General features: G+C 62.4%; 120 protein-coding genes (2 of these 120 cut by a window edge). 72 read left to right on the forward strand and 48 right to left on the reverse strand.

Translation table 11 applies throughout. The features are described from left to right. On the reverse strand, window positions 1-407 hold the 5' portion of the coding sequence (locus tag SPH52_RS01070) for a TRAP transporter substrate-binding protein (RefSeq protein WP_411793142.1). Its footprint begins 703 nt before the window's first position; the window shows 407 of its 1,110 coding nt (coding positions 1-407); it begins with the start codon at window positions 405-407; the stop codon falls past the left edge of the window. Between the two features lie 588 nt (window positions 408-995). Here SPH52_RS01070 and SPH52_RS01075 point away from each other — a divergent pair. After that, entirely contained in the window at window positions 996-1,148 is a 153-nt protein-coding gene (locus SPH52_RS01075) for a hypothetical protein (protein WP_411793143.1), read from the forward strand. 3 nt (window positions 1,149-1,151) lie between these two features. Here the strand turns inward: SPH52_RS01075 and SPH52_RS01080 are convergent, their stop codons facing one another. The 8 genes from SPH52_RS01080 to SPH52_RS01115 form a co-directional block, all read right to left on the reverse strand. Beyond that, the gene (locus SPH52_RS01080) at window positions 1,152-5,489 is read right to left on the reverse strand and encodes a DEAD/DEAH box helicase (protein WP_411793144.1); all 4,338 of its coding nucleotides are present in this window, start codon (window positions 5,487-5,489) and stop codon (window positions 1,152-1,154) included. Window positions 5,490-5,576: 87 nt separating this feature from the next. Continuing rightward, window positions 5,577-6,557 carry a hypothetical protein gene (locus SPH52_RS01085; RefSeq protein WP_411793145.1) on the reverse strand — a complete coding sequence of 327 codons (981 nt, stop codon included), beginning with the start codon at window positions 6,555-6,557 and terminating at the stop codon, window positions 5,577-5,579. 4 nt (window positions 6,558-6,561) lie between these two features. After that, a complete protein-coding gene (gene serC / locus SPH52_RS01090) occupies window positions 6,562-7,686 on the reverse strand; it encodes a 3-phosphoserine/phosphohydroxythreonine transaminase (RefSeq protein ID WP_411793146.1) in 1,125 nt (374 codons plus the stop codon). Between the two features lie 36 nt (window positions 7,687-7,722). Then, window positions 7,723-8,223, reverse strand: coding sequence for a urate hydroxylase PuuD (locus SPH52_RS01095; RefSeq protein WP_411793147.1), 501 nt, complete (start codon window positions 8,221-8,223; stop codon window positions 7,723-7,725). Between the two features lie 100 nt (window positions 8,224-8,323). Continuing rightward, window positions 8,324-9,466, reverse strand: a complete 1,143-nt coding sequence (gene pqqE / locus SPH52_RS01100; protein WP_411793148.1) for a pyrroloquinoline quinone biosynthesis protein PqqE — start codon at window positions 9,464-9,466, stop codon at window positions 8,324-8,326. Next, window positions 9,435-9,782, reverse strand: coding sequence for a pyrroloquinoline quinone biosynthesis peptide chaperone PqqD (pqqD, locus tag SPH52_RS01105; RefSeq protein ID WP_411793149.1), 348 nt, complete (start codon window positions 9,780-9,782; stop codon window positions 9,435-9,437). The genes pqqE and pqqD overlap by 32 nt, the downstream gene beginning before the upstream one ends. Before the next feature lie 14 nt (window positions 9,783-9,796). After that, on the reverse strand, window positions 9,797-9,871 hold the full coding sequence (gene pqqA / locus SPH52_RS01110) for a pyrroloquinoline quinone precursor peptide PqqA (protein ID WP_074519857.1): 75 nt from the start codon (window positions 9,869-9,871) through the stop codon (window positions 9,797-9,799). A gap of 227 nt (window positions 9,872-10,098) precedes the next feature. After that, window positions 10,099-11,007 (reverse strand): LysR family transcriptional regulator, encoded by a 909-nt coding sequence (locus SPH52_RS01115; RefSeq protein ID WP_411793150.1) that lies wholly within the window; start codon window positions 11,005-11,007, stop codon window positions 10,099-10,101. Window positions 11,008-11,111: 104 nt separating this feature from the next. On the opposite strand from SPH52_RS01115, the gene trpB reads away from it, so the two are divergent. Continuing rightward, window positions 11,112-12,317, forward strand: a complete 1,206-nt coding sequence (trpB, locus tag SPH52_RS01120; RefSeq protein WP_411793151.1) for a tryptophan synthase subunit beta — start codon at window positions 11,112-11,114, stop codon at window positions 12,315-12,317. Beyond that, a complete protein-coding gene (trpA, locus tag SPH52_RS01125) occupies window positions 12,314-13,159 on the forward strand; it encodes a tryptophan synthase subunit alpha (RefSeq protein ID WP_411793152.1) in 846 nt (281 codons plus the stop codon). The genes trpB and trpA overlap by 4 nt, the downstream gene beginning before the upstream one ends. A gap of 15 nt (window positions 13,160-13,174) precedes the next feature. Here the strand turns inward: trpA and SPH52_RS01130 are convergent, their stop codons facing one another. From SPH52_RS01130 to SPH52_RS01140, 3 genes are all read right to left on the reverse strand, one after another. Further along, complete coding sequence (locus SPH52_RS01130) at window positions 13,175-13,813, reverse strand: LysE family translocator (protein ID WP_411793153.1); 639 nt, start codon at window positions 13,811-13,813, stop codon at window positions 13,175-13,177. A 56-nt stretch (window positions 13,814-13,869) separates the two neighbouring features. Continuing rightward, window positions 13,870-14,496 (reverse strand): LysE family translocator, encoded by a 627-nt coding sequence (locus SPH52_RS01135; RefSeq protein WP_411793154.1) that lies wholly within the window; start codon window positions 14,494-14,496, stop codon window positions 13,870-13,872. A 130-nt stretch (window positions 14,497-14,626) separates the two neighbouring features. Next, window positions 14,627-15,523, reverse strand: a complete 897-nt coding sequence (locus SPH52_RS01140) for a LysR substrate-binding domain-containing protein (RefSeq protein ID WP_411793155.1) — start codon at window positions 15,521-15,523, stop codon at window positions 14,627-14,629. A gap of 159 nt (window positions 15,524-15,682) precedes the next feature. Between SPH52_RS01140 and SPH52_RS01145 the strand changes: the two genes are divergently transcribed. The 5 genes from SPH52_RS01145 (at window position 15,683) to SPH52_RS01165 (ending at window position 20,524) form a co-directional block, all read left to right on the forward strand. Then, window positions 15,683-16,378, forward strand: a complete 696-nt coding sequence (locus SPH52_RS01145; protein ID WP_411793156.1) for an FMN-dependent NADH-azoreductase — start codon at window positions 15,683-15,685, stop codon at window positions 16,376-16,378. 135 nt (window positions 16,379-16,513) lie between these two features. Continuing rightward, entirely contained in the window at window positions 16,514-17,467 is a 954-nt protein-coding gene (locus SPH52_RS01150; protein ID WP_411793157.1) for a DUF4892 domain-containing protein, read from the forward strand. Window positions 17,468-17,492: 25 nt separating this feature from the next. Beyond that, on the forward strand, window positions 17,493-18,446 hold the full coding sequence (locus SPH52_RS01155; protein WP_411793158.1) for a LysR family transcriptional regulator: 954 nt from the start codon (window positions 17,493-17,495) through the stop codon (window positions 18,444-18,446). A gap of 213 nt (window positions 18,447-18,659) precedes the next feature. Further along, a complete protein-coding gene (locus SPH52_RS01160; RefSeq protein WP_411793159.1) occupies window positions 18,660-19,238 on the forward strand; it encodes an NADPH-dependent FMN reductase in 579 nt (192 codons plus the stop codon). 47 nt (window positions 19,239-19,285) lie between these two features. Then, window positions 19,286-20,524, forward strand: coding sequence for an MFS transporter (locus tag SPH52_RS01165; RefSeq protein ID WP_411793160.1), 1,239 nt, complete (start codon window positions 19,286-19,288; stop codon window positions 20,522-20,524). A gap of 74 nt (window positions 20,525-20,598) precedes the next feature. On the opposite strand, the gene SPH52_RS01170 is transcribed toward SPH52_RS01165, so the two are convergent. Then, on the reverse strand, window positions 20,599-21,339 hold the full coding sequence (locus SPH52_RS01170; protein WP_411793161.1) for an SDR family NAD(P)-dependent oxidoreductase: 741 nt from the start codon (window positions 21,337-21,339) through the stop codon (window positions 20,599-20,601). A gap of 113 nt (window positions 21,340-21,452) precedes the next feature. On the opposite strand from SPH52_RS01170, the gene SPH52_RS01175 reads away from it, so the two are divergent. Then, window positions 21,453-22,070, forward strand: a complete 618-nt coding sequence (locus SPH52_RS01175) for a TetR/AcrR family transcriptional regulator (RefSeq protein WP_411793162.1) — start codon at window positions 21,453-21,455, stop codon at window positions 22,068-22,070. On the opposite strand, the gene SPH52_RS01180 is transcribed toward SPH52_RS01175, so the two are convergent. Further along, the gene (locus SPH52_RS01180; protein ID WP_411793163.1) at window positions 22,067-23,017 is read right to left on the reverse strand and encodes a LysR family transcriptional regulator; all 951 of its coding nucleotides are present in this window, start codon (window positions 23,015-23,017) and stop codon (window positions 22,067-22,069) included. The two genes, SPH52_RS01175 and SPH52_RS01180, sit on opposite strands and share 4 nt — an antisense overlap. 100 nt (window positions 23,018-23,117) lie before the next feature. On the opposite strand from SPH52_RS01180, the gene SPH52_RS01185 reads away from it, so the two are divergent. After that, a complete protein-coding gene (locus tag SPH52_RS01185; protein WP_411793164.1) occupies window positions 23,118-24,149 on the forward strand; it encodes an aldo/keto reductase in 1,032 nt (343 codons plus the stop codon). Between the two features lie 111 nt (window positions 24,150-24,260). Next, complete coding sequence (locus SPH52_RS01190; RefSeq protein WP_411793165.1) at window positions 24,261-24,818, forward strand: putative glycolipid-binding domain-containing protein; 558 nt, start codon at window positions 24,261-24,263, stop codon at window positions 24,816-24,818. Here the strand turns inward: SPH52_RS01190 and SPH52_RS01195 are convergent. Beyond that, window positions 24,815-26,401, reverse strand: a complete 1,587-nt coding sequence (locus tag SPH52_RS01195) for an MFS transporter (protein WP_411793166.1) — start codon at window positions 26,399-26,401, stop codon at window positions 24,815-24,817. The genes SPH52_RS01190 and SPH52_RS01195 overlap by 4 nt on opposite strands. Before the next feature lie 108 nt (window positions 26,402-26,509). Between SPH52_RS01195 and SPH52_RS01200 the strand changes: the two genes are divergently transcribed. Beyond that, the gene (locus tag SPH52_RS01200; RefSeq protein ID WP_411793167.1) at window positions 26,510-27,301 is read left to right on the forward strand and encodes a helix-turn-helix transcriptional regulator; all 792 of its coding nucleotides are present in this window, start codon (window positions 26,510-26,512) and stop codon (window positions 27,299-27,301) included. Window positions 27,302-27,307: 6 nt separating this feature from the next. On the opposite strand, the gene SPH52_RS01205 is transcribed toward SPH52_RS01200, so the two are convergent. Continuing rightward, complete coding sequence (locus SPH52_RS01205; protein ID WP_411793168.1) at window positions 27,308-28,237, reverse strand: LysR family transcriptional regulator; 930 nt, start codon at window positions 28,235-28,237, stop codon at window positions 27,308-27,310. A gap of 73 nt (window positions 28,238-28,310) precedes the next feature. Here SPH52_RS01205 and SPH52_RS01210 point away from each other — a divergent pair, with 73 nt between their 5' ends. Together SPH52_RS01210 and SPH52_RS01215 are read left to right on the forward strand one after the other, a co-directional pair. Then, complete coding sequence (locus tag SPH52_RS01210) at window positions 28,311-29,255, forward strand: MBL fold metallo-hydrolase (protein WP_411793169.1); 945 nt, start codon at window positions 28,311-28,313, stop codon at window positions 29,253-29,255. Continuing rightward, window positions 29,252-30,271 carry an alpha/beta hydrolase gene (locus tag SPH52_RS01215; RefSeq protein ID WP_411793170.1) on the forward strand — a complete coding sequence of 340 codons (1,020 nt, stop codon included), beginning with the start codon at window positions 29,252-29,254 and terminating at the stop codon, window positions 30,269-30,271. Before SPH52_RS01210 ends, SPH52_RS01215 begins: the two co-directional genes overlap by 4 nt. 47 nt (window positions 30,272-30,318) lie before the next feature. Here SPH52_RS01215 and SPH52_RS01220 read toward each other — a convergent pair whose 3' ends face one another. Next, entirely contained in the window at window positions 30,319-31,245 is a 927-nt protein-coding gene (locus SPH52_RS01220; RefSeq protein WP_411793171.1) for a DMT family transporter, read from the reverse strand. A 183-nt stretch (window positions 31,246-31,428) separates the two neighbouring features. Between SPH52_RS01220 and SPH52_RS01225 the strand changes: the two genes are divergently transcribed. Next, a complete protein-coding gene (locus SPH52_RS01225) occupies window positions 31,429-32,301 on the forward strand; it encodes a helix-turn-helix domain-containing protein (RefSeq protein WP_411793172.1) in 873 nt (290 codons plus the stop codon). A 9-nt stretch (window positions 32,302-32,310) separates the two neighbouring features. On the opposite strand, the gene SPH52_RS01230 is transcribed toward SPH52_RS01225, so the two are convergent. Then, entirely contained in the window at window positions 32,311-33,219 is a 909-nt protein-coding gene (locus SPH52_RS01230; protein WP_411793173.1) for a LysR substrate-binding domain-containing protein, read from the reverse strand. A 143-nt stretch (window positions 33,220-33,362) separates the two neighbouring features. Between SPH52_RS01230 and SPH52_RS01235 the strand changes: the two genes are divergently transcribed. From SPH52_RS01235 to SPH52_RS01245, 3 genes are all read left to right on the forward strand, one after another. Then, the gene (locus tag SPH52_RS01235) at window positions 33,363-34,496 is read left to right on the forward strand and encodes a 4-oxalomesaconate tautomerase (RefSeq protein ID WP_411793174.1); all 1,134 of its coding nucleotides are present in this window, start codon (window positions 33,363-33,365) and stop codon (window positions 34,494-34,496) included. 58 nt (window positions 34,497-34,554) lie between these two features. Further along, the gene (locus SPH52_RS01240; RefSeq protein ID WP_411793175.1) at window positions 34,555-35,679 is read left to right on the forward strand and encodes a Bug family tripartite tricarboxylate transporter substrate binding protein; all 1,125 of its coding nucleotides are present in this window, start codon (window positions 34,555-34,557) and stop codon (window positions 35,677-35,679) included. An 89-nt stretch (window positions 35,680-35,768) separates the two neighbouring features. Next, complete coding sequence (locus SPH52_RS01245) at window positions 35,769-37,733, forward strand: tripartite tricarboxylate transporter permease (RefSeq protein WP_411793176.1); 1,965 nt, start codon at window positions 35,769-35,771, stop codon at window positions 37,731-37,733. 129 nt (window positions 37,734-37,862) lie between these two features. On the opposite strand, the gene SPH52_RS01250 is transcribed toward SPH52_RS01245, so the two are convergent. Together SPH52_RS01250 and SPH52_RS01255 are read right to left on the reverse strand one after the other, a co-directional pair. Next, window positions 37,863-38,258, reverse strand: a complete 396-nt coding sequence (locus SPH52_RS01250) for a VOC family protein (protein ID WP_411793177.1) — start codon at window positions 38,256-38,258, stop codon at window positions 37,863-37,865. 25 nt (window positions 38,259-38,283) lie between these two features. Beyond that, window positions 38,284-39,453 (reverse strand): MFS transporter, encoded by a 1,170-nt coding sequence (locus tag SPH52_RS01255; RefSeq protein WP_411793178.1) that lies wholly within the window; start codon window positions 39,451-39,453, stop codon window positions 38,284-38,286. 67 nt (window positions 39,454-39,520) lie between these two features. On the opposite strand from SPH52_RS01255, the gene SPH52_RS01260 reads away from it, so the two are divergent. Beyond that, on the forward strand, window positions 39,521-40,069 hold the full coding sequence (locus SPH52_RS01260; protein ID WP_411793179.1) for an Lrp/AsnC family transcriptional regulator: 549 nt from the start codon (window positions 39,521-39,523) through the stop codon (window positions 40,067-40,069). 13 nt (window positions 40,070-40,082) lie between these two features. On the opposite strand, the gene ada is transcribed toward SPH52_RS01260, so the two are convergent. Beyond that, the gene (gene ada, locus SPH52_RS01265; RefSeq protein WP_411793180.1) at window positions 40,083-41,192 is read right to left on the reverse strand and encodes a bifunctional DNA-binding transcriptional regulator/O6-methylguanine-DNA methyltransferase Ada; all 1,110 of its coding nucleotides are present in this window, start codon (window positions 41,190-41,192) and stop codon (window positions 40,083-40,085) included. A gap of 249 nt (window positions 41,193-41,441) precedes the next feature. Between ada and SPH52_RS01270 the strand changes: the two genes are divergently transcribed. Beyond that, complete coding sequence (locus SPH52_RS01270; protein WP_411793181.1) at window positions 41,442-42,212, forward strand: SDR family oxidoreductase; 771 nt, start codon at window positions 41,442-41,444, stop codon at window positions 42,210-42,212. A 33-nt stretch (window positions 42,213-42,245) separates the two neighbouring features. Here the strand turns inward: SPH52_RS01270 and SPH52_RS01275 are convergent, their stop codons facing one another. Then, entirely contained in the window at window positions 42,246-42,971 is a 726-nt protein-coding gene (locus SPH52_RS01275; protein ID WP_411793182.1) for an ArsR/SmtB family transcription factor, read from the reverse strand. An 88-nt stretch (window positions 42,972-43,059) separates the two neighbouring features. Between SPH52_RS01275 and SPH52_RS01280 the strand changes: the two genes are divergently transcribed. Continuing rightward, on the forward strand, window positions 43,060-43,278 hold the full coding sequence (locus SPH52_RS01280) for a hypothetical protein (RefSeq protein WP_411793183.1): 219 nt from the start codon (window positions 43,060-43,062) through the stop codon (window positions 43,276-43,278). A gap of 54 nt (window positions 43,279-43,332) precedes the next feature. Further along, complete coding sequence (locus tag SPH52_RS01285) at window positions 43,333-43,683, forward strand: antibiotic biosynthesis monooxygenase family protein (protein ID WP_411793184.1); 351 nt, start codon at window positions 43,333-43,335, stop codon at window positions 43,681-43,683. A gap of 33 nt (window positions 43,684-43,716) precedes the next feature. On the opposite strand, the gene SPH52_RS01290 is transcribed toward SPH52_RS01285, so the two are convergent. From SPH52_RS01290 to SPH52_RS01305, 4 genes are all read right to left on the reverse strand, one after another. Further along, window positions 43,717-44,589 (reverse strand): DMT family transporter, encoded by an 873-nt coding sequence (locus SPH52_RS01290; RefSeq protein ID WP_411793185.1) that lies wholly within the window; start codon window positions 44,587-44,589, stop codon window positions 43,717-43,719. 95 nt (window positions 44,590-44,684) lie between these two features. Then, window positions 44,685-44,861 (reverse strand): hypothetical protein, encoded by a 177-nt coding sequence (locus SPH52_RS01295; protein ID WP_411793186.1) that lies wholly within the window; start codon window positions 44,859-44,861, stop codon window positions 44,685-44,687. 136 nt (window positions 44,862-44,997) lie between these two features. Next, window positions 44,998-45,456, reverse strand: a complete 459-nt coding sequence (locus tag SPH52_RS01300; RefSeq protein WP_411793187.1) for a cupin domain-containing protein — start codon at window positions 45,454-45,456, stop codon at window positions 44,998-45,000. A 101-nt stretch (window positions 45,457-45,557) separates the two neighbouring features. Then, window positions 45,558-46,280, reverse strand: a complete 723-nt coding sequence (locus SPH52_RS01305; RefSeq protein WP_411793188.1) for a glutathione S-transferase family protein — start codon at window positions 46,278-46,280, stop codon at window positions 45,558-45,560. Window positions 46,281-46,393: 113 nt separating this feature from the next. Between SPH52_RS01305 and SPH52_RS01310 the strand changes: the two genes are divergently transcribed. The 4 genes from SPH52_RS01310 (at window position 46,394) to sigJ (ending at window position 49,284) form a co-directional block, all read left to right on the forward strand. Then, window positions 46,394-47,353 (forward strand): helix-turn-helix transcriptional regulator, encoded by a 960-nt coding sequence (locus SPH52_RS01310; RefSeq protein ID WP_411793189.1) that lies wholly within the window; start codon window positions 46,394-46,396, stop codon window positions 47,351-47,353. A 67-nt stretch (window positions 47,354-47,420) separates the two neighbouring features. Then, window positions 47,421-47,858 (forward strand): VOC family protein, encoded by a 438-nt coding sequence (locus SPH52_RS01315; RefSeq protein WP_411793190.1) that lies wholly within the window; start codon window positions 47,421-47,423, stop codon window positions 47,856-47,858. Between the two features lie 221 nt (window positions 47,859-48,079). After that, the gene (locus SPH52_RS01320) at window positions 48,080-48,412 is read left to right on the forward strand and encodes a putative quinol monooxygenase (RefSeq protein ID WP_411793191.1); all 333 of its coding nucleotides are present in this window, start codon (window positions 48,080-48,082) and stop codon (window positions 48,410-48,412) included. Beyond that, entirely contained in the window at window positions 48,412-49,284 is an 873-nt protein-coding gene (gene sigJ / locus SPH52_RS01325; protein ID WP_411793192.1) for an RNA polymerase sigma factor SigJ, read from the forward strand. Before SPH52_RS01320 ends, sigJ begins: the two co-directional genes overlap by 1 nt. Here the strand turns inward: sigJ and SPH52_RS01330 are convergent. Then, window positions 49,279-50,199 (reverse strand): LysR substrate-binding domain-containing protein, encoded by a 921-nt coding sequence (locus tag SPH52_RS01330; RefSeq protein ID WP_411793193.1) that lies wholly within the window; start codon window positions 50,197-50,199, stop codon window positions 49,279-49,281. The two genes, sigJ and SPH52_RS01330, sit on opposite strands and share 6 nt — an antisense overlap. Before the next feature lie 140 nt (window positions 50,200-50,339). Between SPH52_RS01330 and SPH52_RS01335 the strand changes: the two genes are divergently transcribed. Further along, window positions 50,340-51,059 carry an FMN-dependent NADH-azoreductase gene (locus SPH52_RS01335; RefSeq protein ID WP_411793194.1) on the forward strand — a complete coding sequence of 240 codons (720 nt, stop codon included), beginning with the start codon at window positions 50,340-50,342 and terminating at the stop codon, window positions 51,057-51,059. A 93-nt stretch (window positions 51,060-51,152) separates the two neighbouring features. On the opposite strand, the gene SPH52_RS01340 is transcribed toward SPH52_RS01335, so the two are convergent. Continuing rightward, window positions 51,153-61,277 (reverse strand): hypothetical protein, encoded by a 10,125-nt coding sequence (locus tag SPH52_RS01340; RefSeq protein ID WP_411793195.1) that lies wholly within the window; start codon window positions 61,275-61,277, stop codon window positions 51,153-51,155. Between the two features lie 412 nt (window positions 61,278-61,689). Between SPH52_RS01340 and SPH52_RS01345 the strand changes: the two genes are divergently transcribed. From SPH52_RS01345 to SPH52_RS01355, 3 genes are read left to right on the forward strand one after another with little or no spacing between them, the layout of a single operon-like run. Beyond that, window positions 61,690-62,262, forward strand: a complete 573-nt coding sequence (locus SPH52_RS01345; RefSeq protein WP_411793196.1) for a CGNR zinc finger domain-containing protein — start codon at window positions 61,690-61,692, stop codon at window positions 62,260-62,262. Beyond that, a complete protein-coding gene (locus SPH52_RS01350) occupies window positions 62,252-62,890 on the forward strand; it encodes a LysE family translocator (protein WP_411793197.1) in 639 nt (212 codons plus the stop codon). The genes SPH52_RS01345 and SPH52_RS01350 overlap by 11 nt, the downstream gene beginning before the upstream one ends. A 40-nt stretch (window positions 62,891-62,930) precedes the next feature. Further along, window positions 62,931-63,377 carry a GNAT family N-acetyltransferase gene (locus SPH52_RS01355; RefSeq protein WP_411793198.1) on the forward strand — a complete coding sequence of 149 codons (447 nt, stop codon included), beginning with the start codon at window positions 62,931-62,933 and terminating at the stop codon, window positions 63,375-63,377. An 18-nt stretch (window positions 63,378-63,395) separates the two neighbouring features. Here SPH52_RS01355 and SPH52_RS01360 read toward each other — a convergent pair whose 3' ends face one another. Genes SPH52_RS01360 through SPH52_RS01375 form a run of 4 tightly spaced genes read right to left on the reverse strand, consistent with a single transcriptional unit; the run spans window position 63,396 to window position 66,547 of the window. Next, a complete protein-coding gene (locus SPH52_RS01360) occupies window positions 63,396-64,166 on the reverse strand; it encodes a metallophosphoesterase (protein WP_411793199.1) in 771 nt (256 codons plus the stop codon). A 5-nt stretch (window positions 64,167-64,171) separates the two neighbouring features. Next, entirely contained in the window at window positions 64,172-64,921 is a 750-nt protein-coding gene (gene arsH, locus SPH52_RS01365; RefSeq protein WP_411793200.1) for an arsenical resistance protein ArsH, read from the reverse strand. Next, window positions 64,918-66,081 (reverse strand): MFS transporter, encoded by a 1,164-nt coding sequence (locus SPH52_RS01370; RefSeq protein WP_411793201.1) that lies wholly within the window; start codon window positions 66,079-66,081, stop codon window positions 64,918-64,920. Before SPH52_RS01370 ends, arsH begins: the two co-directional genes overlap by 4 nt. Before the next feature lie 55 nt (window positions 66,082-66,136). Next, window positions 66,137-66,547: a PadR family transcriptional regulator gene (locus tag SPH52_RS01375; RefSeq protein WP_411793202.1), complete on the reverse strand. Its 411-nt coding sequence runs from the start codon at window positions 66,545-66,547 to the stop codon at window positions 66,137-66,139. Between the two features lie 124 nt (window positions 66,548-66,671). On the opposite strand from SPH52_RS01375, the gene SPH52_RS01380 reads away from it, so the two are divergent. Next, complete coding sequence (locus SPH52_RS01380; RefSeq protein ID WP_411793203.1) at window positions 66,672-67,403, forward strand: DUF899 domain-containing protein; 732 nt, start codon at window positions 66,672-66,674, stop codon at window positions 67,401-67,403. Here the strand turns inward: SPH52_RS01380 and SPH52_RS01385 are convergent. Next, on the reverse strand, window positions 67,400-67,888 hold the full coding sequence (locus SPH52_RS01385; protein WP_411793204.1) for an Lrp/AsnC family transcriptional regulator: 489 nt from the start codon (window positions 67,886-67,888) through the stop codon (window positions 67,400-67,402). The two genes, SPH52_RS01380 and SPH52_RS01385, sit on opposite strands and share 4 nt — an antisense overlap. A 101-nt stretch (window positions 67,889-67,989) precedes the next feature. Here SPH52_RS01385 and SPH52_RS01390 point away from each other — a divergent pair, with 101 nt between their 5' ends. Beyond that, window positions 67,990-68,868, forward strand: coding sequence for an EamA family transporter (locus tag SPH52_RS01390; RefSeq protein WP_411793205.1), 879 nt, complete (start codon window positions 67,990-67,992; stop codon window positions 68,866-68,868). Between the two features lie 7 nt (window positions 68,869-68,875). On the opposite strand, the gene SPH52_RS01395 is transcribed toward SPH52_RS01390, so the two are convergent. Next, window positions 68,876-69,754, reverse strand: coding sequence for a helix-turn-helix domain-containing protein (locus SPH52_RS01395; RefSeq protein ID WP_411793206.1), 879 nt, complete (start codon window positions 69,752-69,754; stop codon window positions 68,876-68,878). Window positions 69,755-69,917: 163 nt separating this feature from the next. Here SPH52_RS01395 and SPH52_RS01400 point away from each other — a divergent pair, with 163 nt between their 5' ends. The 4 genes from SPH52_RS01400 (at window position 69,918) to SPH52_RS01415 (ending at window position 72,428) form a co-directional block, all read left to right on the forward strand. Then, the gene (locus SPH52_RS01400) at window positions 69,918-71,216 is read left to right on the forward strand and encodes an NAD(P)/FAD-dependent oxidoreductase (RefSeq protein ID WP_411793207.1); all 1,299 of its coding nucleotides are present in this window, start codon (window positions 69,918-69,920) and stop codon (window positions 71,214-71,216) included. Between the two features lie 87 nt (window positions 71,217-71,303). After that, a complete protein-coding gene (locus SPH52_RS01405) occupies window positions 71,304-71,756 on the forward strand; it encodes a carboxymuconolactone decarboxylase family protein (protein WP_411793208.1) in 453 nt (150 codons plus the stop codon). An 86-nt stretch (window positions 71,757-71,842) separates the two neighbouring features. Next, window positions 71,843-72,040, forward strand: a complete 198-nt coding sequence (locus SPH52_RS01410; protein WP_411793209.1) for a helix-turn-helix transcriptional regulator — start codon at window positions 71,843-71,845, stop codon at window positions 72,038-72,040. Beyond that, entirely contained in the window at window positions 72,024-72,428 is a 405-nt protein-coding gene (locus SPH52_RS01415; protein ID WP_411793210.1) for a hypothetical protein, read from the forward strand. The genes SPH52_RS01410 and SPH52_RS01415 overlap by 17 nt, the downstream gene beginning before the upstream one ends. Window positions 72,429-72,449: 21 nt before the next feature. Here SPH52_RS01415 and SPH52_RS01420 read toward each other — a convergent pair whose 3' ends face one another. Next, window positions 72,450-73,286 carry a PhzF family phenazine biosynthesis protein gene (locus SPH52_RS01420; RefSeq protein WP_411793211.1) on the reverse strand — a complete coding sequence of 279 codons (837 nt, stop codon included), beginning with the start codon at window positions 73,284-73,286 and terminating at the stop codon, window positions 72,450-72,452. A 163-nt stretch (window positions 73,287-73,449) separates the two neighbouring features. Between SPH52_RS01420 and SPH52_RS01425 the strand changes: the two genes are divergently transcribed. The 3 genes from SPH52_RS01425 to SPH52_RS01435 are packed head-to-tail and all read left to right on the forward strand — an operon-like array spanning window position 73,450 to window position 74,688. Then, window positions 73,450-73,800 (forward strand): VOC family protein, encoded by a 351-nt coding sequence (locus SPH52_RS01425; RefSeq protein ID WP_411793212.1) that lies wholly within the window; start codon window positions 73,450-73,452, stop codon window positions 73,798-73,800. A gap of 58 nt (window positions 73,801-73,858) precedes the next feature. Then, window positions 73,859-74,284 carry a helix-turn-helix transcriptional regulator gene (locus SPH52_RS01430; protein ID WP_411793213.1) on the forward strand — a complete coding sequence of 142 codons (426 nt, stop codon included), beginning with the start codon at window positions 73,859-73,861 and terminating at the stop codon, window positions 74,282-74,284. After that, window positions 74,281-74,688, forward strand: coding sequence for a VOC family protein (locus SPH52_RS01435; RefSeq protein ID WP_411793214.1), 408 nt, complete (start codon window positions 74,281-74,283; stop codon window positions 74,686-74,688). Before SPH52_RS01430 ends, SPH52_RS01435 begins: the two co-directional genes overlap by 4 nt. 139 nt (window positions 74,689-74,827) lie before the next feature. Here the strand turns inward: SPH52_RS01435 and SPH52_RS01440 are convergent, their stop codons facing one another. Further along, on the reverse strand, window positions 74,828-75,097 hold the full coding sequence (locus SPH52_RS01440; protein ID WP_411793215.1) for a hypothetical protein: 270 nt from the start codon (window positions 75,095-75,097) through the stop codon (window positions 74,828-74,830). 183 nt (window positions 75,098-75,280) lie between these two features. Between SPH52_RS01440 and SPH52_RS01445 the strand changes: the two genes are divergently transcribed. Then, window positions 75,281-76,195, forward strand: a complete 915-nt coding sequence (locus tag SPH52_RS01445) for a LysR family transcriptional regulator (protein WP_411793216.1) — start codon at window positions 75,281-75,283, stop codon at window positions 76,193-76,195. 60 nt (window positions 76,196-76,255) lie between these two features. Here the strand turns inward: SPH52_RS01445 and SPH52_RS01450 are convergent, their stop codons facing one another. Next, window positions 76,256-76,849 carry a TetR/AcrR family transcriptional regulator gene (locus tag SPH52_RS01450; RefSeq protein ID WP_411793217.1) on the reverse strand — a complete coding sequence of 198 codons (594 nt, stop codon included), beginning with the start codon at window positions 76,847-76,849 and terminating at the stop codon, window positions 76,256-76,258. A gap of 134 nt (window positions 76,850-76,983) precedes the next feature. On the opposite strand from SPH52_RS01450, the gene SPH52_RS01455 reads away from it, so the two are divergent. The 8 genes from SPH52_RS01455 (at window position 76,984) to SPH52_RS01490 (ending at window position 82,275) form a co-directional block, all read left to right on the forward strand. Further along, the gene (locus SPH52_RS01455) at window positions 76,984-77,385 is read left to right on the forward strand and encodes a RidA family protein (RefSeq protein ID WP_411793218.1); all 402 of its coding nucleotides are present in this window, start codon (window positions 76,984-76,986) and stop codon (window positions 77,383-77,385) included. A gap of 165 nt (window positions 77,386-77,550) precedes the next feature. Further along, the gene (locus SPH52_RS01460; protein ID WP_411793219.1) at window positions 77,551-77,877 is read left to right on the forward strand and encodes an antibiotic biosynthesis monooxygenase family protein; all 327 of its coding nucleotides are present in this window, start codon (window positions 77,551-77,553) and stop codon (window positions 77,875-77,877) included. A gap of 46 nt (window positions 77,878-77,923) precedes the next feature. Beyond that, window positions 77,924-78,457, forward strand: coding sequence for a GNAT family N-acetyltransferase (locus tag SPH52_RS01465; protein WP_411793220.1), 534 nt, complete (start codon window positions 77,924-77,926; stop codon window positions 78,455-78,457). Between the two features lie 60 nt (window positions 78,458-78,517). Continuing rightward, window positions 78,518-78,787 carry a hypothetical protein gene (locus tag SPH52_RS01470; RefSeq protein WP_411793221.1) on the forward strand — a complete coding sequence of 90 codons (270 nt, stop codon included), beginning with the start codon at window positions 78,518-78,520 and terminating at the stop codon, window positions 78,785-78,787. 221 nt (window positions 78,788-79,008) lie between these two features. Next, window positions 79,009-80,901, forward strand: coding sequence for a hypothetical protein (locus SPH52_RS01475; protein WP_411793222.1), 1,893 nt, complete (start codon window positions 79,009-79,011; stop codon window positions 80,899-80,901). Between the two features lie 81 nt (window positions 80,902-80,982). Beyond that, the gene (locus SPH52_RS01480) at window positions 80,983-81,252 is read left to right on the forward strand and encodes a hypothetical protein (RefSeq protein WP_411793223.1); all 270 of its coding nucleotides are present in this window, start codon (window positions 80,983-80,985) and stop codon (window positions 81,250-81,252) included. Window positions 81,253-81,323: 71 nt separating this feature from the next. Then, window positions 81,324-81,860, forward strand: coding sequence for a YdeI/OmpD-associated family protein (locus SPH52_RS01485; protein ID WP_411793224.1), 537 nt, complete (start codon window positions 81,324-81,326; stop codon window positions 81,858-81,860). Continuing rightward, window positions 81,823-82,275: an MAPEG family protein gene (locus SPH52_RS01490; protein ID WP_411793225.1), complete on the forward strand. Its 453-nt coding sequence runs from the start codon at window positions 81,823-81,825 to the stop codon at window positions 82,273-82,275. Before SPH52_RS01485 ends, SPH52_RS01490 begins: the two co-directional genes overlap by 38 nt. A 471-nt stretch (window positions 82,276-82,746) precedes the next feature. Here SPH52_RS01490 and SPH52_RS01495 read toward each other — a convergent pair whose 3' ends face one another. Continuing rightward, entirely contained in the window at window positions 82,747-83,487 is a 741-nt protein-coding gene (locus SPH52_RS01495) for a dienelactone hydrolase family protein (protein ID WP_411793226.1), read from the reverse strand. Window positions 83,488-83,670: 183 nt separating this feature from the next. Here SPH52_RS01495 and SPH52_RS01500 point away from each other — a divergent pair, with 183 nt between their 5' ends. From SPH52_RS01500 to SPH52_RS01515, 4 genes are all read left to right on the forward strand, one after another. Next, window positions 83,671-84,183, forward strand: coding sequence for an OsmC family protein (locus SPH52_RS01500; RefSeq protein WP_411793227.1), 513 nt, complete (start codon window positions 83,671-83,673; stop codon window positions 84,181-84,183). Window positions 84,184-84,303: 120 nt separating this feature from the next. Continuing rightward, window positions 84,304-84,972: a dihydrofolate reductase family protein gene (locus tag SPH52_RS01505; RefSeq protein ID WP_411793228.1), complete on the forward strand. Its 669-nt coding sequence runs from the start codon at window positions 84,304-84,306 to the stop codon at window positions 84,970-84,972. 147 nt (window positions 84,973-85,119) lie between these two features. Further along, a complete protein-coding gene (locus SPH52_RS01510) occupies window positions 85,120-85,569 on the forward strand; it encodes a hypothetical protein (protein ID WP_411793229.1) in 450 nt (149 codons plus the stop codon). Between the two features lie 7 nt (window positions 85,570-85,576). After that, the gene (locus SPH52_RS01515; protein ID WP_411793230.1) at window positions 85,577-86,053 is read left to right on the forward strand and encodes a MarR family winged helix-turn-helix transcriptional regulator; all 477 of its coding nucleotides are present in this window, start codon (window positions 85,577-85,579) and stop codon (window positions 86,051-86,053) included. A 26-nt stretch (window positions 86,054-86,079) separates the two neighbouring features. Here the strand turns inward: SPH52_RS01515 and SPH52_RS01520 are convergent, their stop codons facing one another. Together SPH52_RS01520 and SPH52_RS01525 are read right to left on the reverse strand one after the other, a co-directional pair. Then, the gene (locus SPH52_RS01520) at window positions 86,080-86,466 is read right to left on the reverse strand and encodes a gamma-glutamylcyclotransferase (protein ID WP_411793231.1); all 387 of its coding nucleotides are present in this window, start codon (window positions 86,464-86,466) and stop codon (window positions 86,080-86,082) included. A 40-nt stretch (window positions 86,467-86,506) separates the two neighbouring features. Continuing rightward, complete coding sequence (locus SPH52_RS01525) at window positions 86,507-87,874, reverse strand: PLP-dependent aminotransferase family protein (protein WP_411793232.1); 1,368 nt, start codon at window positions 87,872-87,874, stop codon at window positions 86,507-86,509. A 156-nt stretch (window positions 87,875-88,030) separates the two neighbouring features. On the opposite strand from SPH52_RS01525, the gene SPH52_RS01530 reads away from it, so the two are divergent. From SPH52_RS01530 to SPH52_RS01550, 5 genes are all read left to right on the forward strand, one after another. Then, window positions 88,031-88,264, forward strand: coding sequence for a hypothetical protein (locus SPH52_RS01530; RefSeq protein ID WP_411793233.1), 234 nt, complete (start codon window positions 88,031-88,033; stop codon window positions 88,262-88,264). Between the two features lie 2 nt (window positions 88,265-88,266). Beyond that, window positions 88,267-89,619 carry a tripartite tricarboxylate transporter permease gene (locus SPH52_RS01535; protein ID WP_411793234.1) on the forward strand — a complete coding sequence of 451 codons (1,353 nt, stop codon included), beginning with the start codon at window positions 88,267-88,269 and terminating at the stop codon, window positions 89,617-89,619. A 50-nt stretch (window positions 89,620-89,669) separates the two neighbouring features. Continuing rightward, entirely contained in the window at window positions 89,670-90,929 is a 1,260-nt protein-coding gene (locus SPH52_RS01540) for a hydroxymethylglutaryl-CoA reductase, degradative (protein WP_411793235.1), read from the forward strand. Between the two features lie 125 nt (window positions 90,930-91,054). Beyond that, window positions 91,055-91,798, forward strand: a complete 744-nt coding sequence (locus tag SPH52_RS01545; RefSeq protein WP_411793236.1) for a carbon-nitrogen hydrolase family protein — start codon at window positions 91,055-91,057, stop codon at window positions 91,796-91,798. 72 nt (window positions 91,799-91,870) lie between these two features. After that, a complete protein-coding gene (locus SPH52_RS01550; RefSeq protein WP_411793237.1) occupies window positions 91,871-92,932 on the forward strand; it encodes a calcium/sodium antiporter in 1,062 nt (353 codons plus the stop codon). A gap of 11 nt (window positions 92,933-92,943) precedes the next feature. Here the strand turns inward: SPH52_RS01550 and SPH52_RS01555 are convergent, their stop codons facing one another. Further along, window positions 92,944-93,612 (reverse strand): glutathione S-transferase family protein, encoded by a 669-nt coding sequence (locus SPH52_RS01555; RefSeq protein ID WP_411793238.1) that lies wholly within the window; start codon window positions 93,610-93,612, stop codon window positions 92,944-92,946. Between the two features lie 86 nt (window positions 93,613-93,698). Next, window positions 93,699-94,343, reverse strand: coding sequence for an MBL fold metallo-hydrolase (locus tag SPH52_RS01560; RefSeq protein WP_411793239.1), 645 nt, complete (start codon window positions 94,341-94,343; stop codon window positions 93,699-93,701). A 133-nt stretch (window positions 94,344-94,476) separates the two neighbouring features. On the opposite strand from SPH52_RS01560, the gene SPH52_RS01565 reads away from it, so the two are divergent. The 5 genes from SPH52_RS01565 (at window position 94,477) to SPH52_RS01585 (ending at window position 97,848) form a co-directional block, all read left to right on the forward strand. Continuing rightward, on the forward strand, window positions 94,477-95,094 hold the full coding sequence (locus tag SPH52_RS01565; protein WP_411793240.1) for an NAD(P)H-dependent oxidoreductase: 618 nt from the start codon (window positions 94,477-94,479) through the stop codon (window positions 95,092-95,094). A gap of 54 nt (window positions 95,095-95,148) precedes the next feature. After that, window positions 95,149-95,355: a ParD-like family protein gene (locus SPH52_RS01570; RefSeq protein ID WP_411793241.1), complete on the forward strand. Its 207-nt coding sequence runs from the start codon at window positions 95,149-95,151 to the stop codon at window positions 95,353-95,355. Further along, the gene (gene map / locus SPH52_RS01575) at window positions 95,348-96,130 is read left to right on the forward strand and encodes a type I methionyl aminopeptidase (RefSeq protein ID WP_411793242.1); all 783 of its coding nucleotides are present in this window, start codon (window positions 95,348-95,350) and stop codon (window positions 96,128-96,130) included. The genes SPH52_RS01570 and map overlap by 8 nt, the downstream gene beginning before the upstream one ends. Before the next feature lie 12 nt (window positions 96,131-96,142). Next, window positions 96,143-97,102, forward strand: coding sequence for an arsenic resistance protein (locus SPH52_RS01580; RefSeq protein ID WP_411793243.1), 960 nt, complete (start codon window positions 96,143-96,145; stop codon window positions 97,100-97,102). Window positions 97,103-97,233: 131 nt separating this feature from the next. Beyond that, entirely contained in the window at window positions 97,234-97,848 is a 615-nt protein-coding gene (locus SPH52_RS01585; RefSeq protein ID WP_411793244.1) for a cell wall hydrolase, read from the forward strand. Between the two features lie 92 nt (window positions 97,849-97,940). Here the strand turns inward: SPH52_RS01585 and SPH52_RS01590 are convergent, their stop codons facing one another. After that, a complete protein-coding gene (locus tag SPH52_RS01590) occupies window positions 97,941-98,870 on the reverse strand; it encodes a LysR substrate-binding domain-containing protein (protein ID WP_411793245.1) in 930 nt (309 codons plus the stop codon). 159 nt (window positions 98,871-99,029) lie between these two features. On the opposite strand from SPH52_RS01590, the gene SPH52_RS01595 reads away from it, so the two are divergent. Then, window positions 99,030-99,353 carry a hypothetical protein gene (locus SPH52_RS01595; protein WP_411793246.1) on the forward strand — a complete coding sequence of 108 codons (324 nt, stop codon included), beginning with the start codon at window positions 99,030-99,032 and terminating at the stop codon, window positions 99,351-99,353. Window positions 99,354-99,445: 92 nt separating this feature from the next. Further along, window positions 99,446-100,165 carry an SDR family NAD(P)-dependent oxidoreductase gene (locus SPH52_RS01600; protein WP_411793247.1) on the forward strand — a complete coding sequence of 240 codons (720 nt, stop codon included), beginning with the start codon at window positions 99,446-99,448 and terminating at the stop codon, window positions 100,163-100,165. Between the two features lie 54 nt (window positions 100,166-100,219). Here SPH52_RS01600 and SPH52_RS01605 read toward each other — a convergent pair whose 3' ends face one another. Further along, window positions 100,220-101,119, reverse strand: a complete 900-nt coding sequence (locus SPH52_RS01605; protein ID WP_411793248.1) for an arylamine N-acetyltransferase family protein — start codon at window positions 101,117-101,119, stop codon at window positions 100,220-100,222. Between the two features lie 179 nt (window positions 101,120-101,298). Between SPH52_RS01605 and SPH52_RS01610 the strand changes: the two genes are divergently transcribed. From SPH52_RS01610 to SPH52_RS01635, 6 genes are read left to right on the forward strand one after another with little or no spacing between them, the layout of a single operon-like run. After that, window positions 101,299-101,664 carry an ArsR/SmtB family transcription factor gene (locus SPH52_RS01610; RefSeq protein WP_411793249.1) on the forward strand — a complete coding sequence of 122 codons (366 nt, stop codon included), beginning with the start codon at window positions 101,299-101,301 and terminating at the stop codon, window positions 101,662-101,664. Continuing rightward, on the forward strand, window positions 101,657-102,208 hold the full coding sequence (locus tag SPH52_RS01615) for an SRPBCC family protein (protein WP_411793250.1): 552 nt from the start codon (window positions 101,657-101,659) through the stop codon (window positions 102,206-102,208). The genes SPH52_RS01610 and SPH52_RS01615 overlap by 8 nt, the downstream gene beginning before the upstream one ends. After that, window positions 102,181-102,576, forward strand: coding sequence for a VOC family protein (locus SPH52_RS01620; RefSeq protein WP_411793251.1), 396 nt, complete (start codon window positions 102,181-102,183; stop codon window positions 102,574-102,576). Before SPH52_RS01615 ends, SPH52_RS01620 begins: the two co-directional genes overlap by 28 nt. Window positions 102,577-102,588: 12 nt before the next feature. After that, window positions 102,589-103,050 carry an SRPBCC family protein gene (locus SPH52_RS01625; RefSeq protein WP_411793252.1) on the forward strand — a complete coding sequence of 154 codons (462 nt, stop codon included), beginning with the start codon at window positions 102,589-102,591 and terminating at the stop codon, window positions 103,048-103,050. Window positions 103,051-103,083: 33 nt separating this feature from the next. Then, entirely contained in the window at window positions 103,084-103,794 is a 711-nt protein-coding gene (locus tag SPH52_RS01630; protein ID WP_411793253.1) for a DUF899 domain-containing protein, read from the forward strand. 52 nt (window positions 103,795-103,846) lie between these two features. Further along, window positions 103,847-104,542, forward strand: coding sequence for an aspartate/glutamate racemase family protein (locus tag SPH52_RS01635; RefSeq protein WP_411793254.1), 696 nt, complete (start codon window positions 103,847-103,849; stop codon window positions 104,540-104,542). Between the two features lie 9 nt (window positions 104,543-104,551). Here the strand turns inward: SPH52_RS01635 and SPH52_RS01640 are convergent, their stop codons facing one another. Both SPH52_RS01640 and SPH52_RS01645 read right to left on the reverse strand, forming a co-directional pair. Next, entirely contained in the window at window positions 104,552-104,755 is a 204-nt protein-coding gene (locus SPH52_RS01640; RefSeq protein WP_411793255.1) for a putative motility protein, read from the reverse strand. A 132-nt stretch (window positions 104,756-104,887) separates the two neighbouring features. Next, complete coding sequence (locus SPH52_RS01645) at window positions 104,888-106,066, reverse strand: MFS transporter (RefSeq protein ID WP_411793256.1); 1,179 nt, start codon at window positions 106,064-106,066, stop codon at window positions 104,888-104,890. Window positions 106,067-106,206: 140 nt separating this feature from the next. On the opposite strand from SPH52_RS01645, the gene SPH52_RS01650 reads away from it, so the two are divergent. After that, a complete protein-coding gene (locus SPH52_RS01650) occupies window positions 106,207-107,235 on the forward strand; it encodes an AraC family transcriptional regulator (protein ID WP_411793257.1) in 1,029 nt (342 codons plus the stop codon). Further along, the gene (locus SPH52_RS01655; RefSeq protein WP_411793258.1) at window positions 107,201-107,734 is read left to right on the forward strand and encodes a GrpB family protein; all 534 of its coding nucleotides are present in this window, start codon (window positions 107,201-107,203) and stop codon (window positions 107,732-107,734) included. Before SPH52_RS01650 ends, SPH52_RS01655 begins: the two co-directional genes overlap by 35 nt. On the opposite strand, the gene SPH52_RS01660 is transcribed toward SPH52_RS01655, so the two are convergent. Further along, window positions 107,728-108,165: an META domain-containing protein gene (locus tag SPH52_RS01660; protein ID WP_411793259.1), complete on the reverse strand. Its 438-nt coding sequence runs from the start codon at window positions 108,163-108,165 to the stop codon at window positions 107,728-107,730. The two genes, SPH52_RS01655 and SPH52_RS01660, sit on opposite strands and share 7 nt — an antisense overlap. A 95-nt stretch (window positions 108,166-108,260) precedes the next feature. Next, window positions 108,261-108,873 carry the 3' portion of a M20 family metallopeptidase gene (locus tag SPH52_RS01665; RefSeq protein WP_411793260.1) on the reverse strand. Its footprint extends 575 nt past the window's final position, so only the last 613 of its 1,188 coding nucleotides appear in the window; its start codon lies off the right edge, out of view; it ends in the stop codon at window positions 108,261-108,263.

The raw sequence follows: 108,873 nt of genomic DNA on the forward strand, positions 1-108,873 counted from the left end.
CCGCCACCGTGCGCCAGCCAGGCGTTGAAACCCTGGAAAGTCATGCCGAAAGGCACGGTAGTGAAATACTGGGCGGCAAAGGATTCGCCGGCCCAGTAGTAGGAGCAAGCATGGTTCAACTGGACCTGCTGGCCCCGCGACACGGCATCGAAGCCATCGAAGGCCGGAATCAGTTCACCGGCGCCATAGACGCGAATCTTGATGCGCCCGCCGGACATGTCTTCGACCCGCTTGGCGAAATCCGTGGCGGAACCCGGCCCCGACTGGAAGAACGGAAAGCCCGAGGGCCAACTGGTGGTCATGCGCCAGTTGAAAGTCTCCTGGGCCTTGACAATGCTCGGTGCCATTACGGTACCCACCGCGGCAGCACCACCATACTTGAGGAAATTACGCCTGTTGACGCTCATGAAAATGCCTTCTCCCGGCGTGCTTGATAATATCAAGTGCACTACCAAGCAGCGCTCTTGTTTATTTTAATGATGGAATCGTGAACTGGTCAGAAAGCTGACATCGGGGAGAATAAACTGGTGAGGCAGAAAATAAATCCGGGAGACTGCGCAATTCATCCTAGTGATATTTCTTAGTAATTATTACGGACAGGGCATCCGTAGAATCACGTAGAACCACCCAAGGCATTAGCCAGAAGTATATACTTGGAAATATATTTCACTAAAACCATGCAAAAAGCAATACCGATCCGGCTCCATGCTAGAAGGCCATGAGCTCGGGTAAGCGTCGAGCCAGCCAATCAGGCCAGAAGCGACTCGACAGCGGGCCATTCGGCAAGGTCGTGGTGCGGGTCGGCAACTAGCGGCCGCCTTGTTGCGAAGCGTCAAAACGGGTTTCTCGCGAAGCGTGAAAACTTAGTCGCTGACATCGAGTCAAAGTATTTGTCGGCCAGCGAGAAAGCTGCCACCCTCAAGTCGAAGGCACACCTCTCGTAGGGACAGTGAGGTCCCGAGGGTCGCCCCATTCACCCGCAGGAGGACATGCACATGGGTATCATCACAATGCTGACCGTGAGCGTGGCCGCAGTGGCGCTATTGACCTACGCCATGAGCGAGAAGCAGAGGCACCCCATCCGCAAGGAAGTGCGTATCGAGAAGGATGAACGCGACCCTTTCCGGAATCGCACGCGGCGCGACTGATCGTCAGCGCATCGTGAGCGCAGCCCCTGGCACCTCGGGTGCCGGGGGTTTTTCATGCCCCGGCCCACGCCGAAGCAATTGTTGCACCTGCCACTTTTCCGCGGCAGGCAGGGCCTCGAGGAAGTGCACCTCGCCGTTATGCAGCACCGCCTCCGGCACGCCGTCGCGATAGAGCAGGCGATTACCCGAGACGGCAGGCAACCGCGTGCCGGGCGTGAGAATACCCATCAGGTTGAGCGGATCGGCGGCAGCCACCACGACTTGCGTGCCGTCCGGTTCGCGCCGGCGCATGGCCTTGAGCCCTCCCACTGCCTCGGCCAGGGCGAACTGCTCGCCGGCGAACTGCTGCACGAAGCGCCCACCGCGGATCTCGCCGCGAGCCTCCAGGCGGCGATAGACATACAAGAGTTCGCGCCATGGCGGCAACGCTGGCTCGCGCTCGATCACCCGCCGGAACACCACACCGTAGCGCTCCAGCAGCACCCAGGCGATATGCTCAAGGCTCTCCATGTCGGTCGTGATGCGACGCTTCCCGACGGGCGACTCGCGCGCGGGTGCCGGCAGCCACGACCAGCGCCCGGCGGCATCCACGCCCGGCGCATGACGCCGTCGCCTGCGTCCACTCGTGGCAATCGGCGGGCGCTTGCTGGCCGGGGCGATCAACGCGCGCAGGCCGGTAAAGCTGTCGGAAGTGACCAGGCCCCAGGAGGCCAGCTCGCCCAGTGCCTCTTCGACCTGGGTGCGCAGCATGCGGGTGGGGCCGAGCAGGTCGGCGAAGAACATCGCCCCGCCGCCCTGCAAGGCTTCCAGCACCCGGCGCGCGCCGCCGGAGAGCGGAAGTTCGTCCAATTCGGGGGCCGGCGCCGCCTCGCGCCAGTCGGCCAGCGCCTGGCGGTCGATCAGAGCGACCGGGGTGTTGCGCAGCGGCCCGGGGCGCTGGCGCTCATCGCCCTCGGCTATTCGGGGTGGCAGCAGCCGCAGCCAGATGAAGCGCCCACTGGCGAGCAACTGGTCGAGCATATGCGGTGTGAAGTCGGCCACCCGCGCCGGCAGCACGTCGCTCTCCCAGGCACCCGCAGCGACGGGGAAACCTTCAAGCCGCTCTACCGCTCCGGCCAATGCCTCGGGCCCCTCCGGCCGTTCGGTCAGACCGTGCCAGTCAAGCAGGAAGCGCAGGTAGTGCTGAATGCTCACCGGTTCGATCTCGGCGCGGCGGCGGTCGATGGCATAGCGATGCATACGCGCCAGCAGGCGACGCTCGCACCAGGCCACGTCGCTGCCCTCCAGAAAAGCGCCCTGCAACACGAAGCCCTCCACCTCCAGGCGTGCCAACGCCGCCATGGTGCGCTCGGTCGATACGCTTAGCGACACGGCCAGGCTTGCCGCCGTGACCGGCCCCAACGTTTCCAGGCGCGAGCGCAGCAGCTCGATCAGCGCCTCGTCGGGTGTTTGCGGCACCTCGCCCACCGCCGCGATGGGCGGAGCGAACGCAGCCTCGGGATGGATCGCCAGCAGCTCGCCCAGGCGCTCCGCCGCCAGCCATAGCGGCTCGCCGCCAAGCGGCGTGACCAGGGTGGCACGCCGCGACTCGGCGAGCGACTCGAACCAGGGCCGCCAATCAGCGTCGGTCTCGCTTGCGGCAATGAAGCCGCTCATGACCAGGGCATCGTGCAGCTCGTCGGCATCGCGCGGCACTGGCCAGGCCTCCTCGCGTACGCGCGCCACCACCTCGGGGGCGTAGCGCGCCGAGGCGGCGGCATCGGCCACGTCGAGCGCGTCGCCGGTGCGCACGCTGAGTGTGCGCCGCTCCTCCTGGGCGCCGTCGTCGAGGAAGGCGTAGGGCCGTGCATTGACCACCTCCTCCGAGAGCGGCGAAGGCACCGCCAGGTCGCGCCCGCTGACGGCGACGTCGCCGGCTTCGAGGCGTGCCAGCAAGCGCTCCAGGGCGTCGATGTCCATGGCGTCGGTCAGGCAGTCGTGCAGGGTCTGGTCGACCAGCGGATGGTCGGGTAGCTCCCGCGCGCCGGCCAGGTTCTCGGCGCAGGCGAGCTGGTCGGGGAAGACCACCGAGAGCAGGTCCTCGGAGTCCTGGCGCTGCAGCTGCGGCGGGCGCCGCTTGCCATTGCGGGTGCGCGGCACGGCGAGCCCCACCGAGGCGTTCCAGCGCCAGCGCAGGCCGAACATCGGCGCGTCGAGCAGCGCCTGGATCAGCACCTCGCGCACCGTTTTACTGTTGAGATAGGCCCACACCTCGTCCAGCGGGAAGCTGTGGGTCGGTCCCAGCGACAGTACGATGCTGTCCTCCAGTGCCGCCGCCTGCAGCTCGAAGTTGAACTTGCGGCAGAAGCGCTTGCGCAGCGCCAGGCCCCAGGCGCGGTTGAGCTTGGAGCCGAACGGCGAGTGCAGCACCAAATGCATGTCGCCCGCCTCGTCGAAGAAGCGCTCCAGCACCAGGTGGCGCTGGGAAGGGATCACGCCCAGCGCCGCCCGCGCCACGGCGAGGTAGCGCACCAGTTGCTCGGCGGCGGCGGGTGTCAGGCCGTACTCGGTTTCCAGCCACTGCTGGGCGTCGCTCTCGTCGCCCTCGGCCAGTTGCCGGTCGATGCCCTCGCGCAGCCGCGACACCGCCTCGGATAGCTCCGCGGTGCGCGCCGGGGCTTCACCGAACCAGAACGGGATGCTCGGCGGAGCACCGCGGGCATCCTCAACGTAGAGCTTGCCGGTAGCGAGCTTCAGGATGCGATAGGCCTGGTTGCCGAGCTGGAAGATGTCGCCCGGCATGCTCTCGAAGGCGAAGTCCTCGTTGACGGTGCCGACGCGGATCTCCTCGGGCTGCAGGATCACGTCGTAGTCGAAGTGATCGGGAATCGCCCCGCCGTTGGTCAGGGCGACGAGCCGCGCGTTGCGCCGCGGGCGCAGGCGGCCGTTGACCCGGTCGCGGTGCAGGTAGGCGCCGCGCCGTCCGCGTCGGGTGGTGTAGCCATCGGCAAGCATCTGCACCACCGCCTCGAAGCGCTCCTCACTCAGCGCCTGGTAAGGCCAGGCTTGACGGATGCATTCGAGCAGTTCCGCCTCGTCGGTCTCCCCCGCCCCGGCGACCTCGGCGACGATCTGCTGGGCCAGCACGTCGAGCGGCCCCTCGGGGATGTGCAGCCGGTCGAGCTCGCCGGCCTGCACGGCCCCCATCAGCGCCGTACTCTCCACCAGATCGTCGCGGGTCAGCGGGAACAGCCGCCCCTTGGGCACGCGCCCCACGCCATGGCCGGAACGCCCTACCCGCTGCAGAAAGGCCGACATCGAGCGCGGCGAGCCGAGCTGGCAGACCAGGTCGACGTCGCCGATGTCGATGCCGAGCTCCAGCGAGGCGGTGGCCACCAGCGCGCGCAGTTCGCCCTGCTTCAGGCGCTGTTCGGCTTCCAGACGGTGCTCGCGAGCCAGGCTGCCATGGTGCGAGGTCACCCACTCCTCGCCCAGGCGGTCGGCCAGATGGCGTGCCACCCGCTCGCAGACGCGCCGGGTGTTGGCGAAGATCAGCGTGGTACGGTGTTCTCTCACCAATTCTGCCAGGCGGTCGTAGACCTCTTCCCACACCTCATTGGCCATCACTGCGGTAAGCGGCGAGCCGGATGCCTCGATGGCCAGGTCTCGCTCGCGCACGTGGCCGGTATCGATGATCGTGCAGTCGGCGCCGCCGGTAAGGAAGGCCGCCACCGCCTCGACCGGCTTCTGCGTCGCCGAGAGCCCGATGCGCTGCGGCGGGCTGGCGGTGAGCCCGGCCAGGCGCTCCAGCGACAGCGCCAGGTGCGAGCCGCGCTTGGTGCCGGCCACGGCATGGATCTCGTCGACGATCACCGTGCGTACGGTGGAGAGCATCCGCCGGCCCGACTCGGACGTCAGCAGCACGTAGAGCGATTCCGGCGTGGTCACGACGATATGCGGCGGACGCTTGCGCATGCGCTCGCGCTCCGATGACGTGGTATCGCCGGTGCGCACCCAGGCGCGGATCTCCGGCGGCGCCCGGCCCTCCATCGAGAGCGCCTCGCCGATACCGGCGATGGGTAGCTGCAGGTTGCGTTGGATGTCGTTGGAGAGCGCGCGCAGCGGCGAGACGTAGAGCACCACCGTCTCGTCGGGCAACTCATTCTCGAGCCCGCGACGCATCAGGCCATCGATGGCGGCAAGGAATGCCGCCAGCGTCTTGCCCGAACCGGTGGGCGCGGCAATCAGCACATGGCCACCCGCACCGATGGCCGGCCAGGCGCGCGCCTGGACCTCGGTAGGCGCACCGAGGTCGCGTTCGAACCACTGGCTGACGGCAGGATGGAAGACATCGAGCGGCATGGGCGCTCCGGGCAGCATGAATTTTTCTCTCACACGGCTCTTATCACGCTAGTCGAGTCGGCAAAGAAATACGATTCTGCCGTGACGTTACCCTTCTTCACCAAACTGAAGCCCTGAAGGCTTTGAGCCAGCGCAGGGATAGTTCACCATTTCTCGCTGAATGATGTGAGCGACTCCAGGTCCTTGGTAGACCAGAGCGTCATGCATCTGTACCAGCGCGGCACCGGCGCTCAGCCGCCCGGCGACATGGCCCGCCGAGGCGATTCCACCCACCGCGATGATCGGCAGGTTTCCCGCAAGCAGGGTGGCGAGCCTGTCGACCTGCTCACAGGCCTGGCGCTGCCACAGCGGCGTCTGCCACATGGCATAGCGCTCGGGCGTGGCCGGTGGACCGGCGTCGATCGCCGCCACCACGGCGTCGAAGCGCAGCGCTGCCAGGCGGGCCACTACCTCGGGAGGCTCGCGACTCCCCTGGGTCAGCCTGATCTTCACCGCCAAGGGCACGTAGCGGCCAGACACGACGGTTAGGGCTCGCTGCTCCTGCTTCAAGGCGGCCAGCAGTTCATCCAGCCCTGCCTTGAAGTCGGGATGCAGCAGCGCGCCTGCCTGGGGACTGCACAGGTTGATCGTGATGTAGTCGGCCCGGCTCCACACCGCACCCAGGCAGACGAGATAGTCCTGAGGGGCCTGGGAAGCTTCGGTCCCTGGGCTCATTCCGATATTGACCCCCAGCATCGCTCCGCTACCATCGCGGGTCGGTTCGCTGTTCACAAATACGGCCATGTCGAGCGGCGTCAGGGTGCCGATTTCGATGCAGCCGAACCCCAGGGCACCCGCCTTCCGCCCCAACTGCCCCCACCTATCGAATCCAGCGGCGATACCAAGCGGATTGGGGAACTCCAGCCCCATGACACGCTGCGGGGCCAAGCAGCCAGTCTTCACCTCCTGATCGGCCGATGTCGCCAAACGGGCTTGGCGCCATGCACTCCACCTGGCCCGGGCGAAGGCGAGCCGGCGAGCGAGCGATGGCTTGCCCCGCATGAGTGCCGTCATGAGATGGCGGGACATGAACCTACCTCGGGTGAGAAAGGCAGCTGGCGGCAGGCTGCCCAGCATGACGGGAAGCGAATTCCCCCATGAAGTCGATCAGCGCATCGACGCCCTGCTCGGGCATGGCATTGTAGAGACTGGCCCTCACCCCACCGCGAGCGGGATGCCCCTGCAGGTGCAGCAGCCCTCGCCGCTGCGCCTGCGCCACAAACTCGGCCGTCAGCGAGGCGTCCGTCAGATCGAAGCAGACGTTCATCAGGGATCGGTCCTCTTTTCGCGAGCGGCACACGTAGAGTTGGCTGGTGTCGATGGCCTCGTACAGCCTTTCGCTCTTGCACCGATTGCGAAGGGCCATGGCACTCAGGCCGCCCTGGCGCTTCAGCCAGCGAAACATCAGCCCAGCGAGATAGATGGCGTAGGTCAGCGGCGTGTTGTATCGCCCTTCGCTCTCGGCCTGCACGCAATAGTTGAAAACCGAGGGCGTTTCCGGTCGCGCCGAATGCAGCATGTCGTCGCGGACGATGACGATCGTCAGCCCGGTCGGGCCGATGTTCTTCTGCGCGCCGGCATAGATCACGCCGAAGCGTTCGATGGCGATGGGGCGCGACAGGAAGTCGGAGGTCATGTCGGCCACCAAGGGCACACTGCCGGTATCAGGCAGCCAATGGTATTCCAGGCCGTCGGCCGTTTCGTTGCTGGTGATGTGGCAATAACCCGCCTCGGGGTCCAGCTCCCACTCGGCCTGGGAGGGAATGCAGCGGTAGTCGTGTGTTGCACCGCTGGCGGCAATGCGGATCCGGGCATAGCGGCTTCCCTCCGCCATGGCTTTGCGCGACCAGTACCCGGTATCGAGGTAATCCGCCCGGCCATCGTGGGGCAGCAGATTCATCGGCAGCAGCGCGAACTGGGCCGAGGCCCCGCCCTGCAGGAACAGAATGCGATAGTCGGAAGGCATCCCGAGGAGTTCGCGCAGATCCTGCTGGGCCTGCTGCTGAATAGCCTGGAACTCCCCGCCGGTGAAGGGCATCTCCATTACGGACATGCCGCTGTGGCGCCAGCCCAGCAGCTCCTCACGAGCCTGTTGCAGGACCTCGCGGGGCATGGTGCCGGGGCCGGCAGCAAAGTTGTAAACAGGAACGGAAGCCATGCCTCCCCCTTCGCACCAGCGCTTTGAAAAAGGCGTTCAGAAAAAGAGATGCAAGCCGTGCCCACTGGCCGCCATGAAGAACAGCAGGGGAATCGACAGGATCGTATTGGTGCGCGACGACAGAAAGGTGATGCGCGAGCAGCGCAGCCGCTCTTCCATCGGCGCCGGCACGAAGCCCAGTACCTTTTTCTGGTGGGGCCACAGCACCAGCCACAGGTTGAGCAGCATCAGCGTGCCAATCCAGGCACCCATGCCGATGACCGCATAAGGCCCCTCGAGCCAAAGCGCATCGACCAGCCAGCCCCGATACCACAACATGGCCATGCCGGATACCCAGACCACGATGGAGGCGTAGCGGAAGGTGCCATGCTCGCGCTGCATCCTGGCCTCCAACGCCGCGCTACGCTCTGTCTCGCTGGCCTCGCCATTCAGGGGCACGAAGGTGGGGTGTTTCACTACATTGGCGTAGTTGTGACCAATCCAGACCAGCGCGAAGAGGATATGTGCCCAGCGGAACGCGAAATCGAGCAGTGCCATGTTCCGACCTCCTACATCAGGGTACGCACGAGAAGATAGAGCACCCCGGTCAAAGTCAGCCCTGCGGCCAGAGTGCCTCCGAGTGAATCGTGCGGCAGTCTCATGTCGCCTCCCTCCCCAGCTCGTAACCGCCTTGGCGAGCAATCAAGGTGGCGGCATGGCGCTCTGCCGTCGCCGCCTGCCGGATAGCCTGCTGGATGACATGATGGTGCGGAGACTTGCTGCAGGCAGGGTCGGCATTGGTGGCATCTCCCGTCAGCAGCAGTGCCTGGCAGCGGCAGCCGCCGAAGTCCTTGTCTCTCTCATCGCAGCTACGGCAAGGCTCCTTCATCCACTCGTTGCCGCGAAATCTCTGGAAAGCCGGGGATTCCCGCCACAGCCATCCGAGGTCATGCCGGCGGACATTGGGAAAATCCATGCCTTCGATGGTACGTGCCTGGGAGCAGGGCAGCGCGGTGCCATCCGGCGCGATGGTCAGATGGATCGATCCCCAGCCGTTCATGCAGGCCTTGGGGCGACCCTCGTAATAGTCGGGAATGACGAAGAAGATGGTCATGGCATCGCCAAGGCGACGACGGGCACACCTGACCTCCTCTTCGGCCTGTTCCAGTTCCTCTCGGGTCGGCAACAGCTCGTCCCGATTGAGCAACGCCCAGTTGTAATACTGCACGTTGGCCAGCTCCAGATATTCCACGCCGAGTTCGCTGGCCAGCTCGATGATCTCCGGAACCTGCCTGATGTTGTGCCGGGTAATCGGGACGTTGAGCACCATGGGGAAGCCCTGGGCCTTGATCTCCCTGGCTATCGCCAGCTTCTTGTCGAAGCACTCTGCTCCCGCCAGCTTGTTGGCCGTCGCAGGGTCGCTGGACTGGAAGCCAAGTTGTATATGCTTCAGCCCCGCCTTTTTTAGCGCTCTCAGACGCTTCGCGGTGAGGCCGATCCCGGAGGTGATCAGGTTGGTGTAATAGCCTAGCCCATCAGCTTCCTCGACCAGCTCCTCGAGATCCTTTCTCAAGGTAGGTTCGCCACCGGAAAAACCTATCTGCATGGCACCCAGCTTGCGGGCATCCTGTATGACGCGTTTCCACTCCTCGGTGCTCAGTTCGTCGTTTCTAAAGCGATCGAAATCCACCGGATTGCTGCAAAAGACGCACTTGAGCGGGCATTGGTAAGTCAGCTCCAGCAATACCCATATGGGCTTGCCACCGCCATCAAGACGCAACGCGGATCCAGCCTTTGGCATGGGACACCTCCAGGAATTGGATGACGCCTTGGGCGATGACTTCACGCTCGGCATCGTAGCGCTTGCCGAGTTCATCGATGATCTCGTTCACGCTGGCACTGCCGTCACAGAGCGACAGAATATCGCCCCCCGTTCGGTTCAGCTTTACGATCCCTTCGGGATAAAGCAGCACATGTGCGTCTTGCGACGCTTCCCAGCGGAACAGGAAGGTAGGATGTATCCGATAGCTGTCGCCAAGCGCCACTCCTAGACTCGTCATCATAGCGAACACCTTGTTGTTGTTATCGTGCAAAAACCGGGAATGGCGTGCGGCCATCCCGGCTCCTTTAATCAACGGACATAGACATACGCCGTGACTTCGAATCCCAAGCGAAGATCACAGAACTCTGGATCGATCCATTGCATGATTACCTCCCATTCGTTCTTGTGGTGTGGAGATCGCAACGCATGGCGTTACACCACTGATGCTAGAGAGGCATGTGAAATACATGTATGAAACTTTGGAAGGAAAGCGCCTATCCATAGGTAGCAGACTTTGGGACATCCTATGGACAAGTGAATAGCTATCGTTTATCGGTTGATATACATCAATCTTCCATTGAGAGCGGTGTCCGCCCCGAGGAAGGGGCCAATTACTGCGGCAAAAGCATGTCACCCAGCTCCCGCTCGAGCCACTCGATGAGCCGCCCGCTGCGCCGTCGATCGCCACCAGGAGAAAGCCACAGGCATAGTCGAGCGGGTGTCTCGACGACCCCCCACGGCGCAATGAGCCGCCCCATACGCAGGTCGTCTTCGATCAGCAGCCGGGGCGCTATTGCCACGCCCAACCCTGCCACTGCCGCCTCTATCAGGTAATAGAGATGATCGAAGCCCTGCCCCTCGGCCAGCGCCCGCTCGAGACGCGCTGGGTCGAGCGCCTGTGCACTCGCCCACTGCGGCCAGGCCTGTGGACGCGAGGCGGTATGCAGCAGCCTGGCGTTGAACAGCGACGCCGGCTGAGCCGGATCGAACCGAGCGGCCAGTTGCGGGCTCACCACCGCACAGATGTGCTCTGCGGCAAGCTCGCATACTTCCACGTCGGCCGGCCACGGTGGTGCAGCAAACGTCAGGGTCGCACTGATCTGGTCCTTTCCGGGGCTGGCTTCGCTCTCGCTGGATACGACATGCAGCTTGAGCTCTGGCAGCTCACGGTTCAGATGATCGAGCCGGGGAATGAGCCAGCGCGCCAGGAGGCTGCCGGGGCAGGCCAGGATCAACGGCGCCCCTTCGACGTCACTTTTCAACTGTGCGCAGCTATCCCGCAAACGGACGAATGCCTCGCCAACGCCGCGCTGTAGCCGTTCCCCGTGGCCTGTGAGTTCCAGGCCTCGACCCGCCTTGGCAAACAGCGCCACGCCGAAGTGCTCTTCCAGGCTACGCAGCTGCCGACTGATCGCACCGTGAGTCACGCTGAGCTCATGCGCAGCGGCCGTGACGCTGCCCAACCGGGCAGTCGCCTCGAAGGCACGCAAGGCGCTGAGGGAAGGCATGGAGTTAAGCATCGATCTGTGATCCAGGCTCACATATATCGGCCATCTTATCGATTTTTCGCCCCGCCTGTCTGCGCTAGTTTCGTCGAACGTTCCATGAATCTTCGAGGCAACCCATGACCGACTACTCGATGCAGCCCGATGCCGATGGCTTGTTCGGCCGCTTCGGCGGTCGCTTCGTCCCCGAGACGTTGATGCCGCTGATTAGCGAGCTTCAGAGCGAATACGATGCGGCCCGGCAGGACAGCGAATTCCAGCGCCAGCTCGCCTACTTCCAGCGCGATTACGTTGGCCGGCCCAGCCCGCTCTACTTTGCCGAGCGCCTTACCGAGCACTTTGGCGGCGCCAGGATCTACCTCAAGCGCGAAGAGCTCAATCACACTGGAGCTCACAAGATCAACAATTGCATCGGCCAGATTCTGCTCGCCAAGCGCATGGGCAAGACCCGCATCATCGCCGAAACGGGCGCCGGCATGCATGGCGTCGCCACCGCCACCGTGGCGGCACGTTTCGGCATGCCCTGTGTCGTCTACATGGGCTCGGCCGATATCGAACGCCAGCAACCCAACGTGTTTCGCATGAAGCTGCTCGGCGCCGAGGTCATTCCGGTCACGACGGGTACCGGCACGCTCAAGGATGCGATGAACGAGGCGCTGCGCGACTGGGTAACCAACGTCGACGACACCTTCTACATCATCGGCACCGTGGCCGGACCGCACCCCTACCCCGCCATGGTGCGTGACTTCCAGGCGGTGATCGGACGCGAGACCCGCACACAGATTCTCGAGAAGGAAGGACGCCTACCCGACTCTCTCGTCGCCTGCATCGGTGGCGGCTCCAACGCCATGGGACTGTTCCATCCCTTCCTTGCTGATGAGTCGGTCCAGATGATCGGCGTCGAGGCCGGCGGCAAGGGCGTCGAGACCGGCCTGCACGCGGCGAGCCTCACCGGCGGCGCGCCCGGCGTACTGCACGGCAACCGCACCTACCTGCTGCAGGACGGGGATGGCCAGATCGTCGATGCCCACTCGATATCCGCCGGGCTCGATTATCCCGGCATCGGCCCCGAACATGCCTGGCTGCATGAGCAGGGGCGCGTCGAGTACGTCTCGATCACCGACGACGAGGCGCTCGCGGCGTTCCAGTGCTGCTGCCGTCTGGAAGGGATCATTCCCGCGCTCGAATCGGCCCACGCCCTGGCCGAGGTCGCCAAGCGCGCGCCAACGCTGCCCCGCGACCACCTCATGGTGGTCAACCTGAGCGGACGCGGCGACAAGGACATGATGAGTGTCGCCCAACACCTGGGAGAGAACTTCCAATGAACGCCGTCAAGGAGAACCCCGTGAACGCCGCCACTCGCCTCGATGAATGCTTTGCCGCACTCAAGGCGGAACAAAGGCCGGCCCTGGTAACCTACGTCACTGCCGGCGACCCTGACTTCGAGACCTCGCTGGAAATCCTCCAGGGGCTGCCCGCGGCAGGCGCCGACGTGATCGAGATCGGCATGCCATTCAGCGATCCCATGGCCGACGGCCCTACGATCCAGAAGGCAGCGCTACGCGCCCTGGAGGGCGGGCAAACGATGGCCCGAACGCTCGAGTTGGTGCACGCCTTCCGCCAACTGGACTCGCAAACGCCACTGGTACTGATGGGCTATTACAACCCCATACACCACTACGGCGTGGCGCGATTCCTGGCCGATGCGGCCCGTGCCGGTGTCGATGGCTTGATCGTGGTCGACCTGCCGCCCGAGCATGACGACGAGCTGTGCCTGCCCGCCAGGGAGCACGGTATTGCCTTCATCCGCCTCGCCACCCCGACCACCGACGCCAAGCGGCTGCCCCGGGTGCTGGATAATGCCTCGGGCTTCCTCTATTGCGTCTCGGTGAACGGCATTACGGGTGGTAGCGCCCCGCCGCTACAGGATGTCGAGCGCATGGTGGGTCGGCTGCGCGAGCATAGCCACCTGCCGATTGCGGTCGGTTTCGGCATTCGCACTGCCGCACAGGCGCAAGCGATTGGCCGATTCAGCGATGCCGTGGTGGTCGGCTCGGCACTGGTGGAAGGCATCGAAAGCGCCGAGACACGGCACGGCGCCGTCGAGGCGGTTCATGGCCTGGTGCGTGAACTGGCCGCTGGCGTGCGCCGGGCTGCCAACACGTAGTGCGAGCTTGGGAACCTAGACGCCCTGCCGCGGCTCCGCAGCCAGCTTGGCCGCCATGCCGGCCAGCACGCCGCCCATGACGTAGCGTTGCACGGCCAGCCAGGTCGGACGCTGCTGGAACCAGGTGGCGATACCCGCCGCCGACAGGGCAATCGCCAGGTTGACGGTGAAGCTCACCCCGATCTGGGTGAAGCCCAGCACCAGGCTCTGGAGAAAGACGGGGCCATGCTCGGGCGAGACGAACTGCGGGAAGATCGCCAGGTAGAACACGGCGATCTTGGGATTGAGCAGGTTGGTCAAAAAGCCCATCAGGAACAGCTTGCGAGGCCGGTCCGCTGGAAGCGCGCGCGCCTCGAAGGGCGAACGCGCGCCGGGCCTCACGGCCTGCCAGGCCAGGAAGAGCAGGTACAGCGCCCCGAGCCACTTGAGTATCTCGTAGGCCAGGGGAATGGCCAGGAACAGCGCGGTCAGTCCGACCGCCGCCGCCAGCATGTGCACCAGGAAACCGGCCAGCACGCCAAACAGCGAGATCACGCCCGCGGTCCGCCCCTGGCAGATCGAGCGCGAGATGAGATAGATCATGTTCGGCCCCGGCGTCAGCACCACGATCAAGGCGGCCATGGCGAAAAGTATCAGATCGGTCAGCGGTAGCACGACGTTATCCCTCTCCCTGTCGGACGAATGGCATTCAGCACCGGAGATTCCTCAGGTCAGGCCGGCCGTCTGGCCAGTAGCGCCCACACCCCCGCGGCCGAAAGCAGCGAGCCACCCACCAGATTAAAGCCGCGCTGGGCCCGTGGCGTGGAGAGCAAACGGCGGGCGGTGGCGGCAAAGAGCGCGTAGCAGGTAGCGTTCAGCGTGGCCAGCGTGACGAAGGTAGCGGCCAGCATCCAAAGCTGCGGCGTCACCGGCAGCTTCGGGTCGAGGAACTGAGGTAGGAAAGCCACGAAGAACACGATGCCCTTCGGATTGAGCGCTGTGACCAGGTAGGTATTGCCGAAAAGCTTCCAGCGCGACACGGGCTCCGCCGAGGTGAGCACGACGCTGGTGTTCGCCCCGGCACGCAGCAGCTTGATACCCAGGTAGAGCAAATAGAGCCCGCCGATCCACTTGACCGCGGTGAACCAGAACGCCGAGGTGGCCAGCAAGGCACCGAGGCCCAGCAGCGACATCGCCAGGGCCGTGGAATCCCCCAGGGCGACGGCGGCCACCAGCGGCAAGTTGGCACGCCGCCGCGAGGACAGCGAGTAGCTCATCACGGTGAGGATCGTCGGCCCGGGAATGGCCAGCATCACGGCGGAAGCGGCGACGAAGGCCAGCCAGAGCTCGATATTCATCTGCGTTGTCTCTCCATTGGCGGGGCCGGATCGACGTCACGCGAGCTGTCATGCCGGCACATTCCACAAGATGCCCGGTCCTGCCCTACCCGGCAAGTACGAGAATGCGATCCGGCTCCATGGAGAACATTCAGCCCATAGCGCCCTGATGGGCAAAGGCTCCCAGCAGCCACTCGGCCACCCGCTCCAGGCCAACGTGGCCGGCGAAGCGTCCATGCCGGACCAGTTGATAGCGAAGTCCCGGCAGCCGCGGGCCGAAGGGTACCTGCAACACGCCGCGTTCGAGCTCATCCCTCACCAGGGTCTGGCTCAGCAGCGCCACGCCCTGGCCGGCGATGGCGGCCTGGATCGCATGGCTCTCGTCCGAGAAGGTCAAGCTCGCGCCAAGGTCGGCAGTGGTGCCGCCCACCGCTTGGCACCAGTGCTGCCACGAGGGCAACCCCAGCGACGGGCTGTACCAGTCGAAGACGATATGCCGAACTCTCTTCAGGTCCTCATACACGGCCAGCCCCAACCGCGGGCTGGCAACCAGGGCGAAGGTATCGCTGGCCAGCACCTCGGCCTCGTGCTCCGGGTAGGGTCCCATGCCGTAGCGAATCGCCAACGATGCACTGCGCGACAGGTCCAGGGGCGCTTCGCTGGCGTGAATGCGCAAGTCGATATCGGGATGCCGGGCATTGAAATCGGCTAGCCGCGGCAACAGCCACTGACTGGCGAAGGCCGGCGTGCAGGAGAGCGTGACGCTACCGCCGTTGCCATGCTCACGCAGCGCTTCCAACGCCTCCGCAAAGGAATCGAAACCACGTCGCAGTACCGGGAACAGATGCTCCGCGGCTGCCGTCGGCACCACCTGGCGGATACGTCGCTCGAATAGCGCTACACCCAGCAACGCCTCCAGTTCGCGCACCTGGTGGCTGATGGCCGCAGGTGTCACGGCCAGCTCCTCGGCGGCCTGCTTGAAGCTACGGTGGCGCGCCGCCGCCTCGAAGGCGCGCAGTTGCGATAGTGGTAGCGTGCGTCGATTCACTGACGCCTCCTCGTTGAGCACTCAGTCATGATCATTTCATCATAGACAAGCTCAGGTATTTCATTTCACAAAAAATGGTCGTTTGTCAGCCACTCATCCTGGGTTGATTCTGACTATCACGCATCAACCAAGTTGAATTCTACTTGTCAGGAGATACCCATGACCACGCTACTTCACATCGATGCCAGCGCCCGCCCCGGCCGTTCCGGAATCGATCCCCACGGCTCCCATTCCCGTCGTCTCAGCGCCCGCTTCGTCGAACAATGGCAAAAGGCCCGCCCCGGCGATCGCATTCTCTATCGCGACGTGGGCCAGCACCCGCCTCACCCCGTTAGCGGCGAGTGGATCCATGCCGCCTTCACCAAGCCGGAAGCGCGTGAGCCCTGGATGCACGACGTCCTGGCCGAGAGCGACGCGCTGGTCGACGAGCTGCTGGAGGCCGATGTGATCGTTGCCGGCGTGCCGATGTACAACTTTGGCGTGCCGGCCGGCTTCAAGGCCTATATCGACAATATCGTGCGGGTCGGACGCACCTTCGGCTTCGACCGCTCGCGCCAGGGTCTGCCTTACTGGCCGATGCTGACCGAGATGAACAAGCGCCTGGTGGTGCTGGGCTCCCGCGGTGATTACGGCTACGCGCCAGGCGAGCGCATGGCCCATACCAACCACGTCGAGCCGCACATCCGCACCGTGTTCGGCTACCTGGGCATTGATAACGTGCACGGTATCGCCGCGGAGTACGATGAGTTCGGCGACGAACGCCTGAAGCGCTCGATAGCACAGGCCGAGCAGGAGATCGACGCGCTGGTCTTGGCATGGGCGAAGAATCTCGAGGAGGATCTGGTCGACGCCTGACAGCCGACAGGCCACGCACGGCGTGGCCTGCAACTCGTCCCGAATGGATCAAGCACTGGACATGGTCAGCAGATACGGCGATAAAAAAGCACCCTAGATATATACGCAACAATAACGACAATCGGGAAACATCAGATGGAACTGAAGCGACTGACCCATCTCGCCGCACTGCTGCTTACCTGCTCGACGCCCGCCATGGCCGATATCGAGGGCTCCGCCGACCATCCGCTACTCGGCCGCTTCGGCGATGCCACCATCAGCGCCTACCAGGCCGCCAACTACGATGCCGTGACGCTGCCCAGTGGCCCAATCGCGGATGCCAGAGCGGTCGACAACCCACTCGAACTCGAAGGCCGTGTGACCCGTATCGGCTATCGACTCCCCGTCGAGCATACCGCTCTCGAAGTCGCCCGGAACTATGAAGCCACCCTGGTGGAGGGAAATTTCGACATCCTCTTCAGCTGTGCCGGGCCTACCCAGTGCGGGAGAGGATTCAGCCGCTACGTGATCAACGAGGGAGTGGTTTTCCCATCAGCCTTCGATCGCGCCGCATTCAATGACAACTCCCGTGCGCTGCTGGCGATGCGTGCCGACGAACATGGTACGGCCCACGTCTTCCTCTACATCATGGAAGACCGGTCGAATGACCGCACGCTGGTCCGCCAGTTGGTGGTCGAGAGCGAGCCGCTTCAGCTCGGCCAAGTCAGCGTCAAGGATGCCGGCGCCCTGCAGGCTGCCCTCGATACCGATGGCAGCGTAATCGTCGATGGCATCTTCTTCGCCACCGACAGCGCCACCATCGAGGCGGAGTCGGCCGAAGCCCTCGAACAGATGGCCGAGCTGCTGCGCAGCGCACCGGAGCTGGCCGTCTACATCGTCGGCCACACCGACAACCAGGGCAGCCTCGACTACAACCTCGAGCTCTCGCAGCGGCGCGCCAATGCCGTCGTCGAAGCCCTGGGCACTCTCGACGGCATCGACGTCGCCCGGCTGGACGCCCGCGGCGTGGCTTCGCTGGCGCCTATCGCCAGCAATGGCAATGAGGCCGGTCGCGCCCAGAACCGTAGGGTCGAGCTGGTCTTGCAGTAAGAAGAATGAATCGGAGGAATCGAACATGCTGGACGGCCTGACGCTCGATCAGATGCGCGTCTTCGTCACCGTCGCCGAGACCGGCAGCTTTCGCGCGGCGGCGATGCGGCTGTCGCGGGTGCAGTCGGCGATCAGCCATGCGATTGGCAATCTCGAAGCGCAGCTTGAGGTGGAGCTCTTCGATCGTTCCGGTCACAGGCCACAGCTCACCCTCTCCGGGGCGTCACTTCTGGCAGATATCAGGGCTCTGTTGATCAAGGTCGACGCGGTACGCGCGCGGGCGCGAGGGCTGGGCCAAGGCGTGGAACTGGAGATCACCGTGGCACTCGACCCGCAGTTCCCGTTGCCGGTCCTGGGACGCGCCCTCAACGCGCTTTGCGAAACCTATCCCACGGTCACCTTTCGCATGCTCTCGAAGCCGCTTGGATCATCGTTTGAAGCGTTGCTGGAAGGTGAATGCGATCTGGCGATCAGCGGAATCGACCTGATCAATCCGGCAATTGAGTTGGAAGCGCTGATGACAGTCAGACGTGCCGCCGTTGTCGCGCGAAGCCATCCACTCGCGCAGGCGGTCGATACACCACTCAGCACGACGACGCTCGCCGATCACATCCAGGTGGTTGGCGAAGATCCGTCTGCGCTCACCGGCAAGCGCGACTATGGCGTGGTGTCGCCGTCGCGCTGGCGGGTGGCAGACAACCTTACGAAGAAGACGCTGATCCTGTCGGGAGTCGGCTGGGGCAGCCTCCCGATATGGATGATCGAACGCGAGCTGCACGAGGGTGATCTCGTTCGGCTTCCGGTCGCAGCCTTCACCAAGGGCGGCGAATCAACGACGCAAACCTATCTTGCTCGCCGCACCGACCGGCCTCTCGGCCCGGCGGGCACCGCCTTCCGCAAGGCGCTGCTGGACGCCCTACCGAGCTGTTCGTTGGAGATCGATGCAATAGCTGCGGCCCAGGATCGCCTGGTTGACTGATGGCTACAGTCCAATCGGATAGATCAGGATGATCCATCTTTTGTCAGTCCCGTGAATCACCAAGCTGTGGCATAAAACTCCTACGGAAGCACCGCGCACCTGAGCGCACAGACTCCTTCATCCCGACATCGACCACACGTTCCCCGCCAGAGCTTCGTTCCGGCGGGCACGGCACTCCATTGCCCTGAGGCAACCAACGAGGAAGAAAAAATCATGAATGACACGCCCATCCGCCTCGCGATCATCGTCGGTAGCAATCGTGAAGGCCGCTTCGCACCGACGATCGGCAAGTGGTTCCTGAACCATGTGAAGGACAGCCAGGAGTTCGAGGTCGATTACATCGACCTGGCCGACCTCAACCTCCCCGCGATCCTTCCCGCAGAGCTGGATAACGACCTCAAGGCATACACCGCACGGCTCGACGCGGCCGACGCCTTCGTGATGGTCGTGCCGGAATACAACCACAGCTATCCGGCTTCGCTGAAGCAGGCGATCGACCTCGGCTACGAAGAGTGGCGAGCCAAGCCGGTCGGCTTCGTAGCCTATGGCGGTTTCGCGGCCGGCGTGCGCGCGGTCGAGCACTTGCGCGGCGTCATGCCCGAGCTTCATGCCGTTACCCTGCGCGACACGGTCAGCTTTCAGAACCCGTGGGACCAGTTCGACGAGGACGGCCAGCCACGCAATCCGACCGGCTGTGCCGCAGCGGCGAACACGATGCTGCATCAACTCAAATGGTGGGCCAAGGCGCTGCGCACCGCACGCCACGCCGTGCCCTACACGGTCTCGGCATAGGCACGGTGGGGAGAAAGTCACAGCACTAACAGACGGAGCGCACGACAATGCCCGCAACGCAATACTCCCAATCGAACCCGCCGCGGCAGGCGGGATGGAGCACGGTCTTCATCATCGCCGGCGCAGGCGTGGTCTCCGCCTTTCAGGTTGGCAAGGCGCCGATGGCGCTCGGCACCGTCCAGCTCGATCTCGACCTCAGTCTCGTCGTCGTCTCGTGGCTCATATCGGCCTTCGCGATCGTCGGGGCCATCGTCGGGGCGCCTGTGGGAATGGCGGCCGACCGGATCGACACCAAGCGCATGGTGGTGGGCGGGCTGGCGCTTCAGGCGCTCGGCGCAGGACTCGGTGGCGTTTCGACCGGCGTCGAACTGCTGATGCTCTCTCGTGTCATCGAGGGGTTGGGCTTCATGTCGGTTTTTGTGGCCGGACCCACGATGATCTTCGCCATCGTTGCCAGGGGGATACAGGATCGCGCTATCGCGGTCTGGGCCACGGTCATGCCGGTAGGGATGACCGTGGTGATGCTCGCCGCGCCACTCCTGACCCTGCTCGAATGGCGTGGCTTCTGGCTGCTCAACTCGGCGATCCTGCTCGCCTATGCTGTCTTCTTCGTCTTCGCCATCCCATCGCAGAAGGTGGCGACTGCTCACGTCCAACGTATCGGCTCGCAACTGAAGCAGGCGCTCGTCGCACCCGGGCCATGGGCGCTCGCCACTATCTTCGCCGCCTTCTCGGCTGCCTTCTTCGTGGTGTTCGGCTTCCTGCCCTCACTGCTCACGGAACGGTTCGAGCTCGGCCCGGAACTGGCCAGCACGGTCTCAGCCATCGCCATCGCAGCAAGTGGTATTGGCAATCTCGCCGCCGGCTTCCTGCTCGCTTCGGGCCGCCAGCCACTTCATGTGCTGGCGGCGGGCTTTCTCGTGATGACGCTGTTCGGTTTCGGCGTGCTGGCTGCCGATCTTTCCTGGATCGCGATCGCCATCTTCGCGGTGCTGTTCGCTTTCATGGCCGGCCTGATCCCGGTCGTCCTGATGGATAGCGTGCCCCGCTTCGCGCCGCGCCCCGAGCTTGTGGGAGCGACGCTGGGCCTCGCCATGCAGGGCAACAATGTCGGGATGCTGGTCGGCCCGGCCGCCGGGGGCGCGCTGGCCGCAAGTCTCGGCTGGACGAGCGTGGCGGTCGCCATGGCGCTCGTCTCGGTCGCCGCCGTCCTGCTGGCGCGCTCGGCCTACAAGAAGAGGACAACATCCGAGCGCCAACCCGCAGGGGAAGGTGTTCAACCATGACCGAGCAAGCGCAGGCTGCGCCATCCCCATGGCGCGAAGGCTGGCGCTTGCGACGATCGCCAACGTAGCCAAATTCAGATATTGGCACCGCCGTCGATGGTGAACTCGGCACCTGTCACCGAGCGCCCTTCCGGCCCCGCCAGCCAGGCCACCAGACCGGCCACGTCGCCGGCCTTGTTGTAGCGGGGGATAGCCATGAGCCCGCGCTGGGCGTCGGAGAGTTCGCCGTCGGCGGGGTTCATGTCGGTATCGGTGGAACCCGGGTGCACGATGTTGACGTTGATGCCGCGCGGTCCGAGGTCCCGCGCCAGCCCCTTGGTCAGCCCCACCAGGCCCGCCTTGCTCATGGCGTACAGGCTGATGCCGGGCCAGGGAACACGCTGGGCCAGATTGCTGCCGATGGTGATGATGCGACCGCCCTCCGGCATATGTCCCACCGCCGCCATGGCAGCCACCACCGGCGCCCGCAGGTTGATCGCGATGGTGCGATCCAGCTCTTCAAGCGTCACTTCCTCTATCGTCCCGGACAGGAAGATGCCCGCGTTGTTGACCAGGATATCGAGCCCGCCCAGCTCGGCTACCGTCCGCTCGACGGCGGCCTCGAGCGCCGCGGCGTCACGATTGTCGGCGCGAATCGCCACTGCCCGCCCACCCGCCGACACGATCTCGTCCACCACCGACTGCGCCTGGGCCTCGCCGTTGACGTAGGTCACCGCCACTGCTGCCCCTTCCTCCGCCAGGCGCCGGGCAATGGCGGCCCCTATTCCACGGCTGCCACCGCTGACCATTGCTGCCTTTCCGCTGAGTCGCTGCATGTCTCGCCTCCATTCAGGTGATTTATGTAGTGATCGATACATAAATAAGATGACTAGACATGCGCATCTCTGTCAAGATATTTTGTAGTTATCGATACAAAAAGGAGTGGAGCATGCCCCCGCGTGGCAGACCCCGCGGCTTCGACAGGGAAGAGGCCCTGCGCCGTGCCATGGAAGTGTTCTGGGCCCAGGGCTACGACAGCGCCTCGCTTGCCGACCTGACCCGGGCCATGGGCATCAACGCCCCCAGCCTCTACGCCACCTTCGGCAGCAAGGAGGCACTGTTTCAGGAAGCGGTGGCACTCTACGTACGCTCGGAAGGCAGCGGTATCTGGGAAAAGGTGGAGACGGCGCCGACGGCACGTACCGCCATCGAGCAAGTGCTGCACGCCACGGCCGAGGCCTTCACGCGTGGCCCTGCTCCACGGGGCTGCATGATCGTGCTTGCCGCCCCACAGATGCAGGGCGCCAATGATCAAGTGTGCGATGCCTTGAAGGCGCATCGCCAGGCAAACGGCTGCCTGCTGGAGCGCCGCCTGAAACGTGCCGTCGAGGAAGGCGAACTGCCCACATCGACCAACTGCCGGGCAATCGCCAATTATTACGTCACCCTGCAGCACGGCATGTCGATTCAGGCCCGCGACGGCGCTTCACGAGAAACGCTGCAGGCCATTGCCGACTGCGCCATGGCGGGCTGGGAAGCTCTCATCGACGTTGCACACGAAGCCTAGCGCCTGGAGCGGCCTGGCTTGCTCCTGACGGCATTTGCATGGCGCTCCCAGGGCGGAACCGGCTCCCACCGTTCGACGAGAAAGTCGAGGAAGGCCCGCACCCTGGGGGGCACCAGGCGCCGCTGCGGCATGATCGCGTGAATGCCCGTCTCGGGCGGCGCATGGTCAGGGAGAATCCACTGCAGCCGGCCGGCCCTCAGGTCGTCGCACACATGCCAGGTGGAATGCTGCACGATGCCCAGCCCCGCCACGGCGGCGTCGCGCAGGAGCTCGCCCTGGCTGCTGCGGATGCGTCCCCCCACCTTGACGCTCACATTCTCGCCGCTGGCATCACGCAGTCGCCAGATGCCGGATTCCCCCTCGCCGTCGGTCAACAGTAGGCATTCGTGTCGGGTCAACTCCTCAGGCGTGCGCGGAATGCCGTGGCGTTTCAGATAATCGGGAGAAGCGCACAGCACGCGGCGATTCGCGGCCAGCCGGCGAGCCACCAGGCTGGAATCGGCCAGCGAACCTATGCGAATGGCCAGATCGAACCCGAAGCCCACGATGTCCCGGCGCTGATCGGACAGATCGAGGTCAAGTCGCAGTTTGGGATGGCGACTCAGGAAATCGGGCAACAACGGCGATACATAGAGGCGGCCAAAGGTGGGAGGCAAGGTCAGGCGCAAGGTCCCGGCGACCTCGCGCGTCGACCGGTGCAGCCCACCCATTAGCGCCTCGAGGTCCTCCACCGCTTCCCGGCCTTGTTCAGCCAGGCTGCGGCCCTCCGCCGTCGGTCTTAGTTGCCGTGTGGTGCGCTGCAGGAGTCGCACACCGAGCTCCCGCTCGAGGCGCTTCAAGCGCTGGCTGGCAACGGCCGCGGAGAGATCCAGGCTGCGTGCCGCTTCGCTGATAGACCCCAGGTCGAGAATGCGCAGGAACAGGGAAAGATCGTCGATTCGACTCATTTTAAATTCTTTGTTGAAAGTCTTTGCCCTTTTAGCCTGCTTATCTTGAAAGCACAACGTTCTATGCTCCGCCTACATTCCAACTGACAGGAGCTGAGCCATGGAGTATCGCTTTCTAGGCCAATCCGGCTTCAAGGTATCGTCACTCGGGCTGGGCGCGGGCACCTTCGGCGGCAAAGGCCCACTGTTCAGCGCCTGGGGCAACACCGACGTCAAGGAGGCGGCCCGCCTCATCGACATCTGCCTCGACGCCGGGGTCAATCTGTTCGATACCGCCGATGTCTACTCCGATGGCGCTTCCGAGTCGATTCTCGGGGCCGCCATCAAGGGCAGGCGGGATCGCGTCGTTCTCTCCACCAAGCTGACGCTGCGCATGGGCGACGAGCCGAATGATGTCGGCGCCTCTCGCCACCACCTGCTCAAGGCGACGGACCAGGCGCTGAAGCGGCTCGATACCGACCATATCGATATCCTGCAGCTGCATCACTTCGACGCCATGACGCCGGTGGAGAGTGTGATGGCAACGCTGGACGAACTGGTCCGCGCCGGCAAGGTGCGCTATCTCGGCGTCTCGAACTTCTCCGGCTGGCAGATCATGAAATCCCAGGCAGTGGCCGAACGCTACGGCTATTCCCGCTTCGTCGCCAACCAGGCCTACTACTCACTGGTCGGACGCGACTACGAGTGGGAGCTGATGCCGCTGGGACAAGATCAGGGCCTGGGGGCGATCGTCTGGAGTCCGCTCGGCTGGGGGCGCTTGACCGGCAAGATTCGACGCGGTCACCCGCTTCCCGGCCATAGCCGACTGCATGAAACCGCCGGCTTCGCACCGCCGGTGGACAACGAACGCCTGTACCGGATCGTCGATGCGCTCGATGGCATCGCCGAGGAAACGGGCAGGTCGATTCCCCAGATTGCCCTTAACTGGCTACTCGGACGACCCACCGTATCCAGCGTGTTGATCGGCGCACGCAACGAGACCCAACTGCGAGGCAACCTGGGGGCTACCGGATGGCAACTCGACGAGGAGCAGACAAGGAGGCTCGACGAAGCCAGCCGCGTGACGCCACCCTATCCCTACTACCCTTACTGGAACGGTCAGTTCGCCGAGCGCACCCCCCCTCTCGTATGAGCGCCGCTCGGCCCTGGTCACCGAGGCTGGAGGGAGCGGCTGCAGCGATACGACCGCAGGCCGGGGTTGAGGCCCGTGCGATCCGTTGGAAGGCAAGGAGGAGGTACCGACATGTTAGCGTTACCGATAACCCGCAAGTGGCGTCGACTGGATGAGCCGGGCTTGGAGGTCTTGCATGTCCAGCCGGACGACGGAGGCTTCCTGGCCCTGTCCACGGTCGTGCACGCCGGAGCGGAGGCATTCGGCTTGTCCTACCTCTGGCAACTCGACCGCGACTGGCGTACCCACCGCCTGGAGTTGCACCTCGCAAGCCCGACGGTCGAGACCCTGCTGGTCGAGCGCAGCGACGAGGGCTGGCGAGTGAATGGCCGGCTGCGACCTGATCTCGCCGAGTGCGAGGAAATGGACCTGTCGGCGACACCGTTCTGCAACACGCTGGCCATGTGCCGGCTCCAAGGCTCGGGCGAACTCACCACACTCTACGTAGACCTGCCCTCCCTTCAATTGTTGCCGTCCCGTCAGCGCTATACGGCTCTTGGCAAGAACCGTTGGCGATACACGGACCTGGGCATCGCCAAGGGCTTCGAGGCCGACCTGAATGTCGACGACGATCTTCTCGTCGTCGACTATGAAGGTCTGTTCGAGACCTTGAATGGGACTCAGACCTAGCAGAGCGAGCAGGACTCGCCTTTCTCGTCCGGTTGCTCCTGAGCTTCTCCACCGATAGCGCCGACATGGCGCAGGCTGACGATGGAGATCACCGCCAGTACCAGGATGGCAATACCACCCACGGTGGCGGTCACGTTCAGCCCCGCGGTGAAGGCCTGCTGGGCCTCCAACAACAGGCCTGCAGGAAGGCTTTCGCCAGCCGAAACGGTGGCCCACAGGCTCTCCTCCACGACGCCCGCCACCTCGGCGGCTTCGCCATCGGCCATCGTCGCGCTGACCTGCGCGCGATAGACGAAGGTTGCCAGGCTACCCAGCAGCGCCACGCCCAGCGCAACGCCAAGCTCCTGCACCATCTCCGACATGGCCGAGGCCGAGCCTGCCTTCTCCGCCGGTGCCGCGCCCACGACCAGGTCGGTGCCCAGGGCAGCGATGGTACCCAGGCCGAGATAGACCAGCGAGAACCCGGCTATCGCCATACCCACTCCGCTGGAATTCACTTCGACGCTGGCCAGCAGCCAGTAGCCAAGCGTCGAAAGTGCCAAGGCGGCGCCCACCACGTAACCGGGACGAATACGCCGGGCAATCAGCGGCGCCAGAATGCCTGCCAGCACCATCATCAGCGCCGGCGGCCCCATCCACAGCCCCGCCGCCAGCGGTGTGAGCCCCGCCACCAGCTGCAGGTATTGGGTCACCAGCAACATCACACCAGAGACGCCGACCAAGCCCACCAGCAGCACCACCAGCGCGGCACTGAACGTACGGCTGCCGAACAGCCGCATATCGAGCAGCGGGTCGTCCAATTGCTGCTGCCGGCGCACGAAGACAAGCGCCATCAGCGCACCCAGCACCAACGCCAGTACCGGAACGGGTTCGAGCCCCAGCTTGGCCAGCTCCTTCACGCCATAGACTGCCGGCAGCACGGCGGCCAGCGAAAGCGCTACGCTGAGGAAATCCAGCGGGCCACTGCGCTTCGCACGATACTCCGGCAGCAATATCGGCGCCGCAATCAGCAGAACAGCCACCACGGGCACCGCCACCAGGAAGGCGGAACCCCACCAGAAGCGCTCCAATAACACGCCGCCGACTACCGGCCCCAGCGCCATGCCCAGGGCGAACATGGTGGCCCACACGCCGATGGCCAAGGCGCGCTGACGCACATCGCCGAACATGTTGCTGATCAGCGCCAGGGTCGACGGCATCAGCGTCGCACCGGCCACCCCCAGCACTGCACGGGCCGCAATCAGCATGGCGGCACTGGTGGAATAGGCGGCGATCACCGACGTGACACCGAAGGCCACGGCGCCGATCATCAGCAGCCGGCGACGGCCGATGCGGTCGCCCAGGGTACCCATGGTGATCAGAAAGCCCGCGATCATGAAGCCGTAGGCATCCATGATCCACAGCGCCTGCGTACTGCTCGGCTGCAGATCCGCCGCCAGGGCGGGCAGCGCCAGATAGAGAATGGTGACATCGAGGCCGAGCAGTGCCGTAGGCAGTGCCAATACCGCCAGGCCGGCCCACTCCTTGATACCCGCCTGCTGCCGGGTGAACCGCGAGCCTGACGCTTCATTGAGGGAAACCATGCCGTGCCTCCTTTCCATAGGGTTGGCATGGTAGTCTTGGCCTATCTTAATAGGGGTACAATATAGCCACTTATCCTATTACCAGTAGTAATTGCATAGGTTAATGACATGGGCGGACGCAGCCTCGACCGAACCCGCAGCGAACTCACCGACTTCCTGGTTCATCATCGCAACAAGCTGACGCCGGCCGACGTCGGCCTGCCCAGCACCGGACGACGGCGCACCCCGGGGCTGCGCCGCGAGGAAGTGGCCACCCTCGCCGGCGTGGGACTGACTTGGTACACCTGGTTCGAGCAGGGGCGCGACATCAACGTTTCGGAGAGCTTCCTGCTCAGCGTTTCAAAAGCCCTCAAGCTCGACGATGCTGAGTGCTGCCATCTGTTCCTGCTCGCCCACCGCCGCCCGCCACCGGTGGAGGCCTACCAGTGGCAGGAAATTCCGCCCCTGGTACAAACGCTGATGGACGACATGCCGAGGCCCGCCTATGTGATGAACTTGCGCTGGGACGTCATCGCCTGGAATACCGTGGCCGATGGTCTGTTCGGCTTCAGCGACAGGGAGACCGGTGAGCGCAACATGATGCGCCTGTTGTTCGCCGATCCTGCGCTACGCAGGAAGCTGCCCGACTGGCGCCAGGACGCCCCTCGCCTTCTCGCCCAGTTCCGCTGCGACCTGGCCGCCGCACCCGAGGACCCCGCCATGCAGGAGCTGACAGAAGCGCTCGCCAAGCTGTCGCCGGACTTTCGCCGCTGGTGGGAACAGCCCAACCATGAAGCCTACCGCTACGGCATCGGCACGCTCGTCGACGCCGACTCAACCCCGAGGGAGTACGAACACGCCATGCTGCTGGTGGACGAGCATCGGCATCTCAGGATGGTGGTTTACTTCAACTGTCACTGACTGCCCTCATGGCGACATCCTGCCCAAGATGTCTTCTATTTCGGCCCTCAGCCACTGCGACGCAGGATGGTTGTCCTCCTGAACCGTCCACACCATGGACACGTCGGGCAACGTGAGCGTCATCGGTACCGGGACCACATGCAGGCCGAATGCCTTACCGTAGCGTCTAGCCATCCGGGTTGGCAGCGTGGCAATCAGCGGCGCATTCGCGACCATGCCCAGCACGCCGAGGAATTCCGACGAAGTCGCGACCACGTTGAGTTCGTCACCTATCGCATCGAGTGCCGATTCGAGACAGCCGTGCAAACTCTCACTGAGACTGACCAAGGCATGTGGCAGGCTCAGGTAATCTTTCAAGGGAATCGATCCTTCGAACGCCATCTGGTCGGGATGGAAAACGCAGCTCAGCGATTGCTCGAACAGCAACTGCTGACGATAACGTCTCGCCTGGCTGTCAAAACAGCCGACAGCCAAGTCCAGAATGCGATCGTCCAGCATCCGGTAGACATCACGCTGCTGCACCGGACGGCCATGGAGCTTTACCCCTGGGGCCCGCTGACGCAATCGCGAAGCGAGCTCCGGCATCAGCAGCAGCTCCACCTCGCTTGAGAACCCCATCCGGAAGATGCGTTGGTCGGTCGTTGGGTCGAACTCCGACCTGGCATGAATGACCGACTGCATCATTCCGAGCGCCTGCGCCACCGGCTCGGCCAGCGTTAGAGCGCGCACGGTCGGTTGCATGACCGTCCCTACACGCACGAACAGTTCGTCCTGAAACAACGTCCTCAACAGCGACAGATTGTGGCTCATGGCTGGCTGACGAATCTTCAGTCTTTCTGCCGCCCGGGTCACGCTTCTCTCGCGCATCATCGCGTCAAAGGCAATCAGGAGGTTCAGGTCGAAACTTCGCAGATCGAAATGGTCGATTGACTGCATTCTTTGAATCGATTTGGTTAATGACAAGCCAAGAAGTACGCTGACTTCCGTCACCAGTCAACAGGAAAGAACCATGACGCCTCCGGAAACCTTTCTCGTCGGCGATGCGCGAATCATCAAGGTGCCTGAGTTAGTTCTTGATACAGTCGATGCTTCTCAGCTCTTCCCTGAAGGCGATATACAGGCGCTGAACGGCGATGCCACTCATTGGGGCGAACAAAGCTTCGATTTCGAGCGCGGCCTGCTTCGGCAAAGCATCCACGCCTGGGTGGTCCAGACCCCGACTCATACCGTACTGATCGATACCGCCACCGGAAACGACAAGCAGCGCCCGACAGCTCCGTTGTTCCACCAACTTGAAGAGCCCTTCCTGGAACGGCTACAGGCGGTCGACGTCTCGCCTGACGCGGTGGACTTCGTCCTGCTCACCCATCTTCACGCCGACCATGTCGGCTGGAACACCAGACTACAGGGTGGGCTCTGGGTACCGACCTTCCCCAATGCGCGCTACATCTTTTCCGAACGCGAATATGCATACAACCTGGCCCTTTCCCGGGAGCGGGAGGGAGTGGCATCGATCCAGCGACAGACAGGAATGGGCACACCGCGTCACGAGCCGCTCGACGGTGTCTTCGAAGATAGCGTCATGCCAATCGTGGCGGCCGGTCTGGATCAGCGCATCGTGATCGACAACACCGTGATCGAGGGCTTCTGCTTCCATTCCACACCTGGCCACAGCATCGACCACGCCTCCATCTCCCTCACCTCCCGAGGTGAGACCGCCTTGTTCTGGGGTGACATCATGCATCACCCACTCCAGTTTCGGCGCCCCGAGATCAATTCCGTTTACTGCGAATTCCCACAGGCGGCGCAACGCTCCCGCCACAGGGCCATGCGCCTGGCTGCCGAACTCGATGCCTTGGTCTTCACCACTCACTTCGGCGACAGCTCCGTCGGCAGAGTCAGACGCCAGGCTCACGGTTTCGATTGGCAATTCATTCAAGGAGTCCGGTCATGAACGCCAACGCTTCGACTGTCGCACTGCTTAGCGACACTTACCTGATCGACAGTGACACCGCAGACATCCGCTTGCAGCTACGTCGCAGACGCCGATCCGACATGGGCCGCGCCAACTCGAGCAATACGCTGATGCTGATGCACGGCGCCACTTTCCCCAGCGAGAGCCTGTTCGACGTTCCTGTGGATGGCGCATCGTTCATGGACGTGCTGGCCACGGCCGGATTCGACGTGTGGGCGGTGGATGCTCGCGGCTATGGTGGTTCGACCCGCCCGGCCGAAATGGCGGCTCCGCCCGATATCTCACCACCGCTGACGTCGGCACGGGTCGCAGCACGCGACCTCGCCTCGGCGGTCGAGCATGTTCTCGCCGAGAATGACATCGAACGTCTCAGCGTCGTCGCCATGTCCTGGGGCGGTTCGGTCGCCGGCATTTATGCCGAACGGCATGGCAAATACATCGAAAAGCTGGTGCTGGTGGCACCGCTGTGGCTGTCGAATCGCCCACTGCGCATCGATGCAGGACAGCCGCTGACAGCGTGGCGTCCGATACCTGTCGACGCCTTTCGCGAGGCGTGGCTGGCAGGCGTACCAGGCGACCGGCACGAGGCCGTGCTGCCACCGAGCTGGTTCGAACGGTGGTCGGCTGTCACCAAGGCCACCGACCCGAATGCTGCCGAACCTGGTGCCATCCGGGCACCGGGTGGTGCCATCCAGGATGTCCGCGAGCATTGGCTCGCCAACCGCCCACTCTATGACCCGAGCGCGATCACCGCACCGGTACTGCTCGTTCGCGCCGAATGGGACCAAGACGTGCGAATCGACATGATCCAGGATCTGTTCAAGCGCCTCGATAACGCCGCCTACCGGCGCTGGGTCGAGATCGGCGAGGGTACCCACATGATTCTGATGGAGCCGGGCCGCTGGCAGGCCTTCGATGCCATTATTGGCTTCTTGAAGGAACCCCTTCATCCACTCAGGGAATCATCCTGGAGCACCGCTGGGACAGTCGGTTAGCTCTGGGCAAAGCAATATTCCGCTGCTCCTCGCCTCGCCGAGGAACCTCATGGCGTACGAGCACACTGCACTGCCGCGACTCTCGCCTCTTTCTCCGCCGGCTTGGAGCGCGACTTGTAGAACATCACTCCATTCCCGGCCAGGATCGTAATCAGTCCTACCAAGGCATGCGGCGTCCACTGGTAGCCCTCCACCAGAGTGGAGATACCCAGGGCCACCAGGGGAAACAGCAGGGTCGCATAGGCCGCCGGGCCGGGGCCGATCCGGCCCACCAAGGCGAAATAGACACCGAAGCCGATCACCGAACCAAAGATGGCAAGATAGAGTAAGGCACCCATATAGGTGGGTGAGGTGTCCACCACGAAAGGCGTACCGCTGACCACGACTAGCGCCAGCATGATCACGGCTCCATAGCCCATGGCGTAGGCGTTTGTGGAAAGCAGGTCCAGTCCGCGCCGCTGATGGCGCAAGCTGAGCATATTGCCAAGGGAGAAACCATAGGTTCCCACCAGCGCACAGCCCAAGCCGAACAGCACGCTGGCATCCAGTCCACCATGGTAGATGTCCGGCCAGAATAGGCAGACCATCCCGGCCAGGCCCAAAGAGGTCGCCAGCAGCAGACGCGGCGTGATCGTTTGGCGAAAGAAGAACACGCCATTGACGGCGTTGAACAGTACCGCCATGGAGAACACCACCGCAATCAGGCCGCTGGTGATATAAGCGGAGGCGGTATAGAAGAAATAAAAGTTGAGGCAGAACACACACAGGCCCTGCAAAGCGCAGAAAAGATGATCGCTCGCACCTAGCCGATGCAGCCGCCCCCTGGCCGACAGCCACAGCAGCAACACGCCGGCGGCCAGAGCGAAGCGATAGAATACCGACAGCATCACTGGCACCTCACCGACTTGCAGGGCAATGGCGATCCAGGTGGTGCCCCAGATCAGCACGGTGGTCGCATAAAGCAACAGGTTCATGATCGCACTCCTCGGTATTCGATCAACCAAGTGTGCGTCTCTCGGCAGGCAGCCGGCATCCAGCTTCTTGCGCCGGTCATTTGATTCTTGCGCTTTTTGCGTTCTTACCGCTCTTCGCTTGGCCCACCACAAGCGGCCAGTTACTATCGAGCCCAGCGGTCAGCGGCCGAAGGAGAAGGGGCCATGCAGTACCATGTCTTCGAGCGCCTGGGGCAACACAATGCCCAATTGAAGCGCGCCGCCCAACTCGATGGAGGAACCGGTCTATCCCAGTGGTACAACAACAATGACTACATCGCGCTCGACAAGCCGGCCCACCACACCCTGAGCCTCTACGTGGCCGATGGCTATGAGTCCTACCGTAAAACCCCAGGCGGTTGGCACAACGGCGGCGCCCCTGATCGTTTCTGCCTGATGCCGGGCCAGCATGAATCCACTTGGGATCTCCGTGGCCCTCTTGAGTTCGTTCACCTCTATTTCACCGACAAGCACTTGGCGGGGCTGGCCGAACGGGTCTGGGACATGGACGCCTCCGGCCTGCTGTTGGATGAGAAGACCTTCGCCGATGACCCTCTGATCGCGAGCCTGTATCGTCAGTGGCTGCTTACCCTCGACTGGCAGGAGCGGGCCGACCGCCTGGCTCTAGACAGCGCCGTCACCCTGCTACTCGTGCATCTGCTCAGATCCTACAGCCAGCGCCAACGAGCTCTTCCGTGCCCCCGCGGAGGGCTGGCACCCTACCGCCTGCGGCAGGTGCTCGACTATATCGAGGCCCACCTGGACCAGCCGCTACCCCTCGCCGAGCTGGCTGCACAAGTCCAGCTCAGCGAGTATCACTTCGCTCGCATGTTCAAGCAGAGCCAGGGACTATCCCCCCACCAGTACGTGCTCCAACGCAGACTGGCACAGGCCGAGACACTGCTACACGACACAACGTTACCGCTGGCCGAGATCGCCCTGGCTTGCGGCTTCAGCTCCTCGAGCCACCTGGCCAGTCGCTTTCGTCAGGCCAAGGGCATCGCCCCCTCGCGACTGAGGGAGTCGAGAAACCGATAACGGTTTTTTTCAGGAGTGCATGGAATTCCCCCAATGCTCAAGCAGCATATCGATAAACAACTGGGCTGTGCTGGAGATACTGTGCGAACTGCTTCTGACCAGGCCGATGGTTCGCTGGATTCGAGGTTCGGGAAGCTCACGTGAGCAGAGCGTGTCATGGTCCGGGCCGGGCATCGTCATCTTGGGCAGGATCGCCACGCCCAACCCGGATTCGACCAGGCCAAGCGAGGTGGAAAGGTGCTGAACCTCGTAGAAGCTGTTCAGCCGGATGCCTTCGGCGGAGAGGGCATTGTCCAGCAAGGTGCGATTGCCGCTATCGCGACTGACGGTGATCAATCTGACCTGCTCGAGATCCGCCCATTCGATGCTCTCCTTTGCCGCCAGCGGATGGTCGGATCTCAGGGCCAGCACGAAGGGATCTCGTAACAATGGCGTGAAGGAGACCTCGGGGCTTTGTGCGCTGAACATGTTGATGCCGAAGTCGGCCTCGCCATTGATGACCCGCTGCAGCCCCTCGTTGGCGCTGACGTCGAGGATGCGGATGCGGATCCCCGGCCAGGCCTCGCTGAAACCACGAATCACGCTTGGCAGGAAGTAAAAGGCGGCGGTGGGCAAGCAGGCGATTGTGACCGTGCCCTTCTGGTGCGTTGCCAGCTCTCGTATGTTCAGAATCGATGACTCGTATTCTTCGATCATGCGTCTGGCGCGTGGCAAAAAATCCGCCCCGATCGGCGTCAGCTGCGTTCTTCGCGTGGTTCGTTCAAGCAACTCGACTTCCAAAAGCTCCTCGAGCTTCTGAATGCGTCGCGATAAAGCCGGCTGAGAAAGATGCAGACGTTGCGCAGCCTCATGGAAAGAACCCAGCTCTGTGACCAGTATAAATGCTTGAAGATCAAGAAATTCCAGGCGATGTAGCATTTATGCACTCTTGCATGACACATAGGCATTGATAAGCATAACGCATTAATCCTAAATACGCATCAATCACTATGATTATTTGCATTTGAAGCATCAATTGACCGCTGACATGCTCGCATCACGACTTCCCAACGCGATGTGGCATGACGATGATAAACAGCATTCCCTGCATGATCATGCGCGGCGGCACCTCCCGAGGACCTTTCCTGCGCATGAGCGACCTTCCCAGCGGCCAGGACGCCCAAGCCGAAATTCTGCTTAGCCTGATGGGATCGGGCCACGCCCTGCAGATCGACGGCATCGGCGGCGGGGACCCCCTGACCAGCAAAATCGCCATCGTGGAGCGCTCCTCCCATGCCGGCGCCGATGTCGACTACCTGTTTGCCCAGGTCGATATCCTCAATCGCCGCGTCGACTTCACCCCGAACTGCGGCAACATGCTCTCGGCGGTCGGTCCCTACGCGATCGAGACGGGCCTGGTGGAGCCCCAGGACGGCAGGACCGTCGTACGGGTACGCAACCTCAACACCCAGCGCCTGATTGAGTGTCACGTACCAACGCCGGGCCGCCAGGTCAGCTATGAGGGCAATACGTCTATCAGCGGCGTGCCCGGAAGTGCCGCCGGCATTCAACTCAGCTTCCTGGATATCGTTGGCGCCAAGACCGGCATGTTGCTGCCGACCGGAAAGGCGTGCGACTCGATCGAAGGTGTCGACGTTACCTGCCTCGACGCGGCGACGCCGATCATCATGCTCGACGCTGCAGACCTCGGCCTGGGCGGAGATGAGTCCCCCGCCGAACTGGATGGAAATAGCGCCTTTCTCGAGCGTCTCGAAAGCATTCGCCGCAAGGCAGGACGGAGCATGGGGCTGGGCGATGTCAGCAACAGTGTCTTACCCAAGCCGGTGCTGATCTCCGCAGCGCGTGACAACGCCAGCACCCTGCGTACGCGGTACTTCGTACCCCACCGCTGCCACAAAGCCATCGCCGTCACAGGTGCCATTGCCGTCGCCTCGGCGGTCAGCGTTCCCGGCACCATCGCCCACCGCATCGCAGTCGAAAGCGGGCGGATGTCCGAGGGAGAGTGTCTGGCACGGGTGAGACTGGAACATCCCTCCGGCTTCATCGACCTCGACGTCGAGCACCGCCAAGGCAATGCCAGCGATATCGCGCGCGTGTCACTGATTCGTACCGCCAGAAAGATCATGAGTGGCACGATCTTCTACACCGCTTCCACGCCACCCGGTGAGACAATCCCTGCGATGCAGGCCAATTGATCATCGCGACCACTGGGTGTCTTGCCACCCGCTAACGACAATAACCCAGGAGCATGCCATGACCCTCTACAGGACCACGACATCACGCACTTCGCTCGGTCGCCTGAAAAAAGTCGCCGCCCTTGGCCTGGCAATCGCCGGGCTCGGTTTGACGGCCACCGCCCCCGTACAAGCACAGAACGTGGATGTGCCCGGCACCATCAAGTGGACCGTTCCCTTCGGCGTCGGTGGTGGCACCGATGTCTGGGCCCGCTTCTTCGCCCCCTGGCTCAGCGAGCACATCCCTGGCCAGCCGACCATCATGATCGACAATGTGCCGGGTGGTGGATCCATCAACGGCTCCAACCTCTTCGCCATGCGCGCCAAGAACAACGGTAGCGATTGGCTGGGCGCCTCCGCTTCGACCCAGTATCCCGCCATGCTGGGGGACAGGCGGGTACGCTACGACTACGCCGACTGGACACCTATCCTGGCGACCCCAACCGGCGGCGTCGTCTACGCCCAGGCCAGCCTGGGTGAGGACAGCGAGAGCGCGCTTGCCAGTCTGCTGGAAAAGCCGGTCAAGCTGGCGGTGCAAAGCCACACCGGACTCGAGCTGCCGATATTGATTGCCCTCGACATGCTGGGCGTCGAGGTGCAGGCCGTCTCCGGCATGCAGAGCCGTGGCGAGGGTCGCCTGGCCTTCGAGCGCGGCGAAGCGGACATCGATTTCCAGACCACCTCCGCCTATCTGAGCAGTGTGGCCCCCCTAGTGGAGTCGGGCCGCGCCGTCCCGCTCTTCTCGCTCGGCGTACTGAATGACGAGGGGGAGATCGAACGCGACCCGGCGTTCCCCGACCTTCCCACCTTTGGCGAGGTCTATGAAGCGGTCCACGGCGAGGCTCCGAACGGTACCGCCAACGACGCTTACGAGAAATTCTTCGCATCGGGCTTCACGCTGCAGAAGCTGATCATGGTGCCCAAGGACACGCCCGAGGCACTCGTCGAGACCTACCGGGAAGCGGCCCTCGAGTTCATCGATACCGAGGAGTTCAAGCAGGAGGCCGAGGTTCATTTGGGTCCCTACACCCCGATCGTTGGCGACATTGTCCGGCAGCATCTAGAGGACGCCATGTCCCTGGATGACGCTACCCGCGAGTGGCTCACGGATTGGCTGAAAACGAAGCACGGCGCCAGCATCTGACGCGTGTCATCGGGCGTTGGTCCTTGGACCCCAGGGTTTAGGACCAATGCCCCGGGCTCCCCTCATCGAATAACACGAGAGCCGCATCCATGTTCGATATCCTTCTCTCCAGCCTGGGGCAGCTGTTCACCCTGCATCATCTGCTCTACATGGTCCTGGGCGTGCTGGTCGGCCTGGTGGTCGGGATCATTCCCGGCCTCGGTGGCATCGCGGGAATGGCATTGCTGCTGCCCTTCCTCTACGGCATGGAACCGAGTGTCGCCCTCGGCATGCTGATGGGTCTTGTCGCCGTGATTCCCACCGGCGATACCTTCGCCTCGGTGCTGCTGGGCATTCCCGGCTCCAGCGCCTCCCAGGCCACCGTCATAGACGGCTTCGCCCTGGCCAAGCGCGGCCAGGCCGCACGTGCCCTGTCCAGTGCTTTCCTCGCCTCTATGCTCGGCGGCCTGATCGGCGCCGCCGTGCTGACGGGATTCATCCTGGTCGCCCGACCGGTGGTGCTGTCGTTCTCCTCCTCCGAGCTCTTCATGCTGACCCTGCTCGGGCTGTCAATGGTCGCGGTACTCTCCGGACGCGACCTGCTCAAGGGACTCGCCGCCTGCGGCCTGGGTCTTTTGGTCGGCACCATCGGCATGGCCCCTGCCACCGGGGAGTTCCGTCTCAACTTCGAGATCGACTATCTCTACGACGGCATACCGCTGGTGGTCATCGGTCTGGGGATCTTCGCGCTGCCCGAGATCATCGACCTGCTGGTCAAGCGTGGGGCCATCGCCGGAGAGCCCGCTCGGCTCGGCAAGGGCTGGCGGCAGGGCATCCAGGATGTCGGCAAGAATCGTGGACTCGTGGCGCGCTGCGCAGGCATCGGTAGCCTGCTGGGTACGATTCCCGGCCTCGCCGGCTCGGTGGTGGATTGGATGACCTATGGCCATGCCGTGCAGAGCGCCAAGGACAAGTCCCAGTTTGGCCAAGGCGACATCCGCGGCGTCATCGCACCGGAATCCGCCAACAATGCCTGCGCCTGCGGCGCCATGGTACCCACCCTGCTGTTCGGCGTGCCCGGTTCGGGCACCGCTGCCGTCTTCCTCGGCGGCCTGCTGCTGCTCGGCCTGCAGCCCGGCATCAGCATGATCGAGACCAATCTCGACCTGACCTACACCATCATCTGGTCGCTGGCCCTGGCCAACATCATCGGTGCGGCGCTCTGCCTGGGCCTGGCCCGGCCGGTCGCCAGCCTGACCCGCGTGCCCTTCGTCATCCTGGCGCCCCTGATCACGGTGCTGATCATGTTCGCGGCCTTCCAGGCCACGCGTTCACCGGGCGACCTGCTGGCCCTCGGTGCGATCGGGCTCCTCGGCGTGCTGTTCAAACAGGCCGGCTGGTCACGTCCCGCTTTCCTGATCGGCTTCGTGCTGGCCCCTGGCGCTGAAGCCTACTTCTATCAGGCCGTGCAGTTCCAGGGTAGCGCTGCCTTCATGCGCCCGGGTGTACTGATCATCGGCGCCATGATTCTCGCCGCCCTGTTCTTGCCCATGTTTCGGCAGCTGTGGCGCAAGCTCCGGTCGAACGATACCGAGCAATCCCCTGCGGCTGGAGAAACGCCTGTGGTCGGCAGCAGGCCTATCACCATTGGCGGCATCGACCTGGTGATCTTCACCGCTCTGCTGGGCATGGCCATCTATGGCTGGTTCAACCTCGCCGATCTCAGCCTGCTCGGCGGCCTCATGCCCCGCCTGGCCCTGGCGATCATGGGAATCGCCTGTCTGCTGGAAATCCTGCGCAGCCTGGTCCGCAGGCCAATCTGGCAACACCAGCCTCTGCTTCAGCAAGTCGTCTGGCTGGCAGGTTTCTTCGTCCTGGTCGGCGCAATCCTGGCGCTCGGCTTCATCACCACCGCAACGCTGTTCTGCCTGGCTTTCCTGATGTTCATTGCGCGTCTCAAGCCCTGGGCAACCATCGGCATGTCTGCTGGGGTGACGGTCTTCCTGGTCAGCATGGCGAAACTGCTGACCCTGACCTACCCGAGTGGACTGGTCGATCCCTTGCTGTTCGGCTGAGGGGAAACCCAAAATCCGCCCACGAACGAACCGCCGCTTCAGAAGCGGCGTTTCGTTCTTTGGCATAGGGTACGGACATCTGCGCAAGCGAAAGGCTCCAGCGCGAGGGTAATCACCGCTGTCACTGAGTCACTCAGCCTCTCTCGGATAAACGACAAACGCCAATTTATTGCCGTCGCAATCACGAACATAGGCTGCATAGAAACCTTCGCCGTATTGAGGCCGGTAGCCTGGAGCCCCTTCGTCACTGCCTCCATTGTCGATGGCTATTTCGTATAACTTGTCGACCTGCTCAGGGGCAGCAAACTGAAACGCTGTCATGGTGCCATTGCCGACATTGGCTTCCTGACCATCGAAGGGATAACCGACAAAGAACCTGGGAAAGTCGAGATCGGTTTCTTTCCCATAGGAAGCACACGAATCATCTTTCCAGCAGACATCCCAGCCCATTTCGGCGAAAAGAGGGCCATAGAATTTCAGTGCCTGCTCTAAATTTCTCGTCCCAACCATGGTGTAAGCGATCATATCGATTACCTCCTTTCCAAATTCATCATGCCTCCGGACGACAGCGTAGTTCAGACTGCTTTCTTCGCCACTGCCCCAGCGCCCAACCCAATGCCGGAAGCACCAGCATCGCCGAGGCCCAGGCACAGGTGGCAAAGCCAAAGTGCGCGAAAATCGGCCGATAGAGCAGCGCACCGGTAAACATGCACAAATATGTGATGGCGCTGTACAACCCCATGATGGCCCCTCGCTGCGCTGGATTGATCTCGGCCAACTGACGCATGAGCAGGTTCAAGCCGAGATGATTGGCCACGCCCCAGACAAGGCAAAGCGCCACCAACGCCATCGGAAGTGTGGCAGTTGCCATCAAGCCCAGGTAAACGAGCATCAAGCCGGCAAAGGTCACGCATGCGGCAGCCGTCGCGCCGTAGCGGTCGACCAGCCGACCCAGCGGTGCGGCAACGCCGAAGCCCAGGCCATAGACGGCAATGGCCAGCCCGGCAAAGGATGTGGGACGTTGTAGCACCTCGCCCAGGTGCGGGCCTAGATAGGTATACAAGCCATAGAACGCCGTCATGTAGGCCGCGACGTTCAGCAGCACCGAATGAATGCCGGGAGTTCGCAGCGCCTTGAGGCTTGAGCTCGGCGCCTCACCGACCGCGCTCACACCCCAATCGTGACAGCGCGAGATCCCGAGGGCCAACCCCACGGCGGCCAGCGCCAGGAGGGAGAAGACAGCACGCCAGTGCAGCAGATCGGCCAACAGCGCCGCCAGACCGACCCCCACCACCAGACTCAGCGTCCATCCCGTCAGCACGAAGCTCAGGGTCTGACTCTCGCGCCCTTTCGCCGCCACCTGCGCCGTGAGGGTATAGATCGCCGGCAGCGCCACGCCCGCCGCCAGGCCGGCAAGCGTCTGGGCGGCAATCAATACCCAGAGCGCGGGAGAGAGGGCGGCGCAGCCCAGCGACACGGCCAGCATCAACAGTGCCCGCCCCAACGCACGCTCGGCACCAATACGGTCGGACATCGAAGCCAGCAGCAGCGCACTGCCCGCCGTGGCCAGGCCATAGAGAGCCGCGGCCGTCACCACATCTGCGGCACTGCGCCCCGGAAACGATACCGCCACCGCGGCGGCAATGGGGCTCAGCGCCAGCGAATTGGCACCGATCACGGCAATCGCAGCGGTCAACAGGAGAAGATGACGAGTAATCACGGCTCGATCCAAATGCAGTTCGACACTACCATTGAAGAAAGGAATTTCATTCGGAGCAATTGCGATAATGCCGAACCCAGAAAAAACAGAAACCGTTCGGGACAAGGGCCAGGAGGCACGCCCTCTGGACGCCTTCGACCGAAAAATATTAGGCGAGCTGGCTGTGGACGCCGGGCTCAGCTATGCCGAGCTGGGTAATCGCGCCGGGCTCTCGGCGCCGGCCGTGCACGAACGGGTGAAACGGCTGCGCGCCACGGGGCGTATACGTGGCACCGTGGCGATACTGGATGGCCCCTCCACCGGCAAGCCCTTCCTCGCCTTCGTCCATGTCGACTCCACCGGCTGGGGCAAGACCCAGGAACTGCTGGCACTCTCGGAGCTGCCCGAAGTCGAGGAGATCCACTCGGTGGCCGGAGACACCTGCATGCTGCTCAAGGTCCGCTGCGCCAGCAGCCGCGCCTTGGAGGGGCTGCTCGCCCGACTCTATGCCCTGCCGAGCGTCAAGGCCACGCGTAGCTATGTAGTGCTGTCGACCTTTCTCGAGCGCACCCCGCAGGCAGGAATCACCGCAGCATTGGAAGAAACGATGAACCCGCTCGGTACCGCTACAGAGTGAAGCGCTGCCACGTTCATCTATGTTCGTCCTCCAGTACCGCTATATCTCCCTGTGTCGCTTCACGCTCGAGCAGCGCACGCTTTCTCTCCACGCCCCAACGGTAACCCGAGAGCGCCCCGTCGCTGCGCACGACCCGGTGGCAGGGAATGGCAAGCGCAATGGTATTGGAGGCGCAGGCCCTGGCTACGGCGCGCACCGATTGGGGTGATCCGATACGCTGCGCCAACTCCGCATAGCTGATCGTAGCGCCCACGGGAATCTCGGTCAGCGCCTGCCAGACCCGCTGCTGGAAGGCGGTGCCGCGAATGTCCAACGGCAGCGACAACCCGACGCCGGGCGCCTCGACGAAGCCCACCACCTTGGCCACCCAGGCGTCGAAGTCCTTTCCCCCCGGGACCAGATTGGCATTGGCGAAACGATCCTGGAACTCCTGCAACAGTTGCTCCGGGTCGCTGCCCAGGGAAATGGCGCAAATGCCCTTTTCGCTGGTCGCGACTAGAATGTTGCCCAGCGAGCACTCCCCTAGGGCGAAGCGAATCTCCGTGTCCTTTCCTCCCGAGCGGTACCGTTGCGGCGTCATGCCGAGCATGCGATTGGAACCGGCATAAAAGCGCCCGCTGGAATTGAAGCCCGCCTCGTAGATCGCCTCGGTGACGGTTTCTTGTTGCGCCAACGCCTGGCGTACACGACCCGCCCGGCAGGCGACCGCATACGCCTTCGGCGTCAGCCCCGTGCCCGCCTTGAAGACTCGATGAAAATGGAAGCGACTCAGCCCGGCGGCGTGTGCCAATTCGTCCAGAGAGGGGAGTTCGTCGGATGTTTCGATGAGGCGGCAGGCCCTGGCGACGCTCTGGGCGTGTCGCTGGGCCAGTGGGAGCTCCCTGGGGCGGCAGCGCTGGCACGGCCGATAGCCGGCCCGTTCGGCTGCAGCGGCGTCGGCATGGAACTCGGCGTTCTCGCGACGCGGCCGACGCGATGGACACGTCGGGCGGCAATAGACCCCAGTGGTACGCACCGCATAGACGAAGGCTTCGTCCGCCGCAGCATCGCGGGCCAGTACCGCTGCCCACTTCGCTTCATCGGAATCGAAGGTGGCAAATGTAGGGGTGGGTGTCTCGTTCATGGCGGGCCTCCGCTGTGGGTTCGGCGTTCTCCGTGAGTTCAGGATGAGTCCTGGACCCGCCTGGCACACTCCGTCCCTTGCTTTCAAAGTGAGCCCGCCTCATCGCAGCATTCGCAACACCCGCAGCATAGCACCATCGAACCGCCAGATTTTTTGACGGCAATAAGCGGAGTGATGGCTTATTCCGAGGCCGGCAAGGTAAGCATGGGATCGCCAATGACCCCATACCTACCCACGGAGAATACCGCTATGAACCGACTTGCCGGAAAGATCGCCATCGTCACCGGGGCCAGCTCAGGAATCGGCCATGCCACCGCTCGGCTGTTCGCCAGCGAAGGCGCCCGCGTGATAGTAAGTGCACGCCGTCGGGACGAACTCGATGCTCTGGTCGAAGCCATCGCTCGCGATGGCGGCACCGCCGTTGCCGTCGCCGGAGACGTATGCGACGAGCACCTGGCCCAGCGCCTGGTCACTACCGCCCTGGAGAGATTCGGAGGGCTCGATATCGCCTTCAACAACGCCGGCATCATCGGCCCTATGGGGCCGCTGCAGGACATGGCTTCGAGCGATTGGCACGACGTCATGCATACCAACCTGAACGGTGCCTTCCTGGGTGCCAAACACCAGATACCGGCGCTGCTGCAGCGAGGCGGTGGCAGCCTGCTGTTCACTTCGAGTTTCGTCGGCCATACCGTCGGCATGCCCGGCATGGCGGCCTACGGCGCCAGCAAGGCCGGCATCCTGGGCCTGATGAAGTGCCTTGCCGCGGAGCTGGGACCCAACGGCATCCGCGTCAACGCGCTGCTACCGGGAGGCACCGATACGCCGGCCAGCATCACCAACGCCCCCGACGCCGGGCCGGAAGTCCTGGCCTTCGTCGAGAACCTGCACGCGCTCAAGCGCATGGCTACGCCGAAAGAGATCGCCCAGGCGGCGCTCTACCTGGCTTGCGACGATGCCAGCTTCGTCACCGGCATGGCGATGCTGGCCGATGGCGGTGTCTCTATCAACCGAACCTGATTGCCAGGAAATGGCGCCCCGGTAAGCACTTACTTACCGGGCAGCGCCACTCACCTCTTCAACTGTGGTATTAAGGGGTTCAAGTACGAGCCCGAACTCCCGCACCAGTGCTCGATGACCCAGCTCGCTGATACTCACCACCCGCGAGTGCTTCTGCCGGCTGATCCAGCCGAGTTCCAGCAGGCGCTCGGCCATGGCGGCACCCAGCGCCCCGCCGAGATGGTCGCGCCGTTCACTCCAGTCGAGGCAAGGATAGGCGAAACGCCGGCGGCGCTTGCGCAGGGAAGCGATATTGATGCCGAAGTCCGTGAACCAGGCCTCGCCGCGCTCCGTCACGTTCATGGCATCGCCATCTGCCACCAAGAACTCCCTATCGAGCAGTACCGCCGTCATCCGCGTTCCCAGTTCACCCGCCAAGTGGTCGTAGCAGAATCGCGCGGCGCCCATGGCCCCGGCTGGCCGTCTGCACGGCGACACCACCTTCAGCGGTTTGGCCACCACCATCAGCGCCTCGACGGCATGCGCCACCTCGGCTGTCGCCAGCCGGTAGTACTTGTGCCGCCCTTGTGCCGTCGATTCGATCAGCCCGTCGCGCTGGAGCCGCTTGAGATGCTCCGTCGCCGTGCCCGGCTGCACGCCACAGCCGTAGGCAAGCTCCTTGGCGGTCAATGCTCGCCCCTCCATCAGCAGCGCCAACATGCCCATCCGGGTCGGCTCGCCAATGGTACGGGCGAGGCGTGGCAGGTCCGGCTCATCCATAGTTAGCTCCACGCCTAACGGTTTATGTCTGACAAGCATAGGCCAACGGAACACAATTGAGCGACCAAACAACGGCCCGGAACCACCCATGACTACGCCAGACAAGCCACCGACGGCCGTCACACATCACGGCCCTTACCCACTACGGACTGCCCGTCGTCTGCTTCTCGCCGTACGCAACTACTACGCCAATCGACAGCGCGATGCCCTGCTGCGCGACTGCGATCCTCGCATGCTCAGGGACATCGGCTTACGCTGGGAACGCGGCAAGCTGGTGCCGATCAACCCGGAACGTTTTACCCCCTAGAGTTAAGCCGTTGTAGCTTCCAGATGCCTCAAACTGTCTGAATCAGGAGTTCCCATGATCGCCGTTATCTTCGAAGTCATCCCCAAATCCGGCCGCCGCGACCGATACCTCGATATTGCTGCCAGCCTGCGTCCGCTGCTCGACGAGATCGATGGCTTCATCTCCATCGAGCGCTTCGAGAGCCTGACCCAGCCGGGCAAGGTGCTCTCACTCTCCTTCTGGCGCGACGAGCAGGCCGTCGCCCAATGGCGCCAGCTCGAACGCCACCGCAGCGCCCAGGCCCAGGGTCGTGAAGTAGTGTTCGACGACTATCGCCTGCGCGTCGCCACGGTGATGCGCGACTACGGCATGAACGAACGCGAACAGGCGCCTGCGGACAGCCGCGAGCGCCACGATGCTCCGTGAACACTCGCGGCTGACAGACGCCGCTTTTTCTCCCTATTGCCGAGATGCCGTTACCGGCTGACGGAATACCAGTGCCAGGCCCAGCAGGATAAGCGCCATCCCCGCCAGGCTGAGCATGGGCAGCGCATTGCCGAGGAACAGGTAGTCCATCACAGCGGTGGCCGCCGGCACCAGATAGAACAGGCTGGTGACGTTGACCAGATTGCCGGCCTGAATCAAACGATAAAGCAGCAACTGCGCCACCACCGAGATGACCAAAGCTAGCCAGAGCAGCGGGATCAGGAATTCCCAAGTCGGCTCGAATGCCACCGGCTGAACCGCAGCGAAAGGCAGGCACAGCAGAAGGCTTGCCACGTACTGCAACGGCAGGACCTCAGCGGGCGACTGCCGGATGCGCTTCTGCATGATGGCACCCGCCGTCATGCACCCCAGCGCGCCCAGGGCGAAGCCCACCCCTACCAGGGAAAAGCGCACCAGAACGACGCTCTGGTAGACCACCAGCACCAACCCCAGCAGCGCCACGCAGAGCCCCGCCATTCTCATCGGCGCGAAGCGTCGCTCCAGCAGCATCAGGGTGAGAATCGGCTGTATGCCCAGCAAGGTAGCCAACACCCCGGGCGTGATGCCTTGCTCCATGGCCAGGAAATAGCAGATCGAATAGGCACCTATCAGCAGCAGGCCAGTGCCGGCGATGCGCAGGCGTGTGCCAGGCGCGGGCAGCCAGCGTCGTCGGTAAAGCCCGATGGCCATCAGTACGGTCAGTGCCAGGCCAAAGCGCAGCAGCAGAAATGCAAAGGCCGGGGCATGGTCCAGCCCCCATTTGGTGAAGATGGCGCCACTGCCCCACAGCAGCACGAAGAGCGCCGTGGACGCATGAGCGGTCCAGGCAACGGAATGGTTTGTCATGGTGACTTTCACCTGTCTAGAGACGCACAGGCCTCAGCCGGCACTGGAAGCAATGCCGAACGATGGAAAGCTGAGGCAGCTTGGTGGGCTGGAGGTCAGCCCAGAGCGCACATGGGCGGCGGTGAAACGCCGGCCATGTCGAGCCCCGCTGGCGGCGAAACGCCGAGCGGCGGAGCGACAGGTGGAACGGGAGGTGGCGATGCCGCACGCACCAACGCCATGGCCGGGGCGGCCATCGGTGCGGAAAGCGAAGTGCGTATCGGCAGGGTCATGTCAGAGCAGTCTCGTTGCGGTTGCCAGACCTGATGAACATAGCACGACGAACGCAAAGGTCAATCTGCCACGAATCGAACAGCGCCCCGGTAAGCCCTTACTTACCGGGAAGCTTTGAATGCGTGAGCCACACGGCTACCGGGGCACATGCTCGATGGCAGCGTGATCGACCAGGTTCCATTCGCCGCTGTTGCGATACAGGCGCTTGCCCAGGCGCGGGTAGTCGGAAACGTCCTGGGTCAACCGCTGACCCACCATCAGGCACACCAGTGGCTCATCGCCGTCGTTGTACATTTCATGGGCCACACCGTTGATAGGACAGCCGATGAAGTCGCCAGGGCCGATCGGCTGCTTGCGCTCGCCCAAGGTGGCCACGCCGCGCCCCGACAACACGTAGATGGCTTCCTCCTCGTAGCGATGGCAATGGTACTCGGTCGAGTAATGGCCGGGGGGCACGCTGATCTGGTGGATCCCGAGCTGGGTCATGCCCACGGCATCCCCCAGCGACTTGTTGATGCGTACGGCCTTGACGTTGAGAAGGTGCACCTTCCTCACGCCCTCAAGGGATTCGATATCCTGCGCCGATAGGTACATGCCGGTTCTCCTTGGTGTCGAGTCGCCGCCAGGGCATCGCCTGATCATAGCGTGCGCGGCGGCGCTCGACTGCCTTGGCTCGAGCCAGCCCGTAACAATACTCAGGCAGAGAGTGCTTCAGGGGCCAAGCGCGACTCGAGTTCTTTCAGGGTGACATGCCCCCTGAAGTGCCCCTTCCCTTTCGGCTGCTCGCCGCGCTCGATGGCCTCGGCGAACTGCACGGCAGGATCGTCCCGAAGCTTCGCCAGATGCCGAGCCAGGTTGGGATAGTCACTCTTGAGATCGAACAACCGGTGGTACTCGGCCCAGCGGGCGATGCCGACGAAATAGGCATCCGCCATGCTGCGCTCATCGCCCAGCAGCCACTCGCGCTCGGCCAACAAGCCATCGAGGTAGGCACAGCCCTCGGCGACTTTCTCGCGTCCCAGCCGACGCAGCACCTCCTGCTCCACGCCGCTCAACCCTTGGGTTTCGTACAGCCACCACAGCGGATTGAATGACGAGAAGAAATCGGTGTTGAGATAGGCCAGCATCTGGTTGAGTCGATCGAATTCCCGGCTGCCCTGCTCGAAGCCCAAACGCGTCTCGAGGTCGCGTGCCGCCAAGTGCTGCAGAATCGCCAGGCTCTCGGCCAGAGGCTCACCGTCTTCCGGCAGCAACGCCGGGGTCTGGAACAGGGGATTTACTTTGGCGTAGAGCGCATCCCAAGGGTGTTCCATCATTTCGATGCGGCACAGCCGGTAGGGTTGGCCCTGCCACTCTAACGCCACGATGGAGCCGAACGAACAGCCTTGCGGTACGCCATAGAAGAGAACGGGTTCCATTGTCTTGCTCCTTGCTAAGTTGGAAATAGCCAGCGCCCTCTGCGTCTGGCCTTGTCAGCAAGGTAATGGCTAAATAGGACAAATAACGTCCTATTTAAATCAGGAAGATCAGATTGGCCAACCCGACCGTTCGTGTACTGACGCTGCTGGAACTGCTGCAGACTCACCGCCACATGAGCGGCCGGGAGCTGGCAGAGCGGCTGGACGTCGACCGCCGTACGCTGCGCCGCTACATCCAAGCCTTGGAAGAGCTCGGCATTCCCGTCACCACCGAGCGGGGGCGGCACGGCGGCTATCGCCTGATGCCTGGCTTCAAGCTGCCGCCGCTGATGCTGACCAGCGAAGAGGCACTGGCCGTCTCGCTGGGGCTGCTCGCGGCCCAGGGGCTGGGCATTGCTGAGACCGCTCCGGCACTGGAAACCGCGCGGGCCAAGCTGGAGCGGGTCATGCCCGCCAAGTTGAAGCAGCAAGCGCACGCCCTGAGCGAAAGCGCACGTCTGGAATTGCCGTCGGCACGCGCCCCGGGCGACGAACGCCTGCTGATCCTGTTCGCCAGCGCTACCCAGGGCCGCCAACGTGTGCGTCTCGACTATCAAGATGATCGAGAGCAGCTGACTCAGCGTGTACTCAACCCCTATGGGCTGATCTTCCGTGGTGGACGCTGGTATGTGAGCGGCTGGTGCCACCTGCGCCGCGACATTCGCAGCTTTCGCCTCGATCGCATCATTGAAGCCACGCCTCTCGAAGCCAGCTTCGAGCGCCCCGTCGATTTCGATCCCGCCGAGCACTTGGCCAGCAGCATCGCCAGCCTGCCCCGGGCCACCGCCGTCAGCGTGCGCCTGCACACCGACCTTGCCCATGCCGTTGAAGAGCTGGGCCGCAATATCGGCGTGTTCACACCCGACGGAAACGCCGTCATGCTCCACGCCCGCACCGACAGCCTGGTTTGGTTCGCCCGTCAGCTCGCCCACCAACCCTTCGACTTCGAGATCCTCGACCCACCCGAGCTACGCGACGCTCTCCTGGGGCAGGCTGCCCGCCTCCAGCGGCAGGCAGAAAGAAAAGAAGCGTGAATGTCGAAAGCGACTATGTTGAGTCGATGTAGAGAAGTAGCACCAACAACAACCATGGAGACCCAATATGCAGCTTTCTACCTACCTGATCTTCGACGGCAACTGCCGCGAGGCTTTCGAATTCTATCAGCGCTGCTTCGATGCCAAGCTCGAGGCCATGGCCACCTACGCCGAAATGCCCGCCAGCGAAGGCATGGAGATTCCCGAGGAAGCCGGTAATCTGGTCATGCACGCCCGGCTGCGTATCGGCAATCAGACGCTGATGGCATCGGACAACTCCCCCGCCTGCCCCGCACCCTATGAAGGTATCAAGGGCGCGAGTATTGCGGTCGGCGTCGACTCCGTGCAGGAGGCCGAGCGCCTGTTCAACGCCCTGGCCGACAACGCCAGCGTGCAGATGCCGCTCGAAGAGACCTTCTGGGCACATCGCTTCGGCATGCTGACGGATCGATACGGCGTCGCCTGGATGATCAATTACGACAAGGAAGAGCAAGCTGCCGCCTAGGGCAGTTCCGCCCTTTGCCGCCCGGTCAGCAAATCGATGAAGGCCCGCGCCTTCGCCGCCGGGCGGTGTACTCGCTTCACGATAACCACGAGTGATCTCGCTACCAATAAGCACATCGCCTGACCAAGCGATGTCACACGATGCCTTCCTGAATCGTCATGTCAGTGACGGCCGCTGGCCTTCACTTCTCGATCTTTACCGCAACGATTCAGGAGTCATGCATGAGCCAGAGCACGCTTTTCATCACCCACAAGGCACTACCCGGCAAGCGCGACGAAGTGCGCCGCGCCTGGGAAACCCACTTGGCGCCCAGTATCGAGTCGCGCCAGGTCCACGACGCCTATTTCTACTGCTACGATGACAGCGACCCCGATACGATCCGCGTCTTCCAGCGCTATGCCGACGGCGCGGACCCGCAGGCCTTCATGCAGGGGCCGGCCTACGACGCCTATATCGCCGCGGTGTCGCCCCTGCTTGCCCACCCGCCCGTGATCCACGCCGCCACGGTGGCCTGGGCCAAGAGCATGGCGGCTCCGGTAACCGAGACAGCCTGATGCCTTCTGCCGACTTGCTTCGCTTCGAAGAGGCCCGCCCCATGCTGTTGGGGCTGGCCTATCGCATCCTCGGCTCGCGCGCCGACGCCGAGGATGCGGTGCAGGACACCTTCCTCAAGTGGCAGGCGGTGGACCGGGATACGATCGATACGCCCATCGCCTGGCTGACAACGGCCTGCACCCGGCGCTGCCTCGATCTGCTGGGCAACGCCCATCGGGCCAGGGTCGACTATGTAGGCGCCTGGCTACCCGAGCCGATCCCGACACCCACCGTTGCCGCCGCCGAGGATGGCGCCCTGCTTGCCGACTCGCTCTCCACGGCCTTCATGCTGCTGTTGGAACGACTGTCGCCCAAGGAGCGTGCCGCCTACTTGCTGCATGAGATCTTCGATACTTCGTATACCGAGATCGCCGCCATGCTCGAACTCCAGGAGCCGGCCTGCCGCAAGCTGGTGTCACGGGCACGGGCCAACCTGCAGTCGAACGAGCAGAGGTTCGCTCCACCACGTGATCGACAGCAGGCGCTGCTCGAGGCCTTCCGGCTCGCCGTTGCCGAAGGCGCCACGGCACGGCTTGCCAATCTACTCTCGGCCGAGGTGCGCCTCAGCGCCGACGGCGGCGGCAAGGTGCCCACCCTGCTCGAGCCGTTGCACGGCCTGGAGGAAGTGCTGACCTTCCTGGTGAGCCGGCTGCGCGGTTACTGGTCCGACTACCAATGGCGCGAAGCCGATATCAACGGTGGCCCCGGTTTCGTGATGCATCGAGAAGGAAGCGTCGTCGCCACGGTTACCTTCGGCTACGACCGCTCAGGGCAGGCCAGCGACATCTTCATCGTGCGCAATCCCGACAAGCTGGCACGGCTGACGTTATGAGTGGCGCTCGACGATCGAACGGCAGGCACTCTCTCTCGATGGGGAGTCCAACAATCCCATGACCCAATCACGCACGGCAGCGATGGCCGGCTCTTCGAGCCGCTCGGGCGGGTAGACGAGCTGGAAGGGAGCAGCCTTTATCTCAGGGCCGAATGGCTGGGCCAGGCGCCCCTGACGCAGCTCCTCCTCGATCAGATACCGGCTCATCAGGGCCACGCCCTGGCCATCCAATGCAGCGGTGATGCCGTGGGTTTCGTCGGAGAACATCAGCCCGGCGCTGACGTCGAGCCCTGGCACCTGGACCTGGCGCTGCCAGGCCGCCCAGTCCAACGGCGCGGGTGAAGAGAAGTGGAGCAGCGTATGGCGCACCAGCTCGGCGGGGTCACGCAGCCCCAGCGAGGGGCTGCAGACGGGCACGAAGACATTGTCGAACAGCTTCTCTGCGACCAGCCCGGGCCAGGGGCCTTCTCCATAGCGAATCGCCATGTCCGCGACGATGCCGTCCAGGGCGACTGCTTGGTGGGAGACTTGAATGCTCAGGTCGATCTGCGGGTGGGCGTCGCGCAGCAAACACACCCAAGGCAGCAGCCAGCGCGCGGCCACGGCTGGCGTGGTCGAGAGCTTCACGCTATGGCGCGAGGGAGGCCGGCGCAGCTTGGTCACCGTTTCGGCGATGGCGTCGAAGGAGTCGCTCAGCACCGCCAGCAGCGTCTGCCCCTGGGCCGTCAATATCAGCTGCCGTGGCCTGCGCACGAACAGGGCGATACCCAAGCTCTCCTCCAATTGGCGGATCTGGTGGCTGATCGCCGTCGGCGTCACCGAGAGTTCCTCGGCAGCCCGCTTGGCACTGAGGTGTCGTGCCGCGGCCTCGAAGGCGCGCAGGGCAGAGAGAGAAGGCAATCGGCGCGGCGTCATGGCTGAGTTTTATTTTCCATTAGCGAAAAAGAATCATCGTTTGTTGCCCTACTCTGCTTCTGGCTTGATGGCCTAAGCAAGAAAACACAACTGAAACCAACTCATTCGAATGATCCTACACCCAGCGAAGGAGAAATCCCATGACCCGTCTACTTCACCTCGATGCCAGCCCGCGCCCCGGCCGCGCTGGCAGCCATGATCACGGTTCGCATAGCCGCCGGCTTACCCACCACTTCGTTTCCCGCTGGCGTGCCCGGGAGCCGGATGCCGAAATCATCTATCGCGATATCGGCTTGTCCTCGCCACAGCTGACCAGCGTCGAATGGATCGAAGCCGCCTTCACGCCCGCCGAGCAGCAAACCGAGCCAATGCGGACCGTGCTTGCCGAGAGCGATACGCTGGTCGACGAGGTCGTACGGACCGACATCCTGGTTCTCGGCGTGCCGATGTACAACTTCGGCCCCCCGGCCGCCTTCAAGGCCTGGATCGACAATATCGTCCGCTTGGGCCGCACCGTCGATTTCGACCCGCAGTACACCGCCCACCCTCACCTGCCGCTGGAGAGCTACGTGCCGCTGCTGGCCGACCGCCCCCGTCACGCCGTGCTGCTCTCCTCTCGCGGCGGTTACGACTTCGACCCGGGACGCCCCCTGGCCGCCCTCAATCACCTTGAGCCGAGCGTGCGCACCGCCCTGCAGTTCATCGGTATCGGCGACTTCCACGACATCGCCATCGAGCATCAGGAGGAAGGCGGCGAAGCGCTGGCGGCTTCGACCGAGAGCGCGCTGGAGCGTATCGATCGGCTGGTCGAGAGTTTGCATAGCGAAGTGACAACGCCACGCCTGACGCAACCGGCCTAAGAGCCCTTTATACACGTAGCAATGAAAACAAAGGCCATCGCTCTGGAGGGATGGCCTTTGTTTTTTCTCGACACTCCTCCAATAGAGGCTGTCTCACTTTGGCAGATAGATACGATCACCAGGATAGAGGAGACTGGGATCAGGAATGTGGTCCATATTCAGCAATACCACTTCAGTGATGTCGCGGCCATGCCTTACCGCGATGCCCCCTATCGTCTGTCCCGGTAGCACGATGATCTCCTCATAACCCGCTGAATCTTTCAGCTCAGGGTTGAAGCGCCCTGTCTCCTCCGTCTCACCATCCCTGCCCTCCTCTATGGCGTCATCGGACTCCTCTGGAGTCTTCGGTGGCGGCGTCGAATCCTCTTGCTCGACATCGCCGGGAGGGGCCGATTCCACCTCGTCGTCTCTTGGTGGAGTAACAGGGTCGGGAGGACTCTCCTGCACCTTCTCTCTCTCTGTCTCTTCTGGGTCGCTTTGGAGCAGTTCGGCCAGCTTGGTACCTGCCGGAATCGCCATGCTGCCCGCCAACAGGAAACCCAACGCAATCTCGCTCTTGTTGTGGTCGGCCTCAACGCCTCTCAGCCAAGCACCTCGTAAATTATGGGCTTGCATATCGTTGACCCAATCCAGTCGTCTGGATTGGAGGATGAAATGCAATTGGATGAGCGCCCCGGCACCCAAGGCTCCCCCCTCTACGTACTCCCCTTTGCATGTCAGATAGATCGACGTGCCCGTCGTCAACAGGGCCCATGGCACAAGCCCAAGGCCTAGCCACTTCCGTGTGAAGTTGGCGGGCTTGTTATCTCCGTACATGGCCTTGCGCAGCGCGATCGAGTCCAGGCGCAGGATCTCGATCCCGACATGGCTGAGAGCGACCTGAAAGGGCACGGCCAAACCATTGGCCACACCAAGAACATACTTGCCCTCCGCGAAGGCGGTCGCAGCGGTATGCGTGGTGAACGCCGCCCATGAGGGCGTAAACACTGCATAGAAGAACGAGCCGTTGGCCGTGCCAAGCTTGATCAGTTGGTCCAATCGTTTGGGCACTCGCCCTGGATCGACCTTCGCCAAGCCAGTCCCCATTTTTGCTGCCGCGCTCGCCCCTAGGGTCGTATTGGCCCACATGAAACCGACCGCCCCGGCTTTATCCACCACCTGCAGCGATATCGGATAGCGGCTATCGAAGAGCCCTCCATTCGCCAGATACACCGCGGATACGCCCACATTGCCTGCATGTGTTGCCGTCACCAAGCCCTGATAGAATTGCCCTCGTCGAGTGCGTGGATCTACCAGCGGATCAATACTCAATACCTCAGGGCTGGCCAGCGCCTCGAGCCCTCTCTGATAGTCGCTGACGGCCTCCCGGATGGCTTGATCACGCCGAGCCGTCGTCCATCCACGGCTTTCGCTCTCAGGGGAAACCGGCAAGCTATTCAGGAATTGGTATTTCGCCCACAGCGTTTCGGCCATGGCGGCTGCCCTCGACATGTCCGCTTCGCCAAGAGCCAAGGCTCTTTTCGCCGAATAGATTCGACTGATATCCCAATTCAATAGTCTCTGATTGAGCTGTCCTCCCTCGATCGCAGCTCGTTGACTGTTGATCCACTTCTGGCGCCTGGCCTTGCTGAAGATCAAGCCACCACGAGTGGTGCCCGCCAGATCGGTAATCAAGCCAGCAGGGGAGCCATCCACCATACTGTTCATATGATCACCAAGCCCGACAATGACTCCCGTAGCGCCAGCGCTTGACGCAGCTACTGTGCTCCCCGCAGCCACGTTGGCCTGGGCGTTTGGCGATAGGCGTTGCCACAGACGCGATGCCGGTCCAGAAGGTTCAACCGGCAGTGTGGATGCCTTCCCCCCTTCATGGCCCACCTGAGGAATACTCACTCTTACCTGCGAGCCGTGGGATGGAATGGCCTCAACGGCTCGTGAGCCAAGCGCCATTTCCAGAGTATTACGTTCGACGGCAATGGTTTCGGGGACTGCTCCGCTACCCCTCCTGTCATACAGGGAACGCCGCCCGCTGAAACGCCAGGAATTTCCCATCACGGGCTGCCATTCTGCCGTCATGTTGTGGATATGAACAATTGGGCCATCGGCATCCATGGTCACGGTGATACCGCTGTCTGGCGCAGTGGATGATGACTGCGAGGGATCTGACTGCAGCAGTACCGCAGGCGTCGGCCGAGGTGGCGTCATACCCTGCTGCTGTGCTGCAGGTGCCGCTGGAGAGATTGCCATCGCTGTCGGCGGTGGGCTCGTCGATACATTCGACGACGCGCTCCAGAACCCATTGTTCCTATAGACGGCGAAGGGCAGGCCTTCACCGCTGCGGAAGCGTTCGCGGATCTGGCCGGCCGACAGCTCGCTCACCACTACATGGATCCGACCGCCACCGTTGACGACATCGATCTCTCGGCCAGCCGGCCATCGGAAGTTACCGCCTTCGTCGATCAGGCCACTACGAGGCACCGTACCACGCTGCAGGGCGAAAGAACCGGTATCCAGTTCGGGCGTACGGATCAAATGAACGTAATGGCCGGGGGGCAGCGCACCATGTTGCGATGCCTGATTCAGCGCCTCGATGTCTTCGAGACGATAGACTCGGGCACGGCCTTCGGCTTCCGGTGATACCGACAGTGCGCGCGGCGCCACGGACCTCTCCAAGAAGACCGGGCGGGTACTGGGCTCAGCAGCCTCACTCGTCGTCGGAGGCTCCACAGGCGTACGTACCGTCATGGGCCTCTCCAGGGAGACCGGGCGGGTACCGGGCTCAGCAGCCTCACTCATCATCGGGGGCTCCACAGGCGTGCGTGCCGTCGTGGCTCTCTCCAGGGAGACGGTCGGTCTCGCTGGTGGAGTATCTCTACCCAGTTGGTTCGGCGGCTCGTTGTCCGTTCTCTTCCCCCCCATTGCCACTGGCGCAGCGTACTGAGAATTAACCACTGGGCCAGGGAACAGCCCACCGTCAGAGTAGACACGCAGGCCGCCTTCTATCTGCGCAGTGGAGATACGTTCATCCGGCCGTGGCTGGATCCATGCGTTCACAAGCGGCTCGGGAGCCACGATCTTGTAGACCCACCCGCCAGGAGTCTGCCGCATACCCTTGGGGGGGAGCGACGCAGCAAAGTCCACCGCAGCGTCGAACGATGAGAATAGGCGTGCATGAGCAAGGTTGAGGCCACCGCCCTGCTGGTGAAAAGCTTCGAGCGGGATTTCTTCACCCACTGCGAAGCGCACTGCATTGCCCTGCGCAGCGCCCGGATCGCGAAGCATATTCAAGACATTCACCTCTGCCGGCGTGGGCTCATACTGATGTTTCGGCAGACTGAGCTGCGTCGGATCGCGATACATAGCGTGTTGGTACACAAGAGTCTCTAGATTGAGCAGCTCGCTTGGCCCTGTTGATCCGAATACCCTCTGTTGAGCCGGAGACGCGGCACTACCCGATAGGTGATTGGGCTCTGGAGCCGCCATAAATACTGAAGGTCCATCAGGCCAACTCTCAGGTCTCTGATAAACTTCCAACTGCCGCGCTCGCGCTTTAACTAAAGCGTAATAAGCAAGTTCTGCTTTTGTATAATATTGGCGATAAGAAATGGATGAATTAACCGAAGGAGGCAACTCCGCCACAACCTCACCAAGTTTTACAGTAGCCTCCTGCCAACTAAATCTTCCATCGCGATATTTTTCATAAATTTGAAAGATATTCCAATCTTGTAACGCTACGAACGGTCTTACATCATCGGAGAGAGCCTTACCTGTACGAAGCCACTCGTTATGCACCTGAAATTCGTTAAGCACTGCAACCCCTTCCTCCTGCAAATTAGCATCGACGCTGGTTTCGACTACCTCGCTGCGCATACCCTCACCCAGGCGTAAAACCCCATGCCCATCCTGAAGGCGTAGCACTGGTAACAAGCGACCGGGTCTCGTCGATATTGGTGCGCCTGCCCGGGCAGAACTTTTTTCTCCTCGTTGATATGAAACGGCATGCGACAATTCATGCGCAAGCGTAATTAACAAATTATCAGGCTTCTCCATGTACCATCGAGCAAGCACAATTACGTTGTGCTCAGAATCGTAATAAGTACCTTTTTCATTTGGGCCTAACACAATTTTAGTGCCGTACTTTTGGGTTGCCTCATCATAGTGCGAGCGCAAGGTTGGTGATTTTACGATCATCTCCCTCGCGTATTTTCCAGGCGACCAGCGTTCGAACCCAGCCGGCAGCGACCACCCCACGCGGATTCCCACCGTAGGGTTATCGCCTTCGAAAGGATTGAAACTCTCCCTCTTTATTCTGCCAAAACCGAGGGTATCTTTACATGATTGGTTCAGTTGCTGGTTGGCCGCTCCCGCTTGCCCAACGTATTGAGAATTGACCACCGGACCGGGGAACAGCAGCCAACGGCCACTATAGACCCACAGACCGCCTTCTATCTGCTTAGTTGAGATATGGCCAATCGTGCGTTGCCGAGCCCATGAGGCCGCCAGCTGCTCGGGAACTACAACCTTGTACACCCACCGGCCAGAAGACTCCGGTATATTGCCTACGGGTTGTTTCGCAACATGCTCCGACGCATCGCTGAACGATGAGAACAGGCTTATATCTTCAAGTTCAAGTCCACCACCCTGCTGATGGAAAGCCTTTTGTGGCATCACATTCCCCACCGCGAAGCGAACTGCATGCCCCTGCTCAGCGCTCGTATCGCGGAGTGCCATAAAAACACTCATCTCTGCTTCCGTGGCCGGATACGGGCGTCCCAACTGACCGGGCAGCCACTGATTGTAATAAAGAGCGTGATTGTGTATGAGATGCGTTAGTTTTCGATTTGACAGATCGCTTGGCCCTCTTGATCCCATCACCCCCTGTTCGGCCGAATACGCTATGCCTCTCGATGGTTGATTGGGATTTGTCGCCGCTGGTTCACTCTTTTCAGAGCCACCTCTCACACTGGGCATAACCCACTCGCGTTCACTGGTCGCTAGGTGCATCTTGCCAGAGCCCCTTAGCTGTTCGGTACTGAGGCGAGGCCCGATCTCCGGCGGTACATACATCGCCTCGGCGCTTGCGGGTGACGGGCCAAACGGCACCTTTGCATCGAGGGTCACTCCTGCCTCATCAACCAAGCGGACAGTTTGGTGCGGCGGGTCCATGGGATGATAGGCTGACGACACGGATAAGGGCCCTGTCTCGCCAGCCGCATCGTCGGCGACACGAGGGCCTTGAGGCCAGGTGTTCTTCAGGCCGATGGCGCCGTACGCAGTACCAAACGTCCCGCTCGCAACCCCCATCAGCGCATTGGTCAATTCGAGGCCCGACATTTCGCCTCCATGCTGCGCGATGTCATAGGCCGAGTAGCTCACCAGGGGTACACCAAGTGTCAACGCTCCCGCATCGGCATAACGCGCGGTAGTGAAGGCACCCCCACGCTGCCTCATCAGATTGGACGTTGTTTGATACAGCGGATTCTGGGATTGTGGGCTGATGGCACCGATGCTGACGCGCGCCGCGGTGCTTCCATTCACCCCAGCGCCGGTCAAGCCGATATAGCGCGCACCGCTCGAGACCATGGGCAGCACTGATGTGGCTACCATGGCACCTTCCATGACGCCTTCCCAACTCGCAAGCGACCGACCGTGGGCATGCATGGTGCGCAGCTTATCGATGCTGCGCATTCCCAGGTAGGTACCTCCCGCATAGGCAATGGGAGCGGCAACGGGTGCCAAGGGGGTGAAGGAAGCTAGTGATGCAGCGCCAGTCACGAGAGAAACCGGCAGGTCCAGGTGTTGCTCCGCAAAACTCAATTTTCGCGCCTGCCCCCACTCGTAGGCGGGGCTACCATCGAGATCGGTCAACCGTCCAAGCTCTGTGGGCAGGTAGACCTGCCCCTCTGGAGAGAGCAGGCTGTTTCGCTGGAAGTCGTCCAGTCCCCGATACTTGCTACCGTTCTCGTCAACCAGCCACAAGCGACCATCATTCTTGTCGCGCACCTGGAACAGCGCCGTATCACGCACTCCCGTGCTTTCGTCGCGATAGAGGATCGGCACGATCTCGATCTCGGCCCCATTGCCGCCTAAATTACGCAGCTGGCCCTCCACTGCACCGATAACTTCGTTATCCTTCGTGTCCAGTGCCAGCCGCAGGGCCTCCGCAACCCCCTCCCCATCGACACGCAAGCCATTCTTCGATGACGCCTCAATCTGGGCTTTGATGGCCTCCAAGCGCTCGGCAATGGATTTGTCGGCCACGTCCTTGTAGCCGTTAAAGCGCGCGTTCAGGGCTGGAAGATTGTCCGGTCGGCGCTCCTGCTGCCCTTGCGTCAGCAGGAAGTCGCTCCATCGCACATCTTTCCGCAACTGCTTCCGGAAAGCTTCGGCCTGATTCTCTTCTTGCTTCAATGAAGCAAGATTGAGCTGGGCCCCCAGCCAGATCCGGCCTGCTTTCGTATCGAGCAGTTGACGTTCACGGTCCGTCCACTCATCGCCAGGTTCTGCACTATCGCCCTTAGCCGGATTTACGAAGCGCTTCGGGTCCAGATCGCCAAGCCCAGGCTCCTGCTTCTCTGCCCCGGCAATCTTGCGTTTCTCGAGGTTACGCCGCGTGATATTGCTATCTTCCTGGCTATCAAGTAGCTGCACCCGTTCCTTGGTCAGGCTACCATGGCCTTCCTTCGTGCCGATCATCTTGTGGTGATTGTCATGCAGAGCCCACTGCCGCAGCATCTGGGGATCAAGCAGTGGCGTCAGGTTCCCATCATCTAGCGCCCAAACTTGCTTACCTCCTGCCAGGAAGTCGTTCCGCTTACTCCTCAGTTCCCACTCTTGGTCGCCAACTTTGAGAGCGTTCTCCTGCGCCCGGGCTTCGTTCAGCCTCAGCACCTCTTTGGCGTGACGTGGCGTGGCCCAGAACTGATTGCCGCCCACCGATACCAGCACGAGATTTTTGCCGTCCGTCGGCGTCCCCGTTACTTTCTCTCGCGAACCTCGGCCCAGCGTGTCGAGGGAGCGATCAAACTTGTTTCTGGTCCGGTCACGGGCTGTCTCGGCATCCTCGAGATGATTCTTGGTGTCGCTATCCCGAGCTCCTTCCTTCCAGGTAGCCCACTCTTTATCCAGCTGGCGTTGTTCCTTGGTGCGTTCGACTCCCTCCGGCACGTCACCGGGATCGTAGGTGAGTCGCAGCTCGATGACGTTAGTGCCATTCTCGGTCTTGTTGGCATAGGTATTGACTAGATAGAGGTGGCCATTCCTCTCTTCAATCTTACTGTTGAGCTCACCCGTGGTTTTCGTCGGTGTCTTGCCGGATACGGCGGGCTGGCCATGTTCGTATGAGTAACCCTCTTTCCTGGCGTATTTCTCGAACTCGGGCTGTGATAGCAGCGCCTTTCTTATGCGCATCTGGAGCTCATCGCCCTCCTGAAAGCGATCATTCGCTGCAACTAGTGCCAGGTAATCGGTCTTGACGTTGGGGTGCACCCAACGACCATCGAGATCCTTCAAACCTTCGTCTTTCTGGTGAGCATCGTCGAGGTCGAGCTGCTGCGGTTCTCCGTTGCCATCGGGTACCAGCGTGCCCTCGCCCTCATCCTCCTTGGCCGCGTCGACACCGTCCTGTGCCGCCGAGGTCCGCTCGCGTGCGTCTTTGGCTTGCTGCCTGCGCAGCCCCTCGAATTGCTTGTCGACGGGTTCCTGTGCCGCCTCCTGGCGCTGGATAAGACTATCCAAGCCATCGTCACCACCTCTCAAATCGGCCCAGCGCTTATCGAGCTCCCCTAGGCGCCGACTGCGTTCGCGTGTTCTGTCCGTCACGCTGCTGTGGCTGCGGGGCTCAGGGTTGACGATGGTGACGCCGGCTTCGCCACTCGCGGTGTCGGCATCTCCCGTGGTAACACGGGGAACACCACGCCGAGGGTCACCAGGGGCATGGGTAAGTTGAAAGTAGAAGACGAGGTCGTCTTCGCTCCCCTTGCCTTCACCCTCGTAGACATTGCGCAGCACCAATTGGCCGCTCGCCTGGTCGAGAGTCACCCGAGAGTCCTTCAACTTACCGCTTTCGCTCTCCGTGGAAGAGGTCTTGTACTTGAAGCCCTGCTCATCAAAGTAATAGCTCGGATAGTGTTTCCGGAAGAGCGTCTCGAACTTTTCCACAAACTCTTTTACTTCCTTGTCTTCGAAGAACTCCTTGATTCCTCGGTTTGCCTCCGCCAGTTCATCCCATTGCTCCGTTGTTGCCTTGACGCTCTCGAACAGTGTCTTGTCGCCGATCGTCAAGTTGCCGCCTCGCATGGAGACGTTAGGATTGTCATTCAACTCCGGGAACAGTAGACGCAGATTTTCCCAGGAGTGTCCCTTGCTGCCGCCGACATTAATGCGCTTGTCACCGAAGGCAATAGACTGGACGCTCGGCGAATCGCCGTGCGCTTCACGGGCATGCGCGTAGTACTCGGCGATGTTTTCCTGCGTCGGCTTCGCGAGCATTCCCTGCAGTCGTTTTGCATCCGCCTCCCTGCCCTCGCGTAACTTGCTGGTACCTTCCAGCGTTCGGTTGGCGTTGGTACGCCGTAACTTGGCATCGGCCAACGTGCCTTCAGGGCGAGGCCGCGCCCATTCATAGCCCTTGCGCATCTCGGGTGCATGCAGTTCGTTCATTCTGGTCGTGGCAGAATCCATTGCCTGTCGATAGTTCGGATCAAGGGCATAGACATCCAGCGCCGCTTGCTTCTGAGCCGCCTTCGCCTGCGCCTCGGCCAGCCAACTGGCTACCACCTTTTCCTGCAAGGTCGAGCGTGCGGCCTCGGGAGTCATCCATACGCCATTGAGGGGCACCCAGAGATTGCCATCCGCAGGTGGCTTGCCATACGGATCGAGACCATCATTTCCCGTGCCAGCCTCAGGTATCGCGGGCTGGCGATCATGGTCTTTCCTTTCTTTTGGGGACTCTTTAGCTGCCTTCTCCGCAGCGGCAAGCTGCATATTCGCCAGGTCACGCTTGATCGCCGCCAACAGGACAGCATCTTTCCGGCTTTTTTCGGGGTTCAGATCGAGCAAGGTCCGGGCGAGTCCCTCCAAGACCGAGCCCTTTTCGATCGGAAACACCATCCCATCGGATTCGTCCGTGAGCGTCTTCTTACCGTCCGTTCCCGTCGTCAGCGTATAACCATTGTTGGTGATCTTTTTCGTCGTGGGCTCACCCTCGGCCTGCGTATCGGTGATCGTCGTGGTTTCGCGCCCGATCTCGTCGATCACGGTCTTCTCGACCGTGCCATCGGGCTTCGTCACCGTTCTGGTTTTCCCCTCTTCTCCATCGGATGTCGTCTTGCTGACTTCACCATCGGCCTTCTCGACCCTTTCGACCTCGTTGCCATCGTCATTGGCAAAGCGAGTCTTGAGTTCATTGCCTCCTTTTTTGTCGCTGCCGTCGTAGTAGCCAACCAGTAACTCACCATCGGCATCGTAGACCTCCAGCCATTCCTTCTTGCCCTTCCAATTATCCTCTCTGGGTTGGTTAAGATCTTCGATCAATTCCTCGCGGCTCAACCCACGTTCTTCGGCCACCTCCTCGAGGCTCTTGCCCTCGGCAATATCATCGGCGACATCACTTTTCTCCATGTCCCACAGAACCGTGACGTCCAAACCCGCCATTTCTAGCTGATGAATCAGCTCACCACGATTGCTTCCCCTCTCCTTGGCAATTTGACCCAGCCCCTTCCCTTCGCGGAGCTCCTTGACAATATCTTCGGCACTCCCCTTAGCCACCTCTTCGGCTATATCCGCAGCCTCCTGAGGGCTAATCTCTCCATCCGCGGCGGCACTTTTGAGCTTTGCTGTCCCGGCATCCGATTCGAGATAGTCATTCCATGGCTTTACCGCTGTCTGTATGGTATCGAAGAGAGCTTGGTCACGAATCCTTAGCGTGTCGCCATCCACCTCGGCAGCGTCGCTGTGGAGCGACAGTGATAGTGTCGGAATCATCTGTTTGAGGTTATCCAGTCGATAACCGAGATTTCCGCCGATATCCACGGACTTGCCACCATTCGAGATCTTACGAATGGTCGGTCCGCCTCCTGCCTTAGCCCCCCATTTGGAATAGGTAATAGACTCCATCGGGGAGGAAGAAGATAGCTTCCACTGCGCCATGTCGAGCGCCTTGGAAAACAAGTTGTTAAAACCATCAGTGCGGAGGCGCAGAATTTTTTGTATTCTCATCGGTCATTTCCTTTGTCTTGTCACAACGACACAGCCACGACACTTATCTAGTCGCATCCCTCCCAACGAATCATCAGGAGAGATGGTTAACCACTTCTTATAAAGGGATGAAATATACCATTTATCACTTTCTTCCTTTTTATTAATAAGCAAATAAGATAAATAATCTATAAAAGACATGCGCCAATCTTGTACGAATTCAAAAGACGTGCAACCCCTAAAATTTTCTGCTTTTTCGTCGGCAACCCGTAAAACTTTCTGATTTACTTAGGGAGGCCTGAACAGTGCACGATGACAGCAACTTGGCGACTCCGCCTTGTCGCGTATTCGACGAATGCTTCGACAGCGATTAGCCAAAAGCATGTCTCATGGTTTTTTTGACAAAACCCATGAGCCTTTCTAGCTTCACAGCATGACCGAAACGAAATGGAACTGGCTGGGTGATCACCTTGCGGTCGATCTGGCCAACACGGTAATACGGCGAGGCAGCATCATGACCGAGCTGTTGAACGAGCCGGGAGATCTGGCCGAATGGCTCGAGCACGAGTGTGGGCGCGTGCCCTACCCGGAGGTCGTGGATGCTGCCCTTCTCGAGACATTCCTCGAGCTTCGCGATGACGCCCTGGCGCTACTACGTGCTGCTAGCGAGGAAAAAGCACTGCCCCCTACGGCTGTTGCGAACGTCAACGCGATCGTCAGCCGAATGCCAATGGCACGGGTGTTGGGGAAGCACGCCGGCAGCGCTATTACTGTTCCGGCTCACGCGGAGGATCCACGTCAAAACCTCCTGGCAACACTGGCCGATGCCATTGTCGATCTGCTCGGTGAGAGGCAACTCCATCATCTGGCGTTCTGCGATGCTCCCAGCTGCGGTCAGTTCTTCCATCGACAGCGCCCCAATCAACACTGGTGTTGTTCGGCATGCGGTGACAGGGCTAGGGCGGCACGTCATCAAAAACGCAGCGGTGGGCGCCATGAATCTTGATCTATTTGGCTTTCTGGTCGTTGTTACGGTGGCCTATCTGGTGCCCGGGCCGGATTTCCTGATCATCACTCGTTTTGCCGCGCGCCAGCGTGCCCTTGGCCATGTCGCAGCCCTTGGGGCTCAGGCCGGCTTGTGCTGCCATATGCTGCTTGCCGTTTTTGGCCTTTCGGCCATCGCCGCCCATTCGGCTGTGGCGTTTTCCCTCATCAAGCTCGTCGGTGCTGCATATCTCATGATCTTGGGTTGCCGAATTCTTCTATCCGGCTTCGGCTGGCGGGACCGACTCGAAGCAGCATGCGCCAGTCATGATGCCAACTGCAGCAAACAACACGCCTTTCAAACGGGCCTGCTCACCAATGTCCTAAACCCCAAGGCGGCACTGTTCTTCGTGAGCGTGCTTCCACAGTTCATCGACGACACGCTACCCGCCGGCCCACAGATTCTGCTGCTGGGAGTGATCGATATTGGCGTCGGCATCCTCTTCTGGCTGGGGCTGGTCAGCCTGCTGAACCGGTTTCTCCCAGGTCTCGGCAAGCCTCATCTGCAAGCGTGGCAGAACCGGGCGACAGGTCTGCTGCTAGTATTGGCGGGCATGCTGCTGCTGCGCACGAGTGCCGAGCGGCCATGAAAATCCTGGATAGGTTGCGTCTCACAAGTAGGAAATTTTCGTGTTCATAAAACTTGTACCCAGCGCCGATGCCCCTCTCGATCTTCTGCTGGAAGCAGACCCTTCGACAGACACTATCCGTCGCTATCTCGCGAGTTCGAGCTGCTACGTCGCGACAATCGGCAATGAAACGGTCGGCGCTTACGTCATCCAGTCCATGGGCGACGGTATTCATGAACTGATGAACATCGCAGTCACCCCAGCGCATCAAGGGAAAGGTATTGGGGCGAAGCTGCTGGAGCATGCCGTGAACATGGCCCGCGAGCTGGGCGCACGCCGCCTCGAACTGGGCACCGGCACCTTCGGTTACCAGCTCACCTTCTACCAGCGTGCGGGATTTCGGGTCGTCGCCGTGGAGCGGGATTACTTCCTCATCCACTACGACGAGCCGATCTACGAGAACGGCATCCAGCATAAGGACAGGCTGCGGCTGGCCCTCAAGTATTGAGCCGAAAAACTGATAGCATCAGCGATCGATTAGGACATCCACGTAATTGATGACCACCTTCTCATCATCGAACAGTAAAACTCCATATCCGGGTTCTTCCTCGCTACGTATCAGGCGATCCGCCTGCATATCGAAAGAAAACTGAGCATTGGTGCTCTTCAGCAACGCAAAGGGGTGGCCGCTCCATCGGCCCGATACGTTCCGGTGAACATGCCCACAGAAGAGGTGCGTCGGGGCACGTCGTGACTGCAGCAAGTCACGCAGTCCTTCGCTCTCCAACAGCCTGAGCCTGTCGAGGGCGGGCACACCGATTTCCATCGGCGGATGGTGCAGGAAGAGCAATACAGGACGCCTCGAGGCTTCCTCCAACTGCGCTGCCAGCCAGTCGAGCCGGAAGAGGCAGAGCTCGCCATGGTGCCCCTGGCTGGCTTGGGTATCGAGGTAGATCAGCCGCACTTCACCGATGTCGTCGCTGCCCTGAAGAAAGCTCCCAACCATAGCCATATCGGGAAACGCCTCTTGCAGCGCAGCGCGATCGTCATGGTTGCCCACCAGCAGCCGGTAAGGCATGGGCAACCGCTCCAACTCTTCGCGCAGCAACGTATAGGCACCGGGGTTGTTCAGGTGGACGAGATCGCCAGTCAGCACGAGCAGCTCCGCATCCGTGTGACCGTGGCGTATTTCGTCCAGGCAGCGCCGGAACCGCTGCCAGGCCTCGGCAGGCGCTTGGGACGCTACGTTATCTGGCTCGACGAGGTGTGGATCCGTCAACCAGAGTACCTTGTGCATCGGCTCTACTCCGTCGTTTGCGCAACCGCCGCCTTGTCCGTCACCGGGTCGGCTTTGGCGCCGGCCGCCTCGCGGCGCTCCGAGTAGCGGTCCACCAGCGTCTCGTTATGGGGACGCAGCAGCAGGGTGAAGCGCACCAGTTCCTCCATCACGTCGACGATGCGGTCGTAGAGCGGCGAGGGCCGCATGCGACCAGCTTCGTCGAACTCCTGGTAGGCCTTGGGCACGCTGGACTGGTTGGGGATGGTGAACATGCGCATCCAGCGCCCCAGCAGGCGCAGGGTGTTCACCGCGTTGAACGACTGCGAGCCACCGCTGACCTGCATTACCGCCAGGGTACGCCCCTGGGTGGGGCGTACCGCCCCCATACTCAGCGGCAAGTGGTCGATCTGTGTCTTCATCACGCCGGTGATCTGACCATGGCGCTCGGGGCTGCACCACACCTGCCCCTCCGACCAGATGGCCAGCTCGCGCAGTTCGCGCACGGCGGGATGGTCGTCGCCGGCCACCTGGTCCGGCAGCGGCAGGTCGGAAGGATCGAAGATCCGCGTCTCGGCACCGAAGTGACGCAGCAATCGTGCCGCCTCCTCCACTGCCAGGCGCGAGAAGGAGCGCTCGCGCAGCGAACCGTAGAGCAGCAGAATGCGAGGCGGATGCCCCAGCGGGTCGGGCAGGCCCTGGCCGGGCTTTTGTCGGGCGAAACGCTCGTCGAGGGCCGGCAGGTAGTCGGGGTCGGACAGCGTGCGAAGCCTCATATCGCCTCCTTCATGGCGTGGGTTTGCAGAACGAATAGCGCCACCAGGGCCGCCAGCCCCAGGGCAGAAGAGAACAGCAGCGCCTGGGTGCCGAAGCGCTCGATCAGCAGGGCGAAAGCCAGCGGCGCCAGCGCCTGGCCGAAGCGTGCCGGCACCATCAGCACGCCCTGGCGCAGGCCATAGCCGTGGGGGCCGAAGATAGCCAGCGGCAGCGTGCCCTTGGCGATGGTGAGAATGCCGTTGCCGGCGCCGTGCAGCAGCACGAACAGCGTGGCGAGCGGTGCGCCCAGCGCCATCACGCCGAGCGCCCCGAGCGGATGCGCCACCACCGCCAGCTTGGCCGAAAGCAGCGGATGAAAACGCTGCAGCAGCGAGAACTCAAGCAGGCGCGCCGCCACCTGCGCCGGCCCCACCAGCGCCGCGGCGGCAATGGCACCAGCAGGCGACAGGCCTGCGATCTGCAGCAACCATGGCAGGTGCGCCGCCATGCCGGTACTGACGAACCAGGTCACGGCGAAGACGAAGGCCAGCAGCGCCATGGGCAGCCAGGTCGTCTTCCCCTCGGCCGCTGACGCCTCGGCACGGGGAGCGGGCGGCTGGATGCCGAAGGGAATCAGCAGGCGGTTGAGCGGCAGGCCCAGCAACAGGTGCACCGCCGCCCAGGTAAAGCAGGCGTTCTGCCAGCCGAATTCGGCATTGAGCCAGCCGGTGATCGGCCAGCATACGGTGCTGGCGAAGCCCGCCAGCAGGGTAATGCCGGTGATGGGGCCACGCGCCTCGCGACCATAGAGCCCCGCCAGGGTGGAGAAGGCCGATTCGTACAGCCCCATGCCCATGCCGACACCGATCACCAGCCACCCTGCCCACAGCATCATGGGTCCATCAGCCAGCCCCAGTAGCGCCAGGCCCAGGGCGAACACCAGGCTGGAAACCGTCAGTACGTCGCGCCCACCGAAGCCATCGATGCGCCGCCCCACCGCCGGCCCCAGCACCGCCGATACCACCAGTGCCGAGGAGAACGCCGCGAATACCGTACCGGTGGAGAGGCCGAGGTCCCGCGCCATGGGCACGGCGAGGATCGCCGGCAAGTAATAGGTCGAGCCCCAAGCCAGGGTCTGGGAAACGCCCAGGGCGATGACCACGCGGGTGCGAGCATTCATTACATACCTCGATCAACGAGGTATACGGACCTGAGGAAACGCCATAGGCTCACTTTCACTCCTCCCGTTTCAATGTTCCGACAGCCAGCCGGCGGCTCTCGAGGATGCAGTCCGTGGCTTCCAGCCAGGCATCCACCGCCACCTGAAAGGCATCCCGTCCTTTGTCGGTCAACGCATAGACCTTGCGCGTTCGCCCCTGCACCACCTCGGCGGTCGCGCTGAGATAACCGCCCGCCTCGAACTCGTTGAGCATCGGGTAGACCGTGCCCTCCGAGGGGCTGCAGCAGCCCTTGGTGCTCTTCTCCACCGCCTGCACCACCTCGTAGCCATGCATCGGATGGCGGTGCAGCACGCTGAGCACGAAGAACTTCGACAGCGACATCTTTATCGTGCCACGCCAGTACGAAGGATCGCTGTAATCGGGGATCCGGCGGCCCGTGGCCGGTTCGGATTTCACTTGGGTCATGGCAGAAACTTATACCTCGATGATCGAGGCGTCAAGATACTCGCATATCGCCGAACACCTCCTGTCGAATCCGACCCCACCAGGACGACTACCTCGTGCACAGACAGCAACAGGAGAACTCCTCATGTCAGCGCACGATGAAATGCCCCATCCCGTGGTATCCCGTGAAGAATGGCTCGCCGCCCGTAAGGAGCTACTCACAAGGGAAAAGGAACTCACCCGCCTGCGCGACGACCTGAGCGCCAAGCGCCGCGCCTTGCCGAGGGTAAAGGTCGAGAAGGAATACGCTTTCGATACGCTCGAAGGTCGCAAGACGCTAACCGACCTGTTCGACGGCCGCAGCCAGTTGGTCGTCCATCACTTCATGTTCGGCCCCGGCTGGGAAGCGGGTTGCATCGGCTGCTCCTTCACGGCCGACCACATCGAAGGCACGCGGGTGCATCTCGAACATCATGACGTGAGCCTGGTGCGGGTCTCGCGTGCTCCGCTAGCTGAGGTCGAAGCCTACCGTCAGCGCATGGGCTGGCAGGTGAAGTGGGTATCTTCGTACGACAGCGACTTCAACTACGACTATCAGGTCTCGTTCCGGCCCGAGGAGATCGCCAAGAGAGCGGTCACCTACAACTACGCCACGACCAACGTCTCGATCGAGGACTTGAGCGGCCTCAGCGTGTTCTACCGGGACGCCAATGGCGATGTCTTCCACACCTATTCGACCTACGGACGCGGCGACGAACTCGTCGACAGCACCTACATGCTGCTGGACATGACGCCTAAGGGCCGTAACGAAACGGGACCCCATCACAACCTGATGGACTGGGTGAGGCGCCACGACGAATACGAATCGGCAACTTAGAGAGTGCCGCCCGCCTCGGAGCCGCTCCACGGCGGCAAGCGATGCACGACCGGGGAGGACTGGACGATGGCAGTATTGGTCATCGCGTAGGGAATGATTTCGTCGATCAATCGCTCCAGATGCTCGACCGATGCCAGGTGCGCTCGGGCGATGAAGCAGTCATCACCCGTGATACGATCGCACTCGGTTATTTCCGGAAGCCCCTTCAGTAGCTCGGCGACCCGTTGTAGCTGGCCCGGTATCGGTCGGATGCGCAGCCACGCGGTGAGCGGCAAACCAAGCGCCCGAGCATTGACCTTGACGGTATAGCCCTCGATTACTCCCGCCTCCTCCAGGCGCTTGATCCTCTCCGACACGCTGGGCGGCGAGAGTCCGACGAGACGCGCCAGCTCCGCAATGCTGATGCGCGCATCGGCGACGAGCGCCTGCAACAACCTCCGATCCGTCGCGTCCGGCACTCCATTTTCATATCGAAGGCGCTTCATGCAACTCCCCTTTTATTCGTAGGAATCAGCCCACCTTTCTCTTATCTCATGCATGCCATTGCCGCTCTTGCTCTTTACATAATAAGAGAAAAGGAGTTGCCATGCCGTTGCCGAATATTACCCTCAACCGACTCGCCGAGGCCGTCCCACCCCATGCCTGGTTCGGGGTGAGCGCCATCTTCCACTATCTCGGCCCCTCCTTCGCCGTGCTGCTCTTTCCTGCCGTCGGCGTGCTCGGCGTGGCCTGGTTTCGGATCGCTACGGCGGCCGTCTTCTTCGCGCCTCTCACCCGGCCATGGCGAACGATTCGACAAGCCGATGCCAGGACACGGCTGCTGCTGTTGGGGCTCGGTGCATGCCTCGCGGTGATGAATACCTCGTTCTACCTTGCTCTCGACCGCCTGCCGATGAGCCTGGTGGCGGCCATGGAATTCGTCGGCACCATCGCCGTTGCTCTCTATGGCCTGCGCACATGCCGCAATCTACTGGCGCTCGGCCTGGCGGTGCTCGGTGTCTTGCTTCTGATCGATGTCAAATGGTCTACCGACCCATTGGGGCTGTTCTGGGCCAGCCTGAACGGGGCTCTGTTCGTGGGCTACTTGATATTGGGACACAAGGCAGCCAGGGAAGGCGCCAGTGGTGGCGTCGAGCGACTCGGTGCTGCCATGGCGATCGCTTTCGTCATTCTCGTTCCGATCGGGCTTGTCGAAGCCGCCAAAGCGTTCGGCGCAATCGAACTGGTGCTGGCGGGCATCGCCGTCGGCATATGCTCCTCCGTCATTCCCTACGTCTCCGACCAGCTCGCCATGTCTCGCTTGCCGCGAGCCACCTTCGCGCTTTACCTCGCTATACTGCCCGTGACAGCGACCGTGATCGCAGCGATCATGCTCGCCCAGATCCCCACATACCAGGATATATTCGGCATTGTCTTGGTGATGGTCGGCGTAGCCCTGCACATGCCCGCCAGAACGTCAGTTTGACCAGACCCTACCCATACCGCCGCCGCACATGGTCGAGGTAGCTACCCGGAGTGAGGCCGGTCACGGCCTTGAAGTCGTGGATGAAGTGCGCCTGGTCGAAGTAGCCGGCAGCGAAGGCAGTATCGGTCAAGGACACGGCCGTCCCACCCCGTTTGATCAGCTCGCGGCTATGGGCCACACGTAGCAGCCTGGCGTAACGCTTGGGCGAAAGCCCCACGTGGTACTGAAACAGCCGCTCCAACCGGCGCTGGCCGAACGGCAGCTCGTCGACCAGCGTGGCAATGCTGGCCTGTCCATGACGGCGCTGCAGCCAGTCAAGCGATGCCGACAGGGCCGGCACCTCTGGTGCTGCGTGCCGCCGCAGCCGCTCGAGCAGGTAGCCCTCCAGCAGCGCGATACGCCCCATCAGATCGGGCGCCTCCTGCAGCCGCGCGTATAGCGCCTCGAGTTCGAGACGGCACAGGGCTTCGCCCGGCGTCAGCCCCTCGCCGGCCAAGACCGACAGGGATTCGCCAAGGAATGGAAACGCCATGCCCGGGAGGAAGCGCACACCGAGCAGGTCGAGCGCTCCACCCACCGCCAGCCTTGCCGTACGCCGCTTGGGGCCGTCGATCCAGCAGCCGCCGTGTATCCGCTCGCCATCGCGCTCGAGCGCGCCACCGAAGTTGAATAGCAGCCCGGAGGCGCCATCCGGATGCAGCAGCTCCACACCCACCGCCTCGTCCTTGGCTCGCCCTTTGGCCAGCCAATAGCACTGCACATAAGGACGCAGCGGTTTACTGGGCGTGTAGCGCTCAAGCGTCAGGCCGGTGATTGCCGCCTGTGCAGGCCGGAAATTTCCAATGCCGATGCCACCAGCCAGGGCAGGCTGAGAAGCTTCACTCATGTTCAAGGCCTTCCAGCGAAAGGTAGGTCACCCGAAGCGAGATAGTCGCACCAAGCGAGCGCTCCCTATCTAAGCAAAAAGTAGAACGACGCGTTAACGCAGAAGGTAGAGTAGAGGTACCCATTTCTCAATTGCACACTTTCTCATTTTAGCGGAGCCATACATGAACGGAACGCGAATCGTGGTGGTCGGCGGCGGTGCCGGCGGGCTGGAGCTGGTCACTCGCCTTGGCCGGCGCCTGGGTCGACGCGGCAAAGCCGAGATCACGCTGATAGACCGTAATTCGACCCACATCTGGAAACCCCTGCTGCATGAGGTCGCCACCGGGGCGCTCGACTCCAGCATCGACGAGATCTCCTACCAGAGCCATGCAAGACTCAATGGCTACCGCTTCCAGCGCGGTACGCTCGCAGGCCTCGATCGCGACACCCGGCAACTGCGTCTGGCGCCGGTACTCGACGACTACGGCGAGGAAGTGCTGCCGGCACGTTCCCTGGATTACGACCTGCTGGTACTGGCATTGGGCAGCGTGAGCAACGACTTCGGCACCCCCGGCGTCGCCGAGCACTGCCATTTCCTCGACAGCCCGGCCCAGGCCGAAGCCTTCCGCCACGACATGCTCAATACCTTCCTGCGCTACAGCGACCCCGAGCGGCGCCACCATCCGCGGCTGACAGTGGGCATCGTCGGTGCCGGCGCCACCGGGGTGGAGCTTTCGGCGGAGCTCTACGACGCCTCGCGCATGCTGCACAGCTACGGCTTCACCGAGATGGACAGCCGCCACCTTGAAGTTCACCTGATCGAGGCGGCGCCGGACGTACTGCCGGCCCTCCCTGAGCGCATTCGCGGTGCCGTGCGCACCGAGCTGGAGCGCCTGGGCGTGAAGATACACATCGGCACCCGGGTCGTGTGCGTCGAGGAGGGCGCCATCGTTACCGCCGACGAGCAGCGCATCGAGACGGACCTCAACGTGTGGGCTGCGGGCATCAAGGCGCCCGAAGTACTGCGCGATCTGGGCCTGACCCTGGACCGCAACCAGCGCATCAAGGTCGAGCCGACGCTGCAGAGCGTCGACGATCCCAATATCTTTGTCTTCGGCGACTGTGCCAGCTGCCCGCAGCCGGACGGCTCCATGGTGCCGCCGCGAGCCCAGGCCGCCCACCAGCAGGCGCAGCGGCTCTACAAGAACCTGGTGGCCCGGCTCGAAAACGGCACGCTCAAGCCGTTCCGCTACCGCGACCGCGGCTCGCTCATCTCGCTGGCTCATTTCGAGGCGATCGGCAGCCTGATGCGCGGCGCCTCGGCGCGCAGCCTGTTCATCGAGGGCCGGCTGGCCAAGTTCTTCTACGCCTCGCTCTACCGCATGCACCAGCGCGCCATCCACGGCACGGCCAAGACGGCGCTCATCCTGCTCTCGGACGGGCTCAACCGCTTCATTCGTCCGCGCATGAAACTGCACTGAGCCCGCAGGTCGAAAATCTACAATTCCGCGGATAACCGCCGCGCTAGGGTGGGGCTTCCAACCCCTTATGGAGTCCCACCCATGCGCATGAATTACTATTCCGCCAGTCCCGCCGGCCTCAAGGCCATGCTCGGCCTGCAGAATCATGTCCATCAGGCAGCGCAAGAGGGCGAACTGGGCGACGGCCTGCTGGCGCTGGTCTATACCCGCGTTTCGCAGATCAACGGCTGTGCCTACTGCATCGACATGCATACCAAGGACGCACGCAAGGCCGGCGAAACCGAGCAGCGGCTGTACGCCCTGAGCGCCTGGCGCGAAACGTCCTTCTATACCGAGCTCGAGCGTGCCGCCCTGGCCTGGGCCGAGGCCAATACCCTGATTGCCGGAAACGGTATCGACGATGCCCTGTTCGAGGCCACCCGCGAGCATTTCTCCGAGAAGAGCATGGCCGATCTTACCCTGGCGATCTGCACCATCAACGCCTGGAACCGCCTGTCGATCAGCTTCGCCGCCGAGGCGGGCAGTTACCAGCCTGCATGAGCGCTTGGCGGCGAGCCGCCTTTCATTCGGGCTTGACGATGCCAAGCTTGCTTGACAAAAACAGCAATGACAAACAAGCTTGGCATATGCACAACCACATTCGTTCACTGCGCAAGGCGCAGCAGCTGACCCAGGCTGAGCTTGCCGAGGCCATGGGTGTCTCGCGCAATACCATCAACTCCATTGAAGTCGGCCGCTACGTTCCCTCACTGCCGCTCGCCTTGCGCTTGGCACGTTTCTTCGGCAAGCCCGTCGAGGAGGTATTCGATGACTCAACGCCATGATGCGCCAGCCAAAGACAAGCCCATGCTCGTGCCACTGATCGGCGTGGCCCTGGGCGTGGTGATGTTCCTCACCTCATGGCTGGCAGGGGATGCTCCCGGAGTCGGACTGGTCATGCTCGGCATCATGCTGGGCTATGCCGCACTGATGCGCTTCGGCCAGCGCTTCGAATCGGTTCAGATGCTCAGCCACGACCCGCCCCTGGATGAACGCCATGCCCTGATCCAGTTGCATGCCCTACGTGCCGCCTACTTCGCCGTGCTCGGCGTTGCGCTGATCGGGTTCTTCTGGGAAATAGCTCGCGGCGAACCCGGGGCCTTCACCCTGATCGCCGCTGTCGGCGGCGCCACTCACCTGCTCGCCACCGTGATCCTACGACGGCGCCTGTGAGCGACGCGTGTCGATATCTCCTCAGCGCTCCAGGTTCACCGCCTGCCCGGTGACGACGATGCCGCCTGAGAGCGGAATATCCACCTGCAGGCGGCTGGGCCGGCCCATCGCTTCGCCCTGCCGGATCATCAGTTGAGCGGGCGCCTGGAGCAGCCCGGCATCACGTAGGTAGCCACCCAGCGCCGCAGCAGCCGCACCGGTGGCGGGGTCTTCCACCACGCCGCCTACCGGGAATGGGTCGCGGGCGTGAAAGCGGTCTTCGCCCTCGCGCCACACCAGTTGCAGCGTGGTCAGGCCCTCGCGCAGCATCAGCGCCTTGAGCCCTTCGAAGTCGTATTCGAGCCGTTCGAGGCGCGCTTTCTCCTTGCATGCCAGCACCAGGTGCCAGGCCCCGGCATAGGCCCGCGCGGGTGGAATCTCGAGATCGAGTTCGTCTGCCCGCCAGCCGAGCATTTCACGCACCTTCTCGACCAGTTCCGGCTCGGCGGGGCGAAACTCCGGCGTCACCGACACCAACGATGCCTGCCACTCTCCTTCCACCTGATTGACCGTGACCATCACCTCGCCCACCGCCGTATCGAGCATGTAACTGCCTGCCCCACTCAGTTGCCCCATCAGCACGCCGCTGGCCACCGTGGCATGGCCGCAGAAGCTCACCTCCGCCTCAGGGCTGTAGTAGCGCACCATGCGCCGCTCGTCCTTCCCCGCAATAAAAGCGGTTTCGGAATAGCCCACCTCGGCAGCGATACGCTGCATTTCCGCCGGCTCGGGCAGCGCATCGCCCAGCCACACTCCGGCGGGGTTGCCGCCGCTGGGGTCATCGGTAAAGGCAGCAAGGCGATAGAGATTGCCGCTCATGGGGAGTCTCCTTGGATGCGATTGCGTTCTTTCCCATCTTGGGGCGAACCGAGACGAACACAACGTTATCGGGATTGATCGTGCGGCATTACAGTACAGAGAATGGCGCACCCGAAGTGATGCCACTACGTTAAGGAGTTCACGACAAGAATAGAGGTGCTACATGAGGGTAAAGCGCATCATGGCCAACACGGCGACCTCGGATCTCAGCAAGGCAGAAGCCTTCTATGGAGAAATCCTGGGTCTCAACCTGCTCATGGATCACGACTGGTTTCGAACCTACGGCTCGGACGAGAAAATGATGGTTCAGGTAAGCTTCGGCACCGAGGGCGGCTCCGGCACGCCCGTGCCCGACCTTTCCATCGAAGTCGACGATATCGAAGTGGCGCTGGCACGCTTCGAGGAGGCGAACGTGCCCATTGAGTATGGGCCCGCCAGCGAGCCCTGGGGCGTGAGGCGATTCTATGTCCGCGACCCGTTCGGCAAGCTCATCAATATCCTGCAGCATGAGTAAAAAACCCGTCGGCCAGAGTCCTGAGCTATTGCGCCGTCTTCTGCGCGCGAAGGATCGTATGGACGCTGCCTCGGACGAGCATTGGCCTGTCTGGCGCTTGGCGCGCGTAAGTTGCGTTTCCGAGGCCCACTTCGCACGCTCATTCAAGGAGGCCTTCGGCATCCCTCCGCATCGCTACCTGCTCACGCGGCGGGTCGAGCGTGCCACGGCCCTGCTGCGAGATACCGACCTTTCCATCACCGAGGTGGCCTTTCGCACCGGCTGGAGGAGCTTGGGTACGTTCGGGCGTACCTTCCGCGACATCACTGGCAAGAACCCGGGCGACATTCGGGCACGCGAGAGGGCCACGGGGCGCGAACTCGGCCGCATTCCCGCCTGTGTCCTCAGTGCGGTGCAACGACCCAATCTGACAATGTCAGTTTCGGAGAAGCAACGACAAACGGCGGACGATATAAAGAGGGCCCAACAGGAGGAGGCCCTATGACGCAAGGTATCGGAGTTGTTGGACTGTACGTCCGAGACCAAGATGAAGCGCTCACGTTTTATGTCGAAAAGCTCGGGTTCCGCATCCATACGGACGTACGCAACGGTGACTACCGCTGGCTCACGGTGCAGCATCCGGAGCAGCCATCGTTCCAACTCGGCCTGTTCCTGCCGGGGCCGCCGATTCACGACGCCGCGACCGAGCAGACACTGCATGCGATCGTGGCCAAAGGCGCAATGCCGCCGCTCGTGCTGGTCGTGGACGATTGCCGCGCCGCCTACGATCGGATGAGTGCACAGGGGGTGGAATTCACGCAGGCGCCCGCGGACCGCTACGGAACCGTGGACGCCGGCTTCCGCGACCCTTCGGGAAACGGATGGAAGATGATAGAGGCGCAGCGCTGAAGGAGGCTGCAAGGCTCGGCAGTCGGCGCGCTTTAACGACAGTAAGAAGGGGAGGCATATTTGCCTCCCCTTCTTTATGTGCAAGTACGAACTCGTCTATAACAACGCTCGGCTTGCGCCAGTGCTCAATACCTTGCGATCAATGCGGATGGAAGTTGAATTCCTGGCGAGAGATTACGCCGTCGTGGTTGCGGTCCATGAACAGGAAGATTTCCGGCAGTGTGCCCGCCTGGGCTTCTTCCCGTGAAATACGGCCATCGCCATCCAGATCCAGTTGCTCGAAGCTGTTCTGACCGGTTGCACTTGAAGTGGCGACAGCGGGAACAAGCTCCTCTGCGCCCCTTTCGGCAAAAGCGACACCAGAGGCAAGGGCCAGAGCAAGGAACAGTGCGGTTTTCTGAGCTTTCATCGGTTTCTCTCTTTCGAATACAGGGGTAAGGTGCGGCACTTTCGTGAAGACTTGAACCTGAATGCCGACCGATGGTTGTATTCTATAGAGTCCCAATCACTGCACTAGACCTCCATTTCCTAACGTTGCGTTTCCCACAGGAAACGATTAACGTACCGCTGCTACCCTACCGGGACCGATGCGATGCACGATCTCAATGACCTCTACTACTACCACGCCGTAGTCACATACCAAGGCTTCTCGGCAGCCGCTCGCCATATCGGCGTACCCAAGGGAACGCTCAGCAAGCGCATCGCGCGCCTCGAAGAGCGGCTCAAGGTGCGCTTGCTGGAGCGCTCGACGCGCAAGATCCGCACTACGGACGTGGGACATGCCTTCTACGAGCACTGCCAGACCGTGCTCGCCGGTGCCGAAGCGGCAGAAACGGTGGCGGCACAGGCCTATGCCGAACCCAATGGCGTCGTGCGTCTCAGTTGCCCGCAGGGCCTGATCCAGAACCTCATCGCAGAGGCCCTGCCGGCGTTCATGAAGACCTACCCCAAGGTTCGCGTGCACATGATGGTCTTGGATCGCCGCGCCGACCTGATCGAGGATCGGCTCGACATCGCCATTCGCGTGCGTAGCAAGCCGGACATGGCCGATGCCTCGTTGGTCATGCGCCCACTTGGGCAGAACCATCTGGTGATGGCGGTAAGCCCAGCCGTGCATGCCGCCTGCAAGCGGGGGCTGACCATCGACGAACTCGCCGAGGTGCCGACACTCTCGATGGGGAGTGAAACGGATGAGGTTCGCTGGGAGCTGACGGGACCGAACGACGAAACCCGTATGATCGACCTGCGCCCCCGGCTGATGTGCAGCAATTTCGACATGCTGCTTGCGGCGGCGTGCCAAGGGCTCGGCGTGGCACTACTGCCCATGCACATCTGTCGCGTGAGTTTTGCCAAAGGGGAACTGGTACACGTGCTCCCCGAGTGGCGCTCACCCTACGGCACGATCCAGGCGGTGTTCGCCTCGCGCAAGGGCCTGGTGCCCTCGGTCAGGGCGCTGATCGACTTCCTCGCCCAGGCCATCCCCTGCAAGCTTTCGGTCGAGGTCTGATTCGGGCCATCGTCCCTGCCTCAAGCATGGGTCCGACTAGATGGCCCGAAGTCTCAAAGGTCATCCTTCGGCCTGCAGCAAGCCGGCAGCGAGCTGACGGAACGCCTCGACGGCCTTGGGAAGAACGGCGCGGGGGTCGTCGGCGGCGGCAATCCACAACGCCGCGTTTAGCGCCGCGCCGTTGATCAACCGGGCGGCGGCTTCCGCGTCCACCGGCTTGACCGTGCCCTCGTCGATGAGCGCCTGGAGGGTCTGCGTGGTACGCAGCAGGCAGGCGTTCTGATTGGGCCACTGAGAAGGGTCGCCAAGTACGGCCGGCCCGTCCAGCAGCATGATGCGCTGGACTTCCGGTTCCAGCGCCATCTCGATATAGGCCACGCCCTCCTCGAGCAGACCATCCCATCGGCCGGCCGCCTGGTCCTGGGCAGCCAGCATCCGCTCCACCATCTCCCGGTCGATCTGGTCGACCACGGCCTGCAACAGGCCCTGCTTGCCGCCGAAGTTGTGATAGAGCGCCCCTCGCGTCAGCCCCGCTTCGGCCGTGAGTTCGTCCATCGAGGCTGCCGCATAGCCCTTGGTTGCGAAGGCCTTGCGAGCGGCTCGAATGAGCTTGGCCCGGGTCTCCTCCATCATCTGCGCACGTTTCGTGGCCACGACACACTCCTCAACTCTGCCGATATGCCCAATTTTAACATACAAAACGTATGTGAATTTGACATACGTCCCGTATGTGTTCAGCATGTCACATACGGGGCGTATATCAACTCCCCTCCCACCGGAGCAGAACGATGGCCAAACGCGATGCAGTGTTCCCTGCCGGCCGGCAGGCGCTATATGAGATCAACCGCTACTCGGCGGCGATTCGCTCGGGCGACTTCCTGTTCGTCTCGGGGCAGGTCGGCAGCCGCGAGGATGGCTCCCCCGAGCCGGATTTCGAAAAACAGGTTCAGCTTGCCTTCGATAACCTGGCAGCCGTTCTCGAAGCCGCCGACTGTACCTTCGACGACATCGTCGACGTGACCACCTTCCACACCGACCCTGCCGCCCAGTGGGAAGCGATCGACAGGGTTCGGACTAAAGCAATTGGCGAATCGCCCTACCCCAACTGGACCGCGGTGGGCGTGAACTGGCTGGCGGGCTTCGATTTCGAAATCAAGGTCATCGCGCGGATTCCGCAGCCAACGGCGTAATCTCTCAAGTACGCACCGCCGCCTGATCAACGGCGGTGTGTACCAATCGACGTTGACCTCAACTTACCTTCAGGTTCTATGCTTCCTGCATGCATAGCGATGGCAGGGTCCGACCTTGCAATTGCTACGCAAAAAGTACTTTCAATCGTCAGCAAGGAGGCACTCGTGGAAAAGAGTCTTCCCATCTTTCGCGTCGACAAGTTTTCTGTACCTGAAGCCGCTCGCGAAGAATTCCTTAAAAGAGTTCACGACACGCATCAAGTGCTACGACGCCAGCCGGGGTTTATTAGAGATTCGCTTCTAGAGCAGGTAGGGGGCTCTGGAAGGTTCAACATCGTGACGATAGCGGAATGGGAGAGCCAAGAGGCAATCGATGCTGCCCGCATGGCAGTCACCCAGGCTCACAGAGAAAATGGTTTTGACCCGCAAGAAACCATGGCTCGACTTGGAATCGAGGCTGACATCGCGAATTATCAGCCTATTGAGCCCTGAACTCATGTCAGTAGTCCGTGATATCTGGTCATGAAAGGCTGAAGCAATGTTACCCACCAGCATAGTAACGACACGGCTTTCCCTCCGTGAGCCGCGCGTCTCAGACGCCTCCCGCCTCTTTCGTGCATACACCACGGATACGGAAGTTACGCGCTACTTGGTATGGCGCCCGCACAAGGCGATAAAGGAAGCTGAGGAATTCATCGCCATCTGTATCGAAGCCTGGGGAGATCGCTCGCATTTTCCCTATGTCGTCACTCTCGCCGGTAATGAGCAGGCGCCCATCGGCATGGTGGAGGCACGCCCCAGGGGCCATATGGTCGATGTGGGCTATGTCCTGGCGCGCCAATTCTGGGGGCAAGGAATCATGACAGAAGCGCTGGCCGAACTGACCGAGCGCTGCCTGGCACAGCCCGAGTATTATCGGGTTCAGGCCACATGCGATGTCGAGAACCTGGCTTCCGCTCGCTTATTGGAAAAAGCGGGCTTCTCGAGAGAAGGACGGCTCGAGCGGTACGCCTTGCATCCGAATATCGGTCCAGAACCCAGGGCATGCTTCCTATATGCCCGCTGCCGGTAGCTAGGCCATACTGCAGCGGATGGTGCGGCCAAGCCAGACGAGAAAAACATGGAGCGCCTTATGGACGAAGACCTCGAGAGAATGACCCGCGAAGAGCTTATCGAAGAAGCCAAGCGGCTACGCCAAGGCATCCGCGAACACCGCGACTGCAGCGGACACGATCTCTGCTGGCATCATCCTGTCCTGTGGGGGTTGCTGCCCGACAAGACCGATCCGATTCCAGTGGTACCGGAATGGCCGGAATTCATCAGAGGCTGCATCAAGTATCGGCAATCGCTGGATGAGCAGGCACCCAATACACCTCGGTCAGATGAACCGTATGATGAGTGACAAAAAAACACACAACCTAGAACTAACGTCTAGTTGAGCATAATGTGCCATTTCGATCATATGTTACGGCAACTATAACAGTTGTTTGAATTGATCGTTTTACGCTGCCCGAGGGCCTCGTGACGAGCTCCGGCGCTCATCAGAATGGCGATGGAATGAGTGTTGAAGTAGGCATGGAGCCTTGAGCGTATCACTCCGATACGAGACACGGAGGTTGCCGCATGGCCATGTTCGACTACAAGAACTACAGCACTGAAAAGTCCACCGAGCTGATGCTCACCAGCCACAAGCTTGCTTCCTATGCCAACCTGTCGGGCTTTCTCGGCATCCACTCCAGCCGAGAACTGGTCCAGGGAGTTGCCGACCTCTTTCCCCAGGGGGCCTACGCCAACACCATCGACACCGAGCTGCCAAAAGGCTGGCGGGAGCTCACACCCCAGGAGCTGGGCCTGCCTGATAGCGCCGTCGACTCCTCCGGTCACTACATCATCGAGAGCCCGATTACCGGCTCCTTGCTCACTGGCCCTCAGGCGAAGTTGCTCGGTGAGTTCGACGACATGGGCAACCTGTCGCGGGTGGCGCTCTCCTTCACCGGTACCAACTCGCCGGTGGATATCGTCGACTACCTACAGATCAACGCCGGCACCATTGCGCCCAACATGGAGACTTTGCTCGTCGCGCTCAAAGGGTACGCCGAAGCCAATGGCCTCTCCGGTGAGGATGCCATCATTACCGGCTACAGCCTGGGCGGCGGCATGGTCAATATCATGGCGCGCTTTCGCGAGGAACTCGCCGAGGGCTTCTTCGCCGACGCCAACTACATCGGACATGCGTCGCCACTGATCTACGACGATCCCGAGGTTGTCTTCAATTACGGCTACGAGAACGATGCGGTTCACCGCGTGGCAGGTGATGCGGACTCCTTCCTGGAAGCCCTGAAGAATCAGGGCCCGCTGTTGACGCATCCCAACACCTCCTACGAGGCCAGCACCAACAACATCGTGCTGTTCGGCGACATGTACGGATCGCCGCTGTGGCCGCTGCCGGCCTTCTCGCTGCTCAACATTCCGATGGGTTGGTACGCCCACGTGGACGGCCTCTTCACCGATGCCATTCAGCGTATCGCCGACTCGCCCTTCTATGAATACACCCACCCCGACAGCGTAGTGATCGTCTCCAATCTCTCAGCGGTATCGAGATCGACGGTCTGGGTGGAGGACAAGGACACGCCGAGTTCAAACCACTTCGGCCAGCCCGCCTTCCTGATCGGCACCGAACATGACGACAAGATTCGTGGCGGCGAGGGCAGCGACTTCATCTACGCCGGTGGTGGCAATGACCTGATCCGGCTCTCAGGCGGAGCAGACCGCGTCGACGGCGGCTCGGGCACCAACACCCTGCGCCTGAAAGGGGGTACCAATGACTGGGAGGTCTATCGGCTTGCGGACGACACCCTATTCTTCAACTCCAAGCAGGACCTCGGTTTGAAGCAGGTGGAGAACGTCAGCTACGTGGAGTTCGAGGGATGGAACCTGGTCGGCGACGTCTCCCTGGTCAACCAGCGCTACTCGGTGGGTGATGAAGGGCTGGTCAAGGGGCGCTTCGAGCCACTCTGGCTGTTGCCACGCGAGCTGAAATACGGCGAGCACGTGGAGGGGGGAACCGGCGACGATGAGCTCACCGGCGCCGTGGTGTTCGGTGGCGCGGGAGACGATACCCTGATCGCCCTGGACAGCGGCAGCCTACTGCACGGCGGCGAAGGCAACGACACCCTGGTCGGCGGCATGAGTGACGACCAGCTCTATGGCGGCGAGGGGGACGACACCCTGATCATACGTGGAGGTAACGACGTATTGTATGGTGGAGTCGGCGACGACCTGTTCATTTTCGAGGCAGGCTATCAAGGCAATGCCGTGATCAAGGACTTCAATCACCATGCCGGCGACAAGGATTGGCTGGTGTTCGTCAACGGTCTGTTCGCCGACGAGGAAGAGCTCTTCGCCAGTGCCAGCCAACAGGGCGATGACGTGGTCATCGCTGGTGACGCCTTCAGTATCACCGTAGAGCGCACCGACCTGATCACGCTCGGCGACCAGAGCCAGTTCTGGATATGAAGCCTGACTCCCGACCACACCCTCTCGTCACTGCAGCCGCTACACTGTCCTGAGCCAGGCTAATGAAGCATGGGAGCACTTATGGACGAAGACCTCGAACGGATGACCCGCGAAGAGCTGGTCGAAGAAGCCAAGCGGCTACGCAAGGGCATCCGTGAGCATCGCGACTGCAGCCGGCACGATCTCTGCTGGCACCACCCGGCCCTGTGGGGATTGCTGCCCGACAAGACCGACCCGATTCCCGTGGTGCCAGAGTGGCCAGAATTCATCAGGGGCTGCATCAAGTACCGGCAGTCGCTCGATGAGCAGATATCCGACGCCCCGCGCACCGATGAACCATATGAAGAGTAAACCCTGGTAGGCTCACGCGATGCACACGCCAGCTCACTGACACGCGGCACCTATGATCGAGCCATGACCCGATGAGCACGCTTCGCTTTCGAACCAGCGTCGAAATCAACAACATCAACCCCTACGTGCTCGTCACGGCAGCGCAAGCCGAGCAGCTCAGGCAAGGGTGGCGAAAGCCCATGCCGGTGAGTGTCCGCATCAAGGGAGAGTCCGACACGACATGCCGAATCAACATGATGCCGGTGGGTGACGGCAGCTTTTACCTCTACCTGAACGGCGAGGCGCGCAAGGCCTCGAACACCAAGGTCGGCGACACCATCAGCCTGGAAGTGGAGTTCGACGAGGCGTACAAGAGCGGCCCGGTGGACCCGATGCCACCCTGGTTCAGCGAAGCCCTGGAGAAAAACCCGCATGCCATGCAGGCCTGGAACGACCTGATACCCAGCTTGAAGAAAGAATTCCTGCGCTATTTCGCCAGGTTGAAATCACCGGAAGCCCAGGCTCGCAATGCTCAGCAAGCCTTGCACGTGCTCTCGGGAAACGATGGCAGGTTCCTGGCCCGGTCATGGCATGAAGGACGAGCAAACGAAGGGAAACGACATGAATGAAGCCGTGCATTGGTACGCCGTCACTACGGTGCTGCTGTTCGTAAAGATGTTCGCCATCTCCCTGTTTCAGGGATATCACCGAATCGGCAAGCGAACCTTCAAGACACCGGAAGACGCGGCCCTCGTCGGGCGACAAGCCGCCGCGCAGGAGCTGCCTCAGGTTCAGCGGGGCGCCAATGCCTGGCGCAATGACCTCGAAAACATTCCGATATTCCTCGCCCTTGGCGTTGCCTACGTCTGGGTGGAAGCCTCACCGAGCCTGGCGCCCTGGCTGTTCCTCTCCTTCACGGCGGCACGCTACCTGCACACGATGTTTTTTCTTTCGGCACTGCAGCCCTGGCGTACGATCGCCTATGGCATAGGCATCCTCTGTCTCTTTGCCATGTGCGCCATGATTATCGCAGCACTGCTCTGACTATCGGCACGAAGAAAAGTCGGCCTGATGCTGGAGGCGTATAAAGATCCTGAGAATTGATAAGTTGGGTGCTTTCTTAAGACTGACGAGCCATGAGGTTAACAACTGGCTGGAGTACGACGCCTGCGACTCAGCCAGGGCGTTAACCCGAAGGAGATGAACATGGATGCCAGGCCGTATTTTGTCATCAAGGATCACAAAAGCGAGTATCCCGAGCCCATCACCCTTGCCCCTACCATGCTACGCTTGCAGTGTGCTCACCACGGGGGAGGAGACGATGGCCTTCCACAATCCGGATCCTAAAATGCAGGCAATTGAACGGCGCAATGCCCGAGTGAAGGCCGATCTGTTTACCAAGCTGCTGGGCAGTGCGTGGAGCAGACTTCGCAAGGGTGCCCAGAGGCTGTCGAGGGGGAAATAGCGCTGCGGCCCCACACCCGGGACCGCCGACGAAATGAGTAGGCTCGCCCCTTACAACGTCTCTTCAAGGAGCATGGCAAGCCGCTTGTGATGCAGGGCATCGGCTGCCGCATCGTAGCTGGGGGCGTCCTTGGCCGTGAAACCGTGGGCGGCGCCCTTGTAGAGTTCGGTGGTGAAATGCACGCCGACCTTGGCCAACGCCTCGTCGACGCGGGCGATCTGGTCGGGTGGCAGCAACTCGTCCTTGTCGGCATGGCCAAGATAGACGCGCGCCTCGATGGTGCCGACCACATGCACGGGGCTATTCGGGTCGTCGGCCTTTGCCAAGTTGGCCGAGTGGAAGCCGGCCGCAGCAGCAACGCGATCAGGGTGTTCGGCCGCCATACGCAACGCGAAGGCGCCGGTCATGCAGTAGCCCACTGTACCTATCTTGCCAGCCGCGAACTCGGGCTCGTGATCGATGCATTTCAGCAGCGCAGTGAAGTCGCGAGTTTGTGCCTCAGGCGTCAGATGGCCGGCGTACTCGAACAGCGTCGGGCGCACGTCCGGGTCGCGAAAGGACTTGCCCTCCGGCACGACGAGCCCACTCACATCGCGGTAGTAGACGTTGGGCATCAACACAGCATAGCCGTTGTCCGCAATCTTCTGGGCCTTCTCGTGATAGCAGGGGCGCAGGCCGCCGATATCGGTGAACAGCACCACGGCCGGCAGCGGGCCTTCGGCGCTCCCGGGGGTCAATATGTAGGCGTCGATGGTGCCGTCGGCAGCGGGGATTTCGATAGCACGAGACATGAGCGGGCTCCGGGTTGTCGATGCGTTTTGTCGTCGTGGGAGAATGTAGCAAAGATCCTGGCTGAAGAACTTTTCGCCTATCCTCATGAGATGCTCGAGACAGCTCACGACCGGCAGCGGCCGTGCCGCCAAAAGCGCGGGATGAACCAAACAATTATCCATGGCGATCATGAGGAGAGTGTCATGAAGGCTGAAGAGTTGCGCTCCGCCCAGGCACCACTGAAAGAGCGCTATCGCGAGGCACCGGAAGCCGCGCTGATCACACTGCGCGCACAAGGGCGCCTCGGTGAGGGCGTCAGCTGCAGGATCGAGACGGGCAAAGCGCTGGTTGAGGCCGGGCTGCATCCTGCCACGGGCGGGAGCGGCCAGAGTGCGTGCTCCGGCGACATGCTGCTGGAAGCGTTGGTGGCCTGCGCCGGGGTAACGCTGAACGCCGTCGCCACGTCACTCGGCATTGAGTTGCGAGATGCCTCGCTCCAGGCGGAAGGCGATCTCGATTTTCGCGGCACGCTTGGCGTGTCAAAGGAAGTGCCCGTCGGCTTCCAGCATATTCGGCTGCAAATTACCCTCGACACCGATGCCTCGGAAGAGCAGCTCGACACTCTCTTGCGCCTGACGGAGCGCTACTGCGTCGTTTACCAAACGCTGGCACACCCGCCTGTGCTGTCGGTTGCTCGCAAACCTGCAACGGACTGAGCTCTCAATCTCGGCTCTGCATCACTGCTGTACACCAACCCATTGAACACACCCACCTGTCGATTTCGCGACGCCTCGCCCGATGATTGGATACCGAAAGCAAACCACGAGGATGGACTCATGCGAAAAGTGATCGTTGGCGCCATGGTCTCAATGGACGGCGTCATGCAGGCACCCGGCGGGCCGCAGGAAGACCCGACCGGTGGTTTCCGCTACGGTGGTTGGGTCGCACCACTGGTGGACGAGGTGTTCGGGGAGGAGATCGACAAGCTGTTCGGCCAGCCGTTCGACCTGCTGCTCGGCCGCAAGACGTATGAGATCTTCGCCGCGCACTGGCCTTATGCCGAGGGCGGGCCGGACGATTTCATTGCCAAGACCTTCAACTCGATCAAGAAGTACGTGGCGACCCGCAAGGGCCTGGAACTGACGTGGGAGGGTTCGTTGGCTCTCCGCGATGCTGCCGCCGATGTCGCCAGGCTGAAGCAGGAAGATGGGCCGGCGCTGGTCACCCAAGGCAGCACCGAGCTGGTTCACTCGCTGCTCGCGAACGATCTCGTCGATGAACTCAAGCTGTTCATCTGCCCCGTGGTGCTGGGGAAAGGCAAGAAGCTGTTCGACGATGGCGCAAAGCCGGCGGCGTTCGAACTCGCGGCCAATCGTGTGTCGCCCAACGGCATCGTGATCGCGAGGTATGTACGCGAAGGCGCGGTGCAGACCGGCGACTTCGCCATGGACCCGCCCACGGAAGCAGAAGTGGCAAGGCGCGAGAAGATACGTCGGGAAGGGTAGCTTGGGTTAGATCAGAGCCCCCTGACGCATCGTCATGATGGCAACTCTCGCAAAGATATTTTGATGATGAAATATCTTTACTGAGAAACATTTCGATGATTAAAATATCTTCACTGGCGTTGTTACTGGACCGTGGAGAAAGCCCTCATGATCATCGTTCTAGCGCTAGCCACTGCGCTGGCCCTCATCCGCCTGGGCGGTGGCGCATACGAGTATTCGGTCATCGACCCAGCCTGGCCCAAGCGCCCTGAACTCATCCAGCCCCAGCGCGGTGGCGTATCGCGCAAGCGCTTCTGGCTTCCCGCTCATCTCTCCTTCGAGCTGCTGCTCCTGGCATCCCTGGTGCTGGCATGGGCGCATCCCCCGGTGCGCCTGCTACTGCTGACCGCGCTGTTGAGCCACGTGGCGATGCGAGTGTGGTCCGCGTTCGACTTCATCCCGCGCGCCCTCGCCTTCGAGCGCGCCGATCCGGCCATGGTCGAACAGCACGCTGCGCAACGCTGGGTACGACGCAGCCTCTTGAGGCTGCCGCTGGACCTCACGACCTGCGCGGCCTTGCTGGGTGCTCTCATCGCCGCCGCACGTCTCGGGGGGTAAGGCACTCATGTCCGACACGATCAACGAGTCGAAACAGAGATTGCTGGAAGCTCTTGGCGAGCGGGTCAGAAAGCTGGGAGCACAAAGCGTATTGACGAGTCACGTGGTGGCCGACCGTTTCGGTCTGCATACGACGGACCTGGAGGTCCTGGACCTGCTGACCATGGAGGACCGCGCACTGGCCGGGGATATCGCACGCGCAACCGGCCTCACGCCGGGAGCCACTACCGCACTCATCGATCGGCTCGAGAAGGCCGGCTACGTCAAACGCGAAGCCGATGAACGCGACAGGCGGCGCACGGTGGTCGTGGTCCAGAAAGACGCCATCGAGCCGATAGCACGCGTATACGGCCCGATGCAGCAACGCATGTTCGCTCTCTGGTCCGAGTACAGCGAGGACGAGCTGCGACTCATCACGGACTTCCTCGCACGAAGCACGACGCTAGCAGCCACTTGCGCTGCGGATATTCGCGAAAAACCCTGACATACGAAAGGGAGTGATGAACGACCCTACTGCCACCACCCACCCTGCCGGATCGCAACGCAGCCGGTCACTTCGGGGTTGTAGAGATAGAGCCAGGCAGGGCCGAAGGTGGTGGCGTGAATGGCGCGATGATAGAGCCCGGCATGGGGCTGGCGCGGGCGGAAGTCCTCTAGCCTGTCCAGTTCGGTGAGCAGCGCGGCATCGACCCGAAACACCTCCACTTCCACTCCGCGCGATGGCTCGGACTTGGCGCCGGGGAAAGGGCCGAGATCGTAGAGTGTCGCGCTGGCCAGCCGGTCGCTGCCGAGGAAATCGGCGCTCTCCAGCCAGAAATGGTTGCGCTGCCCACGCTTCAGCGTGCCGTAAACGGCCACCAGCGGTGTACGGGCGATGGAAAGCGCAGGTGCGAGCATCTCGGGCTGACTCCTAACGGCATCGTTGTATGGGGAGAGTCTACCTCAGCGTCTTGCTCAGAAACTCCAGGAAACGGTAGTCATTGGCGTAGGCGACGTTGATGCGCATGGCGGTGCCGTCGATGCCGTCCGGGCGCAGCGAGAAGATGGCACCGGGGGCGATGAAGATGCCCTCCTCCGTGGCGCGCTTTGCCAGCTCCAGGGTATTGATGCCGGCGGGCAGCCTGGCCCACAGGTAGTAGCCACCGCCGGGGCCGCTGATATCGTCGATGCCCACTTCGCGCAGGGCGCGCCGGGCGCTGGCGCTGGCCTTGGCCACCCGCTCGCGAAGCTGTACCAGGTGGCGGCGGTAGCGCCCTTTCACCACCAGTTCGTGAATCACCGATTCGATGAAGGTGGAGGAGTTGACCACTGTGAGCATCTTGATGTCTGTCAGGGAGCGGATCAGCGCGCGGCTACCGGCGATATAGCCCGAGCGCAGCCCGGTGGAGAGCGTCTTGGAGAAGGTGCCCACGTAGATGACGTTCTCCAATCCATCCAGCGCCGCCAGGTGCGCACTCCCCTGTGGCAGCAGGTCGGCGAACACATCGTCCTCCACCAGCACCACGCCGTACTGTTCAGCGATCTTCAGCAGCTGGTGCATGTTGCTCAGCGACATACTGGTACCGGTGGGGTTGTGGGCGTTGGGCTGCAAGAAGAACAGCCGCGGCCGGTACTGTCGCACCTTGCGCTCGAACTCCTCCAGGTCGGGTCCTTCCGGCGTCCGCGAGACGCCCACCAGCTTGGCCCGCGCCAGGCGCAGCTTGCCGAACAGCGGATAGTAGCCCGGCGTTTCCACCATCACGCTGTCGCCGGCATCGACGAAGTGACGCACGATCAAGTCGAAGGCGTGGTTGGCGCCAAAGGTGAGCAGCACCTGTTCCTGGGCGGCGTGGATGGAGCGCCCGGCCAGCACCCTGGCGATGGCGTCGCGCAGCGGCTCGAAGCCCTGCGGCATGCCGTATTCGAAGTGTGCCTCTTCCTGCTCCGGCCCGCGCCGCTTCAGCGCACGGGTGAGATCGAGCCCTCCCATCCACGCTGCCGGGGCACGGCCGTCGCCGGCGCGCACCGCAAAGCTGCCCACCAGTTGCTCACGCAGCAGCGAGACGCTGTCGATCGCCTCGGTCAGGCTCTCGCGCTCCTCCACCGTAGCCTGGGGCCGCGCCTGGGAAACGAAGAAGCCGGAGCCGTGGCGAGCCTGCAGGCGCCCCATGGCGACGAGCTGGTCATAGGCGTCGATGATGGTGTTCTTGGCCACGCCGAACTGCCGGGCCGCCTCGCGAATGGAGGCCACCTTGCTGCCCGGCGCCAGCCGCCCCTCGTCCATGGCCTTGAGCAGGGCTTCTGCAATCTGGCCGGATTTGGTCATGCCTAACCTCGCACAGCAAACTGTACCTCTCATATCGACGGTACAGTACTTGGGACAATTCCACCAACTGTACCTTATGCTGCCGGTCGGTTTTCCCGAAGCTGGCAATGCCGGCAACGGCTTACAACACCAATAACGACTCACCTGGAGTTTCGCATGCCAGCCAAAGACAGGACCTACCTGAATGTCTGGGACGACACGGTTTCGGGCAGGGATCTGCTCATCTCGCTTTCGCTCGCCACGCTGCTTAGCCTGGGCGGTTTTCTGCTTGCGCCATGGCCCGCGCCCGGCCCGCTGGTGCTGGGCCTTGCCGGCGCCATTCTCGGCTTCTTCATCAGCGCGCTGCTGTTCCGTCCCAAGCGCCGCCTCGACATCGAAGGGGAGGCGTGAGCATGGATCCGATGCTGCTGTTGCAGATGCTGATCGCCGCCCTCATCGCGGTGGTGGTCTATACCGCCATCGGCGTGGCCCCTGGCACGGATGAAACCGCCGTGCTGGCCCCCGTTACGCTGGCGCTGGTGGTGGCGGGCATTCCGCTGCCCGTGGTCCTGGCCTTCTTCATGGCGGCCATCGTGGCCAAGAAACTCACCGACTCCATTCCGGTATCGGTGGCGGGCATTCCCGGCGGCGTGATGTCGGCGCCCATGGTGGAACACGCCATGACGCTGAAGCGCGAAGGCCAGTCCACCCTGGCCATTCGCAAGATGGCCTCCGGCTCGGTGATCGGCACCCTGGTCGCGGTGCCGATCAGCCTGTTTCTCGCTTTCCTGCTAACGCCGCTGGCCGACGTGCTGGGCCAGTACGCCAGCCAGATCTTCTTCGGCGGTGCGGTGTTCCTGGCGCTGATGAGCCGCGAGAAGGTCATCAGCCTGGTCAGCATCCTGGTGCTGGCGGCGCTGATCCAGGCGCTGCGCCACTTCTACTGGGGCATGGGTGTGATTCCCGAGGGTCGGGTGGTGTTCATCTCGTTCTTCCTGGGTATCACCATCGGTCCGATGATGTTCAACCTGGCGCAGCTGCTGGTGAACCGCGAGCGCAAGGCCATGGCAGTGGCCGAGCCCAAGACCATCCAGATCTACAAGACCGAGGACGACCACAAGCTGCCCAACCCCTTCCGCATCCTCACGCGGCAGGAGACGACCTCGGCCGCTGCCAGCTCGGTGCTGGGCACGTTCACCTTCTTCATGAGCCCGGTGGGTATCACCATCTTCCTCGGCGAGGTGATGTCGAGCTGGGTCAAGGGCACCGTCGAGAAGGCCAGCCGGGCGCTCTCTTCCATGGATGCCGTCACCAACGCCGCTTACATTGCCGGCATCCTGATCCCGCTGGCGGCGCTGGGCATTCCCATGAGCCCCATGGCCATCGGCCCGGGCAATGCCTTCTTCAATGCCCCACCGGTGCTGACCCTGGAGCAGAACGCTCACCACCTGATGAGCTTCTCGGAGATCGCCATCGCCAGCATTCTCGGCGCTGCCGTCGCGCTGCTGATCACCTATCCCATCGCGGTGCGCTACGCACGCCAGATCTGCGTCTTCGTGTTCCGCCACATTCCCCACGAGGCCTTCCTCGCCATGTTCTTCGCCCTGGTGATGCTGCTGGCGTACATGGATGCCGGGGTGATGGGCATTCTCGGCGTGATGGTGCTGGCCCTGGTGGCAGGCCTGCTGAACCGCTGGGGCGTGAACTACGGCGTGCAGTTCATGACGCTCTACGCCGCACCCTGGCTGATGGGCTTGCTGGCCTGAGGTTCAGTTTTCTTTCGCATCGTCTTTCATTGCTTTTGACAGGTATCGACATGGCTCATAGCACTTCCCGAATCGCCGGCTTCTATCAGCTCTCGCCCCAGGAGCGGCTCGCCAAGGTGGCCGAGATTGCAGGCCTCGACGAGGCGGGCGTGGCACATCTCGGCAACATGGGTAACCTCACGCCGGAAACCGCCGACTCGATGATCGAGAACGTGATCGGCACCCTGAACATACCCCTGGGAATCGCCACCAATCTGATCATCGACGGCGAGGAGCAGCTGGTGCCGATGGCCACGGAGGAGTCCTCGGTGGTGGCGGCGGTGTGCAACGCGGCGCGCCAGTGCCGCGATTCCGGCGGCTTTACCACCGATGCCGCCGCACCGGTGATGATCGCCCAGGTGCAGCTCGTCGAGGTGCCCAACCCCGAATTCGCGCGTCTCAAGCTGCTGGAGGCGCGCGAGCAGATCCGCCAGATCTGCGATGCCACCGACCCCGTACTGCTCAAGCACGGCGGCGGCTTTCGCGATCTCGAAGTGCGCGTACTGGAGGACATGCTGATCGTTCACCTGCTGGTGGACGTGCGCGACGCCATGGGCGCCAACGCGGTGAACTCCATGGCCGAGGCGGTGGCACCCTCGCTGGCGGAATGGAGCGGCGGCAAGAGCCGGCTGCGCATTCTCTCCAACCTGGCGGACCGGCGCCTGGTGCGGGCTCGGGCCACCTGGCGACTGGACCAGATCGGTGGCGAGGAGGTGCGCGACGGCATGCTCTCGGCCTACCGCTTCGCCGACCTGGACCCATACCGGGCGGCCACCCACAACAAGGGCATCATGAACGGGGTCAGCGCCGTGGTGCTGGCCACCGGCAACGACACCCGCGCCGTGGAAGCCGGCGCCCACGCCTATGCCGCCCGCACGGGCCGCTACCGTTCGCTGACCCATTGGGAGCAAGACGGCGAAGGCAACCTCACCGGTACGCTGGAGATGCCAATGCCGGTCGGCCTGATCGGCGGTGCCACCCGAGCTCATCCCACTGCGCGCTACTGCCTGGACATTCTCGGCGTGACTCAGGCCGAACGCTTGGGTCGGATCATCGTGGCGGTGGGGCTGGCACAGAATTTCGCCGCCATGAAGGCGCTGGCCACCACCGGCATCCAGAAGGGCCACATGGCGCTGCACGCCAAGAACATCGCCCTGATGGCCGGCGCCCAGGGCGATGAAGTGGGCGTCATCGCCGAACTTCTGGTGAAGCAAGGAACCGTGCGGGTCGACGTTGCCGAGAGCGAGCTGGCCAAGCTGCGCCAGCGCTAAGAGCTCCGCGCACTTCACCCGAGACGCCTATCGAGCCCTGCCCGTTGGGCGTCTCATAAACCGTCACTCTCCCAACAGCAAAATGTCGTACGCTTACCCGAGGGCCAGCGAGAGGAAGCGAGCCGATGAAGCTGTGTGCCGTGCAGTACGCCTCGGTAACGGGCGATGTCGAAGCTAATGTGGAGCGCCATGTAGAATCCGTCGAGCTGGCGGCTTCGCAGCAAGCCGAGCTGATCTTCTTCCCGGAGCTTTCGCTGACCGGCTACGAGCCGACGCTGGCCAAGGGTCTGGCCACCCATGAGGAAGACCCGAGGCTGGACGTGTTCCAGCGCCTGAGCGATACCTACGGCATCGTTATCGGTGTGGGTCTGCCGCTGGTCACCTCGCAAATGCCGCGGATCGGCATGGTGGTGTTTCAGCCCCATACGGGGCGACACGCCTATGCCAAGCAGCGGCTGCATGACGACGAACTGCCCTACTTCTCCCCTGGCGAACGGCCAATGCTCATCGAAACCCGCGAGCACCGCCTGGCGCTGGCGATCTGCTACGAGTCGCTGCTGCCCGAGCATGTCGCCACGGCGGCAAGCCTGGGTGCGGACGTCTACCTGGCCAGCGTGGCCAAGTTTGCACCGGGGATGGACGAAGCCTATGCCTACTACACCACCTTCGCCCGCGAACACGCCATGACGATCCTGATGGCCAACTGCGTGGGGCCCTGCGACGGCGAAGCGGGCGGAGGCCGCTCGGCGGCGTGGAACGATCGCGGTAAGTACCTCGCTGCGCTCGACGGCACGCAGGAAGCGATCCTCATGCTCGACACTGCCACATTGAGCACGCAAGTGCTGGCCCCGGCTTCGCCCGCGGCGTAGCCGGCTCAACCAGGCCGCAGCCGGCCCGTCTGAATGAAACTCCCTCCTCCCTGGTGAATGGAAAATCTCTTTATGCTGACAATGCTGCTGTTGTTGGTCGGTCTTGTGCTCTTGATCGTCGGCGCGGAGGGCCTCGTTCGGGGTGCGTCGCGCCTGGCTGCGCAGGTGGGAATCTCACCGTTGATCATCGGGCTTACCGTGGTGGCCTTCGGTACCAGCGCCCCGGAACTCGTCGTCAGCATCAAGGCTTCCCTCGACGATCAAGCGGGTATTGCCATCGGCAACGTGGTGGGCAGCAATATTTTCAACGTGCTGTTCATCCTGGGCATTTCGGCGCTGATTGTGCCGCTCGCGGTCGCCCAGCAACTGATCCGCCTGGATATTCCGCTGATGATCGGCATCTCACTGCTCGTGCTGCTGTTGGCACTGGACGGAAGCATCGGCCGGCTCGACGGTGGGCTGTTGTTCCTGGGGCTGATCACCTACACCGGCTTTCTGCTGTGGCAGGGTCGGCGACAGTCAGCGCTCGACGAGCCAGAGACCAGCGAGGAGAAAAGCCACCATTGGGGGCGAGACGTACTGTTCGTCGCGGGCGGGCTCGCCATGTTGGTGGCCGGCTCACGCCTGTTCGTCGACGCGGCGGTGGTGCTGGCCACCTGGCTCGGCGTCAGCGAACAGGTAATCGGCCTGACTGTGGTCGCTGCCGGCACGTCGCTGCCGGAGGTCGTCACGTCGATCGTCGCGGCCATGCGCGGGCAGCGCGACATCGCCGTGGGCAACGTGGTCGGCAGCAATATCTTCAATCTCTTGGGAGTCCTCGGCCTGGCCGGCCTGATCGCCCCGGCCGGCATTGCCGTGACCGATGCCATGCTCAGCCTCGACCTGCCGGTAATGCTGGTCGTGGCCGTTGCCTGCCTGCCGATCTGCTTCACCGCCAGCGCCATCAACCGCTGGGAGGGAGCCGTACTGATGGGGTACTACGTGACCTATACCGCCTACCTGATCCTGGCTGCCACCCACCACGACGCCTTGGCCGGGTTCAGCGCGTTGATGCTCTATTTCGTGCTACCGATCACCACCCTGACCCTTGCCGTGCTGGTCGTTCCTGAGCTGCGCCGAAGGGCGAACGAGTAACGCACTGGCGTTCAGCCCAGCATATCCATCGCCGCCTTGGATGAAACGCCTTGGGCCAAGGCCGCCTCGCGCTCGGCGGCTTTGGCACGCTGGAAGGCCTCACGCTCCTGCAGGCGCTGCCAATATGCGGCTACGGCGGGTTTGAAGCGCTCGTCCAGGCCAATGAAGCTGGCCAGAAGCAGCGCATAGCCCACGGAGACATCGGCCGCGGTGAAGCGACCGGCGCAGAGGAAGGTATTGCGCTCCAGGCGCGGTTCCAGAGTACGAAGGCGAGAGAGGAACCAGCGCGAATAGTCCTCCGCCACCTGAGGCAGCCGGCGCGCCTCGGGCTCGAAGCGGCCATAGCGCAGCACCAGGGTCTGGGGAAAGGTCAGCGTCGCCTCGCCGAAATGCAGAAAGTTGAGGTAGTCGCCGTAGGCGGGATCGTCCTGCCCCACCGCCAGGCCCGCTTCGGGATAGCGGCCCGCAAGGTACTGGCAGATAGCCGCCGACTCGGTCATGGCCACCTGACCGTCAAACAAGGCCGGTACCGTACCTAGCGGATTGATCTCCAGGAAGGCCTCGTCGCGCACCCGGGGCGGAAAGCCGTGCACGACCAGCTTATAGGGCGCGCCGATCTCTTCCAACAGCCACAGGGGGCGAAACGAGCGGGCGCTGACACAGTGATGCAGGGTGATCATGGCTAGGCTCCTGGCGGTTTATTCTCTCCAGCTTGGTGAGCCAAGCATGCCATGGCGCAAGGCGCCATGGCATTTCACTTTCCTCATTAGCCCAGCAGGCGCTCCAGGGCACCATCCACATGGTCCGGCCAGTCGCCCGGCGCCATTTCCTCGTAACCAACGTCGCCGAGGAAGGCGCTACCGAACACCACGTCCGGTTCGAATTCGCGCAGGAGACTGAGGCTCTCGGCCAATTGCTCGCGATCCTTCTCATCGTTGTGACCGGGAATGAAGCCGGCATGCCAGTCGCCCTTCTCGCCACGGTAGAGTGTATCCCCGGTGAACAGGTAACGCCTGCCGTGGGGCGAGTGCACCAGAAAGCAGGTACTGCCGGGACTATGCCCCGGGGTCGGTATCACTTCGACGTTGCCCAGGTGCATCTCGCGCCGCTCGAACAGAATCTCGGGCGTGCGGTAGCGGGCAAAGTCGTCGAGCTCGGCATGATGGCCGCCCAGTTTGGCTCCGAATCGCTGGTGGATCGTCTCGAGCGTTGCCCCTAACTCGTCCCGGTGGCTCAGGTACTGGTAGGCCACGCCGCCCAGCTCCGCCATCCTGTCGATCTCGTGTTGGTGGCCGGTGTTGTAGAAGAGCACGTTGCCTTCATCCCGTGTCAACAAGTAGGCGTGAACGGTCAGTCCAGCGAAAGGGCTCTCCACTTCGGTTTCCCAGAGGTCCGGTTGAACGCGTCGCATGATTTTCCTCCTCTGTGTGGCTACACAGTCGGAGCGTAAGACCTCAAGCAAAATTGAGGTCAAGGCATGACCAACCAGACCGCTAGTATTCTGTTAATCTCGGCATTCCAGCCTGTTGCCCGCGAGGAAGCCCATGCACTGCCTGGTGGTCAAAGCGCACCCTCTGTCTGAAAGTCTTTGCTCGTCGCTGACCTCTCACATCGTGGGGCTTCTCGAACGTGCGGGACACACGGTCGAGGTCGAAGATCTCTATGCCCGAGGTTTTGCCCCTGCCCTGACGGTTGAAGAGCGCCATAGCTACTTCGATCATTATGCCGGGCAGCAGGCAAGTGCCGAGATCGAACGACTGCTCTCGGCCGAGGCTGTCGTCCTCGTCTTTCCGACCTGGTGGTTCGGCTTTCCCGCCATCCTCAAGGGCTGGTTCGATCGCGTCTGGGCGCCTGGCGTGGCCTACGATCATGCCGACGATTACGGCCCTATCACGCCTCGCCTGAATCGGTTGCGCCACATGCTGGTCGTCACGTCACTGGGTTCGCCCTGGTGGGTCGACAGGCTGGTGTTGTGGCAGCCCGTGAAACGGGTGCTGAAAACAGCCATCGTTCGAACCTGTGCCCCTGCTTGCCACCTGAAGATGCTGTCGCTCTACAAAAGCGAGCGACTCTCCCCGGCACAGGTTGACCGATTCATGACCCGTATCGAACGGGCGATCGAGCGCTGGCCGCCTCCTGCGGATGCCGTAGCTGCGGCTTGAAACTCACCACCCACATATATACGATTCATATATTAAACGTATATAGGTGACTCCATGGGAATCGTGAAGATCAGCGATGCCTTGCATGATGAGATCCGCAAGGCGAGTGGCCCCATGCTCCGCTCCATCAACGCCCAGGCCGAGTATTGGATAAAGATTGGCATGCTCGCCGAAACCCATCCTGAGATGACCTTCCACGACATCATGAAGGAACAGTTGAGGACAGCCTCGGTAAATGTGCGGCAGGTCATCCATGAATGAGGTCATCATCAAGAAGCCCGATGAGCTCGACCTGATGCGCCAATCGGGGCGATTACTCGCTTCGGTATTCACCTATCTCGATGCCCATATCGAGGCTGGCGTGTCGACCATGCAGATCAATGATTGGGCGGAGGAGTACATTACCCATACCCTGCAGGCCCGCCCCTCCAGCAAGGGGCAATACGGTTTCCCCTTCGTTCTCAATACCTCCTTGAATCACGTTGTCTGCCATGGCATGCCATCGGCAACGAAGCTTCTCAAGTCCGGCGATATCGTCAATGTCGACATCACCCTCGAGAAGGATGGCTTCATCGCCGACTCCAGCAAAATGTACATGATCGGTGCCGTTTCACCGGCCGCGAAGCGCCTGGTGGATGCCACGTACGAGGCCATGTGGCAGGGCATCAGGGCCGTGAAACCTGGTGCGACTCTCGGCGATGTCGGCCATGCGATCCAACGGCATGCCACTATTTATGGCTACTCAGTGGTTCAAGACTACTGTGGACACGGCATCGGCAGAGAGATGCACGAGGAACCCCAGGTCCTGCATTACGGGCGGCCTGGGCAAGGCCTGGTGCTGCAAGAGGGCATGACCTTCACCATCGAGCCGATGATCAATCAAGGCAAGGCCAAGGTTAAAACGAAGCGCGACGGCTGGACCGTGGTGACCAGCGACAAGATGCTCTCGGCCCAGTGGGAACATACGATCGCAGTAACGGCGGATGGCTATGAAGTCTTGACTCTGCGTGAAGATGAACGTGTCCCCAGCCCCTGAGAGTTCTCTGCTTTGACACGTCAAGCGCTCGAGAAATACCAGGTGCTGGTCTATCTGGCAGCCATCGCCATAGGCCTGGCCTTGGGCACAGTGCTGCCTGGCCAGATTGGCGTGCTGGAAGCGCTGTTGTGGCCGCTGTTGGGGACGCTGCTCTATGTAACTTTCACTCAGGTACCGCTGACGCAGCTGCGCAGTGCATGGCGTGATACGCGGTTCATGACGGCGGCGATAGTCGGCAACTTCCTGCTGTTGCCACTGGTCGCCTGGGGGCTGGCGAGCCTCTTCATCGAGCCGGCGGTTCGCCTGGGCATGCTGCTGGTACTGCTGCTCCCATGCACGGACTGGTTCATTACCTTTTCCCACCTGGGCGGCGGCAGGGTGCAGTATGCCATTGCCTTCTCGCCAGTCAGCCTGCTGCTCCAGCTCTTGCTGCTGCCCTTCTACCTATGGTTGTTCCTCGAACAGAGCCTGCTGGTCGCCATGGTGCAACGCGAGCTGCTGCTGGCCTTTGCCGGGCTGATCCTACTGCCTCTAATGCTGGCCTTCGGCACACAGAAATGGGCGCAGCGGCACCGCATCCGTGAGCGACACATCGAACGGCTGGGCTGGCTGCCGGTGCCGTTGTTGGCCTTGGTGGTGTTCAGCATCGCAGCCACACAGGTCAGTGTCGTCAGCGCTTCGCTTCCAGTGCTCGGCGGGCTGCTGCTGGCCTTCTCCGGTTTTCTGATCGCCGCCGCGCTGCTGGCTCGCCTGCTGTCCCGAGTGTTCGAGCTGCCCACTGCCCAGGGGCGCGTGCTGGCCTTCAGCCTGAGCACGCGCAACTCCTTCGTCGTGCTGCCCCTGGCGCTTTCCCTCCCCGCTTCCTACGAACTGGCGGTGATCGCCATCGTGTTCCAGTCGCTGGTCGAACTCATCGGCATGGCGATCTTCCTGTGGTGGATACCACAGCGGCTCTTTCCCACCAATACCTGACGCCTGCTGACAGCCGAATACACTGCAGCATTGGTACCATGCGAGACCCCCGGACAACTATACTCGCTACATTACGAATCAAACCGACACGTAATAGAACCAAACCATAACGACACAAAAAAGGTTCTCTTATGCTTCCCTCCCGGCTCTTCAGTTGGCTACTCCTTGCCTTGCCCGTAGCCGCGCTGGCGGTCGTCAACCCTGCGCCGCAGGCAGACGAGGCGGTGCGCAAGGCAGAGGTGCTGGAACAGGTCGTGGCACCCGATGTAGAGGTCACTGAGCCCACGACGCCGCTCAGCGAGCAGGAGGCCCAGGTCGTAGACCCGGAAGGCAGCGATCCGCTGGAAGAGCCGCTGACTTGCCTGGCACGCTCCATCTACTGGGAAGCGAAAGGAGTACAGGGCCGCGACATGGAGTCGGTGGCCAACGTGGTGATGAACCGACTTGCCAACGAAGCCTTCCCCAACACCATTTGCGAAGTGGTGAAGCAGGGCTCCGAGCAAAGCCCCTGCCAATTCTCATGGTGGTGCGACGGCAGGCCCGATGAAGTGGTGGAAGGCGATGCCTACGAGGTAGCCAAGGAGGTCGCGCGCCAGGCTCTCAATCAGGAGCTACCCGACCACACCGACGGGGCCCTCTATTTCCATGACCGTACCGTTCACCCTTCCTGGGCGAACGAGTTCCTGCTGACCGCCGAGACCGAAGCCTTCATCTTCTACCGCCCCCAAATCGCCAATCCCGACTGACCTTTCTCATGAAACGGCACGGTTTGCAGCCAAATTCGGTTTGACGCGGCTCGCTGGGAGGGACCGCCATGGCGTGGCCAGGGATTTCCAGCTCAATAGCTTTGAAAGGCTGCCATTACGTGCCCGATCAGCGTCTCGCAGGCCTGGCCGGCGCCGGGCCGCTTGACCAACGTTACCTGATATTCGCCCAGCGGCGGCAGCAGGCTGGGGTCGATACGCCGCAACGGTGGGCGCACCAGGCTCTGCGGGAATGGGGACACCGCCAGATCCGCGATCATGGCGGCTTCCTGGCCGGCGCAGTGTTCGCAGGAGTAGGCGACCCGGTAGCTCAGGCCGGCCCGGTCCAGCGCTTCCAATGCCATGCCTCGCCAGGCACAGCCGTGGTGTGCCAGAGCCACCGGAAGTGGCGAGCGCTGGGCAGCCACGCCGCCTTCCCGACCCACCCACACCAACGGCTCGCTGTGCACGATCTCGCCGCGTACTTCCTGGCCCGGATTGCCAGCCGTGACCAACACCAGATCAAGCTCGCCAGCATCCAGCCGCGCAAGCATCTCCCGGCTGCTGCCCACCACCACATCGACCTGAACCGCCGGATGCGAGCGGGCGAACTGCGCCAGCACGCCTGGCAGGATGCGCGTGCCCACATCGTCGGTGGTACCGAAGCCCAGCCGGCCCTTCACCGTGGGCGCCAGGAACTGTGTCACCGCCTCTTCGTTGAGCTTGAGCAGGCGCCGACCGTAACCGAGCAGCACCTCGCCTTCCGGGGTTAGCCTCACCTGGCGGGCCTCGCGCACGAACAGTGCCTGGCCGAGCGTTTCCTCCAGGCGCTTGATCTGCATGCTGAGCGCCGAAGGCGTGCGGAACACCTGGCGAGCGGCCCGGGTAAAGCTGCCGCATTCGGCAATGGCAACGAAGGTGCGCAGCACGTCGCTATCGAGCAGCGGCACGCTGGCTTGGGAGAGAGCGCCTTGGGGGGAAGCGGCTTGAGAGGAAGCTGCTTGGGAAAGAGTCGCTTCGGTCATCGGACCACCTTTCAATTTTTCTTAAATGATAATGTAGACCTTTTCGTTTGATTGATCCATCCAGCCAAGCCAATCTCTACCTCAAGAGGTCGCGACCCTCCTTTCATCCGAAGACATGACGGCAGCCGCCCTTGGCGGATGCCCGCCAGGAGGTGCGACATGAGCCAGTACGAACCACTACGCCAGCCACGCACGGACACCGCCAAGCGTCCTATCCCACCGCCCCAGCCGGACTTCTTCATGCCGGCCATGCCCCCGCTGGGGTTGATTCATGCACTCGAGACCAAGTGGTGGGAATACCAGCGCCGACGGCAGTTTCGCCAGCGTTTCCTGCCGCTGCTGGCCCACGACGACCATATGCTCGAAGACATGAATCACCACCGCGACGACATCCTGTGGGCCTCGTACCTGCCGCTGAGGGAGGACGCCGAGCAGGCCCTGGAGCAGCGCCGGGCGATACGCAAGGCAGCGCAACAGAGTTAGCGGCCAGGAAATAGGGAACGTTGCGGCAGCTTGACCTGAACTGCACTTGAGGTCGTACGTTGCTGCAACGTTCACTACAGCGAGAAGAAGTCATGCGCATCATGATCGTGGGAGCGAGCCAGGGCCTGGGCCGGGCCTTCATCGAGGGGCTGGGCGATAGAAGCGATCACCTGATCGGCGTGTCACGCAGCGTACCGGCGAGGCTGCCAGAGCGCGCAGGCATCGAGATCGACTGGATCGAGGCCGATCTGGCCTTGCCAGAGCAGGCGGCCAGAAGCGTGGCCGAGGCCGTGGAAGCAGGTGGGCTCGACGTGCTGATCTACAACCTGGGCCTGTGGGAGAGCCGAGCCTTCGAGCCCGACTACCGCTTTCTGAATGACAGCCCGGCGGAGATCCAGCGCATCGTCACGGTAAATGTCAGCGGCGCCATCCTGCTGATCCAGGCGCTGCTTCCTGCGCTGCTGCGCTCCTCATCGCCACGCATCGTGCTGACCGGTTCGACCTCCGCACTGCCTGGTCATGGCCGGCCGGAGGTCGCCTTCGCTGCCAGCAAGTTCGCCCTGCGCGGCATCGCCGAGGCGCTGCGCGAGGGCTTTCGCGAGCATCACCTGGCGGTGACCTGTTTGCAGCTCGGCTACTTGAACACCGAGGACGACCTGACCGTGCCTGTCGAACACGCGGCCCGGCGCGGCGACGGTGAACTCATTCCCCTGCACGACGTGGTGCAGCTGGTGCGCACTCTGCTGGCGCTATCGCCAAGTGCCTATGTGAAAGAGGTGATCATGCCGGCAATTGGCGATGCACGCTTCTAGCCACCTGATCTCTTAGCCCCTTTCTCTCTAGCCCCTTACTCTCTAGCCACCTCCTCAGGTGCCAAGCTGCTCACCTTCGGAGGTGGTATCGGCGAGCGCCTCGGCGCGCCGCAGCAGCGCGCGCTCCTGATCGGGTTCCAACACCAGCCCGAACCGCTGGCGCAGCACGCCGGGCAGCTCGCCGGCTGCGATCCGCTGAAGCTCCGGCGCCTTGCCCGGGTGGAATACCTTAAGCTCCAGGTCGGTGAGCGCAAGCCGTACCTCAGCGCCGTTGTGCTGAGCCACGATCCGCCGCACGAACGGGGATGACGGGTGATGCGACGCCAAGTAGTTATACTCGCCAGAGTCGGCGCGATAGCAGGGTTCGTCACTGAACTGGTAGATATTGAACCACTCGCCGTTGCGCTTGTGGCGCAGCAGCCAGAACCCTAGCGGCGTTCGCTCCAAGCGATACTCCCAAGGGCCATGACTCACCTCGCTGCCTTCCTCGAGCAGGATCGGCTCACGCGGCCCGACATTGCCGACGCCGACATCGACCAGCCAGTCACCGCCCGCCACTTTCACCACCAGCATCGTATGGCCAAGCGGGGTGACGACACGCTCGTCGTCGCCCATCAGCATTCTCGCGTTGCGCCCGGAGACCTCGAAGCCAAGCCGGTCAAGTACCGTGGCAAACAGTACGTTCTGCTCATGGCAATAGCCGCCACGCCGACGCCGTACCAGCTTGTCCTGAAGACTTTCCAGGTCGATGCGTATCTCGCCGCCGGTGACGATTTCCAGGTTCTCGAACGGCACCGCGTCGAGGTGCGCCTGCTGCAGGGCTTTCAATGATGCCAAGTCGGGAGCCAGCGACCCTCGGTAATCGATACGTGCCAGGTAGGCGTCGAGATCGAGCGCCGCCGTCTCCCACCGGGCCGATTCATGAAGTGGTTGAGTGGTCGATACAGCCTGCATGTCGTTCTCCTTTTCTCCCAGAGGGAAGTCGTTAAGCGCAGGCTAATACCTCAAGCTTGCTTCAGGTAAAGCGGAGAAGTTTCAATCTAACTCATAGACATCGCCAATGGCGTCTCCCTTCGCACCACATATTCAACCAGATGGTTGACAATACCGTACGCCGAGCCTATATAAACCCTATGGTTGAATATGACGAAACGCATCTGGACCGGGTCTTCCATGCCCTGGCCGACCCCACCCGCCGCCTGCTGCTCGAACGGCTGGCAGCGGGTGAGCGCAAGATCGGCGAGCTGGCCGAGCCGTTCCCCATCTCGCTGGCTGCCGTTTCCAAGCACGTGCGCGTATTGGAGCAGGCCGGCCTGGTGGAGCGGCGCATCGAAGGTCGCGCCCACTTCTGCCGGCTGCAACCGCAGCCGCTGGCGGCGGCGGAACAGTGGCTAAGCTTCTACGAAGGCTTCTGGAGCCAACGCCTGAACGCGCTGGAAGTGGCGCTGAAGGCCGACCCCGGCGGCGAAACGACGAAGGAGAAGAGGCAAGATGGATGATACCGGCTATGGCGAGAGAATCGCCGAAGAGAGCATCCGCTTCGAACGCCTGCTACCGGGCCCCATCGAGCGGGTCTGGGCCTTCCTCACTGAATCCGACAAGCGTGGCCAGTGGCTCGCCCCCGGTGCCATGGAACCGCGTGCAGGCAGCACCTTCGCGCTGCACTTCCGCAATAGCGAACTGACGCCCGACAGAACGCCACCCACGGAACGCTTTCGCCAGTACGACGGTAGCTTCACGACACAGCACCAGGTGCTGCGCTGCGAACCACCTCACCTGATCGCCTGGACCTGGGGTGGGGGCAACGAAGCCCCGTCGGAGGTCACCTTCGAGCTCAGCGAGGCCGACGATCAGGTACGCCTGGTGGTGACGCATCGCCGCCTCGCCGATGACGGCACCATGATCAATGTGGCCAGCGGCTGGCACGCCCACCTCACCGTGCTGAAAGGCGTGCTGCAGGGCCACTCCCCTGCCCCCTTCTGGCCCACCTTCGAACGCCTCGAGGAGGAGTACCGATGCCGCATCATGTCGCCCCGCAGCTGATGTTCGAAGGCAACACCGAGCAGGCCATGCGCTTCTACGTCTCGCTGTTCGACGATTCCGACATCGTCAGGCTCGAGCGCTACGGCCCCGCAGAGCCGGGGCGGGAAGGCAGCATCAAGCAAGCCGAATTCACCCTGGCCGGCCGGCGCTACACCTGCATCGACAGCCACATCACGCACCCCTTCAGCTTTACGCCTTCGATATCGCTGTTCATCGAGTGCGTGAGCCGCGAGGAGTTCGAACGCCTTCTCGGGCAGCTGTCGGGACAGGGCCAGACGCTGATGCCACCCGACGACTATGGTTTCAGCACGCGCTTCGCCTGGCTCAACGACCGCTTCGGCGTGTCGTGGCAGCTCAACTTGGCTTGAAGGAGGTACGCCATGGCGACTCTGCATCACCAGGTTTGGATAGATGCCCCGAGAGAGAAGGTGTACGAGGCACTGGCGAGTGCCGAAGGCCTCGCTCAGTGGTGGGCTCCTCATACTGCCAGTGAGACGGATGAGGGTTTGGTGCTGGCCCATAGCCCGGGGCCGGCACATGGCAACGTGCAGATGAAGGTCCTGGAACGTACGCCCCATCGGCGTATCGAGTGGAAGATCATCAGCTCTCATCCGGCGTCCAGCCCCGCATCCGCCTGGTCGGGCACGCACATCGTCTTCGAACTCACCACCCAGCCCAGCCCCGGTCACTGGCTGGGAATGAACAATGAGGGACAGCCCATGACAGTTCTGGAATTCCACCAGGTGGGCTGGGACGAAGACAGCGAGTTCCTGGGATTCTGCAACTACGCCTGGGGGCTCACCCTGGACATGCTGAGACAGTGGTGTGAATCGCAGGATTGAGCGAGACCTGCCACGTCGCGAAAGGAGCCAGCAGTGAACGATTTCAGCACTCCCCTGCCCCCCATCGTCTCGATGGATGAGTGGCAGGCAGCACTCGAACGCCAGACCGCCAAGGAAAAGGAGTTCACCCGCGCGCGTGACAAGTTGAACGCTGCCCGCCGCCGTCTGCCCATGGTCGAGATGCGTGCCGATTACGCCTTCGACGGGCCACGCGGTACTGTCACCCTGCTCGATCTGTTCGAGGGGCGCCGTCAGTTGATCGTCTACCATTTCATGTTCGGCCCCGACTGGGAGGCCGGCTGCGACGGCTGCTCCTGGGTGGTAGATGCCATGACCCACCCCGCCCACCTGAACGCCCGCGACACCACCCTGGTGCTGGTCTCCCGGGCACCGCTGGAAAAACTCCAGCGCTACCAGGCGCGTATGAACTGGCAGCATCCGACGTGGTATTCGTCGCTAGGCAGCGATTTCAACCAGGACATGGGCGTGACGAGCTGCAACTGCCACACTCCCGACACCGACCGCGGCGAACGCCATGGCATCAGCGTCTTTCTGCGTGACGGTGAACGGGTCTTTCGCACCTACTTCAGTGGCAAGCGCGGCGTGGAATACCTCGGTAGCCTGTGGTCCTACCTGGACCTGACGCCCTACGGCCGCCAGGAGAACTGGGAGGACTCACCAACGGGTTGGCCGCAAACGCCGCCCTACGTGTGGAATCGCCGGCACGACGAGTACGAGACATAGCGGCACGGCAAACGAGACTGGAAACAACGACAACCAGAGGGAACGCATAACCATGAAGACCATCGGCCTGCTCGGCGGCATGAGTTGGGAATCCACCGTCAGCTACTACCGTGCACTCAATGAAGGCGTGAAGGCCGCCCTGGGTGGGCTGCACTCGGCCAAGCTATGCCTGTACAGCGTCGACTTCGCCGAGATCGAGCGGCTGCAGCACGCCGGTGACTGGGACGCCACCGCCGAGATCCTGTGCCGAGCCGCCCGCAGCGTGGAAGCCGGCGGCGCCGACTTCCTGCTGATCGGCACCAACACCATGCACAAGGTCGCGCCACAGGTGGCCGAGGCGGTTTCGATCCCACTGCTGCATATCGCCGATGCCACGGCGCAGCGCCTGGCCGATGACGGCATCCGCCGTGTCGGCCTGCTCGGCACCCGCTTCACCATGGAGCAGGACTTCTACAAGGGGCGTATTGCCGAAGGCTTCGGCATCGAGGTGCTGGTACCCGACGAGGCTCAACGCGACCTCGTGCACGAGGTGATCTATACCGAGCTGTGCCTGGGCCAGGTAAAGGAGGCGTCGCGTCAGCGCTACCTGGAGATCATCGAGTCGCTACACGAACGGGGCGCCGAGGCGGTGATCCTCGGCTGTACCGAAATCGCCCTGCTGGTGCAGCAGAGCCATACCGCGGTGCCGCTGTACGACACCACGGCCATTCACGCCGAAGAAGCGGTGAAGTGGGCGCTCAAGGATTGAAAGATGAGGTCAGGCGTAAGTGTTGATCAGCGTGCCCACCATCCCATCATTGGCAAGCTGCGGCGCTACCGAAGCCGAGGCCATCAGGGCGGCGACCTGGTCCTTCTGCATGTCCAGGGCTTCCTTGTAGACCGCGAGCTGCACCTGTTGTGCAGCCTGTGCCTGCTGCATCACCAGGGCCTGGCCCACGATGGCGTTGACAGCTGAATCCATGTCCCTTTCTCCTGTTCTTGGTTCTTCTATGTTCCCACGCTAACAGCGAATGGAAGCCATGGCAAAAAACGCAGCCCGCCGAAGCGGGCCGCGCTCTTTTCGATGGCCTTCACGTTTAGGCAAAGTTCAGGCTCAGGCAGTGGCCAACGGCCGCGTTCTCACGCCCATGACGATCATTAGCGCGGCCAACAACAGTACGGCGCCGCTGGCGGCGAATACATTGAGCGCACCGCCAAGGTCGAAGATGAGGCCGCCTACGGCGGCACCGGTGGCGATCGCCAGGTTGATGGCCGCTACCAGCAGGCCGCTGGCGCTTTCGGCCTCGTCGGGCACCGTGCGGGTGAGCCAGGTCGACCACGCCACCGGAATGGCGCCGAAGGCCAGTCCCCACATCGCCACCAGTGCGGCATCGGTGGCCGGTGTGCTTTCCAGCACTACCAGTGATACCCCGAGCGTGCCCATCAGCAGCGGCATTGCGATCATGGTCAGGCGCAGGCTGCGTTCGACCATCCAGCCACCCAGGTAGTTACCCAGGAAGTTGGCCACGCCAAAGCCCAGCAGGATGGTGGCCACGCCGTTCACGCCAACCCCGGTCACGGTTTCGAGGAACGGCCGAATGTAGGTGAAAAAGGCGAAGTGGCCGGTGAAGACCAGGGCCGCGGCCAGCATGCCCAGACCGACTCGCGGCCGCATCAGCACCTCGAACAGGGTGCGCAGACGGGTCAGGCCGGTCGGTGCCATGCGCGGCAGGGTCATGAACTGCACCACCAGCGCCAGCAAGCCCAACAGTGCGGCCATGCGGAACACGTCGCGCCAGCCGAGCAGGTCACCGAAGTAGCTTCCCAACGGCGCGGCGGCAATGGTTGCCGCGGAGACCCCGCTGAACATGATCGACAGCCCTCGCGGCACCACGTCCTCGGGCACCAGGCGCATCATGGTGGCGATCGACATGGTCCAGAATCCGCCCAGGGCCAGCCCCAGCAGCACGCGCCCCAGCAGCAGAACCGTCAAGTTGGGAGCGAAGGCCACTATCAGGTTCGAGGCGACAAGCAGCATCGAGAAACCCAGCAGCACATGGCGCCGGTCGATACGCCGCGTGGCAGTGGAGATCAGCAGGCTGGTCAGCAGCGCCACCGCCGCGGTGACCGTTACCGCCTGGCCCGCCATACCCTCGGTAATGCCTAGATCCGCCGCCATGGGCGTGAGCAGGCTGGCGGGCAGGAACTCCGCCGTCACCAGCCCGAACACGCCGAGGGCCATCGAGATGACCGCCCCCCAAGCGGGCTTGGCCCGCTGTGACAACTCGTTCATCGTTCGTTCTCCTTTCCTAGAGAAGCGTTCGTCAGGAACGAGAAGCCTAGAGCGACCAGGCCGGACGATCTATGCTAGAAGCTCTCGAATGCCTGATCATTCATCCGAAACTGATGAATACCTACAGGAAGGAGCACAGGATGCCAAAACCGGAACTGCCCAGCGACCTGGTAAGCGAACTGCTGCTCGGCATGCGCCTGCGCGGCATCGCCTATCGTCGTATCCAACTATCACCGCCTCTGGGGGTCGAGTTCGGCACGGCCGCGGGTTGGGCTCAGTTTCACTTCGTGGCGCGCGGCCCCGTCTACCTGCGCAGCCCCAGCGGCAGCGTTCATACCCTCTCGACGGGAGACGCCCTGTTGCTGCCGCGTGGTGGCTTGCATGCCCTGCTCTCCGCGCCCGACCAGCCGGCTCAGGACATCGCCGCTTTCGAGAGCGCCACGCTGTGCGAGGCGGTCAGCGCCATTCGCGCCTGCCCGCATAACTGCACCCAGGACGGTGCCCTGACCTTCAGCGGCTGCATGGAGTTCGACCTGGGCAGCATGCACGCGCTGGTCTCGCTGATGCCCGAAGTGATGTACGTCGGCACCCTGCTCGAGCGGCAGCCCGAGATCCTGCCCATGCTCGAAGCCATGGAGCGTGAGGCGAGAAGCGAGCGGGCGGGCTACGCCGCCATCCTGGCGCGGCTTGCCGATGTGATGGCCGCCTTCATCGTGCGCGGCTGGGTGGAGTGCGGCTGTGGCGATGCCAGCGGTTGGATCGAGGCGCTGCGCGACCCGCGCCTGGGCCGCGTCATCGCCGCCCTGCATCGCGAGCCGGGGCGCAACTGGACGGTAGCGGAGCTCGCCGCCGAGATGGGCAGCTCGCGCTCGGTGTTCGCCGAACGCTTCCTGGCGGTAACGGGCATGACACCGCACCGCTACGTGACCGAGCTGCGCATGCGCCTGGCCGCTCAGTGGATCGGCCGGGAACGACAGCCGATCGAGGCGGTGGCCTACCGCCTGGGCTACGGCAGTGCGGCCGCCTTCAGCCGCGCCTTCAAGCGCATCCACGGCTACCCGCCCGGTACCCTGCGCCAGCAGCGCGAGCCCGATACGGCTAGCGTCTCGCATACCTCTGCTACAGGAAGTGTCCATGAACGAAGCCCAGTCGCTGCAGCGGGCCATTGATGAACCGGTGCGCCTGGTAGACTACGATTCCGCCTGGCCGGCATGTTTCGAGGCCGAGCGAGGCCGCCTGCTCGAGCGCTTTGCCGACGAGCTGCTCGACGTGCAGCATATCGGCAGCACCGCCATTCCCGGCATGCCGGCCAAGCCCATCATCGACGTCATGGCCGGGGTCGCTTCAATGGCCATGGCCGACGTTCTGTTCGAGCCGATTCTCGCTCATGGCTACGTGACCTCGGTCGAGTTCAACGCCGGCCTGACCGACCGCCGCTGGTTCATGCGCCACGCCCACGGCCTACGCACCCATCACCTGCATGTGGTGGTGCACGACGGCGAGCTGTGGCACCAGCGGCTAGCCTTTCGTGATGCCCTGCGCACCGATCCGACCCAGGCCATTCGCTATGCTGCACTCAAACGCGACCTGGCTTCCCGTCACCAAGCGGACCGCGAAGCCTATACCCAGGCCAAGGGGGAATTCGTGAGGTCAACCATCACTCAGTAGAGATGCACCGCTTCAAACTGCGCCACGGCTGCGCCTGACTCATCGTGCAGGGTCAGCGTCTGGCCGTCGACTTGCCAGGTGGCCGTTGCTTCGAGAGCGCCAAGAAAAGCCGGCTCGGTCTCGCCTCCCTCCAGGCAGGCCATGCGCGTGGTGACCAGCGGACCAAAGCTCAGGACATCGTTCTTCAGCTGGTAGCTGCCTGCCAGGCGGTTGCACCCGGTGGAGCCCGCCACGCGGTTCTCCTCGGTGTGCAGCACGAAATGCGCCTCGCGCTGGTTGTCCACCGCGACGGGCGTGACATCGCCGACCCGGGTCAGCTTCCAGTAGGTATTCTCCAGCGACTCGTCGTGAGTCGTCGCACGCTCCATGCCGGTACAGCCCATCAGCACGACGGCCAGCGATCCCAACAAGATGGCAAAGCGCCTTTTCATTTTCATTCCCTCGACAAGCAGTCTCGACCCTCGCCAGTACGGCGGGCTCCATGTGCCGTACTGTCGGAGAAGCGATGGCGAATAGCCAGCCGCAATTAAGCAGAAACCGGGGATTTCCAGCCTTCCGCCACAAGGTCACCGAGATCGAGCAGCGTGGCAACCACCGCCTGGGCGCGGGGCACCAGGGTGTCTAGGCGGCAGACCTCCTCCTCGGTGTGCATCTTGGCCCCTACCGGCCCGACACCGCACAGCGTCGGCACACCCAGGCTGGCGGTGAAGCCGGCATCCGAGCAGCCACCGGTGAACTCCCCCTCCACCGCGAAGCCCAGCCTGGCGGCGTGGCCCTGGTAGCGGGCGAACAGCACCTCGCTCATGCGCGCTTCCAGCGGCAAGAAGGCGGAGGACAGGGTCAGGGAACCACTCGTGCCTGGTAGCTCCTGCTCGGCGACAATGGCCTCGATGTCGGCATAGAGTTGCTCGCGCTGCGCCGCGCTGACGAAGCGCACATCGAGCTGGGCACGCGCCCACGGCGCCACGGTGTTGCGCGACATACCGCCCTCGATCACGCCGACGTTGGTCGTGACGCCAGCGGCATGGTCGGTCAGGGCATGCAGCTTGACGACCTTGCGTGCCAGCGCCTCGATGGCGCTGGCGCCGTCGGCGTGATTCACCCCGGAGTGCGCCGCTCGGCCCTCGACCTCGATGAGA

It is taken from the genome of Halomonas sp. A29 (genome assembly GCF_046723295.1).
Lineage (GTDB): Bacteria > Pseudomonadota > Gammaproteobacteria > Pseudomonadales > Halomonadaceae > Halomonas.

Bases quoted from the DNA above. Each gene is read 5' to 3' on its own strand.
- SPH52_RS01165 (WP_411793160.1), top strand. From the start codon at position 19,286: ATGCCCGCAACGCAATACTCCCAATCGAACCCGCCGCGGCAGGCGGGA.
- SPH52_RS01135 (WP_411793154.1), bottom strand. From the start codon at position 14,496: ATGAATATCGAGCTCTGGCTGGCCTTCGTCGCCGCTTCCGCCGTGATG.
- SPH52_RS01510 (WP_411793229.1), top strand. From the start codon at position 85,120: ATGATCATCGTTCTAGCGCTAGCCACTGCGCTGGCCCTCATCCGCCTG.
- SPH52_RS01525 (WP_411793232.1), bottom strand. From the start codon at position 87,874: ATGACCAAATCCGGCCAGATTGCAGAAGCCCTGCTCAAGGCCATGGAC.
- SPH52_RS01480 (WP_411793223.1), top strand. From the start codon at position 80,983: ATGGACGAAGACCTCGAACGGATGACCCGCGAAGAGCTGGTCGAAGAA.
- SPH52_RS01250 (WP_411793177.1), bottom strand. From the start codon at position 38,258: ATGATCGCTTACACCATGGTTGGGACGAGAAATTTAGAGCAGGCACTG.
- SPH52_RS01545 (WP_411793236.1), top strand. From the start codon at position 91,055: ATGAAGCTGTGTGCCGTGCAGTACGCCTCGGTAACGGGCGATGTCGAA.
- SPH52_RS01405 (WP_411793208.1), top strand. From the start codon at position 71,304: ATGAATTACTATTCCGCCAGTCCCGCCGGCCTCAAGGCCATGCTCGGC.
- SPH52_RS01345 (WP_411793196.1), top strand. From the start codon at position 61,690: ATGACCGAAACGAAATGGAACTGGCTGGGTGATCACCTTGCGGTCGAT.
- SPH52_RS01565 (WP_411793240.1), top strand. From the start codon at position 94,477: ATGCACTGCCTGGTGGTCAAAGCGCACCCTCTGTCTGAAAGTCTTTGC.
- SPH52_RS01145 (WP_411793156.1), top strand. From the start codon at position 15,683: ATGACCACGCTACTTCACATCGATGCCAGCGCCCGCCCCGGCCGTTCC.
- SPH52_RS01330 (WP_411793193.1), bottom strand. From the start codon at position 50,199: ATGACGCCGCGCCGATTGCCTTCTCTCTCTGCCCTGCGCGCCTTCGAG.
- SPH52_RS01215 (WP_411793170.1), top strand. From the start codon at position 29,252: ATGAACGCCAACGCTTCGACTGTCGCACTGCTTAGCGACACTTACCTG.
- SPH52_RS01225 (WP_411793172.1), top strand. From the start codon at position 31,429: ATGCAGTACCATGTCTTCGAGCGCCTGGGGCAACACAATGCCCAATTG.
- SPH52_RS01435 (WP_411793214.1), top strand. From the start codon at position 74,281: ATGACGCAAGGTATCGGAGTTGTTGGACTGTACGTCCGAGACCAAGAT.
- SPH52_RS01220 (WP_411793171.1), bottom strand. From the start codon at position 31,245: ATGAACCTGTTGCTTTATGCGACCACCGTGCTGATCTGGGGCACCACC.
- SPH52_RS01335 (WP_411793194.1), top strand. From the start codon at position 50,340: ATGACCCGTCTACTTCACCTCGATGCCAGCCCGCGCCCCGGCCGCGCT.
- SPH52_RS01300 (WP_411793187.1), bottom strand. From the start codon at position 45,456: ATGTACCTATCGGCGCAGGATATCGAATCCCTTGAGGGCGTGAGGAAG.
- SPH52_RS01585 (WP_411793244.1), top strand. From the start codon at position 97,234: ATGCTTCCCTCCCGGCTCTTCAGTTGGCTACTCCTTGCCTTGCCCGTA.
- SPH52_RS01475 (WP_411793222.1), top strand. From the start codon at position 79,009: ATGGCCATGTTCGACTACAAGAACTACAGCACTGAAAAGTCCACCGAG.
- SPH52_RS01210 (WP_411793169.1), top strand. From the start codon at position 28,311: ATGACGCCTCCGGAAACCTTTCTCGTCGGCGATGCGCGAATCATCAAG.
- SPH52_RS01275 (WP_411793182.1), bottom strand. From the start codon at position 42,971: ATGGATGAGCCGGACCTGCCACGCCTCGCCCGTACCATTGGCGAGCCG.
- SPH52_RS01185 (WP_411793164.1), top strand. From the start codon at position 23,118: ATGGAGTATCGCTTTCTAGGCCAATCCGGCTTCAAGGTATCGTCACTC.
- SPH52_RS01095 (WP_411793147.1), bottom strand. From the start codon at position 8,223: ATGGCACTGCTCGATTTCGCGTTCCGCTGGGCACATATCCTCTTCGCG.
- SPH52_RS01240 (WP_411793175.1), top strand. From the start codon at position 34,555: ATGACCCTCTACAGGACCACGACATCACGCACTTCGCTCGGTCGCCTG.
- SPH52_RS01620 (WP_411793251.1), top strand. From the start codon at position 102,181: ATGCCGCATCATGTCGCCCCGCAGCTGATGTTCGAAGGCAACACCGAG.
- SPH52_RS01420 (WP_411793211.1), bottom strand. From the start codon at position 73,286: ATGAGCGGCAATCTCTATCGCCTTGCTGCCTTTACCGATGACCCCAGC.
- SPH52_RS01270 (WP_411793181.1), top strand. From the start codon at position 41,442: ATGAACCGACTTGCCGGAAAGATCGCCATCGTCACCGGGGCCAGCTCA.
- pqqE (WP_411793148.1), bottom strand. From the start codon at position 9,466: ATGCCAAAGGCTGGATCCGCGTTGCGTCTTGATGGCGGTGGCAAGCCC.
- SPH52_RS01295 (WP_411793186.1), bottom strand. From the start codon at position 44,861: ATGACCCTGCCGATACGCACTTCGCTTTCCGCACCGATGGCCGCCCCG.
- SPH52_RS01075 (WP_411793143.1), top strand. From the start codon at position 996: ATGGGTATCATCACAATGCTGACCGTGAGCGTGGCCGCAGTGGCGCTA.
- SPH52_RS01410 (WP_411793209.1), top strand. From the start codon at position 71,843: ATGCACAACCACATTCGTTCACTGCGCAAGGCGCAGCAGCTGACCCAG.
- SPH52_RS01640 (WP_411793255.1), bottom strand. From the start codon at position 104,755: ATGGATTCAGCTGTCAACGCCATCGTGGGCCAGGCCCTGGTGATGCAG.
- SPH52_RS01395 (WP_411793206.1), bottom strand. From the start codon at position 69,754: ATGAGTGAAGCTTCTCAGCCTGCCCTGGCTGGTGGCATCGGCATTGGA.
- SPH52_RS01500 (WP_411793227.1), top strand. From the start codon at position 83,671: ATGAAGGCTGAAGAGTTGCGCTCCGCCCAGGCACCACTGAAAGAGCGC.
- sigJ (WP_411793192.1), top strand. From the start codon at position 48,412: ATGCCTTCTGCCGACTTGCTTCGCTTCGAAGAGGCCCGCCCCATGCTG.
- SPH52_RS01370 (WP_411793201.1), bottom strand. From the start codon at position 66,081: ATGAATGCTCGCACCCGCGTGGTCATCGCCCTGGGCGTTTCCCAGACC.
- SPH52_RS01540 (WP_411793235.1), top strand. From the start codon at position 89,670: ATGGCTCATAGCACTTCCCGAATCGCCGGCTTCTATCAGCTCTCGCCC.
- SPH52_RS01470 (WP_411793221.1), top strand. From the start codon at position 78,518: ATGGACGAAGACCTCGAGAGAATGACCCGCGAAGAGCTTATCGAAGAA.
- map (WP_411793242.1), top strand. From the start codon at position 95,348: ATGAATGAGGTCATCATCAAGAAGCCCGATGAGCTCGACCTGATGCGC.
- SPH52_RS01400 (WP_411793207.1), top strand. From the start codon at position 69,918: ATGAACGGAACGCGAATCGTGGTGGTCGGCGGCGGTGCCGGCGGGCTG.
- SPH52_RS01560 (WP_411793239.1), bottom strand. From the start codon at position 94,343: ATGCGACGCGTTCAACCGGACCTCTGGGAAACCGAAGTGGAGAGCCCT.
- trpB (WP_411793151.1), top strand. From the start codon at position 11,112: ATGACCGACTACTCGATGCAGCCCGATGCCGATGGCTTGTTCGGCCGC.
- SPH52_RS01085 (WP_411793145.1), bottom strand. From the start codon at position 6,557: ATGTCCCGCCATCTCATGACGGCACTCATGCGGGGCAAGCCATCGCTC.
- SPH52_RS01595 (WP_411793246.1), top strand. From the start codon at position 99,030: ATGAGCCAGTACGAACCACTACGCCAGCCACGCACGGACACCGCCAAG.
- SPH52_RS01515 (WP_411793230.1), top strand. From the start codon at position 85,577: ATGTCCGACACGATCAACGAGTCGAAACAGAGATTGCTGGAAGCTCTT.
- SPH52_RS01415 (WP_411793210.1), top strand. From the start codon at position 72,024: ATGACTCAACGCCATGATGCGCCAGCCAAAGACAAGCCCATGCTCGTG.
- SPH52_RS01380 (WP_411793203.1), top strand. From the start codon at position 66,672: ATGTCAGCGCACGATGAAATGCCCCATCCCGTGGTATCCCGTGAAGAA.
- SPH52_RS01600 (WP_411793247.1), top strand. From the start codon at position 99,446: ATGCGCATCATGATCGTGGGAGCGAGCCAGGGCCTGGGCCGGGCCTTC.
- SPH52_RS01350 (WP_411793197.1), top strand. From the start codon at position 62,252: ATGAATCTTGATCTATTTGGCTTTCTGGTCGTTGTTACGGTGGCCTAT.
- SPH52_RS01175 (WP_411793162.1), top strand. From the start codon at position 21,453: ATGCCCCCGCGTGGCAGACCCCGCGGCTTCGACAGGGAAGAGGCCCTG.
- SPH52_RS01535 (WP_411793234.1), top strand. From the start codon at position 88,267: ATGGATCCGATGCTGCTGTTGCAGATGCTGATCGCCGCCCTCATCGCG.
- SPH52_RS01360 (WP_411793199.1), bottom strand. From the start codon at position 64,166: ATGCACAAGGTACTCTGGTTGACGGATCCACACCTCGTCGAGCCAGAT.
- SPH52_RS01230 (WP_411793173.1), bottom strand. From the start codon at position 33,219: ATGCTACATCGCCTGGAATTTCTTGATCTTCAAGCATTTATACTGGTC.
- serC (WP_411793146.1), bottom strand. From the start codon at position 7,686: ATGGCTTCCGTTCCTGTTTACAACTTTGCTGCCGGCCCCGGCACCATG.
- SPH52_RS01505 (WP_411793228.1), top strand. From the start codon at position 84,304: ATGCGAAAAGTGATCGTTGGCGCCATGGTCTCAATGGACGGCGTCATG.
- SPH52_RS01650 (WP_411793257.1), top strand. From the start codon at position 106,207: ATGCCAAAACCGGAACTGCCCAGCGACCTGGTAAGCGAACTGCTGCTC.
- arsH (WP_411793200.1), bottom strand. From the start codon at position 64,921: ATGAGGCTTCGCACGCTGTCCGACCCCGACTACCTGCCGGCCCTCGAC.
- SPH52_RS01080 (WP_411793144.1), bottom strand. From the start codon at position 5,489: ATGCCGCTCGATGTCTTCCATCCTGCCGTCAGCCAGTGGTTCGAACGC.
- SPH52_RS01375 (WP_411793202.1), bottom strand. From the start codon at position 66,547: ATGACCCAAGTGAAATCCGAACCGGCCACGGGCCGCCGGATCCCCGAT.
- SPH52_RS01490 (WP_411793225.1), top strand. From the start codon at position 81,823: ATGAAGGACGAGCAAACGAAGGGAAACGACATGAATGAAGCCGTGCAT.
- SPH52_RS01150 (WP_411793157.1), top strand. From the start codon at position 16,514: ATGGAACTGAAGCGACTGACCCATCTCGCCGCACTGCTGCTTACCTGC.
- SPH52_RS01465 (WP_411793220.1), top strand. From the start codon at position 77,924: ATGTTACCCACCAGCATAGTAACGACACGGCTTTCCCTCCGTGAGCCG.
- SPH52_RS01245 (WP_411793176.1), top strand. From the start codon at position 35,769: ATGTTCGATATCCTTCTCTCCAGCCTGGGGCAGCTGTTCACCCTGCAT.
- pqqD (WP_411793149.1), bottom strand. From the start codon at position 9,782: ATGGCCGCACGCCATTCCCGGTTTTTGCACGATAACAACAACAAGGTG.
- SPH52_RS01115 (WP_411793150.1), bottom strand. From the start codon at position 11,007: ATGCTTAACTCCATGCCTTCCCTCAGCGCCTTGCGTGCCTTCGAGGCG.
- SPH52_RS01285 (WP_411793184.1), top strand. From the start codon at position 43,333: ATGATCGCCGTTATCTTCGAAGTCATCCCCAAATCCGGCCGCCGCGAC.
- SPH52_RS01425 (WP_411793212.1), top strand. From the start codon at position 73,450: ATGAGGGTAAAGCGCATCATGGCCAACACGGCGACCTCGGATCTCAGC.
- SPH52_RS01440 (WP_411793215.1), bottom strand. From the start codon at position 75,097: ATGAAAGCTCAGAAAACCGCACTGTTCCTTGCTCTGGCCCTTGCCTCT.
- SPH52_RS01315 (WP_411793190.1), top strand. From the start codon at position 47,421: ATGCAGCTTTCTACCTACCTGATCTTCGACGGCAACTGCCGCGAGGCT.
- SPH52_RS01530 (WP_411793233.1), top strand. From the start codon at position 88,031: ATGCCAGCCAAAGACAGGACCTACCTGAATGTCTGGGACGACACGGTT.
- SPH52_RS01610 (WP_411793249.1), top strand. From the start codon at position 101,299: ATGGTTGAATATGACGAAACGCATCTGGACCGGGTCTTCCATGCCCTG.
- SPH52_RS01635 (WP_411793254.1), top strand. From the start codon at position 103,847: ATGAAGACCATCGGCCTGCTCGGCGGCATGAGTTGGGAATCCACCGTC.
- SPH52_RS01200 (WP_411793167.1), top strand. From the start codon at position 26,510: ATGGGCGGACGCAGCCTCGACCGAACCCGCAGCGAACTCACCGACTTC.
- SPH52_RS01485 (WP_411793224.1), top strand. From the start codon at position 81,324: ATGAGCACGCTTCGCTTTCGAACCAGCGTCGAAATCAACAACATCAAC.
- SPH52_RS01430 (WP_411793213.1), top strand. From the start codon at position 73,859: ATGGACGCTGCCTCGGACGAGCATTGGCCTGTCTGGCGCTTGGCGCGC.
- SPH52_RS01340 (WP_411793195.1), bottom strand. From the start codon at position 61,277: ATGAGAATACAAAAAATTCTGCGCCTCCGCACTGATGGTTTTAACAAC.
- SPH52_RS01520 (WP_411793231.1), bottom strand. From the start codon at position 86,466: ATGCTCGCACCTGCGCTTTCCATCGCCCGTACACCGCTGGTGGCCGTT.
- SPH52_RS01235 (WP_411793174.1), top strand. From the start codon at position 33,363: ATGACGATGATAAACAGCATTCCCTGCATGATCATGCGCGGCGGCACC.
- SPH52_RS01645 (WP_411793256.1), bottom strand. From the start codon at position 106,066: ATGAACGAGTTGTCACAGCGGGCCAAGCCCGCTTGGGGGGCGGTCATC.
- SPH52_RS01660 (WP_411793259.1), bottom strand. From the start codon at position 108,165: ATGAAAAGGCGCTTTGCCATCTTGTTGGGATCGCTGGCCGTCGTGCTG.
- SPH52_RS01160 (WP_411793159.1), top strand. From the start codon at position 18,660: ATGAATGACACGCCCATCCGCCTCGCGATCATCGTCGGTAGCAATCGT.
- SPH52_RS01455 (WP_411793218.1), top strand. From the start codon at position 76,984: ATGGCCAAACGCGATGCAGTGTTCCCTGCCGGCCGGCAGGCGCTATAT.
- SPH52_RS01195 (WP_411793166.1), bottom strand. From the start codon at position 26,401: ATGGTTTCCCTCAATGAAGCGTCAGGCTCGCGGTTCACCCGGCAGCAG.
- SPH52_RS01320 (WP_411793191.1), top strand. From the start codon at position 48,080: ATGAGCCAGAGCACGCTTTTCATCACCCACAAGGCACTACCCGGCAAG.
- SPH52_RS01550 (WP_411793237.1), top strand. From the start codon at position 91,871: ATGCTGACAATGCTGCTGTTGTTGGTCGGTCTTGTGCTCTTGATCGTC.
- SPH52_RS01280 (WP_411793183.1), top strand. From the start codon at position 43,060: ATGACTACGCCAGACAAGCCACCGACGGCCGTCACACATCACGGCCCT.
- trpA (WP_411793152.1), top strand. From the start codon at position 12,314: ATGAACGCCGTCAAGGAGAACCCCGTGAACGCCGCCACTCGCCTCGAT.
- SPH52_RS01655 (WP_411793258.1), top strand. From the start codon at position 107,201: ATGAACGAAGCCCAGTCGCTGCAGCGGGCCATTGATGAACCGGTGCGC.
- SPH52_RS01495 (WP_411793226.1), bottom strand. From the start codon at position 83,487: ATGTCTCGTGCTATCGAAATCCCCGCTGCCGACGGCACCATCGACGCC.
- SPH52_RS01390 (WP_411793205.1), top strand. From the start codon at position 67,990: ATGCCGTTGCCGAATATTACCCTCAACCGACTCGCCGAGGCCGTCCCA.
- SPH52_RS01180 (WP_411793163.1), bottom strand. From the start codon at position 23,017: ATGAGTCGAATCGACGATCTTTCCCTGTTCCTGCGCATTCTCGACCTG.
- SPH52_RS01170 (WP_411793161.1), bottom strand. From the start codon at position 21,339: ATGCAGCGACTCAGCGGAAAGGCAGCAATGGTCAGCGGTGGCAGCCGT.
- ada (WP_411793180.1), bottom strand. From the start codon at position 41,192: ATGAACGAGACACCCACCCCTACATTTGCCACCTTCGATTCCGATGAA.
- SPH52_RS01625 (WP_411793252.1), top strand. From the start codon at position 102,589: ATGGCGACTCTGCATCACCAGGTTTGGATAGATGCCCCGAGAGAGAAG.
- SPH52_RS01155 (WP_411793158.1), top strand. From the start codon at position 17,493: ATGCTGGACGGCCTGACGCTCGATCAGATGCGCGTCTTCGTCACCGTC.
- SPH52_RS01590 (WP_411793245.1), bottom strand. From the start codon at position 98,870: ATGACCGAAGCGACTCTTTCCCAAGCAGCTTCCTCTCAAGCCGCTTCC.
- SPH52_RS01605 (WP_411793248.1), bottom strand. From the start codon at position 101,119: ATGCAGGCTGTATCGACCACTCAACCACTTCATGAATCGGCCCGGTGG.
- SPH52_RS01305 (WP_411793188.1), bottom strand. From the start codon at position 46,280: ATGGAACCCGTTCTCTTCTATGGCGTACCGCAAGGCTGTTCGTTCGGC.
- SPH52_RS01205 (WP_411793168.1), bottom strand. From the start codon at position 28,237: ATGCAGTCAATCGACCATTTCGATCTGCGAAGTTTCGACCTGAACCTC.
- SPH52_RS01290 (WP_411793185.1), bottom strand. From the start codon at position 44,589: ATGACAAACCATTCCGTTGCCTGGACCGCTCATGCGTCCACGGCGCTC.
- SPH52_RS01260 (WP_411793179.1), top strand. From the start codon at position 39,521: ATGCCGAACCCAGAAAAAACAGAAACCGTTCGGGACAAGGGCCAGGAG.
- SPH52_RS01615 (WP_411793250.1), top strand. From the start codon at position 101,657: ATGGATGATACCGGCTATGGCGAGAGAATCGCCGAAGAGAGCATCCGC.
- SPH52_RS01570 (WP_411793241.1), top strand. From the start codon at position 95,149: ATGGGAATCGTGAAGATCAGCGATGCCTTGCATGATGAGATCCGCAAG.
- SPH52_RS01445 (WP_411793216.1), top strand. From the start codon at position 75,281: ATGCACGATCTCAATGACCTCTACTACTACCACGCCGTAGTCACATAC.
- SPH52_RS01555 (WP_411793238.1), bottom strand. From the start codon at position 93,612: ATGATCACCCTGCATCACTGTGTCAGCGCCCGCTCGTTTCGCCCCCTG.
- SPH52_RS01385 (WP_411793204.1), bottom strand. From the start codon at position 67,888: ATGAAGCGCCTTCGATATGAAAATGGAGTGCCGGACGCGACGGATCGG.
- SPH52_RS01190 (WP_411793165.1), top strand. From the start codon at position 24,261: ATGTTAGCGTTACCGATAACCCGCAAGTGGCGTCGACTGGATGAGCCG.